General features: G+C 42.6%; 106 protein-coding genes (1 of these 106 running past the window's edge). 60 read left to right on the forward strand and 46 right to left on the reverse strand.

The window, feature by feature from the left end:
* The first annotated feature begins 8 nt into the window (after window positions 1-8).
* From L3V37_RS10085 to L3V37_RS10100, 4 genes are all read left to right on the forward strand, one after another.
* Window positions 9-188: a hypothetical protein gene (locus tag L3V37_RS10085; RefSeq protein ID WP_017636135.1), complete on the forward strand. Its 180-nt coding sequence runs from the start codon at window positions 9-11 to the stop codon at window positions 186-188.
* Window positions 189-200: 12 nt separating this feature from the next.
* Window positions 201-1,265: a hypothetical protein gene (locus tag L3V37_RS10090; RefSeq protein WP_205461041.1), complete on the forward strand. Its 1,065-nt coding sequence runs from the start codon at window positions 201-203 to the stop codon at window positions 1,263-1,265.
* A gap of 109 nt (window positions 1,266-1,374) precedes the next feature.
* On the forward strand, window positions 1,375-1,896 hold the full coding sequence (locus L3V37_RS10095; protein ID WP_054865328.1) for a hypothetical protein: 522 nt from the start codon (window positions 1,375-1,377) through the stop codon (window positions 1,894-1,896).
* Window positions 1,897-2,101: 205 nt separating this feature from the next.
* A complete protein-coding gene (locus tag L3V37_RS10100; RefSeq protein WP_237306251.1) occupies window positions 2,102-3,607 on the forward strand; it encodes an HNH endonuclease signature motif containing protein in 1,506 nt (501 codons plus the stop codon).
* On the opposite strand, the gene L3V37_RS10105 is transcribed toward L3V37_RS10100, so the two are convergent.
* The 5 genes from L3V37_RS10105 to L3V37_RS10125 form a co-directional block, all read right to left on the reverse strand.
* Entirely contained in the window at window positions 3,604-4,029 is a 426-nt protein-coding gene (locus L3V37_RS10105) for a phage protein (RefSeq protein WP_054865331.1), read from the reverse strand. The genes L3V37_RS10100 and L3V37_RS10105 overlap by 4 nt on opposite strands.
* A gap of 495 nt (window positions 4,030-4,524) precedes the next feature.
* A complete protein-coding gene (gene yciH / locus L3V37_RS10110; RefSeq protein WP_005376292.1) occupies window positions 4,525-4,836 on the reverse strand; it encodes a stress response translation initiation inhibitor YciH in 312 nt (103 codons plus the stop codon).
* 1 nt (window position 4,837) lies between these two features.
* Entirely contained in the window at window positions 4,838-5,224 is a 387-nt protein-coding gene (locus L3V37_RS10115) for a DUF3319 domain-containing protein (RefSeq protein WP_005376294.1), read from the reverse strand.
* A gap of 128 nt (window positions 5,225-5,352) precedes the next feature.
* Window positions 5,353-6,342 carry a D-alanine--D-alanine ligase gene (locus tag L3V37_RS10120; RefSeq protein WP_213874160.1) on the reverse strand — a complete coding sequence of 330 codons (990 nt, stop codon included), beginning with the start codon at window positions 6,340-6,342 and terminating at the stop codon, window positions 5,353-5,355.
* 149 nt (window positions 6,343-6,491) lie between these two features.
* On the reverse strand, window positions 6,492-7,061 hold the full coding sequence (locus L3V37_RS10125) for an SPOR domain-containing protein (protein ID WP_005390018.1): 570 nt from the start codon (window positions 7,059-7,061) through the stop codon (window positions 6,492-6,494).
* Window positions 7,062-7,297: 236 nt separating this feature from the next.
* On the opposite strand from L3V37_RS10125, the gene L3V37_RS10130 reads away from it, so the two are divergent.
* Complete coding sequence (locus L3V37_RS10130; RefSeq protein WP_237306252.1) at window positions 7,298-9,931, forward strand: bifunctional acetate--CoA ligase family protein/GNAT family N-acetyltransferase; 2,634 nt, start codon at window positions 7,298-7,300, stop codon at window positions 9,929-9,931.
* Window positions 9,932-10,008: 77 nt separating this feature from the next.
* On the opposite strand, the gene L3V37_RS10135 is transcribed toward L3V37_RS10130, so the two are convergent.
* On the reverse strand, window positions 10,009-10,896 hold the full coding sequence (locus L3V37_RS10135; protein WP_017634152.1) for a LysR family transcriptional regulator: 888 nt from the start codon (window positions 10,894-10,896) through the stop codon (window positions 10,009-10,011).
* Window positions 10,897-11,127: 231 nt separating this feature from the next.
* Here L3V37_RS10135 and L3V37_RS10140 point away from each other — a divergent pair, with 231 nt between their 5' ends.
* The gene (locus tag L3V37_RS10140; protein ID WP_130545384.1) at window positions 11,128-13,266 is read left to right on the forward strand and encodes a TonB-dependent hemoglobin/transferrin/lactoferrin family receptor; all 2,139 of its coding nucleotides are present in this window, start codon (window positions 11,128-11,130) and stop codon (window positions 13,264-13,266) included.
* 335 nt (window positions 13,267-13,601) lie between these two features.
* Here L3V37_RS10140 and galE read toward each other — a convergent pair whose 3' ends face one another.
* Together galE and L3V37_RS10150 are read right to left on the reverse strand one after the other, a co-directional pair.
* Window positions 13,602-14,618, reverse strand: coding sequence for a UDP-glucose 4-epimerase GalE (gene galE, locus L3V37_RS10145; protein ID WP_005386320.1), 1,017 nt, complete (start codon window positions 14,616-14,618; stop codon window positions 13,602-13,604).
* Window positions 14,619-14,672: 54 nt separating this feature from the next.
* On the reverse strand, window positions 14,673-16,631 hold the full coding sequence (locus tag L3V37_RS10150; protein WP_130545383.1) for a diguanylate cyclase: 1,959 nt from the start codon (window positions 16,629-16,631) through the stop codon (window positions 14,673-14,675).
* A 319-nt stretch (window positions 16,632-16,950) separates the two neighbouring features.
* Between L3V37_RS10150 and L3V37_RS10155 the strand changes: the two genes are divergently transcribed.
* Genes L3V37_RS10155 through L3V37_RS10165 form a run of 3 tightly spaced genes read left to right on the forward strand, consistent with a single transcriptional unit; the run spans window position 16,951 to window position 19,321 of the window.
* Window positions 16,951-17,706 carry a 5-oxoprolinase subunit PxpA gene (locus L3V37_RS10155; RefSeq protein ID WP_005386314.1) on the forward strand — a complete coding sequence of 252 codons (756 nt, stop codon included), beginning with the start codon at window positions 16,951-16,953 and terminating at the stop codon, window positions 17,704-17,706.
* A complete protein-coding gene (locus L3V37_RS10160) occupies window positions 17,706-18,389 on the forward strand; it encodes an allophanate hydrolase subunit 1 (RefSeq protein WP_005386313.1) in 684 nt (227 codons plus the stop codon). The genes L3V37_RS10155 and L3V37_RS10160 overlap by 1 nt, the downstream gene beginning before the upstream one ends.
* Window positions 18,386-19,321: a biotin-dependent carboxyltransferase family protein gene (locus L3V37_RS10165; RefSeq protein WP_085569034.1), complete on the forward strand. Its 936-nt coding sequence runs from the start codon at window positions 18,386-18,388 to the stop codon at window positions 19,319-19,321. Before L3V37_RS10160 ends, L3V37_RS10165 begins: the two co-directional genes overlap by 4 nt.
* Before the next feature lie 28 nt (window positions 19,322-19,349).
* Here the strand turns inward: L3V37_RS10165 and L3V37_RS10170 are convergent, their stop codons facing one another.
* Window positions 19,350-20,789 (reverse strand): FAD-dependent oxidoreductase, encoded by a 1,440-nt coding sequence (locus tag L3V37_RS10170; RefSeq protein ID WP_130545381.1) that lies wholly within the window; start codon window positions 20,787-20,789, stop codon window positions 19,350-19,352.
* 515 nt (window positions 20,790-21,304) lie between these two features.
* On the opposite strand from L3V37_RS10170, the gene L3V37_RS10175 reads away from it, so the two are divergent.
* The 3 genes from L3V37_RS10175 (at window position 21,305) to L3V37_RS10185 (ending at window position 24,543) form a co-directional block, all read left to right on the forward strand.
* Window positions 21,305-22,930 (forward strand): tyrosine-type recombinase/integrase, encoded by a 1,626-nt coding sequence (locus L3V37_RS10175; protein WP_237306253.1) that lies wholly within the window; start codon window positions 21,305-21,307, stop codon window positions 22,928-22,930.
* Window positions 22,931-23,184: 254 nt separating this feature from the next.
* Window positions 23,185-24,108: a hypothetical protein gene (locus L3V37_RS10180; protein WP_153645753.1), complete on the forward strand. Its 924-nt coding sequence runs from the start codon at window positions 23,185-23,187 to the stop codon at window positions 24,106-24,108.
* Between the two features lie 123 nt (window positions 24,109-24,231).
* Complete coding sequence (locus L3V37_RS10185; RefSeq protein ID WP_153645782.1) at window positions 24,232-24,543, forward strand: superinfection immunity protein; 312 nt, start codon at window positions 24,232-24,234, stop codon at window positions 24,541-24,543.
* A gap of 86 nt (window positions 24,544-24,629) precedes the next feature.
* Here L3V37_RS10185 and L3V37_RS10190 read toward each other — a convergent pair whose 3' ends face one another.
* Genes L3V37_RS10190 through L3V37_RS10200 form a run of 3 tightly spaced genes read right to left on the reverse strand, consistent with a single transcriptional unit; the run spans window position 24,630 to window position 25,672 of the window.
* Complete coding sequence (locus L3V37_RS10190) at window positions 24,630-25,001, reverse strand: hypothetical protein (RefSeq protein WP_213896088.1); 372 nt, start codon at window positions 24,999-25,001, stop codon at window positions 24,630-24,632.
* A 14-nt stretch (window positions 25,002-25,015) separates the two neighbouring features.
* Window positions 25,016-25,369 carry a hypothetical protein gene (locus L3V37_RS10195; protein ID WP_153645751.1) on the reverse strand — a complete coding sequence of 118 codons (354 nt, stop codon included), beginning with the start codon at window positions 25,367-25,369 and terminating at the stop codon, window positions 25,016-25,018.
* Window positions 25,370-25,387: 18 nt separating this feature from the next.
* The gene (locus L3V37_RS10200) at window positions 25,388-25,672 is read right to left on the reverse strand and encodes a hypothetical protein (RefSeq protein ID WP_237306254.1); all 285 of its coding nucleotides are present in this window, start codon (window positions 25,670-25,672) and stop codon (window positions 25,388-25,390) included.
* A 677-nt stretch (window positions 25,673-26,349) separates the two neighbouring features.
* Between L3V37_RS10200 and L3V37_RS10205 the strand changes: the two genes are divergently transcribed.
* Complete coding sequence (locus L3V37_RS10205; protein WP_153646002.1) at window positions 26,350-26,919, forward strand: tyrosine-type recombinase/integrase; 570 nt, start codon at window positions 26,350-26,352, stop codon at window positions 26,917-26,919.
* 396 nt (window positions 26,920-27,315) lie between these two features.
* Here L3V37_RS10205 and L3V37_RS10210 read toward each other — a convergent pair whose 3' ends face one another.
* The gene (locus L3V37_RS10210) at window positions 27,316-27,627 is read right to left on the reverse strand and encodes a hypothetical protein (RefSeq protein WP_140054622.1); all 312 of its coding nucleotides are present in this window, start codon (window positions 27,625-27,627) and stop codon (window positions 27,316-27,318) included.
* Window positions 27,628-28,363: 736 nt separating this feature from the next.
* Here L3V37_RS10210 and L3V37_RS10215 point away from each other — a divergent pair.
* The 13 genes from L3V37_RS10215 to L3V37_RS10275 all read left to right on the forward strand — a co-directional run bounded on the left by L3V37_RS10215 (window position 28,364) and on the right by L3V37_RS10275 (window position 38,202).
* Window positions 28,364-28,924 (forward strand): BRO family protein, encoded by a 561-nt coding sequence (locus L3V37_RS10215; RefSeq protein WP_237306255.1) that lies wholly within the window; start codon window positions 28,364-28,366, stop codon window positions 28,922-28,924.
* 273 nt (window positions 28,925-29,197) lie between these two features.
* A complete protein-coding gene (locus tag L3V37_RS10220; protein WP_064376823.1) occupies window positions 29,198-29,425 on the forward strand; it encodes a hypothetical protein in 228 nt (75 codons plus the stop codon).
* A complete protein-coding gene (locus L3V37_RS10225; protein WP_064376822.1) occupies window positions 29,425-29,637 on the forward strand; it encodes a hypothetical protein in 213 nt (70 codons plus the stop codon). Before L3V37_RS10220 ends, L3V37_RS10225 begins: the two co-directional genes overlap by 1 nt.
* 73 nt (window positions 29,638-29,710) lie before the next feature.
* Window positions 29,711-29,884, forward strand: coding sequence for a hypothetical protein (locus L3V37_RS10230; RefSeq protein WP_161939210.1), 174 nt, complete (start codon window positions 29,711-29,713; stop codon window positions 29,882-29,884).
* The gene (locus L3V37_RS10235) at window positions 29,850-31,616 is read left to right on the forward strand and encodes a hypothetical protein (RefSeq protein ID WP_237306256.1); all 1,767 of its coding nucleotides are present in this window, start codon (window positions 29,850-29,852) and stop codon (window positions 31,614-31,616) included. Before L3V37_RS10230 ends, L3V37_RS10235 begins: the two co-directional genes overlap by 35 nt.
* A 134-nt stretch (window positions 31,617-31,750) precedes the next feature.
* The gene (locus L3V37_RS10240) at window positions 31,751-32,140 is read left to right on the forward strand and encodes a hypothetical protein (RefSeq protein WP_046876100.1); all 390 of its coding nucleotides are present in this window, start codon (window positions 31,751-31,753) and stop codon (window positions 32,138-32,140) included.
* 242 nt (window positions 32,141-32,382) lie between these two features.
* The gene (locus L3V37_RS10245; RefSeq protein WP_237306257.1) at window positions 32,383-32,976 is read left to right on the forward strand and encodes a hypothetical protein; all 594 of its coding nucleotides are present in this window, start codon (window positions 32,383-32,385) and stop codon (window positions 32,974-32,976) included.
* 532 nt (window positions 32,977-33,508) lie between these two features.
* Complete coding sequence (locus L3V37_RS10250) at window positions 33,509-34,018, forward strand: hypothetical protein (RefSeq protein WP_140278544.1); 510 nt, start codon at window positions 33,509-33,511, stop codon at window positions 34,016-34,018.
* 18 nt (window positions 34,019-34,036) lie between these two features.
* Window positions 34,037-34,345 (forward strand): hypothetical protein, encoded by a 309-nt coding sequence (locus L3V37_RS10255; protein ID WP_213868438.1) that lies wholly within the window; start codon window positions 34,037-34,039, stop codon window positions 34,343-34,345.
* Between the two features lie 80 nt (window positions 34,346-34,425).
* A complete protein-coding gene (locus tag L3V37_RS10260; RefSeq protein ID WP_237306258.1) occupies window positions 34,426-34,767 on the forward strand; it encodes a hypothetical protein in 342 nt (113 codons plus the stop codon).
* A 19-nt stretch (window positions 34,768-34,786) separates the two neighbouring features.
* Window positions 34,787-35,623, forward strand: coding sequence for a hypothetical protein (locus L3V37_RS10265; protein WP_237306259.1), 837 nt, complete (start codon window positions 34,787-34,789; stop codon window positions 35,621-35,623).
* Window positions 35,624-35,842: 219 nt separating this feature from the next.
* Window positions 35,843-36,463 (forward strand): phage baseplate protein, encoded by a 621-nt coding sequence (locus L3V37_RS10270; protein WP_237306260.1) that lies wholly within the window; start codon window positions 35,843-35,845, stop codon window positions 36,461-36,463.
* 5 nt (window positions 36,464-36,468) lie between these two features.
* Window positions 36,469-38,202 (forward strand): hypothetical protein, encoded by a 1,734-nt coding sequence (locus L3V37_RS10275; protein ID WP_237306261.1) that lies wholly within the window; start codon window positions 36,469-36,471, stop codon window positions 38,200-38,202.
* Between the two features lie 262 nt (window positions 38,203-38,464).
* On the opposite strand, the gene L3V37_RS10280 is transcribed toward L3V37_RS10275, so the two are convergent.
* Both L3V37_RS10280 and L3V37_RS10285 read right to left on the reverse strand, forming a co-directional pair.
* Complete coding sequence (locus L3V37_RS10280) at window positions 38,465-40,921, reverse strand: ABC transporter permease (protein ID WP_237306262.1); 2,457 nt, start codon at window positions 40,919-40,921, stop codon at window positions 38,465-38,467.
* Window positions 40,921-41,613 (reverse strand): ABC transporter ATP-binding protein, encoded by a 693-nt coding sequence (locus L3V37_RS10285; RefSeq protein WP_005376323.1) that lies wholly within the window; start codon window positions 41,611-41,613, stop codon window positions 40,921-40,923. The genes L3V37_RS10280 and L3V37_RS10285 overlap by 1 nt, the downstream gene beginning before the upstream one ends.
* On the opposite strand from L3V37_RS10285, the gene tesA reads away from it, so the two are divergent.
* The 4 genes from tesA to L3V37_RS10305 all read left to right on the forward strand — a co-directional run bounded on the left by tesA (window position 41,612) and on the right by L3V37_RS10305 (window position 47,314).
* Window positions 41,612-42,214 carry a multifunctional acyl-CoA thioesterase I/protease I/lysophospholipase L1 gene (tesA, locus tag L3V37_RS10290; protein WP_005376324.1) on the forward strand — a complete coding sequence of 201 codons (603 nt, stop codon included), beginning with the start codon at window positions 41,612-41,614 and terminating at the stop codon, window positions 42,212-42,214. The two genes, L3V37_RS10285 and tesA, sit on opposite strands and share 2 nt — an antisense overlap.
* Before the next feature lie 82 nt (window positions 42,215-42,296).
* A complete protein-coding gene (gene fabV / locus L3V37_RS10295; protein ID WP_213867709.1) occupies window positions 42,297-43,496 on the forward strand; it encodes an enoyl-ACP reductase FabV in 1,200 nt (399 codons plus the stop codon).
* A gap of 180 nt (window positions 43,497-43,676) precedes the next feature.
* Window positions 43,677-45,587, forward strand: coding sequence for an EAL domain-containing protein (locus L3V37_RS10300; protein ID WP_237306263.1), 1,911 nt, complete (start codon window positions 43,677-43,679; stop codon window positions 45,585-45,587).
* 71 nt (window positions 45,588-45,658) lie between these two features.
* Window positions 45,659-47,314 carry an ABC-ATPase domain-containing protein gene (locus L3V37_RS10305; protein ID WP_033907080.1) on the forward strand — a complete coding sequence of 552 codons (1,656 nt, stop codon included), beginning with the start codon at window positions 45,659-45,661 and terminating at the stop codon, window positions 47,312-47,314.
* Between the two features lie 79 nt (window positions 47,315-47,393).
* Here the strand turns inward: L3V37_RS10305 and L3V37_RS10310 are convergent, their stop codons facing one another.
* The gene (locus tag L3V37_RS10310; protein WP_237306264.1) at window positions 47,394-48,014 is read right to left on the reverse strand and encodes a DNA-J related domain-containing protein; all 621 of its coding nucleotides are present in this window, start codon (window positions 48,012-48,014) and stop codon (window positions 47,394-47,396) included.
* A 128-nt stretch (window positions 48,015-48,142) separates the two neighbouring features.
* Window positions 48,143-48,982 (reverse strand): isopenicillin N synthase family oxygenase, encoded by an 840-nt coding sequence (locus tag L3V37_RS10315; protein WP_005376329.1) that lies wholly within the window; start codon window positions 48,980-48,982, stop codon window positions 48,143-48,145.
* A 242-nt stretch (window positions 48,983-49,224) separates the two neighbouring features.
* Here L3V37_RS10315 and L3V37_RS10320 point away from each other — a divergent pair, with 242 nt between their 5' ends.
* Window positions 49,225-49,821 (forward strand): DUF2238 domain-containing protein, encoded by a 597-nt coding sequence (locus L3V37_RS10320; protein ID WP_005376330.1) that lies wholly within the window; start codon window positions 49,225-49,227, stop codon window positions 49,819-49,821.
* Here L3V37_RS10320 and cutA read toward each other — a convergent pair.
* From cutA to L3V37_RS10345, 5 genes are all read right to left on the reverse strand, one after another.
* A complete protein-coding gene (gene cutA, locus L3V37_RS10325) occupies window positions 49,783-50,115 on the reverse strand; it encodes a divalent-cation tolerance protein CutA (RefSeq protein ID WP_017634166.1) in 333 nt (110 codons plus the stop codon). The genes L3V37_RS10320 and cutA overlap by 39 nt on opposite strands.
* 14 nt (window positions 50,116-50,129) lie before the next feature.
* Entirely contained in the window at window positions 50,130-50,381 is a 252-nt protein-coding gene (locus L3V37_RS10330) for a hypothetical protein (RefSeq protein ID WP_186585318.1), read from the reverse strand.
* Window positions 50,365-52,074: an SgrR family transcriptional regulator gene (locus tag L3V37_RS10335; protein ID WP_237306265.1), complete on the reverse strand. Its 1,710-nt coding sequence runs from the start codon at window positions 52,072-52,074 to the stop codon at window positions 50,365-50,367. Before L3V37_RS10335 ends, L3V37_RS10330 begins: the two co-directional genes overlap by 17 nt.
* 79 nt (window positions 52,075-52,153) lie before the next feature.
* Window positions 52,154-52,387, reverse strand: coding sequence for a DUF3389 domain-containing protein (locus tag L3V37_RS10340; RefSeq protein ID WP_005376338.1), 234 nt, complete (start codon window positions 52,385-52,387; stop codon window positions 52,154-52,156).
* Between the two features lie 6 nt (window positions 52,388-52,393).
* Window positions 52,394-52,828, reverse strand: a complete 435-nt coding sequence (locus L3V37_RS10345; RefSeq protein ID WP_005376340.1) for a hotdog fold thioesterase — start codon at window positions 52,826-52,828, stop codon at window positions 52,394-52,396.
* A gap of 201 nt (window positions 52,829-53,029) precedes the next feature.
* Here L3V37_RS10345 and L3V37_RS10350 point away from each other — a divergent pair, with 201 nt between their 5' ends.
* A complete protein-coding gene (locus L3V37_RS10350) occupies window positions 53,030-53,818 on the forward strand; it encodes a M48 family metallopeptidase (RefSeq protein ID WP_017634168.1) in 789 nt (262 codons plus the stop codon).
* 74 nt (window positions 53,819-53,892) lie between these two features.
* On the opposite strand, the gene L3V37_RS10355 is transcribed toward L3V37_RS10350, so the two are convergent.
* Complete coding sequence (locus tag L3V37_RS10355) at window positions 53,893-54,921, reverse strand: site-2 protease family protein (RefSeq protein ID WP_042520855.1); 1,029 nt, start codon at window positions 54,919-54,921, stop codon at window positions 53,893-53,895.
* 422 nt (window positions 54,922-55,343) lie between these two features.
* Here L3V37_RS10355 and L3V37_RS10360 point away from each other — a divergent pair, with 422 nt between their 5' ends.
* From L3V37_RS10360 to L3V37_RS10375, 4 genes are all read left to right on the forward strand, one after another.
* Window positions 55,344-56,579, forward strand: coding sequence for an outer membrane protein transport protein (locus tag L3V37_RS10360; RefSeq protein WP_005376347.1), 1,236 nt, complete (start codon window positions 55,344-55,346; stop codon window positions 56,577-56,579).
* 20 nt (window positions 56,580-56,599) lie between these two features.
* Window positions 56,600-59,008 (forward strand): VolA/Pla-1 family phospholipase, encoded by a 2,409-nt coding sequence (locus L3V37_RS10365; protein WP_237306266.1) that lies wholly within the window; start codon window positions 56,600-56,602, stop codon window positions 59,006-59,008.
* A 136-nt stretch (window positions 59,009-59,144) separates the two neighbouring features.
* Window positions 59,145-59,354, forward strand: coding sequence for a YgdI/YgdR family lipoprotein (locus L3V37_RS10370; RefSeq protein WP_017634171.1), 210 nt, complete (start codon window positions 59,145-59,147; stop codon window positions 59,352-59,354).
* 289 nt (window positions 59,355-59,643) lie between these two features.
* Complete coding sequence (locus tag L3V37_RS10375) at window positions 59,644-60,201, forward strand: PhnA domain-containing protein (protein ID WP_005376350.1); 558 nt, start codon at window positions 59,644-59,646, stop codon at window positions 60,199-60,201.
* A 185-nt stretch (window positions 60,202-60,386) separates the two neighbouring features.
* On the opposite strand, the gene L3V37_RS10380 is transcribed toward L3V37_RS10375, so the two are convergent.
* The 3 genes from L3V37_RS10380 to L3V37_RS10390 form a co-directional block, all read right to left on the reverse strand.
* A complete protein-coding gene (locus L3V37_RS10380; RefSeq protein ID WP_005376351.1) occupies window positions 60,387-60,578 on the reverse strand; it encodes a hypothetical protein in 192 nt (63 codons plus the stop codon).
* Window positions 60,579-60,857: 279 nt separating this feature from the next.
* Window positions 60,858-61,877: a TerC/Alx family metal homeostasis membrane protein gene (locus L3V37_RS10385; RefSeq protein ID WP_237306268.1), complete on the reverse strand. Its 1,020-nt coding sequence runs from the start codon at window positions 61,875-61,877 to the stop codon at window positions 60,858-60,860.
* Window positions 61,878-62,499: 622 nt separating this feature from the next.
* Window positions 62,500-64,242, reverse strand: a complete 1,743-nt coding sequence (locus tag L3V37_RS10390) for a bifunctional UDP-sugar hydrolase/5'-nucleotidase (protein WP_005376363.1) — start codon at window positions 64,240-64,242, stop codon at window positions 62,500-62,502.
* 268 nt (window positions 64,243-64,510) lie between these two features.
* Here L3V37_RS10390 and L3V37_RS10395 point away from each other — a divergent pair, with 268 nt between their 5' ends.
* Window positions 64,511-66,145, forward strand: a complete 1,635-nt coding sequence (locus tag L3V37_RS10395; RefSeq protein WP_130545371.1) for an ATP-dependent endonuclease — start codon at window positions 64,511-64,513, stop codon at window positions 66,143-66,145.
* 153 nt (window positions 66,146-66,298) lie between these two features.
* On the opposite strand, the gene L3V37_RS10400 is transcribed toward L3V37_RS10395, so the two are convergent.
* Together L3V37_RS10400 and L3V37_RS10405 are read right to left on the reverse strand one after the other, a co-directional pair.
* On the reverse strand, window positions 66,299-66,781 hold the full coding sequence (locus L3V37_RS10400) for a DUF1097 domain-containing protein (protein ID WP_017634175.1): 483 nt from the start codon (window positions 66,779-66,781) through the stop codon (window positions 66,299-66,301).
* 228 nt (window positions 66,782-67,009) lie between these two features.
* Window positions 67,010-67,915, reverse strand: a complete 906-nt coding sequence (locus tag L3V37_RS10405) for a LysR substrate-binding domain-containing protein (protein ID WP_005376369.1) — start codon at window positions 67,913-67,915, stop codon at window positions 67,010-67,012.
* Between the two features lie 301 nt (window positions 67,916-68,216).
* Here L3V37_RS10405 and focA point away from each other — a divergent pair, with 301 nt between their 5' ends.
* On the forward strand, window positions 68,217-69,668 hold the full coding sequence (gene focA, locus L3V37_RS10410; RefSeq protein WP_130545370.1) for a formate transporter FocA: 1,452 nt from the start codon (window positions 68,217-68,219) through the stop codon (window positions 69,666-69,668).
* A 137-nt stretch (window positions 69,669-69,805) separates the two neighbouring features.
* Here the strand turns inward: focA and L3V37_RS10415 are convergent, their stop codons facing one another.
* The 3 genes from L3V37_RS10415 to L3V37_RS10425 all read right to left on the reverse strand — a co-directional run bounded on the left by L3V37_RS10415 (window position 69,806) and on the right by L3V37_RS10425 (window position 71,328).
* Window positions 69,806-70,375 carry a YceI family protein gene (locus L3V37_RS10415; RefSeq protein WP_017634178.1) on the reverse strand — a complete coding sequence of 190 codons (570 nt, stop codon included), beginning with the start codon at window positions 70,373-70,375 and terminating at the stop codon, window positions 69,806-69,808.
* Entirely contained in the window at window positions 70,372-70,911 is a 540-nt protein-coding gene (locus L3V37_RS10420) for a cytochrome b (RefSeq protein WP_237306270.1), read from the reverse strand. Before L3V37_RS10420 ends, L3V37_RS10415 begins: the two co-directional genes overlap by 4 nt.
* A 174-nt stretch (window positions 70,912-71,085) precedes the next feature.
* A complete protein-coding gene (locus L3V37_RS10425) occupies window positions 71,086-71,328 on the reverse strand; it encodes a DUF2164 domain-containing protein (RefSeq protein ID WP_042520836.1) in 243 nt (80 codons plus the stop codon).
* 183 nt (window positions 71,329-71,511) lie between these two features.
* Here L3V37_RS10425 and L3V37_RS10430 point away from each other — a divergent pair, with 183 nt between their 5' ends.
* Both L3V37_RS10430 and L3V37_RS10435 read left to right on the forward strand, forming a co-directional pair.
* Entirely contained in the window at window positions 71,512-72,144 is a 633-nt protein-coding gene (locus L3V37_RS10430; protein ID WP_005376385.1) for a hypothetical protein, read from the forward strand.
* A 187-nt stretch (window positions 72,145-72,331) separates the two neighbouring features.
* The gene (locus tag L3V37_RS10435; RefSeq protein WP_137282653.1) at window positions 72,332-73,120 is read left to right on the forward strand and encodes an EAL domain-containing protein; all 789 of its coding nucleotides are present in this window, start codon (window positions 72,332-72,334) and stop codon (window positions 73,118-73,120) included.
* 27 nt (window positions 73,121-73,147) lie between these two features.
* On the opposite strand, the gene L3V37_RS10440 is transcribed toward L3V37_RS10435, so the two are convergent.
* The 3 genes from L3V37_RS10440 to L3V37_RS10450 form a co-directional block, all read right to left on the reverse strand.
* Window positions 73,148-74,407, reverse strand: coding sequence for a DEAD/DEAH box helicase (locus L3V37_RS10440; RefSeq protein WP_237306271.1), 1,260 nt, complete (start codon window positions 74,405-74,407; stop codon window positions 73,148-73,150).
* Between the two features lie 67 nt (window positions 74,408-74,474).
* Window positions 74,475-75,077 carry an ACP phosphodiesterase gene (locus L3V37_RS10445; RefSeq protein WP_171344622.1) on the reverse strand — a complete coding sequence of 201 codons (603 nt, stop codon included), beginning with the start codon at window positions 75,075-75,077 and terminating at the stop codon, window positions 74,475-74,477.
* Between the two features lie 81 nt (window positions 75,078-75,158).
* Complete coding sequence (locus L3V37_RS10450; RefSeq protein WP_237306272.1) at window positions 75,159-75,332, reverse strand: hypothetical protein; 174 nt, start codon at window positions 75,330-75,332, stop codon at window positions 75,159-75,161.
* Between the two features lie 314 nt (window positions 75,333-75,646).
* Between L3V37_RS10450 and L3V37_RS10455 the strand changes: the two genes are divergently transcribed.
* Window positions 75,647-77,077, forward strand: coding sequence for a methyl-accepting chemotaxis protein (locus L3V37_RS10455; RefSeq protein WP_005376380.1), 1,431 nt, complete (start codon window positions 75,647-75,649; stop codon window positions 77,075-77,077).
* Between the two features lie 430 nt (window positions 77,078-77,507).
* On the opposite strand, the gene L3V37_RS10460 is transcribed toward L3V37_RS10455, so the two are convergent.
* Together L3V37_RS10460 and L3V37_RS10465 are read right to left on the reverse strand one after the other, a co-directional pair.
* The gene (locus L3V37_RS10460; protein ID WP_047103569.1) at window positions 77,508-78,176 is read right to left on the reverse strand and encodes an HAD-IA family hydrolase; all 669 of its coding nucleotides are present in this window, start codon (window positions 78,174-78,176) and stop codon (window positions 77,508-77,510) included.
* Between the two features lie 195 nt (window positions 78,177-78,371).
* Window positions 78,372-78,881 carry a hypothetical protein gene (locus L3V37_RS10465; RefSeq protein ID WP_005376378.1) on the reverse strand — a complete coding sequence of 170 codons (510 nt, stop codon included), beginning with the start codon at window positions 78,879-78,881 and terminating at the stop codon, window positions 78,372-78,374.
* 145 nt (window positions 78,882-79,026) lie between these two features.
* Here L3V37_RS10465 and L3V37_RS10470 point away from each other — a divergent pair, with 145 nt between their 5' ends.
* From L3V37_RS10470 to glgC, 4 genes are all read left to right on the forward strand, one after another.
* Window positions 79,027-79,497, forward strand: a complete 471-nt coding sequence (locus L3V37_RS10470) for a CreA family protein (RefSeq protein ID WP_005397614.1) — start codon at window positions 79,027-79,029, stop codon at window positions 79,495-79,497.
* 233 nt (window positions 79,498-79,730) lie between these two features.
* Window positions 79,731-81,035, forward strand: a complete 1,305-nt coding sequence (locus tag L3V37_RS10475) for an inosine/guanosine kinase (protein WP_005376376.1) — start codon at window positions 79,731-79,733, stop codon at window positions 81,033-81,035.
* Window positions 81,036-81,271: 236 nt separating this feature from the next.
* Window positions 81,272-83,020 (forward strand): formate--tetrahydrofolate ligase, encoded by a 1,749-nt coding sequence (locus L3V37_RS10480; RefSeq protein WP_005376375.1) that lies wholly within the window; start codon window positions 81,272-81,274, stop codon window positions 83,018-83,020.
* Between the two features lie 537 nt (window positions 83,021-83,557).
* The gene (gene glgC, locus L3V37_RS10485; RefSeq protein ID WP_130545365.1) at window positions 83,558-84,775 is read left to right on the forward strand and encodes a glucose-1-phosphate adenylyltransferase; all 1,218 of its coding nucleotides are present in this window, start codon (window positions 83,558-83,560) and stop codon (window positions 84,773-84,775) included.
* Between the two features lie 97 nt (window positions 84,776-84,872).
* Here glgC and L3V37_RS10490 read toward each other — a convergent pair whose 3' ends face one another.
* Together L3V37_RS10490 and L3V37_RS10495 are read right to left on the reverse strand one after the other, a co-directional pair.
* The gene (locus L3V37_RS10490) at window positions 84,873-88,034 is read right to left on the reverse strand and encodes a glycosyl hydrolase family 18 protein (RefSeq protein ID WP_237306273.1); all 3,162 of its coding nucleotides are present in this window, start codon (window positions 88,032-88,034) and stop codon (window positions 84,873-84,875) included.
* Between the two features lie 277 nt (window positions 88,035-88,311).
* Complete coding sequence (locus L3V37_RS10495) at window positions 88,312-89,193, reverse strand: AraC family transcriptional regulator (RefSeq protein WP_237306274.1); 882 nt, start codon at window positions 89,191-89,193, stop codon at window positions 88,312-88,314.
* Window positions 89,194-89,399: 206 nt separating this feature from the next.
* Here L3V37_RS10495 and L3V37_RS10500 point away from each other — a divergent pair, with 206 nt between their 5' ends.
* From L3V37_RS10500 to L3V37_RS10530, 7 genes are all read left to right on the forward strand, one after another.
* A complete protein-coding gene (locus tag L3V37_RS10500) occupies window positions 89,400-90,548 on the forward strand; it encodes an iron-containing alcohol dehydrogenase (protein ID WP_237306275.1) in 1,149 nt (382 codons plus the stop codon).
* Between the two features lie 294 nt (window positions 90,549-90,842).
* A complete protein-coding gene (locus L3V37_RS10505) occupies window positions 90,843-91,499 on the forward strand; it encodes a lysoplasmalogenase (protein WP_237306276.1) in 657 nt (218 codons plus the stop codon).
* A 162-nt stretch (window positions 91,500-91,661) separates the two neighbouring features.
* A complete protein-coding gene (locus tag L3V37_RS10510) occupies window positions 91,662-92,396 on the forward strand; it encodes an amino acid ABC transporter ATP-binding protein (protein ID WP_203345420.1) in 735 nt (244 codons plus the stop codon).
* Window positions 92,396-93,193: an amino acid ABC transporter permease gene (locus tag L3V37_RS10515; protein ID WP_130545361.1), complete on the forward strand. Its 798-nt coding sequence runs from the start codon at window positions 92,396-92,398 to the stop codon at window positions 93,191-93,193. The genes L3V37_RS10510 and L3V37_RS10515 overlap by 1 nt, the downstream gene beginning before the upstream one ends.
* Window positions 93,194-93,202: 9 nt before the next feature.
* Window positions 93,203-94,021, forward strand: coding sequence for a transporter substrate-binding domain-containing protein (locus L3V37_RS10520; protein ID WP_237306277.1), 819 nt, complete (start codon window positions 93,203-93,205; stop codon window positions 94,019-94,021).
* An 81-nt stretch (window positions 94,022-94,102) separates the two neighbouring features.
* Window positions 94,103-95,023: an amino acid ABC transporter permease gene (locus L3V37_RS10525; RefSeq protein ID WP_237306278.1), complete on the forward strand. Its 921-nt coding sequence runs from the start codon at window positions 94,103-94,105 to the stop codon at window positions 95,021-95,023.
* Window positions 95,024-95,115: 92 nt separating this feature from the next.
* Window positions 95,116-95,934 (forward strand): EAL domain-containing protein, encoded by an 819-nt coding sequence (locus L3V37_RS10530; protein WP_047103549.1) that lies wholly within the window; start codon window positions 95,116-95,118, stop codon window positions 95,932-95,934.
* A 106-nt stretch (window positions 95,935-96,040) separates the two neighbouring features.
* Here L3V37_RS10530 and L3V37_RS10535 read toward each other — a convergent pair whose 3' ends face one another.
* A complete protein-coding gene (locus tag L3V37_RS10535) occupies window positions 96,041-96,574 on the reverse strand; it encodes an RNA-binding S4 domain-containing protein (protein WP_005376400.1) in 534 nt (177 codons plus the stop codon).
* 226 nt (window positions 96,575-96,800) lie between these two features.
* On the opposite strand from L3V37_RS10535, the gene L3V37_RS10540 reads away from it, so the two are divergent.
* Window positions 96,801-97,754 (forward strand): endonuclease/exonuclease/phosphatase family protein, encoded by a 954-nt coding sequence (locus L3V37_RS10540; protein WP_237306279.1) that lies wholly within the window; start codon window positions 96,801-96,803, stop codon window positions 97,752-97,754.
* Between the two features lie 17 nt (window positions 97,755-97,771).
* Here L3V37_RS10540 and cra read toward each other — a convergent pair whose 3' ends face one another.
* Complete coding sequence (gene cra / locus L3V37_RS10545; RefSeq protein ID WP_062730994.1) at window positions 97,772-98,752, reverse strand: catabolite repressor/activator; 981 nt, start codon at window positions 98,750-98,752, stop codon at window positions 97,772-97,774.
* A gap of 373 nt (window positions 98,753-99,125) precedes the next feature.
* Here cra and fruB point away from each other — a divergent pair, with 373 nt between their 5' ends.
* Genes fruB through fruA form a run of 3 tightly spaced genes read left to right on the forward strand, consistent with a single transcriptional unit; the run spans window position 99,126 to window position 102,998 of the window.
* On the forward strand, window positions 99,126-100,259 hold the full coding sequence (gene fruB, locus L3V37_RS10550; RefSeq protein ID WP_064377084.1) for a fused PTS fructose transporter subunit IIA/HPr protein: 1,134 nt from the start codon (window positions 99,126-99,128) through the stop codon (window positions 100,257-100,259).
* A 9-nt stretch (window positions 100,260-100,268) separates the two neighbouring features.
* Window positions 100,269-101,240: a 1-phosphofructokinase gene (gene pfkB / locus L3V37_RS10555; RefSeq protein ID WP_042520798.1), complete on the forward strand. Its 972-nt coding sequence runs from the start codon at window positions 100,269-100,271 to the stop codon at window positions 101,238-101,240.
* 18 nt (window positions 101,241-101,258) lie between these two features.
* Window positions 101,259-102,998, forward strand: coding sequence for a PTS fructose transporter subunit IIBC (fruA, locus tag L3V37_RS10560; protein WP_225495955.1), 1,740 nt, complete (start codon window positions 101,259-101,261; stop codon window positions 102,996-102,998).
* Window positions 102,999-103,065: 67 nt separating this feature from the next.
* Here the strand turns inward: fruA and L3V37_RS10565 are convergent, their stop codons facing one another.
* The 4 genes from L3V37_RS10565 to L3V37_RS10580 form a co-directional block, all read right to left on the reverse strand.
* Window positions 103,066-103,776: a hypothetical protein gene (locus L3V37_RS10565; protein ID WP_237306280.1), complete on the reverse strand. Its 711-nt coding sequence runs from the start codon at window positions 103,774-103,776 to the stop codon at window positions 103,066-103,068.
* Between the two features lie 175 nt (window positions 103,777-103,951).
* Window positions 103,952-107,011: an efflux RND transporter permease subunit gene (locus L3V37_RS10570; protein WP_005386052.1), complete on the reverse strand. Its 3,060-nt coding sequence runs from the start codon at window positions 107,009-107,011 to the stop codon at window positions 103,952-103,954.
* The gene (locus tag L3V37_RS10575; RefSeq protein ID WP_062730998.1) at window positions 107,011-108,072 is read right to left on the reverse strand and encodes an efflux RND transporter periplasmic adaptor subunit; all 1,062 of its coding nucleotides are present in this window, start codon (window positions 108,070-108,072) and stop codon (window positions 107,011-107,013) included. Before L3V37_RS10575 ends, L3V37_RS10570 begins: the two co-directional genes overlap by 1 nt.
* Window positions 108,072-109,145: an efflux RND transporter periplasmic adaptor subunit gene (locus L3V37_RS10580; protein ID WP_031778922.1), complete on the reverse strand. Its 1,074-nt coding sequence runs from the start codon at window positions 109,143-109,145 to the stop codon at window positions 108,072-108,074. Before L3V37_RS10580 ends, L3V37_RS10575 begins: the two co-directional genes overlap by 1 nt.
* A 160-nt stretch (window positions 109,146-109,305) precedes the next feature.
* On the opposite strand from L3V37_RS10580, the gene vdeR reads away from it, so the two are divergent.
* A complete protein-coding gene (gene vdeR, locus L3V37_RS10585) occupies window positions 109,306-110,034 on the forward strand; it encodes an efflux transporter transcriptional repressor VdeR (protein WP_005376423.1) in 729 nt (242 codons plus the stop codon).
* A gap of 70 nt (window positions 110,035-110,104) precedes the next feature.
* On the opposite strand, the gene gcvT is transcribed toward vdeR, so the two are convergent.
* Window positions 110,105-111,223, reverse strand: coding sequence for a glycine cleavage system aminomethyltransferase GcvT (gene gcvT / locus L3V37_RS10590; protein WP_017820967.1), 1,119 nt, complete (start codon window positions 111,221-111,223; stop codon window positions 110,105-110,107).
* Window positions 111,224-111,483: 260 nt separating this feature from the next.
* Entirely contained in the window at window positions 111,484-112,107 is a 624-nt protein-coding gene (locus L3V37_RS10595) for a helix-turn-helix domain-containing protein (protein ID WP_237306281.1), read from the reverse strand.
* Between the two features lie 379 nt (window positions 112,108-112,486).
* Here L3V37_RS10595 and L3V37_RS10600 point away from each other — a divergent pair, with 379 nt between their 5' ends.
* From L3V37_RS10600 to gcvP, 3 genes are all read left to right on the forward strand, one after another.
* The gene (locus L3V37_RS10600; protein ID WP_237306282.1) at window positions 112,487-113,782 is read left to right on the forward strand and encodes a serine hydroxymethyltransferase; all 1,296 of its coding nucleotides are present in this window, start codon (window positions 112,487-112,489) and stop codon (window positions 113,780-113,782) included.
* 53 nt (window positions 113,783-113,835) lie between these two features.
* Window positions 113,836-114,216: a glycine cleavage system protein GcvH gene (gene gcvH / locus L3V37_RS10605; protein WP_005376432.1), complete on the forward strand. Its 381-nt coding sequence runs from the start codon at window positions 113,836-113,838 to the stop codon at window positions 114,214-114,216.
* Window positions 114,217-114,342: 126 nt separating this feature from the next.
* On the forward strand, window positions 114,343-115,343 hold the beginning of the coding sequence (gene gcvP / locus L3V37_RS10610) for an aminomethyl-transferring glycine dehydrogenase (protein WP_053349136.1). Its footprint extends 1,864 nt past the window's final position; 1,001 of the gene's 2,865 nt are visible here — the first part of the coding sequence; its start codon is at window positions 114,343-114,345; the stop codon falls past the right edge of the window.

Here is a 115,343-nt window from a genome sequence, read left to right on the forward strand (position 1 = left end):
GGGCTTGGATGGAAAACGCCCTTATTAACGCCTTATCGGGTCTGGGGTTTTCGTCCGAGTCGCTGGTCATGTTTGTGCTTATCGGCATGAATCTGAAGTACCAAATCGCCATCAATAAACAGCTTACCCAAGGGCTGCAAGATGTACGCGAAAGCGTGTTGGTGCTCACGGCCAAACAGACAGATTAAAGAGTATTTATCATGACAGATTCAGTTAAACCGCTTCCAACGGGAAGCACGGATAAAAAAGTCGAGCACATTGCCGACTACCTAGAGCGCGCCATGGCAGAAGTGGCGCTTGCTGGCAATGCGCCTGACAACCTATTGCGAAATCCAAGCTTTGCGGAGTATTACAGCGCAACGCTTTCGAATGATATTTTGTATGGCCACGCGGTAGACAAAGCCAAATCTTTTAACTTCATGAAAGGCATTGCAAAACCTATTTGTCCATCGTGGAGCATTGAGGTTCAACACGGCGGCAGTATCAGTTATTGCAAAGTGAAATCCGGCCGATATAGCAAAGCCGACCTACACCAAAACAAGGATGGTAATGCCGTTATGTTTGGTGGTCTTGGTATGACGGGTAACGGTGCCAATGCGGTGTTGTTCCAAGAGTTTGATACACCAACGTTGATTGAAGATGGTGAGCAAAACTACTACGCCTATGTGCGCTGCTGTCAGGCAGGTGGCCCGCAAAAGATTCGCTTTGGTATTTGTGATTTGGACGGAGACGGCAACGCAACCAGTATCCGAGCGTCACGCACCGTTGAACTTCCGGCGGGCTTGTACGACGTGAAAGAGTTCTGGCTTGAAATCCCAAGTCTGGCCGAAGGTGGCGCGACCATTAACTATCGTAAACGTGCGTTTTTCATCGAAAGCGCCGCGCGGGGTGTGTTGTCCGTGGAAGGTACAGGGGTGTACTACGGCAAAGCCGGACAAGTGCCAAAACTCAATTACACCAATCAAGGTATCGGGAAAGAGTTCATTATCACCAAGAAGTTCTCAAAAGCAGACCCAACCTTTTTCCTACCTTGCGTTGAGGGCTGTTACCCAATTGATAAACACCTGTCGTTTATCATCATGGGCAACCAAGGCTTTGAGTTTGAATTCCAAGCGCGAGACACCGATTTCAGCTTGGGCGATGATGGCACCGTCACGATGTCGAACATTGGCATGGTGAGTTCAACGGCAAATGCGCAGGTTCGCGGCTTCTTTAGCCAAAACCTATACATGAACTTTTTCGATGTCGCGCCGCCGCTAGTGTGAGGAATAAAACAAAGCCACGGTAAAAAAACCGAACCTTCGCAATAAGGTTCGGTTTTTCGTCAGAATTCATGGTAATTTATCTGCTAAGTAACTGAATGGATTTGAGATTATGAAGGCTTTCTTTGTTGGCGCTTACAAATGGATAGGAATGTTTTGCGAGTGGTCATTTCATCATAAAACCCATGCTGAAAGCTGGCGTAAAGCTGGCGTATTTTTCCTTACTTTAGGTGCTGTCACGTTTATGCAACTCACATTGGTTCTTATGCCGATGGAAAAGGAAGGGAAGTTCAACCTCTATGAAGCAGAAAGAATTGAACAGGTTGATATAAAAAACATTCTCGAATATGAGTGTAAGTTGGACAGCAAGGCGTATACGCAGTGTTCGAGAGCAAAATACCATTTAAAGAACGTAAACGTTCTTTTGCCGATATTTGGAAATGTAAGTATCGCAGCTATCTCACTTGGTACAATCTTTCTGTTCCTTTATATACTCGGTTGTTTAGAGAAAAAGCCTGAAGAGTTTGCATCTTGGGTTTCCGAGCATCATAAAGATACGAGCAAAAATACATCCCTGCATGAAAGCAGTGATAGAAAGGATGATGTTCAACGACAAATATCAAATGATAGCTAATGACGATTTACACAGCGAGTAGGGAGCCGATACTTTTGGCGGGTTGATTGACCTCGACAGGCTTCAAATGAATGCCACCAAAGCAGAAGCCTAAAAAGCCGAACCCTTAGCGATGGGGTTCGGCTTTTTTGATGCCATTAACGTTAAACAAAATGCATGTGTGTTATGTTGCATTTAAATAAATAAAGGGCATGAGCTACCCAAAATGAGCAAACAAAAAGAAAATAAGCATGGCTTGAAACGTTATATTCCACAAGATATTAGACAGAAAATTAGAAAAGACGCGGGTTACGGATGTGTCATCTGTGGTTCTATGTTTTGTGACTATGAGCATATTGAGCCAGAATTTAATAATGCACATGAGCACAACCCTGAACATATGACCCTGTTGTGTGGTGGTTGCCATCATCATGTCACTGGGAAAAGGAAATCCAAAAAAACAGTTTGGAAGGCAAAAAGTGATCCTTTTGCTCTAAAGCATGGTTATGTAAGAGAGGGTTTAGAATCCAGCGGGGATGACATTGTCCTGCTAGGAAATAATACAATCGAATTTACTCAAGTTGCCGTTGAAATATATGGTAAACCAATCTTATGGTTTGAATATCCAATGGAGCAAGATGAGCCAGTATTAGTAAATGCCATATTCTCTGATAAGGATGGAGAGAAGATTGCTTTTATCAACCGAAATCAGTTCACGGCCGTAGTTGGAGAAGCGGACATCAAGTCTGAAGGAACTACAATCGAGTTTAGACCAAAACCAAGAGAGATCTCTTTGGTTTTAAATATTGAAGCTGATAAACCTCTATCAATAGAAAGATTGGCGATGTCTGAGAAAGGTACGTCAATTCAAATACTTAATGACAAAAAAATGCTGATTAAGCAAGGTGATTCGACCTTGTCTTTGAGTCAATCGACTATTAGCAACTGCGGTGGTGGCTTTGCATTTGGTGGAATACCATCTACACGAAATCTTGCATTAGGAACTATAAAAAGAATAGAGCTCGCTTATAAGATTGCTAGAAATGGCGCTAACTTTATTGACGTTACTGGCACTAATTTAGGATGGTTGATTGGCAACTTTATACTGAACAAGCAATACGATATTGTTGGCGTTATTGAAGAGAAAAAAGAAACAACATCTGTTTTTGATATTACCGGAGAGTTTCTTGGTTACTTAGTTTCAGACCTGTCGCGCAATTTGCACAGTGCAGAAATGCCCGAGCCTGAATATGAAACCTATGAGCCCATTTGGCTAACTCCCATTTCAGAAGCATGCAAGTTTATACGCAAAACTAAATCTACAGATGTTTCGTTTCGGATGTTTGGAAAGTCTCTTGGTCTGAGGAGGCGAAGAGCACAAAGCGACACTCTAGATGCGACACGACAACACGCACAAGAGCAAATAACAACATCGGAACCAGAAAGGCGAGTTGAGGTAGACGACCCGATTATCCTTGGGGATAAAGTAACAATAAACTTTGAAGGTTTCATTGATGGCGAGCCGTTCGAGGGAGGAAAAGCAGAGAATTTCCCAGTCGAAATTGGTTCGAATAGAATGATAGATGGCTTCGAAAATGGCCTGATTGGTGCGAGGACTGGAGACTCCATTAACTTGAACTTGGTTTTTCCGGAGTCTTATCACGCAGAGAATTTAAAAGGGAAATCTGCAACATTTGTCACCAAAATTATAAAGGTGCAAAGAGTAGCTTAGCGCTTGGCTTTGCTCGGAATCCATTCGGCGGCTTTCATTCGACGGCCGCCACGAAACGGCAACAGATTTTCCTTAGCAGGATAAACCTTGGGATATTCAAAATGTCCGTACATTTCTACAAACTGACGATGTTCGTCACGCCAGAACACAAAGCTTTCCAATTCTTTAGGGCTGAACTCACGACCGGATGGTGTGATTAACACAGCACGTTGCTCACAAACTCGAAACCCAGACCAACGAATGTCATTAGGCAAATAACCAAGCGATTTAATGAGTAGAAGTTTTTCCGCCATTGGATTCACCGGAACCGTGCCATCGAGCCAACGGGTAATCGTCGGTTTAGACACATGAAAATATTCAGCGCCTTGCTTGATGGAGGTAAACTCACGCCAAAAGAGTGTGCGGAATGATTCGTGAAACATGACAACGCTCGCATATTGAATAACTGACTAAAAATATTTTTCTTGTTGTTTTGGGCGTTACCGAACACAACATTATGTGGCGGTCAGGGTTTTAGTGGTTTTTCGTTGATTGCACAAAACTAACGTCACGAATAGTACAAGTAACTTGCGTTATGGAAATCGACAAAATAAAAAATTACGGCTTGGTTATCAGACACTTATGAAACGCTTAATCAAAGAGTTAGCCTTTGTTAACAAATCACCCCTCAGTACGCATTATGTATATTATGTTAAATTGTATATCGCCGTACGCTAAATGCTGTCTGAGGATGCTCCTATTCCCCTGCAGATTTTAAATCTAAGGGCCTTACTGTGAGCATTAAACATAATGGTTATTTACCATAAAATAGCTAATATCGATCTATCAATCTACGATTGCTTGCTCTTCAATTAGCAACTTATAAAAAATGGCGTCTATTTCTTTAGACGCCATTTTTGTTTACTGGAAATATTAAATTAGCCACCGGCTAATTTGACTGTCATGCCTTTCTTTTCAAGATGTGCCTTGATCTTGTCTCTAGCATCACCTTGAATCTCGATATTGCCATCTTTTACAGAGCCACCACAGCCACAGACTTTTTTGAGTTCTGCCGCTAATAACTTTAAAGGTGCATCATCCAAGTCTAAACCTGTAACAATGCATACGCCTTTACCTTTACGGCCTTTCGTTTGGCGCTGAATCCGAACAACACCATCGCCTTTAGGGCGAGATACTTTTTCTTCTTCCGGTTTAATTCGACCGGTTTCTGTTGAATATACCAGAGTCATTCTATTGTTTCTTTTGTTGTTGAGCTTGCATCGCTTTTTGCTTTGCAACCAAATAAGCTTCGATATGGCGTTGAATAGCGGCTTTACTGCCCTTAATCAGTTTACCATTAAACATACAGTACCAAGAGTTAGGTTGGCCTGTATCGTTTTGAATAGTATAGCCGTTAAAGACCTCTGATTTTGCAACACCAGTTTGCTGCACTCTTTGTCCGAGTGAAGCAAACTCTTTGGGATCAATAATCGATGCGGTGTCACACCACCAATCAATGCTTTTCTTTACCGCCGTCAAACTGCCCTGTAAAACGTGGTTCTTGATTTTAACCTTCCAAACACTGCCATCTGATCCGACTGACTGCAGGTTAAAACCTCTATAATTTGAAATCGCCATACCACTGAGTCATCTGTTTAATGCGTTGATATAATCATAATTGCTACTGAGCAATATTCAAATACGGCTTGAATAATCCTTGCTCTAGAAAACAACTTGTATCATAAAACGCGTCTCGATAACGTTAATCACTTTGCACTGTTTATACAATCTTCCAAGAACTCATGAAATTTGTGCCCGTTGTTTTGAAGCATTTTAGGGAACATTGAGATCGGAGTCATTCCTGGAAATGTGTTTACTTCGTTTAAGTAAATCTCATCATCTTCCGTTAGGAAAAAGTCGATACGAGATAAATGACGAAGATTCATTTGTCTAAATACCGTCTCTGACGCGTGTTGGATGGAATCTAATTGTACTTGAGTTAGATTCTTCGCCTCAACTTCTGTGAGCGAGTGACTTGAACTGCTGTACTTTTCATCGTATGAGTAAAAAGCACCATCAGGCGCGATGACCTCGCCTGGCTTAGTGATATGTAGTTGGCCATTCATCTCATATGCAGCAACTTCAAGTTCTCGAGGTTTTACTGCTTTCTCAACCAACACTTGGTCAGAAAACCCAAAAGCATCATTTACTGCATTAGAAAGCTTGTCTTTTTCTGTGACACTGTAACAGCCAACGGAAGAGCCTTGGCGAGCGGCTTTAACAAAAACTTTTCCCCACTTTTCAAAGGCTTTATGAGCTTGAACGTGAGCTTCTTCATCGTTTCGCGTTAAGAATAAGTATGGCGTATTGGGTATGCCGATAGCGTCGTACCAAAGCTTAGATGTGATTTTATTGAAACTATTGCTACTCGCTTCTGGCCCGCAGCCAAGATAAGGAATACCTGCGATTTCAAACAGAGATTGAATGTCGCCTGTTTCGCCAGGAAAACCATGTATACAAGGCACGATGAAATCAATGGTTTGATTAGATTCACTTGAGCACAACTGCTTGGTATTGAGATCCAAGTAAACCAACTCACCTTGGTTGGTCATCCAACCTTCGTTTTTTATTTCTACGCGTGTAACGTGAACGTCTTCAATAAGATTTAGTTGTTGTTCGACAAAGTTTGCAGACAATAATGAAATCTCGTGCTCAGAAGAGCCACCGCCGCATAGTAAAAGAATATTTTTAATCATGAATCCATCTTTCCGTGACCTACAAAAGATACTATTTATTATGATAAACCTTTGAAGTGTGACGTACAGTAATTTTAATGTGAGGAATGTTGTTCGAATAGGATTTGAGCAAATAAATAAGGGAGCTATTCGCTCCCTTATTTGATGTGTTAATTTAATTTGTTAAGCGTTGGGTAAGCTGAGTTTTTGATTGCATCAATGCTTTTAACAAATGGTCTTAACTGCTGAAATTGAGCTGGCAAAGTCGAAATCGCTTGCTTGGCTTCTGCGCTTGTTGCGTAGTCTCCGTATAAAACTGAGAACCACTTAGTACCGTTGACGACTTTGTAGTTTTCCCAAATTGGCTGACCGTTCTGTGGCAGCTTATTTGCAAACTGATCGACTTTAGCTTGGCTACCCACAGCTGCGACTTGAATGGTATAGCCGAATCGTTGAATGCCAGCTTGCTTTTTACTTGGTGGTACGATCTTAACTGGCTTCGCCTGCTCTTTTGGCGTTAGCTTGACTACTTTCTTTTCTTCAGGCTTTGCCGTCATTTTCACAACAGTTGGTTGTACGTCTTTTTCTACTACAGCGTTTTCAGACGCCATAATTGGTTTAGAGATACGATCTGATTTGTAGTCCTCTCGGTAACTTTCTGAGGTCACATCCGTGATGTAAGTTTCAGATGCACAAGCAGAAAGCAGAACTGACAAGCCGATGATTGCGATTTTTTTCATGAAGTAACAAATGCTCTGGATAAATATTACGATAAATCATGCCGATAGCAGGGCCGTTTATCAAGCATCAAATACAATAATCTGTGATTTTGATGTGATGAATAACACAAACTCCATAAGCATCGTACACATTTTCTGCAATGTCTGGTCTGAAGATGTTTTATCAGTAAATTATTCGTTTATGATTGATATGAAACCGAGAAGCCAACGTGACTTACAAACGGCTAGGAGTCAGCATGAATAAACTACATAAACTCTTTAAACCCAACTCTGTGGCCGTTATTGGGGCATCTCAAAAAGCATTGCGAGCAGGACATGTTGTGATGCGCAACCTTCTACAAAGTGGATTTGGTGGCGCGATTATGCCAGTAACGCCGCGATATAAAGCCGTATCTGGCGTGATCGCTTACCCTGATGTAGCTTCCCTGCCCTATACGCCAGATATTGCAATTTTGTGTACGAACGTTTCACGTAACGAGCAATTGCTTAAAGAGCTAGATGAGAGAGGCACACCGTTTGCGATTGTTATCTCTGATGACCCTAAGCCTTTAGATATCTCATCATTGAACATTCGAGTTTTAGGCCCAAACAGCTTAGGTATCATTCTTCCTTGGCACAATTTTAACTGCACGTTTTCCCCTGTTGCAGCTAAACCCGGAAAAATTGCTTTCATCTCACAATCCGCGGCGGTTTGTACCACGGTTTTAGACTGGGCAAATGATAAGAACATTGGTTTTTCTTCGTTCATTTCGATTGGGCGCGGACAAGATATCGATTTTGCAGATTTGCTCGACTATTTGAGTATGGATGGAAACACTGAAGCTATTCTGCTTTATGTTGATAATATCCAAGACGCTCGCCGATTTATGTCTGCTGCGCGCGCCGCTTCACGTAACCGACGTATATTGGTGCTAAAAGCGGGTCGCTCTAAAGAGATGAATACTTTTGAGCATCAAGACGGAGATACACTTGACGTAATTTACGATTCTGCTATTCGCAGAACTGGTATGTTACGAGTCAGCAATACGCATGAGCTTTTTGCCGCGGTAGAAACACTCACGCATTCTGTGCCACTTCGTGGAGAGCGTTTAGCGATCATCACCAATGGCGGCGGCCCTGCTGTTATGTCCGTTGATACTTTGATTGAACGTGGTGGCCAACTCGCAACGCTTGATGACGCTTCCATTGAGCAATTACAAGCAGTACTTCCATCCAACTGGCGTGCTCGAAATCCAATTGATCTGTCTGGTGACGCAACCCAAAAACGCTATATTGATACCATTAACGCACTGATGAATAACGACTGTGCAGATGCGATATTGATTATGCATAGTCCTTCTGCTGTTTCTGATCCTCTTGAAACTGCTCAAGCCGTTATTAATGCAATCAAATCTCACCCTCGGCATAAGCATTTTAATATCTTGACCAACTGGTCAGGAGAACAAACGTCGAGAGAAGCGCGACTGGCATTTACTCAAGCAGGTATTCCAACCTATAGAACACCTGAAAGTGCGGTTGTAGCATACATGCACTTGGTCGAATACAGACGAAACCAGAAACAACTAATGGAAACGCCAACGACGGCAGAGCCATTACATTCTGGAAGTGTGAGTTCAGCAAAAGAGTGGGCAAATGAACGACTACTGGATAAAAATACAGTCACCTTAGATACGCATCAAACCAGCCCATTATTTAAGCTGTTCGGGTTTAACGTTTTGCCTACGTGGATTGCATCTGACGACATTGAAGCTGTTCATATGGCAGAAAATATTGGATATCCTGTTGCGGTAAAATTGCGTTCTCCTGACATTCCTCATAAATCGGATGTTCACGGTGTTGCTCTAAATTTAAGAAACAGTCGAGAAGTTTCCAACGCAGCGCTATCCATTTTAGATACCGTAAAGCTCAGTTACCCTTCCGCCAATGTACATGGGCTGTTAGTACAAGGGATGGCAAAGCTCGGCAGCGCTGAAGAGCTACGGATTAGTATTGCAGTAGATAAAGTCTTTGGACCAGTGATCTTGCTTGGTCAAGGCGGCTCTGAGTGGAATATCGCCCAAGATGCCGTCGCTGCACTTCCTCCTTTGAACATGACGCTTGCGCGCTACCTTGTCGTTGTTGCCCTAAAGTCTGGAAAGATTCGCCTGCAGAAACACAAAGATGCGCTCGATATTACTGAGTTGTCGAAGTTCTTGGTTCGTATCTCCCAAATGGCAGTTGAGTTACCAGAAATACAAAAACTGGATATCCATCCAGTACTAGTGTCCGGAAGCGATTTAACTATCCTTGATGCAGATGTCACACTGTGTAAATACGAAGGAGACGCCCAAAAACGGCTAGCGATTCGCCCTTTCCCGGCAGAGTTTGTCGAAACTGTAACGCTTCGAGATGGCCAACCTATCCTGCTTCGTCCTATCTTGCCTGAGGATGAGCCGCTACATGCTCAATTCATTAATAGCGTATCGAAAGAAGATCTCTATAAACGTTTCTTTTCTGAAGTTGGAGAGTTCAACCATGAGGCTTTGGCAAACTTTACTCAAATCGACTACGACCGCGAAATGGCGTTTGTTGCGGTAGCGTTTAATACTGACGGACCGTCTATCATAGGGGTAGCCCGCGCATTGATTACACCAGACAATAGTGACGCTGAGTTTGCTATTTTGGTTCGTTCAGATTTGAAAGGAAAAGGTTTAGGCAAAGTGCTGATGCAGAAAATAATCAGCTATTGCAAAGTTAAAGGCACAAAGCAAATGTCTGGAATGACCATGCCAACAAACAGAGGAATGTTGATGTTGGCTCAGAACTTGGGGTTTGAGATCGATGTCCAGTTTGCAGACGGTACGGCAGATATGGTGCTCCCTTTAAATTGAAAAGCTCAGCATTAGCGATGACTTTTACTTCTTACATTCGATAATCAATGGGAATTTAAGAAGTAAAAGTTACGTTGTTACTTTAGTTTCCAATTCTTTTTTAAGTACTGAATACACCAGGATTTTGCCTCACCCATAGTGTTCCGGCGCCATGCCAAAATAATATCCATCGGCTGTTCTTCAGTGCCTTCGATTCGTTTCAATACACCACTATCAATAAGAGGTTGCGCAATTTGGCTTGGTAATGTACCAATGCCTAAACCTGCAGTTAGCGCTTCTACTTTTGCCGTAAAGTTGGTGACAGTCAAGCGAGGCTGTTTTTGAATAATATTAATTGAGAGCGCTGGTTGCTCACGTGCGGTATCTGCAATAGCAATGATCCGATACTTTTCTCGCGCTGCTTCATCAAACTTACCACTACGCTTGTGAACATAGTGATCAGCGGAAGCTACCCAGTACATACTCATTTTACCAATTTTTTCTGACTTAACTTCTTGAGGAAGCGTATCCAGTGATGGGCAAATCAGTAAATCAGCTCTCCCCGTGTTCAACGACTCCCAGCTACCAGCCAGAATCTCCTCTTGCAGCCTGACTCGAGTTGAGCTGACCTCGGCCAACGCATCAACCATCGGGAAAAAATTGGATATAGGAATAATGCCATCAAAGGCAATGGTAATATCCAGTTCCCAACCATTCGCCAATAACGTTGCATCGTTCACTAACTTTTCACTGGCTTGTAAAATGGCTCTTCCTCTTTCAAGAATAAGCTTACCTGCTTCAGTAAAATGGGCTTTGTGACCAGAGCGATCGAAGATAATAATGTCTAAATCTTGCTCGAGTTTCTGGATTTGATAGCTCAGCGATGACGGGGCTCTGTCTAACTCATTCGCAGCAGCAGCAAAACTCCCTCTTCGATCAATAGCATCTAGAATATGGAGTGCTTCTAACGTAATTGGACTCTGCACATGGCCTCTCTTAATGTGATACCCATCACATTCGTTGTATTTGGATGAACTTATCAAGAACTAACGACAAATAATATAACATATTGATAACTAAAGACTAGGAATGCTCATAGCCAAAGAAGAAGATTCAATACAAACCAATAAATGACAATGGTAATGATAGTAATTACCATTTAGATCCATTAATATCCGCGTGTTGTTACCTATTATGGATCTAAGGTATTGAAGCCAATGTATAAAAAATCAATTTTGTCAGCCTCCATTTTAGTTGCCCTTTCCCATACTGCTTATGCGGAAGAAGCTTCTAAATTTGAAGAAGTCGTTGTGTCGGCCACCCGTACCAACCAAACCATAAACACTGTTGCTGCTTCTGTTGCAGTTGTATCAGAGAAAGACATCGAAGAAAACATGGTAAAGGACTTGAATGACCTATTCGAGTATACGCCAGGTGTTACTGTTAATGGCACTCAACGCCAAGGCGTTCAAAGTATTAACATTCGCGGGATGGAAGGTAAACGAGTTAAAATCTTAGTAGACGGTGCATCTCAACCAGGTGTATTCAGCGGTGGACCATATTCGTTTATCAATTCTAGTGCCGTTACTGTCGACCCCGATATGCTAAAGAGTGTCGAAATTGTTAAAGGAGCAGCTTCTAGCCTACATGGTAGTGATGCAATTGGCGGTGTTGTCGCATTCGAAACAAAAGATCCGAAGGATTTCCTCAAAGATGGTAAAGACTTTGGTGGTCAAGCTAAACTCTCTTATTCATCGGAAGATAACTCTTTTAGTGAGCATGTAGCTTTAGCAAAGCGTTTCGGTAATACAGAAGCACTTATAGCCTTTACACGCCGTGATGGTGCAGAGCTACAAAATTTCTCTAAGGCGCCTTACGATAACTATTCTGTGGACAACCAAGATTATTACAAAAACGATCTATTGGTAAAACTTCAATCTCAATTGAATGACGCTCATCGCTTGGAGTTCTTGGGAGAAGTTATTTACAACGAGACTGACTCAGAGATCGCACATAAAAGTTACAAAAACTTCAACGCTGAAGACACAACCAAGCAAAATCGCATTGGGCTCAAGCACATTTGGTTTGCAGATGCAGCTATCTCGGATACGATCACGTCCAAGCTTACATGGATTGGTAAAGAAGAAAACGGCGTGTCTAATCGCTTTATCGAAGCCAGCCCTGGTTACCCACCTTACGTACCGCCTAGTGGTGACAACCAACAGAAAAAAGATTACGAATATACTGAAGACAAATTTGAATTCGAAACTCAGTTAGATAAAGAGATTCAAAATCACTATATCGTTTACGGAATATCGTACAAACATAGTGACATCAGTAATACCAATCGCGAGTTTAATTCCGATCCTGGCACGCCAGATACTGTTTACGTTTACACACCGGATGCAAAAGACGAAAGCTTTGGTTTATTCTTGCAAGATGAAATTTCGCTTCTTAATGACAAGCTAATTCTGACTCCAGGTGTGCGTTACGATTACTTCTCTACTAATCCTTCAAATACTTCTGAAGAGTCATTCGAGAAGTTTAGCGACTCTGCATTAACTGGTCGTTTAGGAGCAACTTACTCTGTATCGCAACCTGGCACGATCTTCGCGCAAGTGAGCCAAGGGTTCCGAGCGCCATCGTTCAACGAGCTTTACTACACCTACGATAATCTGGCTCATGGCTATACCAACCGCCCTAACCCAAATTTGGGATCTGAAAAGAGTTTGTCTTATGAGCTTGGTTACCGTCATAACACTGCAGCGTCTGCAACTGAAGTAGCGTTCTACTACAGTGATTACAGTGACTTTATTGAGCAAACGTCATCAAACAATGGTGGTTTAACTGAATTCACAAATATCAATATTAGTGAAGCAAACATTAAAGGGGTTGAGCTCTCTAACCGTCTTGATTGGCATGCCATTGCTGGTCTTCCATCAGGCGTGACAACTCGCTTCGTTGCAGCATACACAGAAGGTGAAGATGGTGATGGTAATCCTTTGAACAGTGTAAACCCATGGAATGCCGTAGCTGCTGTAAATTACGATTCACCAAATGCACTTTGGGGGACAAGCCTAAAAGTAAACTACACGGCTAAGAAATCGAACAGTGATATCAACTCTGATGGTGATAAAGGCGGAATCAAAGACCAAGTTGCTTTGCCGTCTGCGACAGTCGTTGACTTAACGGCGTACTACAAACCAATGAAAGATATAACCATTCGTGCTGGTGTTATGAATCTAACGAATGAAGAATACCATCTTTGGAACGATGTTCGCGGTAAGACTGAGTTAAGTCGAGACAAAACGCAAGCTGAGCGTAATTATAACATTAGTGTTAAATACGAGTTCTAAACCTTAAAAACACAAAAGCCAGCGTAATGCTGGCTTTTTTTATGGCTTTCATTTCAAAAATGTAAAGAAAAGTATGAAAAATGAAAGTTTACTGTTTTGCCATCTCTTTTTTCACCATTACTGCTGCTGCAATGATGAAAGTGATGATCAGACCGAGTTCCATGAACTACCCCAATAGCTATGAGAAAATTTATAACCCAAATTAAGAGTCGGGCATAGTTTAACAGCTCTATATATACTTGCTACCTTTTAACCAGTAATTTACGATTTTTTCCGATTTGGATCAAAAAAGACGCAATCACGCGCCTTTTTGTTACTATTATGTAAATTAAAGATTAGGCATCTGGATAACCTTGAGGGTTAGTAGACTGCCAGCGCCATGTATCGCCAGTCATTTCTTCTAGAGTGCGAGTTGCTTTCCAACCTAACTCATTCATCGCTTTTGATGGATCCGCCCAACACTCTGCAATATCACCTGGACGACGCTCAACAAGTTGGTATGGGACATCTTTACCACTTGCGGCTTCAAATGCTTTCACCATGTCCAGTACACTGTAGCCGTTACCAGTACCGAGGTTATAGATATGAAGGCCAGCTTTGCTACCTACTTTTTCTAATGCAGCAACGTGACCATCGGATAAGTCCATTACATGAATATAATCACGTACGCCTGTGCCATCTTTGGTCGGATAATCACTACCAAACACAGAAAGGAACTCTCTTCGCCCTACCGCAACTTGAGAAACAAACGGCATTAAGTTGTTTGGAATACCTTGAGGATCTTCACCTAGCTCGCCTGTTGGATGTGAACCTACCGGGTTAAAGTAACGAAGAAGTGTAATGCTCCAGTCAGGGTTCGCATTTTGGAAGTCGGTTAAACACTCTTCCACCATTAACTTGCTGCGACCATATGGGTTAGTTGCGCTAGTTGGAAAGTCCTCAGTGATGGGTACAGATGCAGGATCACCGTATACAGTCGCTGATGAACTAAATACCAACGATTTAACTCCGGCTTCGCGCATTGCATCAACCAATACTAAAGTGCCATTAACGTTGTTGTCGTAATACTCTAGAGGTTTTGCTACAGACTCACCGACGGCCTTTAAACCTGCAAAATGGATAACAGCTTCAATATTGTGCGACTTTAGTGCTTCTACCATCGCCAATTTATCTCTGATATCGGCTTGAATGAAGGTTGGCTTTACACCACATACCTTTTCAATTCGATCTAATACCGTAGATTTACTGTTGTACAGGTTGTCTAGAATCACTGGCGTCATGCCAGCTTCGATCATTTGAATACACGTATGACTACCGATATAGCCCATACCACCCGTAACGAGTACTTTCATTTTATTATTCCTTCTGACGCGAATTGGGTTAGTTTAAAGCTTTGACGTTACGATTTAAACTGTCTCTTGTAATTCGCATCCCATTAATATTGCTTGGCCTTTTCCGGCTTTCTTTGCTTGATACATTGCCGTATCCGCACTTTTTAAAACTCGAGTAGCATCGCGCTCATTTACGCCGACTAATTTTACGCCGATACTAACGCCAACTTTGAGTAAGTGACCTTTGTACTCAATTGGAGCACATATGCTCTCGAGCAACTGTTCTGCTATTCGGGTGACCACTTTTTGATTGGCGGGATTTACCAACATGACAAATTCATCACCAGAAAGTCTTGCGATTAAATCACTATGTCTCGTCGCAGATGTTAGACGCTCGGAAACTTTTTTCAAAACTTCATCACCTGCATCATGACCGTAGGTATCGTTAACTTCTTTAAATCCATCCAGATCGAGGTACAAAACTGCAAATTCGTCACGCAAGTATCCAGAGCGTTGTACTAGTTGTTCCAACTCTAAATGGAACTTAGATCGATTGGCTAACCCCGTTAAAGCATCGTGATGAGCTAAATGCTCCAATCGTTCCATCTCTTTTGCGCCGGAAAGGTCGGTAAGAACAATAACCAGATCATAGAAACCATAGTCTTCACACTTAACGATACGATTGACTCGAGCAAACATCGGTACAAACTGACCAATATGGTTCTTCTCGATAACTTCACCTTGCCAAACGCCATAATTTTCTATCGACTCGATGATACTAGGCATCATTTCCTGTAACTTGCGCCACTTTAGCGTTTGGATGAATGACTTCCCAATAAGCTGATCCACCTCTAAGCCGACTAACTTAGTGACGGCAGGGTTTGCCATTGTAATGACACCGCGATGATTAAGAACAATGAGACCGTCTTGGCTGCTTTCAAAAACACGTCCCGCAACACGTTGCCGGTTTATGGCTTCTTCAATTTCGGTGATATCTTGAATCGAAAACAGTAAGTATTCATGTGTCGAGAGGCGACGACTGGTTAGGCTCAACTGCTGTTCGTTATCTGCATTTTTGAGGTGAATATCATCGCACTCTAGGCCTCGACTCAGGATCTGACTCAGCTCATTCGGTGTTTTAGTTTTAATTAGATCACGAATATTGGCATATTTAAGTTCATCTATTTTTTTCTGAAATATTTGCTGGGTCGCCGTATTACAATGAATAACACGTCCGGAATTGTCTGTAATAACTAATGCATGCTGAACAGATTCGATAACCTCTTCTGAAAATGCGCGCTTTTGTTCTAGTGTGTCTAGCGAATGTTGCCGCTGCTTCTCACGTACTGTTAACCTATTCATCATTTGATTGAAAGAGCTCGCGAGGTCTCCAATTTCATCCTTGGCGTAATAGCGAGCTTGATTTTCCGTGTTTCGTCCGTGTGTCACATTCTCTATTACGCGGTTGAGTTCCATCACGGGCTTGAGAACAAGCCTCTCGATACTTATGTAAAAAACAGTGCCACCAGCGATCAGAAACAGAAGAAGTAAAGCGCCATCTTGAAGTAAAGATTGTATGGCTTCTACGATTGGGCGATGAGAAAGCGTGACTCTCATGCTACCAATGACATAGCCATCATGGATAATCGGCTCTAGAACATAAAGAAATTTGGTTGATAAGGCATAGCCTAGAGCGTGCAACCTACTTCTTTCGGTTTGACTGGGAACGGGTGCTAGTGCCCCACTTATCTCCATAACAGCGAATGGTTGGTCATCTTGGTCATAAAGTTTGACCCGCGTTACATTTGGCTGGTTTAAAAAGTTGGCGAGAATAGTTTGAGCTTTTTGCTTGTCCTTTGTCGTCAGCGCATCTTTAATTGAGAAAGAAACGTTGTTAATCAACTTTCTTGTCTGCTCGACCAGTTCATGCTTAGACGATTGGTATACAGTATACGAGGTGTAACCTTTTGAGATAACAAAGATAGCCGTTAAAAAGACCAGAAGAGGCCAAATAAGCTTCGCTCGTAATGACATATATATTCCTGTCGCAGACAACCACAAAAATGACAGAAGAACCATTATGCAATCTATCACCCATGAAGGGCGACAAGATTAACACGATGCTAATGCAAAATAACCTTAAATTCTCAAAAATTGGATGGAAAAGAAACGAAATACCTTAAAATTCGGATCAACTCAAATAACGGCAACATCTTTATGGACTAACGTGATCTTTTTCGTCAGCTATCTGCTCAAAAAGCTTCGTTTTCATGATAGAAGAATGAAGTGAGTCACTGAACCTAGATGCATTTTCCTGCATCGTAAACCCATTGCTTGTGTAGAAATAAAACGTATGACATTGAATAAACAGCAACTTACATTGAACTGTGATATGGGCGAGAGCTTTGGCTCTTGGAGTATGGGCGCAGATGAAGACGTGATGCCCCATGTTGATATGGCGAACATCGCGTGTGGTTTTCATGCCTCCGACCCTAATGTCATGCACGACACTATCACCCTAGCGAATGACAACGATGTTGATATTGGCGCACACCCAGGTTACGCCGACCTACAAGGCTTTGGCAGACGAAGCATAAGCATGACGGGTGATGAAATTACGAACATGGTTATATATCAGGTTGGTGCTTTACAAGCATTATGCCGGGCGCAATACACAGACATCAGTTACATAAAGCCTCATGGTGCTCTATACAACGACATGATGAAAAGTGATGCGATATTTAGAGCGGTAGTAAAGGCGGCAGCACTGTTCAAAGTACCGTTAATGATCCTAGCTTCACAGGAAAACGAAAAATACTTAGAAATCGCAGACGATTATGATGTTCCCTTGCTATTTGAAGCATTTGCAGATCGTTTATACCAAGATGACGGCTTACTGACTCCTAGAACACAGCCCAATGCCGTGTTAAAAAGCGAGCACGCGATACTTGAGCAAGTCCGGACCTTAGCTGACTCTGGGCGTGTCAAAACCGCTTCAGGCGGTTACATATTATTGGAAGCCGACACAATTTGTGTTCATGGTGACAATGAAGAGTCGATCGCGCTGATCCAAAAGATCCGCCAAAGCCTATACGCTGGAGGAAATTAATGCATAAAGAGAAATTTAATATCTCTTTGATCTCCGAGTGCAGTATTTTCATTAAGTTTGATGAGAGTATTTCTGAAAATGCAGTCGGAGAGCTTGCTCGCAGCATAAGAGAAACTTTCGCTTCAATTGTTATGAACGTTGTCCCCTCCTATCAAACTATTCTCATTGATTACTTACCTTTTCGAATCAACGAGAAGAACTTAGTCAATGAGCTGCAACAAATCGTGAGCCAGTTTGATACTCAATCACTTAAGCTTTCCCAGCCGAATCACATTACTATCCCTGTATATTACTCTGAAGAAACCGCGTTAGATCTATCTCGTTTTCAAAAGCGAGGTCTGTCATTAGACGATCTTATTACCCTGCATACGAAAACCGAGTACGCGGTTTCTGCAATTGGCTTTGCTCCAGGCTTTGCATTTCTCTCTGACGTTGATACTCAATTGCACATGGCAAGGCTTGCCACACCAAGAACTCAAGTGCCGGCCGGAAGTGTAGGTATCGCAGACTCTAAAACGGCCGTCTATCCATCAGATAGTCCTGGCGGATGGAACATTATTGGTAAAAGCCCGCTTGCGCTCTTCTCCGACTCTCCTCCTTTTATACCGTTTGAAGTGGGTGACAAGGTCACCTTTAATGCTATTTCAAAACAAGAGTTTATCGATTTAGGAGGCGTACTATGAGTTACGGTGGATTACTGGTGGAAAAGCCAGGACCGCTCTCTTTAGTTCAAGACTTTGGTCGTTTTGGCTTAGCGCATGTCGGTGTGACTCAAGGTGGCCCGGTCGACGACTATGCTTACAGTTGGGCCAACCATTTGCTTGGTAACGTAGTCAATTGCGTTGCGATTGAAATTACTCTGGGTAACGCTTGCTTTATCGCATTGCATAACTGCCACCTTGCTATATGTGGCGGTGATTTAAATGCAAAAATAGATGGTGAACCTATTTCAAATTGGTCTGACTTTACGTTGAAAAAAGGACAGAAGCTTCAGTTCGGAGTCGCAAGGAATGGACTTCGCTCCTACCTAGCGGTTAAAGGTGGGTTCAATGTTGCTCAGCACTTAGGAAGCGCATCGACCGTCTTGCGAGAATCTCTAGGTGGTTATGATTCAAATGGTGGCGCTTTGAAAGCTGGCGATATTCTTCCCTTTGTCCCTCATAACTTACCGAAACGTAAACCAAGGCAAATGACGTTTCGCTTTAAGCCAGATTACAACTTACCCATTAAGTTGAGAGTGATTGAAGGCTATCAGAACGAGGACTTTGATGAAGACGCTCGCCAAGCATTTTACAACAAAGCATTCATCATCTCCCCCAATTCGAATCGCATGGGCTACCGTCTTGAGGGCAATAACATTCGTCCACCTTACGAAGGCGTCCTATCTGAGGGAATTGCATTAGGTTCAATTCAAATACCTAGCGATGGTAACCCTATTGTGCTGCTCAACGATCACCAGACTATTGGCGGGTATCCTAAATTTGGCTGCGTAGCCCGTATTGACTTACCTAGACTGGCACAGGCGAAGCCCGGACAAAAAGTCAATTTTGTGAAAGGAGATAGACTAGGCTTGCAAGAAGTATGGTGCCAATGGGCTCAGTTTTTTGGGTATTAATACAACCACTGAGCCCAAACACAGCCGATTATGTAGGCATACCATAACGCACTGCTAAAGCTTGTGGATAGCCTCGCTCTTGAGTGAGTTTAATCGCGTACTGCTCGACCTCTTGTTCAGACCACTTTACAGCGACCGGATGCTGTGTTTCCACATTTTGGTTAGGATCGATGTCAAACCAGAATTGAAGCATTTTTTGCGCTGCGAGTAGTGTCGATGACGCTTTTACCACCTCTATTCTCGCGTAGTGGTTATCTTCAAAAGTCACATCTGCCGCTCTGAGTACTGGATCTGTTCCGGGAATTTGCTGAGCGCCAAATAATGCTTTTCCTCCTTTTACAGCAGAGTGATAGTCGGGAATGAACTGTGCCATGTGTTTGATGGCGTTGTTCGTTCGCTCTTCTAACACTTCTTCTCTCCAGCCGTTACGGATCTTCGAGAGTAAAGGCATAGGCAGTTCAGGTTGAGCAGATGAGTTCGTGCTCTCCACTAAACCATCTTCAAACAGCGTGATTCCTTTTGTCATACCATGAAGTTGAAAGTAACCATCGCCATAAGGCGTCAATTGAGCCATTCCTTTATCGGTTCCACGCGGGCCATGAAAAATAACTTCTGGCCATTGTTGTTGACAGTCTGCCCACCTCGTAACGTAAGCGGCTTTAAACTCCACCAACCTGTCTCGCTTGGCACCAACTGTGTTGTCAATTGAGCCTGTTTCAAAGCCACACGCGTTAACCAAGTAGTCGCATGTCATCAGGTAATCGATACCTTCACGTTCATAGCCAAGTTGCCAGTGTTCCCCCATCCAATCGGCTTGCTTAAACGTTGCTTGTGTGAAGACCGAAGCATTAGGAAGCGTATCTAGTGTTAAGTTGGCAATTGCGGCGAGGCGAAAAACACTCCAACCATATTCTTGAACTGCGACAACAGGATACTTTAGCGCTTCAAGATCAGCATGTTGAGCAAAAGGAATACACCACTCATCGAAGTTTGTAGGATGACTTGGTTGAGTACGTTGCGCGAGAGCTTCTAGCTCCGCTTTTGAATACAGTTTGTAGTATTCGCTTGGCTCGCCGAGCACTTTATTACTCTCATCTTTATCAACGAGCGTCTGATAAGCACTTTTCACAACCTCTAATCGCGGAATTAGTGTGGATGGGTCTCCACCATCGGAATGAGGAACCGCGATGATTGTCGGACGAATATTCAGTGAAAGCGGATACAGGCGAACAGTATCAATAGATTGTGCTAACAAGTCTAAGCACTGTTGCTGGGAAATCTCTCGATATAAATTACCACCAGCATGCAAATGACAAATGGGTGGACCATTTACTAGTGATACGCCCTTCTCTATTACGGAAACTTTAAAACCCAGCTCCGCAAAATGAATTGCTGCTGTTGCACCTGCTACACCGCCACCAACAACAGCGATATGCTTATCTTTATAACTTGGAAACTCAGACTTCATTGCTTCACTAAAAATTTTATAAGGAAAATTCTTTACTAACGGTGAATTCTACTCGTGTTTGGACTTGATTAAAATCACAAAAAGTTCATGGGTTTGCGAAATATCCAACAGCGCCTGTAAAGTGCATTAAAGTAGAAAAAATTTGCGAAAAAGTACTTGACGACATGGTTAAGAAGACACTTTTTTGTGTCTATGTGAATAAGAATTTCACTGTAAGACCCATGGCGCAAAGCCTGCAGAAACACCCCACTTTTTACCCCATTTAGTTATCCCAAAAGTTATCCACTGTTTTTGTGGATAACTAAAATAAAAGTGTCATGGAGTGTTCCAAATTTGATAACACTCGCTGCGATTAAGTGTTTACTGGCGTTAACAATCTTTTCAACAAACTCATCACTACAAGTGCCAACGTAACAAATGTTGCAAGCGGTAAAGCTATCCACAATTCGGGGTTCTCAGATAAGTAAAACACGTGCTTTCCGGTAGGTTAGCATGATTATCTGGATGATATACACATGTCATACGTCTTGTCATACACGAATGGTTCAAATTACCTAATAAAAAGAGGAAGATTTTTTTATATTTCTATCCGTTGCGAAGGGAAAATTTTTAGGAAGTCACTTAAAACCGATATACTACCGATTGCTCAAGAGATGGTAGAAAATGTATTAATCGAAACAAGGAGAATTGGGAAAATGTCTGTAGAGTTGTTAAAAGCGATAGTTGATGATCAGATTGATACAGCCATAGAAGCAGCAACAGCGGTACTCTACCCTCGTTCTTTACAAGGTAAGGCAGCTATCAAAGCTCACTACAAGCAGACTATAGGCGCGACCTTACACAATATGCAGGTAGAAGATGCAGAAGGAATGGCAAGCGAAGATCTAAGCCAGCATTACAAACATGTGCCTACTTTTAGAGAATCACAGGTTGATAAGCTTCGCCGACCTTCGAATTTACCTCAAGCAGATGAAAACGATTGTGGTTTAGAAGAACATTATGAACAGCCTACCCAAGAGTTAGGACTACTCGATACATATAAAAAATCGATTGCTAACGCTCTAGCAAATGATGACCTAGTTACGGCTCATAACAACCTAGCTGCTTTAAAACAAAGTTTTGAGATTGGTACAGCGTCACAAACTGAGTTAGTAGATTCCCCAACCACACCGACTTTCAAAGAAGCCTTAGATCAATATATTCATGATAAATCGAGCAACTTGTACATTAATAAAAACAAACCTGTTAGTAAGAAAGCCTCAGATGAAAAGATTAACTATCTGTCAGGTTTAATTCTGCACTTGTGGAAGGATAAACCAATCGGAGACATCAACGGTAAGGAGATTGATAGAGCTTTCAGGTTGTATAGCCAGTTCCCTTTAATCAAACACAACCCTTGGAAGTCGATGACCCTTGAGGAGCGCATAGAAGCAGCAGAACAAGGTGATGTTCCAGAAGGTGAACGTGTAGGTAAAACACTAGGTAGGATTAAAACGGCTGTTAATTTGTTTTTTGACCACTTTTGGCGTTTGGCTGTGATAGATAATAATCCAGTGAAAGATATGCGCTTTAATGACTTTGTTGGAGGTGGTGAACGTGGTTCATTTACAAAAGCTCAGTTGAATGACTTTCAAACCTTTGCAACGACTAATGATTTAGATGGTTTCAAAGTAGCGATCCTTCTTCAAATGTATAGTGGGATGAGGAATAGTGAAATCTCTAACATTCAACCAGAAGATATTAAGACTGAGCAAGGTGTCGATTACATACATGTAAGAGGAACTAAAACCGTCAATGCTGAACGTTACATACCTATTCACTCTAAGTTAAAAGAATTCGGTGTGGTCGATTATATTAAAGCAGGTGGTGAAATATACACCTCTCAAAGCATCACACAACGTTTTAATCGTTTGATGCAATCTCTCAGTATGTCTAAAGAAGATAGCAAAGGCTTACCACTAAGCTTTTACAGCTTTAGACATAACTTTGCTTCTGGTTTGGCTTCTGGTGGTGTTTCAGAGCTTCACATTGAATGGTTAATGGGTCACAGCCATACAGGAACAAAACAACGTTACATAGATAGAGGTGTTGAACACGTTCCATCATTAGCCGAGAGTATTAACCGACTGAATTACTTTTAAATTGCACACTCACTCGCAATGTTCAGCTATTAGAGTTTGAACATTGTTATGACTTGGTTAGATTACTGGTTGTGACACCTTTGCTTGCTGTCATTGGGGAGGTAAATACAAGCCTCCCTCACACTTCCCAATCTAAACACGGATCAACACCCTAACCTTAATTAGCACCAGCGGCAAATCTTCTTTGCCAAATAAGCACTTATATTAATCGGTGCTAATATGTATATGTTTGCATTTAATTGAAGGGTTACATTATGGCAATGTGGCACAGCTTTAAACCACTAAACCTGCAGGTAGATGGACAGTATGTAGAAGTCGTTGAAGATTCTGCTTTAATTGCCTATTACCCTAATGGTGGACACTTGAAGTTTGAGATTAAGTATTACACTGGTAATACTAAATCAGTTTTTGATTACTCTACTAATGAAAAGAAAAAGCTGGACTTAGTATTACCAGAGAGTGAATACAAGATTACTGTTCTTGAACAAGGTGACGAGCAGGTACAACAAGTTAAAAACCTAGGTTGTGGAGCATTGATAGGAGCAGCAATTGCAGGTCCATTTGGTGCTGCAGCAGGTGCATACTTAGGTTCAAAACGGAAAGAGTGCCCGTCGATTATAGAAATACCGGAGTTAAATATAAGACTAGAAGCACTGGCTCCAATCGGGTATTTGAAAGATCTTGCAAGGAATCAGTTTTTCTCAGATAGAGAACCTGAACAAACAGAAGAAGAAAGCAATTTAGCAAGTAATTCTTATGAGCTTACACCGCTTCCACATCAGGAAGACCGGAACAGCCTTGAAAGTACCGAAGAAGAACCAACCAAGGAAGCTAAGGCTAGGTCAGTATTCGTATTAGTTTCAATAGTATTAGTCGCTATGACCATTGGAATAAGTAATCTGGAAAACAGTAGGGTAAGAAAAAACGCTGAACAAGCAAATACCTTTACTCACCCTCTCCTCGAATCAGGAGCTAGAGTACCAGAAGGTATCAAAGAAAACCCTGAAGTAATAAATCAACTTGTTAAAATCATTGGTTTGTACGGGTACAAATGCAACAGCGTATCGGGGATTGTAGAAATGTCATTTACAAGAGGGTTTTCCGTGTGGTGTAACAACCACAACTACGCCTATCACATTAAGGATAAAGGCGGTAACTGGGTGGTGACACTTCAATGATTCTCATGTGTAGGTACTTCACTAAAATTTTTGCATGATATTAAAAACAGGATCTCAACCAAGATATGATATGAAACCTTATGTTATCATGTCTTCAGTTTAACTTATTAATTAGGTGTTGATATGGGTGGCGTTAGCGTTTGGCAATTACTCATTATTTTAGTTTTACTACCGCTGGCTTTTCTTCCAACGATTATTTCTATCAGAAAAAATCACCCTTACAAAATTCCCATAATCCTTATTAACGTATTAGGCGGATTATTCTGGGGTGTTGGGTGGCTAGTCGCCCTAATCTGGTGCTTCATAGTCCCTGAGAAGAAAACCAATATATCGGGTAGTATCGCTGATGAGATTGAAAAGCTACATTCACTGAAAGAAAAAGGTGTTATCTCTGAAGATGAGTTCAATTCAAAAAAAAGTGAATTAATGCAATAGGTACACACTCAAATATCAGGTAACAACGTTACTTACAGCGCAAAAAGGAGCAATTAAGCTCCTTTTTAATTATGCCAAGTGTGACTTCAATTACTGTCTCCAAAACCCATTATGATCTCACAACCAACAACCTTTTCTTTGTTGTAGAGCTTCACAGCATCATTGAACGCTTGTGTGAGTTCTTCTTGTGTTGGTGGCGAAAAATGTAAGCTTGTATTTTCAACAAATTGCTGTAGTACAAAAATCAAATGATTGAACCCACCAGTTTTTAGAACGCTAAACAGTGTTTCATGCTCAGTCAGAAGAAATCCAAACAAAGCTTCTGAAGTATCGGTAGAGGTTAGGCTGATTAATGGACAGTATACCCCTTTCTCTTGGATCTCTTCTTCACTGTAACCAAGGTGTGTTAAATACCTGTACAGCAATGAGATGTGCTCACCAATAAATCGAATTTGCATAGTACACCTCTCGATTAAAGTTTAGGGAGAAGAGAAGATTTACTATCTTTTGGTACTGCCTTTTCTGCTTCTTTGACAGCTTCAAGAGCTAAGACAATCTGCTCACTGTCTTTGATAGATTTTTCTAAATCTGTAACCAGTGATAAGGCCATTTGAACCGCTTTCAATTGGACTCCTGAAATATCCTTGTTCTTACCTGTGGCGGCGTCGAGGATAACCTTTGTGAGCTTTGGGAATGCTTTCGTGAGATCGCCTAGGCTTTTATTTTTCTGCGTAATCAGGTCTAGGATTTGATCTAGTTGATTGTCAAGAATGCGCTGGCTTGTATTTTTTGGTTGAACTGGGATGTTCACTGTTACGGCTGACATTGTGTTGTTTCCTTATTTTTATAGGAGGTTGGCTTTTGTGTATAGTTCATGAGCTTCGAGTTTTAGTAACTTCACTGTGTCTTTGAATCGACTAGAAATTTTATAAACGGTCGTTAATGTCGGTGCTGAATCATGTACCTGTGGCTGAAGTTCTACCACTTGCTTAGGAGTTAGGTTCAAACCTAATAACCAGACTGTGAAAACCGTACTCTCTGCGATCCGTGGTGTATCACCTATCAATGAGAACGTAAGAGTTCTTAAATCTGATTGAATTAATTCTGCAAGGCGTTGTTTTGTTGTCATTGGGATACCTTGATGTGCTGAAATATCATGAAAAAAGGTGTACTGCTTATTTTTGTGTAAATACACCAATATTTAATATAATTTACTTATATTTCAGTATCTTATGAAAATTCTTGGTGTACTGCTTAAAATTGGGGTATTTGGACTAGTTCGGGAAGGATAGAAATATTTCTATATGTCTAATTATACCATAAACAGCATATTTATTCTTAAAATCTTGTGTATTTATAAAATAAAATTTGACACATAAGCATTTAAAATATTGGCTCTGGTGTAGATATGGCAAAATATCTAAATGGATAGATAAGGTAACGCTGGTAAGGTTTGAAAGGTTAGAAATGAGCGAGAGACCATTTAAGCACACAAAATCCGTCACATTCTCTCAGAATGGCTAATTTTCAAATATCTATGCACTAAATGTGAATAGTAGAGATGCAATCACAAACTGCACCAATCACTACCCTTTTCTGTGGACATTTTAAGAATCATTTAAGTAACAAATGATAGTGGTGATACATGAGAGGCATTCTCATTTCTAATTGACAGAAACCGATTGTGTCAATTAGAGATCCCTTACCAGTGCTTGTCTTCTTTAAATTCATATCTACAAACCTCTTTTCTAATTGACACAAATGTACTATGTTTACTTATAAGTAACCTATGGGAGGATTATTAAGATGGAAACAGTACAAGCGATTAAAGATAAGAATGTAGTTAAGAAAGTGATCAGTTTTGCTGAGAAGAACTACAGTGAAGTTGTGATTGATGTGATCAAAGTGGGTTTCAACCTACCTTTACGTATCAGTGACATTCTAGGTCTAAAGGTAGATGATGTAGACGTACAGCGTAACACCGTTAAGTTTAAGGCATCTAAGACAGGTAAGAGTGATACCTTTCAAATGACTGATACCTTGCAGAAACTACTCAAAAAGCGTGTAGACGTTGCGAAAGGTAAAGGTCACACGTTCCTATTCACTAGTGATTCAAACCGTTCTGGAGGTGCTGACAAGCCTATTTCTAGACAACAAATAGCTAAGGTTCTTCAAGAAGTAAGTTTAATTGTAGGTGTGCACATTGGTACTCATTCATTTCGTAAAACATGGGGTTACAACTACTATAACTTAACTGGTGATATCGCTATGGTTCAGCGTATATTGCAACACCGTTCAAGCTCCGAGACATTGCGTTATATTGGTATTGAACAAGAAGATATTAATAACGCTTTGAAGCTAGTAGAAATCTACTGATTACTTAAATACCTCCTCCCAATCAAGCCGCCTATCATGGCGGTTTTTTATTGCCTTTTAAAACGCCTCAAAGCCTCTCACAACGTCCTAATCAATATTAATACATTCATACTAATTCACCGATAAAACGCTTGTCTGAGCCGCATAGAAGCATTTGCACACCAATTACCCCACACTCACACATCCACGACTTAATATCAGAGTATTTTCATTTATATTGCACATATGGTCTATATTCATCGATTGAATTATTATTCAGCATCGATTGTTGCATTTTTGGTAAGTTGATTACCATTTATGAAAAGTTTTAATCTGTGGGGGTAAGAATGGATAGAGAGGTTTGTTAAGCACTACCAATGGAAATTATTAAATCAGAGAGTAGTGCTCATAATCCCCTTATGAAAACTCTTTAAGCTTTTCTATCGCAATATCTTTATCAAGCAAAAATAATTTTGTATACCATTGACCAGTCCAAATACCAATCAGCTCAATAGTACAACCTTCAGGCAAGTTTTCTAAATCTCTTAACAATTCAGTTTTATTTGAAGATCTATATCCGAATTTATAAACTTTATTATTTTTATATATTGTTAATGAGTACCAAACTAAACGATCTTTACATTCCCAAAAGAAAGTTTCTTCTTCCCCAATTGCAAAGAATCCATTATCAAGATCAATACCTTCATAGTTTTCTAAATCAATGGCCATGCAGTAAACCTCATCAATATTTGAACGAGGAGTTAACCTATCACACCATATGCAATAACATTGTGACAAGGAAATCAACGTAGAAACTTACTTATTCAACTATCTTAATCTGTGCATCTTACGGCACCGTGAGGATCTTTCTTACAGATTGATCCATCACTACCCCATTGGAGTCCTTACAACGTGTTATTCCTATCGCATCGGTTTTACAGATGGTTTCGTGCTTGTTCCTGTAGCCGTAAGTAAGCACATAGCAGCTAGTAATAATCGTTTCATGGTGATGTCTCAGCGTTGAACAGAGTTAACGATATTGAGTATAGCAATTAGTAGGTAAAGTAAACGCTTCAAAAAAAAAACGTGGGGGCTTATTTCTCAAGAAGGTAGATATATCAATAGTTATAGATTAACAGTTAGACTCTATATAAGTGTGTTAGTAATTGGAAGTATTAGTATTGAATGAGAGAGAGAGAGATTAATAATAACATTAGAGTTAATAATCAATTAGCTGTAAGTAATAGTACGAAATCATAACCTCACAAAAAAAAAACGGGGGACTTCTGAGACTCAAAAGCTAGGTATATCAATACATATGAGACTATGACTAGACTCTATATAAGTGTCTTAGTTAAGTTAAGTTAAGTAATAATATACATATAAGTCTTAACTATAGATTCATTCGTATCGTCCCTAACAAACAATTGTGAAATTATTGAAATTAAATAAGGAGAAATAATAAATGAACAAAGAAATGCAGATTTTTGATTACGATGGTATGAACATTGAAACTATCATGTGGGAGAATCATAAAGGTAAAGTTGTTCCTTACTTTAAGGCCGAAACTGTGGCGACTATTTTGGGTTATGAAGATACAGTTAAAGCTTACAAGCACTGCAAACACAGCATCAAACAATCTAAACTAGACATAGAAAAAGCCAAAATGGCTTTAACTAACGAAAACAGCAACTTACCGACACCTTACCAGAGTTTGATGGCTCAAGGTTACTCTCACGGAGAGGTTGTTGTAAAGAAAGTTTGGATTAACGAGTTTGACATTTACCAACTAGTGATGCGCTCAAATAAACCAGATGCTGAGAAATTCCAAGATTGGGTATGTGAAGAAGTGTTACCTAAGATTCGTCAAGATGGGATGTATGTTGCTGGGGAAGAGAAAGTTGAATCTGGTGAGATGTCTATTGAAGAAATGACATTGAAAGTGCATGAGTATTTACAGAATAAGGTGAACCGACTTACTCTTAACGATTACTTTGAAATCAATAGCTTACCCACCCTCGCTTGACAAACTATTTTTAGATGGTAGATTGGTAAGTATAGATGGAGACAAAAGTCAACTTGAATAACTTAAAAAGCGACATTAGTCACAAATAGTTGTTGACAATCATTCTCATTTAGTGTTATTATATAAGAATAGTAATTCAGTTTACTACTCTAACATCCAGATCGTCCCCGATCACCTTACCACCTCACAATCTAATTTATACACTACGTGCTGAACTTGTTCAGAACCACACGTTGGTGGTTTTCTCGTATCTGCAATATAAGGATTTTTAATATGACATACAAACTACCAGATGAAATTAAGTTAAACACGCTCCCACTCATCACACAATTGCAACTACGACGCTTAATGAATGGAGAGACAACACCAGCTAATGTGAGTCAACGAAAGGCTGTTCGAAATAAAGAAGGTAAATTCAGTGAGGCTATTCATTATGGGTTGGCTGTGTATATGTTTAGGTTGATTGAAGAATTTAATAATAATATTGGAGAGGGGGAATAATGCAATGTACTAAAACCGATATTCAACGGATTGTTGAGTCTTACTCAGCCCACAAAAACAAAGACATGTTCCTAGAGCAATTGATGCTCACAGGTGGCAACCCTAAGCAGATTAATAAGTTTCTGCCTGATACCTATAAACAACAGTTCACCAAGCATTTCAACCACTGCCAACACATGGCTTATGTATTGAGTGACGGATTTTGTTTATAAAATTTCTGGGGGCTTTTTCAGTCACAACCCAGATAGAACCTACATTCCAACGACAAAACAAAGGAAACATCAAATGTATATAAAGCACGACTTTAATGCAGACCAGTTTGCTTTCTTACTCCAGTTAGCGGAGCAGAACAATACGAGCATTAAGCGATTTGTCGAGAACCATTACAAAACTATCTTATCCGATCTCATGGAGCACAATAATAATGATACACAGCCAATTTCAGGAGATTGTCACTAAGTACGATCCTGATTTACCAATACCCTACTTTAAGTTTAAAGACCAAAGCTTTATTCGAGCCAACAGCTATCAAGCGAACTTGCAACCGTACACCAACAAAGCAACACAACCCGTTTATAACCAACTGATTCAATCTCTCTCCCCTGAATTTTCTACAGTTCGAAGAGATAAGAATAAAAACCCTCTACCTCTTTATGATCTGCAAGCTCAGATGATTACTTACATTGGTGCGTTAGCTATTAAGAATGGATACACAGCAATCAAGTTCCCGTTCAATAAAAACTATTACAACACACTGAACAGTATTCAAAACCGAATGGATACTAACGTGATCAGTTACGAACATACGATTGAGTTTGTAAATCGACTAGTGACCAATGGATACATGGTAAAGATTAAAGGGGCAAAGTATCAGAAAGACCATGATAGAAGCCATTCAAGTGTACTGGTATTCACTGAGAAGTTTTTAAAACTGTTCGATGGTGTTTATCTCAAAGCGGTGAAACCTCAACACAACTGGTTTGAACTACGTCTACGCAAACAAAATAAGATAGATGTTAAGACCGTTGTCGCCGTAAATGATGAGATCAGCTTTACCAATTCTAAGATTTATAAACGTGCTATCACCAATCTAAACAAGTTGTGTATGGAACAACCGATCACAATGAATGGGTTTGCTTGGCAACCTCAATTTCAAGCCGTTGGTTTGATTGATATTGAAGAAGATATCAACTCTTGGGATCGAGATATGGGAATGCGTATTTATGGTGGGTCATTCCAGTGTGAACCAAGCGGTAAGCTTAACAAGCACAAAGAGCTAAACTTAGGTCGTCAGACATTACGTATCAAATACAATGACACGGTAGAGGCGGATTATTCAGGAATCCATATTTCGGCGGCCTATATAAAATCTGGTGAATACTACAACCCAGAACTAGACATGTACGCCCTTCAGTTTACTGATTTTATCAATGATGGTTATGACGCTGACCAACTTCGTCAGCTTACCAAAATGTCAGTAAACATGATGTTCAACGCTAAAAATGATGGTGATGCAAGAGCAGCTATCCAAGCAAACTACAACAAGCTGAAAAAAAACGAATATAACAGTATTCATAATCTTAACATTCTTGGTCTGATGGATGAGATCAAGCGTATGCACTCTCCTATTGCACACTTATTTTGTAGTGATCTTGGTGTCAAGTTACAAACCATTGATTCAGAAATTGCTATCCGTGTGATCGACCACTTCACAAAGAAAGGTGTGATTTGCTTACCTTACCATGATTCATTTTGTGTTGAGGCTCAATACAGAGAAGAACTGATCGAAGTAATGGAAAAAGCTTGGAAGAAAGTTTTAACCAAAACAGACTTGTGCAAAATCAAAGTGTCCTTACACGATCAAGGGATTACGTATCAAGCGAAGGTTTTTGAAACTGTAGACCGATATGTGTTCAAACCTACGGAGCAATTACAACCGGAATTCGAAACTATACCGGATATAGCCTACCGTGATGATTTGAGTCGAGCACATGAGGAAGAACTCGAAGAGCGTGAAGATTATGATCTATGGATGGAAACAACTACAGAGCAAGAACGCCGATTATTTGTAAACGGTGCGGTTCAAAATCTGTTTGATTGGACAGAGTTAGCGGATAAATGGCAACGGTCAAAACGTGATTTAACTCCATTAATGCTAACAAACAGAGATAATCTACCTATCCCCTTTTAGCGCAACGCTAACACCAAAACTTACCTAGCTACCATAGACTACACTGAAATAAATCTGATACATGCTTTGAGCACAACGTAGGCACTCTAGTGAGCTTTGAAAATGTACCAAAAACAACACAAGAGGAAAATTTTATGAACACTGAATTTCACATTTTAAAACCAGAACAAGATCTTAATACATTATTCATCACACAATCTGAAGCTGTAGCGGAAAAAGTATTTAAAACTTCAACCGTACCTTTACAAATCGCTAGCTTACCAATCACTAATGAAGACACACTAGAACTTGTTGAGTATTTTGATGGTGAATGGATTGACCTTCACGATTACAAATACCCTTGTGAAAAGAATGGTAATACATACACATATGACATTTTATCAAATGAAGAGTTTCTAGGACTTCTTGTTATGCACCCAAATATTATTAACAAAATGTTCACCATTGATTACTACCAAGATTGTGAAGAAATCACTGAAGAACTAGAGCAAGAATTGTATAAGTTTTTCCTTGAAGAACTGTAAGAAGGCTAAAACTCTCCTTAATACTCTCTCTGCACCACCTTAACACCCTCAGAACCTATCTAAATAAAACCTAATTACATTGCCCCTCTATACGTGCTAATCGCTTGTAGACACGTTCACACACGTTATATGGGGCAGATATAACAATAAGGAAGAATAACGTGAAGAAATACCGAATTAAAGCGATCAGAAAGAGCCGTAAACGTTTCAACTATTCATTATTAACTAAATAAGAGGTGAATATGGAAAATCTTCAAGATAAATACACTCGCGCTCTCAACAATTTTGAACCAGAACAGAGATCGAAGTTTTTAGAACTTGTTGAATCCGCATTGCATGAGTTTAAGCAAAACCTTGATTGTGCAGCTAGTGAGCTTGGTGTAGACATCATACAAAAACCAATCTTGTTACCATTTGGTAGTTCTCTTGCAAAGTCCAAGATGCGCCTCATTTTTTATATAAAATCAGAACAATTTATGCAGCCACTAAAGATTGATGTCGCTTTAACATCTTACTTATACAAACAAGAAGAACAACGGAACTTCTACCTTAAAAACGTGATTAGTAGGTATATTGATAGAGAGTTGAAGATAGGAAAAAAACCGAAGCACAAACCTCTTCATGTAAGATTCAACGAGATGCTAACAATGTTTAGAAAAGGAGCTGCAATAAAACCAAACCACTTAGAAACATTGAGTAAAGTTAATAAAATTGTACGTAACCATAGTTTAAAGGTGTTTGGTAAGAGTAACACCGAACCTACGATATGGGATTATTGTTACTCAACAAAGATAGGTCTTAATGAGGTTGTAAATATAATTAAAGATGCTGATTAAAATACATAACACCTATCACAATAAAATAGTAAAGTAAATATATTTATTACATTATATGTTGTATTTTAAATAAGGTAATGTTATAATGGTTGTATAAGTTAATGTTCTTGCCGAATCAATACTTATGTTACTTCAAACAATCACTAGTTAATGATCCTCCTATTATTTTGGTGATTGTTTTTACTCTCGAATTGTAATAAAACATATTACATAACACTCCCCCGATTAAACTAAAACCTCTTAGCTTATCATATTAAGCATTAATATCTATTATCAATAATGGAGACTAAACAATGCCTAGAAAACGTCTAATCTATGAAGATTCAGAAAGTTTATTAAAAGAATTGATTGAAGGAAATCGAACACTTAACAGTGCTTATCTTTTAAAATTCAGAAATCTATCACTATATAATGACATAGACCAACACAACCTTATTAGTGATGCAATTTCATTATATCTTGCATCTAAGAAGATAAAGAACCTCAAGTTCTAACCATCCTAACAATAAAAACAATAATGGAAAACAAAATTATGAAGTTAAAAGACCTCTGTGAGCAATACCCACAATACAATAAAGAACAAATTCTAAAACTACGCACTTTATATTACAACATCAAGGCTCGTTGTAACTCCTCTCATAAACATTTTAAAAGTTATAAAGATGTAGAGTTTGATTTTGAAGATATCCCCCAATTTATAGCTTGGATTATCAGTGAATCAAAGAGAGGTAGAGATTATTTCAAAATCAATAAACCTCATGTTTCGAGGCTTTTTGATCAGGGCAATTATTCTCCTAAAAACTGTGTACTAAAACCAGCCTCCGCTAATGCTCGTGAGTCAGGTGCTAAAAGCTACAAGGTTTACGATAGCCTAACGGGTAAAACGTCATACTTTCAAAGTTTGCGTTGGTTTTATAACAAGAATAAACATGTGTTGAACATTAGCTTAAGCAAACTGTATAGGCTAGTAAATAACCAAGAAATCATCGAAGTTACAAATGGCTCCATTAACGGTTTTATCAAGATTTACGCAATTGATTAATAATAGGAAAACAAGATTATGAACATTCAACAAGTATTAAAGCAACTTAACTCCCTGCAAGAATTAAACAAATTTTCAAACGATGAAAATATTTATGAGATCCTTGAAGAGTATGAGATTAAGAAAGCCCATAAACAAATGAATGATGATGTTAAGACATTAGAGAAATCACTTGAATCAAAGTTCAAAGGCGTAGAATACCTAGAACCTGAACACAATCAATCTCAAGGCGTTCAAGATTATTCACCTACTGTTGAAGAAGATAGCGACACTCAAGCCCTTCTAAAATCACTTGAAGATAAATATAACGGTCAAGAATATCTATAAATAAATAGTATTTATAACAGTAACTCCCCTCCTCTCCTCCTATTAAATTCAAATAAAAACAATTACAGGAAAACAAAATTATGAAGATAGATTTACCTCAAGATCTATTTATTGATGTTTGTAAGCGCATCAAGAAAGAACAATCAATCCCTCTTTATGAACATATAGAAGGCTGGCAAATAGCTGCCAAAATTGAACAGCTATTAGAAGTTTATGCAGATGATGAGTTGTTTACTCTAGATGACTTGCCAGAATACACACGTAACCGAGTAGAGAATATTGCTAAAAATAGCAGTAAGTCAAAATCAAAACGTCGAGCATTAAGAGCACGATTAAAATCTGATGCGGATTTAATCGAATCACTCAAAGCTAAGTTAATCGAACGTGACAATCTAATCGCTGAACTCAAACAACAACAATAATAAGATAGGAGTACATAACATGAATATGACTGAAACAAAAACACTAGAAGAATTTATTACCGAATACTACGACAATGTTCAGTTGAGCACTTTCTCAGAGCAAGATGTTCAGGACATTTTTGATACTTGTATGTGTCGTTATGATACAACGGTGAGTAAAGATTTTCGACTACCTCCAATAAGTGGCAATGAACTAGAGCAAATTCAATATAAACTTACTAGTTGTAATTTGTTGTACGATTTAGGTATTGGTTCGATCGAAGCTTTTACACTGTCACCTTATAAAAGAACTCAAGACATGCTAGTAGAATTTTCGAATAAACTTAAACTTGGGTACTCTCCAGTGCCTTCTTCTAAACTAAGTTTCGCCAAGTTTAACAAGAATAGTAAATATGTTGGTTTTATAGCGTACAAACCTGACCAATTAGTAGAACAAGAACTAGAACTACTTCGTGAGCAAATTAAAGACTTGTTAACTCGGAAATGTGAACTTGAAAATGATGAATTGTTAGCACCGGAAGAAGCTAAATCCTTTGCCCTCCAAAAGCTTGCTGAACAAGAAGAAGAGAAAGAGCAAGCATTACAACTTCGAGCAGCGAAAGCGGCTGCAGCAGCGAAAGAGAAACTTTTATCTAGTAGTAACGTAGAACTCACGGAATTACTAAAGCGTAATTGGGTGACGTTTGAAGAAGCTAAGAAAGTTAGTAAGTGTGACCAAAACACGAAAGTCGAATCACTACTGACTGATAACGGTTTTATTGCTGTCCGTAAATATTTATCAGATGGTAAACAAAGAAAGTTATGGGTTAAAGAATCTAAATCTGAAACTCTCGATTACAAGGATATCACTCTTTAAACACTACCAGTAACAGCCCCTTTTAACTAAGGGGTTTATAAAAAGCCTATGGAATTTATACAACAATTACCTCCCCTCCTTCTTATCCTCATCCCTATTCTAATTATCAATACCCTATTTGGTAAACCAAAAGAGAAAGATCCTAAAGATGATTATCGAACAGTATTGAAGAAGATAAAGAAGATTGTGGATGAAGAACTGAGAAAATAAGGAAGATTTATGATTACACCCACATATATTATGGATAACAACCTTGGAAGATTTTATGCCGATGCTTTTACCGAAATCCTACCTAGTTATCAAGCTAATGCTACCAAATACCCAGTAAGCGATAAGAGCGTTATCACTTCAAATGTAGTTAAGAGCAACCCTACATTATCACTTACCTGTTACGTTGGTAAGAATCCCCTCTCAAATATAAATGGTAATTTGTTAAGTATTGATGACAAAGAGCAACGCCCTTTGAATGCCCATGAAATTCTTCTCTATTGGTTTAACAAAAGCACTAAGTTAACAATCGTGAATGAGTTTTACAATTTAAATGACTACGTCATTGTTAAATATACGCCTCGACAAGTCAACACAACTGATTCTATGGAATATCGACTCCTATTAGAACATATCCGCAACGTGTCTTATGAAAAGGGATACCTTCTAACGTTTGCCGATGAACAAAAGTCACTTGATGGTCAACGTAAAACTAACAGCTCTAATAATGGCTTTAGTTCGAAGGTGAATAAACTACCTGATTTGTATAAAGATGGTTATGTAAATCTCATGGGATTAGAACAAAAATCGAATGAACAAAAGATTAAAGAATTTTTTAACAGAGGAGGTTAATAATTATGGCTCGACAACTCCATAAATTTACAAACACGGTTGCATGGAAATTAGATCGCCCCAGTTGGAACTCAGTATTAAAACAGTCCAAGCAGCTTGCAAGACAACTTGAGAAAGCTAACCCTGAAAATGTTCTTGGTGTTAGTGGTTCTCCTAGAGCTAGGCGACAACGACAACAAGATCAAGATGCTCATATCAAGCATTATCGTAAGCTCCAAAAAGAACAAGAGAAATTTGAAGCTACCCAGAAGAAAGTGTTGAAACGGTTTGCTCAATCCACAAGTGCAATTCGTGATATGAATGGGGCAGAAAAGAAGGTTCTATTAAATAAACTGAAACAGGCTAAAACTACAGAAGAGTTGCTTCATTTAGAGAAGAAGCTGAAGAATCAACTATCTGATACAAACCGTAAAGAGAAAGCCCGAACACGAGAACTATCTAAACAAGCAGCGTTAATCACTCGCCAAAACAATGAGCGTAGAATGGCGGCAGCAAGTTCTCTCAAAAATGCAGGTATGAGCGCTGCGTTAGTTGGTGGTAGTTTAGCTGCTTTAGGCATGCAACAATCGTTACAACGAGCTACCGAGCTTGACCAAGCCATTAAAAAGAGTGGTTTAGATGCCACCACGTTTCAAAATATTGTCGCTGCTTCAAGTAAATTTGGTTTGAGTGCTGACCAAGTCGGAGACCAATACAAGGATTTCGCAGACAAACTTGGTGACTACCAATTAACCCAAGGTGGTGAGTTTAAAGATATTGCCGAGTGGCTCAAACAAAATAGTAAAATTTCAGAGAAGATGCTAAAAGAGCTAGAACCTCTCGAAGCTATGAAATTGATTGCAAAAGAAGCTAAACGCCGTGGCACCGATATGAATCAGCTTACATTCTTAATGGAAAATTTCGGTAATGACGCAATTCTCCAATTTAAAGCAATGGCTAATATTGAGGAAATTCGAGCACAACGAGAGCGATTTAACCTCAACCTAACCCAGCAAGACTTAGATACATTAGTGAAAGCACGTCAAAACATTTCGTTAATCGGGGAAGGGTTTGGTCGCCTAATGGATGAATTTCTTGTTGGGTTTGGTGGAGGTAATATCAACTCCATTATGACTGACTTAAAAGAATTACAGCCTACTTTCCGACAAATGGGTGAATCTGTAAGGTCTTTCGTTAACACAGCTGTTAAACATGGTGATGAGATTATCACGATTGGTAAAACAATTGCTTCAATTTGGGTCGGTTCGAAAATCTTTACTGTATTAAGCGGTGGCTTGGGTGTTGTAAATACATTAACAAATGCATTCAAAGGTTTGTTCAAACTAATAGGTCGAGCCGCTGGTGCATTAGGATTTGGTGGTGCAACAAAAGCCGCAGGTTCTTTAGGTGGTAGTGTTGGAAGAGCAGCCGCAGGTATTGGTGCAAGAGCTAACCCTTATCTAGCTGGAGCGTATGCAGTTTATGAAGGTCGTCAAGGTGGTTTGTTAGATCCTGCTAATTTCTTTGGTGATAACAAATATACCAAATTCTTAAATACAAATATCTTCGATCTGCTTGGTCGTGCTGGTAAAGAGATTAGTTCAATTCAAACACAACATCAAAAAGTAGATGTTAACCTCAATATCGTATCCGATGTGAATCATAACGGGAACATTATCAACACAATTCGTTCTGAGATCGATAATGATAGAGAAAATCAAATCATAAGTTTCTATCAAAATCTAAGTCCTAACAATTGATAGACTTCTATAAAAGACCTAAAACATTATAAAAAACCCCACCGATAAGGTGGGGTTTTTATGTCTAGAACTACACGTAAACCAACTTTGAAGATTTGACAGACTCATTAAAATTGTCATACGCTGATGATATCAGTGGTATACAAATTCAAGCATTATCATGTAAGCCACTGATTTAATGGGCTGAGAGTCCCACTGTTTTTGTGGATAACTAAAATAAAAGTGTCATGGAGTGTTCCAAATTTGATAACACTCGCTGCGATTAAGTGTTTACTGGCGTTAACAATCTTTTCAACAAACTCATCACTACAAGTGCCAACGTAACAAATGTTGCAAGCGGTAAAGCTATCCACAATTCGGGGTGAATTTGTGCATTGAGATCGAACCCATATGTCATGACTGCGGCCACACAAACTTCCGCAGCGAATACCGCAACACCACTAGCAATCAACGCCATAATTCCGTACTCAGCCCACAGGGTTGTGTTGATCCGTTTCTTACTTGAACCTAATGTGCGATACAAACGAATCTCTTGTTGACGTTGGGACAAGCTTAACCTCAGTAGAGTAAAGATGAGCAGCAGACCAGCAACAACGCCTAAAAGAGCAAGGATGGTGATTGCTGATACGATTTGCTGAATCAGAGCCTGAATTTTCTCGCCCATAGTTCGGATATCTAAAACAGAGACCGTTGGGTGAGCACGTGACATTGACGTCAACAACGCTTCATTTCCTTCTTCAATCCTATAACTGATGAGGTAAGAACCAGGTAAATTAGCCATCACGTCAGATGAGAAAATAAAATAAAAGTTAGGCTTCATGTCACGCCATTCGACATAACGGATGGTATCCACTACTGCATCGTAATTCTCACTGTTTATTACAAAGCGCAGCGTATCACCGAGTTTTATGCCTAAGTCATTTGCTACATCCGCTTCTACAGATACACTCCCTTTGTTTGTCCATTCACCCGAAAGCACATCATTATATTCTGGTAGGGTATCTCCCCATGTCAGGTTTAGCTCTCGACGTATCGCGTCAGAACCTTCTCCTTCGTACTCAACCTCTTTAACATTTTGACCGTTGATCTCTGTTAGTCGTCCACGAATTATTGGATAAGCTTGTGACCGCGTAACTCCATTTTTATCTAGGGTTTCTAGGTAGTTATCGAGCTCATAATCACCAATGTTTAAAGCGAACACATTTGGTGCGTCTGCAGGTAAGGTCCTCTCCCAATCCGCGAGAATATCGCTGCGCACAAGCCAAATGATAGACAGCAACATCAAAGATAATGCCAAAGCACCAAACTGTAGACCGCTGGTTACTGGCGTCCGGTTGATACGACTCAACGCAAGCTTCATTGCAGGATGGGTTGAAACACGTGCAAACAGTTTTGTGAGTATGACGCTAACTGCTGCGAGTACCACAAACAGTACCGCTATACCAGTGAGCACGATCCAAACTAAGGTGTTGTCTGCATACAGTAAAAGCAATGGAACAACGGGAACTAGAACAAGTAACATTCGCTTCCAAGAACGTTGCGCTTTGCCCTGCTGTAGCACTTCTAACGCGGGAGTTTTAATCAAGCCTAACAATGGTATACCGAGAGCGGGAACAGTAATCAAGACTGCAGAGATAAATGCCACCAAAAATGGTGTGACGCCGTAACTAGGGAGTGGATCGGGTAATAAGTCTTTGAGTGGAATGCGTAATAAATACTCCAGCCCACTCCCTAGCAGTAGGCCGACGACACTGGCACTAATGAGAAGGATTGTGACTTGAATAAATAACCACTTTTCAATCCATCGGCGGCTCGCACCAAGACTTTTCAACATCGCAATAGTTTGTGTCCGGCTGTTCACGTAATTTTGACAAGTAAGAACCAATGTTGTCGCCGCCATAATGATGACAATCGCTACGGTCAAAGACAGATACTGCGTCGTACGTTCAAAAACCTCATTAGTACGACTGGCAGTATCTTGCGTGCGCCAGCGATCGCTCGGAGAAAGCTGCGTATCACCTTGTAAGCTCTTTAGTGTTTTATCATCGGCTTGTAAAAACAGACGGTATTGAACTCGGCTCCCAACTTGAATTGCTCCTGTTTTATCTACGTCACTTTGATGAATGTATGCAGAAGGCATTTGTTGAAATGGATTAAAGCTCAAGCCTGGTTCCATCAATACTGCGCCTGATACAGTAAACTCGGCATCGCCTATCGTGACACTGTCACCTGACTTTACGCTTAGTTGAGTCATAATCCGCTCATCAAGCCAGAGTTGGTTCTCTTTAACGCGACCGGCTGGATTATTTTCAAGAACGAGCTCTCCCATTAAAGGGTAATTATCATCCACCGCCCTTACAGAAATAAGCTGCATACCATTATCGCTAAATGCCATAGTGGCAAAGCGTGTCATCGTCGAACGTTCAAGGCTTTCAGTCGAGGCTAACAACGTGTCCGGAATGGGATTAGCAGACACAAACACCGCATCTGCCGTTAATGCGTCCTTCCCTTGCTTGACGATCACCTGCTCCATTCGTTCTGCTAATGCAGAAAGCGCAAAGATACTCGCAATCACGAGAATAAGAGCAACGCTAATAGGCCAAAGGTTCCCCTGCCTTATTTCGCCGAAACTCCAGCGTATCAAACTTTTATTCGACGAGTGCTGTGTTGTACTGTTTTGCTCTGTGGATGTTGCTTCACTTGATGATACTGCAGACATTATATCTCCTCCTTAAGCTCACCCGCCTCCATACGATAGATACGGTCACATCGGCTTGCTAGATGACCATCGTGTGTTACTAAAATCAGAGTTGTCCCGTGCTGTTCATTAAGATCGAATAGCAGCTCAATCACTTTGTCTGCGGTTTGATGGTCAAGATTGCCGGTAGGCTCGTCTGCGAACAACAGTTCAGGCTGTGTCATAAATGCACGCGCTAGCGCAACTCGCTGTTGTTCACCACCAGATAACTGGCTTGGTAGATGGTCGACACGTTTTTCCAATCCAACAGCAGCTAACAATTCCGCTGCTCTTGCTTCATCTTCGGCTTCACCACGTAAAAGACAAGGAAGCGTGACATTACGTAATGCACTCAAACTCGGGATTAACAGGAAACTTTGGAAAACGAAACCTAAAGAGTCAGCCCGAATTTTCGCACGTGCTTCATCGTCCAGTTTTGATAATTCATGACCTAATAAAGTAATTTCGCCTGATGTCGGCGTATCAAGACCAGCTAGCAACGTCATCAATGTTGACTTACCTGCACCGGAAGTTCCGACGATGGCGATTTTTTCTCCTTTTCGGATGTCAACATTTACGTCTTTGAGGATTGTTAATTGTTCTTGATTAGTAGAGACTTGTTTAGAAACCAAATTGGCTTGAACAATAGGTGCATTAAGTACAGGTGTTTGCATGATTCGTATACTTTCCTTAGTTCTATTTTTTTGTTTTTCCGCTACTGCACATGCGAGCGAAAAGCTACTTGTCTTGGGTGATAGCTTGAGTGCAGGCTATCAGATGCCGATCGAAGAGAGTTGGCCTAGCTTACTCCCTGATGCGTTGTCAGAACATGGTCAAGATGTAACAGTTATTAATGCCAGCATTTCTGGCGATACAACCGGCAATGGCTTAGCACGGTTACCTCAGTTGCTAACTCAGCATAGCCCTGACATGGTACTTATTGAGTTAGGTGCCAACGATGGACTGAGAGGTTTCCCTCCTAAACTTATTACGTCGAATCTTTCAAAAATGATTACCATGATAAAAGATTCTGGTGCGGACGTTGTCATGATGCAAATTCGGGTTCCACCTAATTATGGTAAGCGCTATAGCGATATGTTTTACGATATCTACCCTAAGCTTGCACAGCATCAACAAGTTGCCTTGATGCCATTCTTCTTAGAGCATGTTGTCACCAAACCAGAGTGGATGATGGATGATGGCCTTCACCCAAAACCAGATGCACAACCTTGGATCGCTGATTTCGTTGCTCAAGAATTAATTAAACATCTCTAATTTTAATGGTCTAGCTCAATAAGTTTTACGTAACTTTACGTTAATCTATTTTCAATTCCACTCATCGAGGATAGATAACAACATGCGAATAGAACCGTTAATTCAAGGTGTTGTTGCTCGCTCTGCGCACCCCAAAGGGTGTCATGCATCTATTAAAGAGCAAATTGAATACGTAAAACGCGCCCCACAGATCAAAAAAGGCCCAAAACGGGTTTTGATTATTGGAGCCTCCTCTGGTTTCGGCCTAGCGGCACGAATCGCCTTAACGTTCGGTGGCGCTAACGCCGATACCATTGGCGTCTCATTTGAGCGTGGCCCTTCAGAGAAAGGGGTTGGGAGTGCGGGTTGGTATAACAACGTCTTTTTTAAGCAAGAAGCAAATCAAGCCGGGCGTACCGCAATAAATATTGTTGGTGATGCATTCTCTGGTTCGGTGCGCAATCAAGTGATTGAAGCCATTGAAACGTACTTTGAGGGTGAAGTTGACTTAGTCATCTATAGCTTGGCAACCGGTGTTCGACCTAAACCTGAATCTGATGAGTTTTGGCGCAGTGTCATTAAACCTATTGGTGAACCTGTCACTGGCGCTTCTATCATGCTGGAGAACGATAAGTGGACAGAAACCACCTTAACGCCTGCAACAGAAGAGGAAGCCAATGCCACCATTAAAGTAATGGGCGGCGAAGACTGGGAAAGCTGGATTGACACACTCATTAATAACGACTCTATCGCAAACGGCTGCAAAACCATCGCCTTTTCTTACATGGGCCCTGACATTACGCACCCAATTTATCTCGATGGTACGTTAGGTCGAGCGAAAATCGATTTACACCAAACCAGTCATTCATTAAACCTCAAACTCGCCAACTTTGACGGCGGTGCTTACGCAACCGTGTGTAAGGCGTTGGTGACGAAAGCCAGTGTATTCATACCTGCTCTAAGTCCTTACCTGTTAGCGCTTTATCGAGTGATGAAGGAAAAAGGTACTCACGAACGCTGTATTGAACAAATGCAGCGACTGTTTACTACGAAGTTATACGATCAAGAGAAAGTGCCAGTTGACGGTGAACGCTTGATTCGAATAGATGACTTGGAACTTGAACCGCAAGTTCAACAAGAAGTCCACGCTCTTTTAGAACAAATGAATGCTGATAACTTTAAAGAGATTGGTGATTACCAAGGTTTTAAAGATGAGTTTATGAAGATCAATGGCTTTAACTTTGAATATGTCGACTATTCGCAAGACATTTCTATTGAATCGTTAATGTCGCTTAAGCCTTGATGCTTGTTATCTGTTTCAAGGATGAGATATGTGACAACTATTCCTAGTCCTGAACACTTTTCAGGACTTTTTTTTGTTTCGAGCCCTAGCCACCCTATACTTAATTAAAAAGCGAGAACAAAATAGAGCAGTCTGCATTTTTAATTCACAGGAAGTGAAACCACGTAAAGGATGACCTATATGGGGAGATTGCAAACATTAGACTACGAAATCCCTGAGTCTATGCGAAGAAGTTGGCAGGAAATCGTCAACTTACTGGCTCAAATAACGCACGTACCCACCACATTAATTATGCGTATCCATCCAGATCGCATAGAAGTAAATACATCCAGCGAAACTATAGGTAATCCTTATCGTACTGGCGATACTGAGTTGCTTGGCAACGGTTTGTATTGTGAGCATGTCATAAAACACAAAAGTGAACTTATTGTCCCAAACGCGCTTGAAGATGAAGAGTGGCAAAATAACCCTGATATCAAACTAGGTATGATCTCTTATTGCGGCTTACCGCTATTCTGGCCAAATGGAGAGACGTTTGGAACTATTTGCATGCTTGATTTTAAGGAGAATGAATACTGCGACACTTACCGGCAATTGCTTGGGACTTTTAAAGATTCAATCGAAGCGCAGCTTTCCATCGTGCATCAGCAACACAAACTTCAGCGTCTTAACAACGAACTCAAAAATAGAGTTGAGAATCGCACTACAGATTTGGCGCAGTTAAGTTATTCCCTAACGCAAGAGATTGATCGTCGCAGAGCCGCTGAAAAGCAGGTGAGCTACCAAAAAACACACGATCAAGGAACTGGATTCCTAAACCGAGCAGCACTCGAAAATATAGTCAGTGACACACTCAGAACGTTAGATCACAGTCAGCAATCATTAATCGTAATAAACATTGGTTTTAGCAATGCACGCAGTATCCAAACCCGTTATGGCTTTGAAGCTTTCGACGAAATATTGAAAGAGTTTCGGTATCGTCTTGGTAAGCGGGAGTCCAGACATTTTGTTACGGGGAGGCCTAGCTCCAATGATCTCGTATTGCTCGTTTGGGGCACAGACATCGATATAAAATTGCATCAGCTACTGAATGATATTACCGATATTGGTATGGGAAGTTTTTATGTAAAAGACACAGAGGTTCACCTAAACTCTTACATTGGTGTTGTACAAGCTCACCGAACCAGCAATGCTAAACAACTACTCCAGAACGCATGTTATGCCATGCTTTTGTGTAAAGAATCTGGCGAAGCGTATAGTTATTTCTGTGAAAGCCATTCAAATGAACTCAACAACCACAATCAACTGGAAAGCTACTTATTGCAAGCGGTAAGAAACGACGACCTAATGCTCTACTTTCAACCCAAAGTACACCCTCAAACCCACAAGTGGATTGGCGCAGAAGCGTTATTACGCTGGAGGCATCCAATACTTGGCGACGTATCCAACGAAGCATTAATACATATGGCTGAACAAAACGGGCTTATCTTTGAAGTTGGCTCTTTTGTTCTTCGAACCGCGATAGACAAAGCAAAACAATGGTCTGAGTTAATCGATAACTTCAAAATGGCCGTCAACGTTTCTCCCATTCAATTACAAAACGTAAATTTTGCAGAACAAGTGCAACACCTACTCGAGTCTTTTCATTTGCCAGCACACTTTCTCGAGCTCGAGGTGACCGAAAGCGCCTTAATTGCCGATGAGGTCGTAGCACGCACTACATTAAATAAACTGCACAAACTAGGCGTGACGTTGTCACTTGACGATTTTGGTACAGGATATGCCTCGTTCAGCTATTTAAAGAAATATCCATTTGATGCCATCAAAATTGATAAAAGCTTCGTCCAGCAAATGGAAAAGTCGGACGATGACCGCGCGATAATTTGCTCTATCATACACATTGCGAAAAAACTGGAACTCCAAGTCGTGATCGAAGGCATTGAATCTCCCCAACAAGAACAGTTTCTCATTGGTGAGGGCTGTGATATCGGACAAGGTTTTCTTTATGGTAAACCTATGCCTTGTAATGAATTTGAGCAAAGTTTGTTTAATCAGCGCCTTTCTGGCGGGAAATACGCCTACTCTTCCTAAGCATTCTCTTTACTATGAGGGCGGTGGTTTCTATAATCGCCGCCCGCTTCTATTAAAAGGCCAATATCTTCATGGATCAGTTGACTGCCACGCTTAAGAAAATTGAAAAGCAGAACTACCGAGCTTATCAGCAAATCAAAGGTCAATACGACTTCACTGATTTCACTTTGTTTATCGATCATGTACAGGGTGACCCTTATGCATCGGCGTCACGTTTTCGTGCGACTCGCGCATGGTCTTTGACTGGTCTTGAGTGGCTAAGAGACGAGTCTCCTGCATTTCAAAGAGGTGCACGTGATTTTATTGCGCGTAGTTTTGAACAGTTTGCTAAACAAGAAAACTCAGTATCAATTTCACTGACAGGCCAAACTGTACTGGATAGCACCGCGGTGTTGTTTACTGAAGAAGGTATTGAACTGCGTTTTCGAGTTAACTTACCAGCCGAAGGTCGTTCAGTATTGGGGAAAAAAGCCAACAACATACTGACTTTCCACCTGCCTAAGTTTATCCGTCGAGCAACTTTAGAGCGTGAACTCGACAAAGCCGCTTTAATTAAGCACTGCCAAGTTGTTGAAGACCAAGATGCCCTGCGAGAACAGTTGGAGGCCAATAACTTAGTCGCGTTTGTCGCAAACGGCAGTATTCTTCCTCGAATTGCAGGTAATTGCGACCTTCCTATGAAAGAAGCCGTTGAGTTTAAAGCCCCTGAATCTCTACAAGTCACTTTACATGCGCCAAACAAGGGTCATGTCACAGGATTAGGAATTCCAAAAGGTATCACACTGATCGTAGGTGGCGGCTTCCACGGTAAATCTACCTTATTAAATGCAATAGAGCGTTCAATTTACGATCATATTCCAGGAGATGGTCGCGAATACATTGTTGCCGATAACAAGGCTATGAAGATTCGTGCCGAAGATGGCCGATGCGTACACCACTTGAACCTGTCGAACTACATCAACCATTTACCGATGGGTAAAGATACGGCGGACTTTTCTACTCAAGACGCATCAGGCTCAACGTCGCAAGCCGCTTGGCTTCAAGAGTCTATTGAAGCGGGTGCAAGCACATTATTGATTGATGAAGATACTTCTGCTACCAACTTCATGATTAGAGATGAGCGTATGCAGGCATTGGTGGCAAAAGGTGATGAGCCAATTACTCCTCTCGTCGACCGCATTGGTCAATTACGAGATGATCTTGATATCTCTACCATTATCGTTATGGGTGGGTCGGGCGACTACTTAGACGTTGCCGATACCGTCATTCAAATGCACGACTACCAAGCCGTTGATGTAACTGAAAAAGCGAAAGAAGTTATCGCTCAGCACCCTACTCAACGCCATAACGAGTCAGAAGAACGTTTACAGACCTTCCCACCTCGAGCACTGAACCGCGTTGCGTTGATGAATATTCTGACTGACGGCAAGTTCCGTGTGAATGCGAAAGGCAAAGAGTCACTTCGATTTGGTAAAGAGTTTACTGATCTTAGCGCTTTGGAACAGATAGAGTCAGCCGATGAAGTCAACACAATTGGCTGGTTATGGTTCCAAATTGCTCAACTTCCAGGTTGGTGTAATCATCCAGCGAAGGAAATTGAAGAAATGCTGTCTGGTGAGTGGCATGCCGCTCTTCCTAAGCAAGGCGACTTAGCCAAACCACGCACACTAGACGTTATGGCTGCCCTCAACCGCATGCGAAAATCTCAGTTTAAGTCATCATGCTAGTTTTGATACGCTGACAGAGACAGTTCAATCAAAAGGCAGTTATAGTTAGCTGCCTTCCTTTATCTTTATTCTTAGCGAATCATTCGTTTCTCAGTACATTCCACGCTTCACAAAGAACTCTAAATCTTTCTGCATTGCCATTTTCTCGATCAGGATGCCAACGAAGCGCGAGTTTTCGCCATTGTTTTCTAATTTCCGCAGGCGTAGCGTCAGTGTTAAGTTCAAATAGTGACAGTGCCTTTGTCTTATCTACGCTGGCTACTGACGAACCACCGATGAACTTTTGATAAGTTGTCCAAAATTCATTCAACAGTCGACGCACTTCATCTTCGTCCGCTTCGTAATTGCGCCAATCTAAGTAATACTCACGCAAAGGATCATGAATATCGATCTTATGCCTCAAAGCTTCCATCGAAGACATGAGCTGAATATCCATGGCTTCGACTTGAAGCCAACTATCCGGATACAGAGTGTCTTGCAGTTGATATAATGCATTCATGATCAGGAAATTTCTTTTGAATAAATCCTTATCGGGAGAGTCGTCCAGCTTTGAAATATAACCTTGTTCACCCAACGAGCTTGCCAAGGTGTGCACTTTCCAATTAAAGGGCTGTTTTCTCAGAATTTCTAGCATTGGCCAAAGCAGCGGATTTTCTATTGCATGAGGCTCAATACTACTGACAGTACGTTGTCCTTCCATTCATCCTCTCTGACACGAGTTTAGGGCCCCATTCTCGGCACAAAAAACATAGTTTCCATTTTGTAGCATAAATGCAAAAAGGCCGATAGTCATTCACCATCGGCCTTTGTAAGGAGATCACGTAAAGGTTAAATAACCCCTAGCTCACGTAAACGTTCCATAAGGTAGCTATGTGCAGTGTAGCGCTCAGATAACACCACTTCCGGCTTTGGATGCAGGAACAACGGTAATGAGATACGTGACTTTTCTTGACGGCCACCCGTAGGGTTGATTACACGGTGAGTCGTTGAAGGGAAATAACCACCTGACGCTTCTTGAAGCATATCACCAATGTTGATGATTAAGTTTCCGAAGTCACATGGTACATCGATCCAATCACCCTCTTTACTCTTTACTTGCAGTCCAGGCTCATTGGCAGCAGGCAAAACCGTTAACAGGTTAATGTCTTCATGCGCAGCAGCACGAATAGCGCCTGGCTCTTCTTCGCCTGTCATCGGTGGGTAGTGAAGCACGCGTAGTAATGTTTTGTCACTGTTATTGATCATTTCTGACAACGCGATAGAGAACTTCTCTTGAACGTCCTTAGGTGCGTACGCTTCAACCCAACCTAATAGCTCTTGAGCAAATGCATTGGCACGCTCGTAGTACTCTAAGATTTCAGCTTTAAGCTGCTCTGGGATCTGCCCCCAAGGGTAAACATGAAAGTACTCTTTGATGTCTTTCACTTTGTGCCCTTTCGCCACTTCAGACACAGAAGGTGGGAAGTAGCCATCTTGGGTGTCTACGTTAAAGTGAAAATCATTCTTTTGATCTGAACAGAAAAACTCATGCCAGTTTTTGTAAATTGACTCTACAAGCTCTTGTGGAATCGGGTGGTTTTTCAACACACCGAACCCCGTTTCGCGTAGAGAGGTAACGAACTGTTGAGCAGCATCGTCAGCAAGATAATCGACAGTTTCCAGTTTCATGGCTTTACTTCTTTTTTATTAGACTGAATCATGGATTCTATGGATGGGCATGTTGTAAATCAAACTTTAATGAAAAGTGCACGCGCAAACGTTTTAATGTTGAGCAGTTTGCCAATAAATCAACATTTTCAGTGATCAAAAAACCCACTAAAATATCAATTGCACACCGTTCAATTAAGTGCAATCATTAACACAGTCTATGGAGTCCCACTGTAAGATAAATTGAAGGATCAAGTAACTCTATGAAAAGCACCTCAACACTCTTAGGATTAACGATTTTTTATGCCATCGTGTTTTTATTTTCTGCGTTGGAACCTAACTCACGCGCAGTTTGGTTTGCGGAGATTATCCCGGCGATTGGTATTCTTGTTGCTATTTGGGCGATTTCGATTCGCTATCAGTTCAGTAATACGGCTTACTTTTTAATGTTCATCTGGCTCTGTTTGCACACTATCGGTGCGAAATATACGTTCTCCGAAGTGCCGTTTGACTGGTTTAACGACATGATTGGTTCAGAGCGAAATAATTTTGACCGCGTTGCGCACTTTTCAATTGGCCTTTACGCATATCCGATCGCTGAATACTTGATAAACAAAAAACGGTTCAACAAAGCGTTCTCTTGCTGGTTTGCTTTGTTTGCTATCATGTCACTTGCTGCTGGCTATGAGATTATCGAATGGTGGTATGCGGAATTGGCTGGTGGCGATGAGGGAATTGCCTTTCTGGGCTCGCAAGGTGACATATGGGATGCCCAGAAAGATATGTTGTGCGATACCGTTGGTGCAGTGTTATCGTTATTCTTAATGTCGGCTCAACGTCGATTCTCTCAACCATTCTAAATAAGGGTTAAACCCATCAACAATTGGAACCTGTACGATTTGAGCGACTTCGTATTCGTGCAGGTTTTCTATTTTCTCTTCCACCAATTCATAAAGTTCTCGACGAGTTTTGATGACGAGCAACCATTCGTTGTCAGTACAAACCTCCCCTTTCCAAACGTAGTGGCTTTCAATAGGCATTGTTTGAATACACGCGGCTAATTGTGCATCTAGCAAACCTTTAATGATCTGATCTCGATTTTTTTCATTACTGGTTGTACTTAAAACCATGCAATAGTCATGTTTCATACTCATTTTCTAGCCCTTTATTATTTCATCGTCACTTTGCTGCCAATCATTTTGTAAGCAGGCGTTCCTCTCACTAGGGTATCTCTTGCAAATTCTTGCCCGCAACTGGGACAGATGCATGGGGTTTGTGTGAAATCGTCAACAATGCGTTCTTTGAAGCACTTGACCAGTGCGCCTTTTCCGCCTTTACGGTACTTGAATAGTTGAGTTTTACACTTTGAGCAATAGATATCGACGGTTTTCGTCGGCTGCTTCTTATTCGGTTTCGCCATGGTTACTTTCTATATCCGGTTTGACCCATACATTATTAAAATCAAACCAACCTAAGGCATTACACTTTGCATTTTGTAACGCACCGCTGTGGTCTTTATTCACGCCTAGCCAGCAGTGAAACATAGGAATCACCTGACAGCTTTTTACTAACTGTCGTCCTAGCTCACGCGCAGGAAAGTCTGTGTGCATGCCGGCACGCCATTGATCGACAAGTTTAGCCCATTCACTAAAATCGTAACCTGAACTGAACTTCTCAATATCACTGTAATCCAGGAGCCAGCCCGCCAACGCGTCATTTCGGTTCGTTGCAATGCCCATAGCTTTCACCCAGATATCCACTTCCTCAGGCGCGGGCGGTTGAGAATCATAACGAATAAACTCAACCTCTATACCGTGCGGTTTTAAGAGTGTCTTGATGGCCTTGGCAACTACTGGAAACATCGGATGCTTTTTCTGATACGCTACGGAAATTACCTTATTAACCTGTGGTACGCTGCCCGCTTCTGCTGGCCTAAGATCAATCCAACCGGGCTTAAGGCCAAACGCTTGCAATACTCCCAGTTCCATCACTTTATCTTGTGGAACATGCGCGTAAATCTGGTGACTGTTGAGGGTTTGCGAGAGGAACTCTGCCCAACGAGGATCTTTTGCAATCCCAGTGTTTTTGTTTAGTAATAGGAATGTACAGCCAGGGTCCAGCTCGACTTCATCGGATGAACCTTGTTTATCCATCTTCGGTTTTGACAGGCTTGGATAAACCATTGAGGAATAGGCTTCATCGATTACCCACACCTCCACTTGGTCAAGTAAAGGGCGAAAACCAAAGTAGCCATCAAAAGCAGTCAAAATAAGACGCTTATCATCATTCATTTTAACTTGGAACGGCCCTGTCCCTATCGGTTGTCTATCGAAGCTTTCAGAACGCAAAGCACTCGGTAGCAAAATTTTTGCTTGCGACTCACTCAGAGCCAGAGGCAGGTAGCGATCAGGACGGACGAGCTCAATATCAACGGTCCACTCTTGTGGTGAAGACACCCGCTTTATGTGAGAAAACAAGTTCAAGCCATTTAACGCAAGCACACTTTCAAGAACACAACTGGTTGTTAACGGTTCACCATTATGAAAGCGTACTCCACGACGAAGATAAAAACGCCAATGAGTATCAGAAATTGCTTCCCACGTGTGGGCTAAATCTGGTTGAAGTTGTTCATTTTCATCAAGGCGAGTGAGTCCGCTAAAAATTTGTCTGGCGATGTGCTGTTCAGAACGCCGCATCGGTTTCTGCGGGTTTAACATCGACAATGGTCGATAATAAGGCAAACGCACGACCTGCTCGCCCTGTCGATGCTGAAGCCCTAAATAACCTTGGATAACCTGCGTCAATCGTGCCGCATCGTTATCAAGCGCATCTAGAGCCTGACCGATTTTCCCTTCATCGAGATAACGCCTGGCGAGGTTTTCGCTGACATCGCTTCGATTACGTTTAAAAACGAGTTTCGAAAGTTTTCCTCGACCCGCTGCCGGATGCCACTCAATCCAGCCCTCTTCTTCAAGTTTATTTAGAACAATACGAGCATTACGACGTGTACAAAACAACGCTTCGGTGATGTCTTCGAGCTGAACGTCCGTATCGTGACCGGAAAATTTTTCAAACAGTGTTTCGAACTGAACACGTAAACGAGGGCTACTCATAAAGAGGAAATTCTTATCTTGTTGTCGATAAGCTAAGTTTCCTCATTTTTACCAAAAAGTGCAAACATCACACTATAGATTATTGAATATCGATACCAATTTCTCGCGAAAGTTCAGCCAGTTGTTCCTCGTTGTCCAGCTTGATAGACCATTTGCACTCTGCACCATGAGATAAAACAACGTTCGCTCCTCTACCCAGCAGCTGAATTGCATCGGTTTGTGCTTGCAAGGTTACCATTGCACTGCCGGAGAGCTTAATCACTATTTCACGCTGGGTTGCAATGATTTTTCCTAATGAAAACTCAATCACCATCTTAGTTTATACCGACTTTGTTTTGTGTTGTTTCACAGCGATGGTCAAGCGACTGGTACACACTAAACGGCCTCGCTCATCAGTGATATCGATTTGCCACACTTGCGTTGAAATACCCAGATGAAGCGGTTTTGCCGTACCAATCACATGACCACTTCGCATGGCTCGCACATGGTTCGCGTTAATATCTAAACCGACGCAGTAGCTGCCCTCATCGACAGAGAAGTTTGCAGCCAATGAGCCTAATGTTTCTGCGAGCACGACTGATGCACCACCGTGAAGCATTCCTAAAGGTTGATGAGTAAAGCTGCATACGGGCATGGTTGCTGTAAGGGAGTCGTCAGTGAAATCTGTATATTTAATTTGTAGGTGCTCGATCAGGGTATTTTTTGACGTGGCATTCAGAATCTCTATGCTTACGGGCTTTTTCCATATACTCATTGTTTTACTCTTAGTTTCACAAACTGGTTTGTTAGGTTGTAACGATGTGCTAGGAAGCTAGCATAGACGCTACTTGGGCATAACTTCAAGATGTAACATCTCACCTTCTTTATCAATCAGATGAATAACTTGATCCATGCATCATGTTACTATTTGGGTATATACTATGGCTTCAAAACAAAAAATTAAATGGAGCCTGTTATGAAGGTATGGATGAAAGCCTCTGCTCTTTTAACTATCGCGGGTTTAACAGCGTGTAGCGCATCACCGACGGGTCGCAACCAGATCCTGATGTTTTCAGATCAGGAAATGTCATCGCTTGGAGCTAAATCTTTCGAACAAATGAAGAAAGATATCCCAATCAGCAAAGACCGCAAAACGAATGCCTACGTTCAATGCGTTGCCAAACACATCACTGACACCATTCCCGCTCAATCTGGATTTAAAGACTGGGAAGTCGTTGTTTTTGATAGTGAACAAGTCAATGCGTTTGCTCTACCAGGTGGGAAGATCGGCGTGTATACCGGGCTTTTAGATGTCGCGAAAAACCAAGATCAGTTGGCAACAGTCATTGGTCACGAAGTCGCTCACGTCCTCGCTGACCACAGTAATGAACGTCTCTCACAAAGTCAGTTAGCAAATGCCGGGTTGTCTCTAGCAAACGTTGCCATTGGCGCTTCCGAGTACAAACAGTATCAACAAATGACGATGGCGGCACTTGGTGTCGGTGTTCAATACGGTGTTATCTTGCCATACGGTCGTACTCAGGAATCCGAGGCTGATATTGTCGGACTGGAATTCATGGCAAAAGCAGGTTTCGACCCACGTCAAAGTGTCGATTTATGGAAAAATATGAGTGCTGCATCAGGTGGTTCTCAACCACCTGAATTCTTCTCAACCCACCCATCGCACAGTACGCGCATTAAAGATTTACAAGCAACCATAAATAAGCTGCCTGCGTATAACGCGAAAGCACCAAGATGTGGCTAATTCATTGCTACTATCGTCTACTACTTAAGCTTGCCAAATAAAAAAGCTCCCTAGGGAGCTTTTAATGATTCTAATCAAGTGCCCAATATCTGTAGCGGCAAACTTAACAAACTATCTCCGAGAGTGGCAAAATACCAGATGATAGAAACAAAACCTCCGACAGAGACCAAGTACCAAGCCAGTGAGAATAGCTGCCCATAACGGGTTAATGGCAATAAATGGCTTTGATGTCGAGCTCTCCATTCCATCACCACTTCCAACATTCCCATTAACAATAAAAACCCTAGCAACGTCAGACCGAAATAGTAACTGATAAAAATGCCCAATAAAGCGGTCGCAATACTGCCAACTAACCCGACCCAAGTATTCATTGAGAAGGTAATACTTTTGAGCACATGGCCACCATCTAATGGTAAAATAGGCAGCAGATTAAATAGGTTTAGCAAGGCGTTAAACACAGCAAGCCCAGCGAAAATCACCTCACCAGTCATCCAATAAAGCAAAGTAAAAACAACACTAAGTACTAAACCGAAAAATGGTCCCATGATTGAGATAACCACATCCTGCCAGCGCGTGTTTATCTTTTCGTCACTTAGCGCCAAACCACCTAGAAATGGAATCAAATAGATTCCTTTGGTCTTCATTCCAAAATACTTCATCGCTCTAATGTGACCATATTCATGAAAAACCAAACAAGCGATCAACGCTAGCGCGAACTCGATGGAAAATAGCCAAGAATATGCAGCGAGACTTGCAGACGCTAACGCCACTTTAATAACTTTCGCACTTTTAAGTGCTTTCATCCCAAGAGATACGAGGCCTATTACACTTAAACGCTTTTCGGATGGTGGCGTAACTTCTGGCACTTGGCGCTCGATGTCTTTTTCATTTCGACAACCTTCGTTGACGAGCTCACCGTTAATTGTGACCTTGTAACTCAATTCAAACGGTTGCCATGTTAAAGAACACTCCAAATGACAGTTCAGGATTTCCTCACCCGCAGAGAGCTTAAACTGGTGTAGACAAGTCTCTGCGGTATTGTCACTGGCATCGATTTGAGACACCAACGTATTATCCCAATATAACTGCTGCCACCCAGCCATCGATCCTTCGAGCCTTAGCGAACGACCTAAAAATTCAACATTCAGTAATTCCAATGCGGTTCCTATTGCGTCTATTGAATAACTACATAGCGAGCGCGAATTATGCCTGTGAAGTGAAGAAACCGCAAAGCGAGCTATCTCTTGATTTGATCGTTATTTAACTATAAAGCTCGCAAAACAATTCTGGTCGTACCATTCTCTTCAAAAATATAACGATAATACATGCCCTTACAAGCCATCGTTTGACCTATGCATCATATTTAAAACGCAAAATACGCTCAAACTTTGACAAGTTATTAAACATACAATTAACATTACATTTACATCACCGTTGTATTTCGCGTATTAACAATTGGTGTAAGTACCACACAACAATTACAAGGACTTCGGTCCAGCATTATGACACCCTAGGAGGGTCAAGGATGAACAAGAAGCACTGCTCTCTGCTTACAATTTCAATATTGTTTGCGTGTAATGCCCACTCAGCGGGCTTCCAGGTAGCTGAACATTCGGCATCTGGTCTTGGTCGAGCATTTTCAGGTGAAGGGGCTGTCGCAGATAATGCCAGCGTCCTTGCCCGTAACCCTGCAGCAATGACACTTTTCAAAGAAGCTCAATTTTCGGGCGCGTTATCTATCATCGACCCTGAAGTCGATGTGTACGACACTGTAAACAATGAACACGCGAAAGATGTCGCTCCTTTACAGATCGTGCCAGCAGGTTATTACATCAGCCCTATCAATGATAACTGGGCTTGGGGTATCGGTATGTTCACAACATACGGTGTTGCTACCGACTATCCAAATGATATTTCCGCAGGTGATATGGCGGGTGACACTTCCCTACTTTCAGTAAACATCAACCCTAATGTCGCTTACCGTATCAACGAGTCTTTCAGTGTCGGTGGTGGTATCAACCTCGTATACGCTGAAGCAGAGCTGACTCGTCACAAAGGCGCACTCGCCGGTATTTTAGGTGGTAATAAGTCCGATAACCTTGTCGGCATGGAAGGCGAAACTTTCGCTTGGGGTTGGAATGTCGGCGCTTTATTTGAGCTAAATGAAAACAACCGTTTTGGCTTTGGCTACCGCTCTAAGGTTGATCTAGATTTTGATGACGGTGAGTTTAGTAGTTACGACTCTGGTCGAGCTTCATCACCAAAAGTTGATGGCCGTTTAAAAATCTCTCTCCCTTCAATTATCGAATTATCGGCTTTCCATCAACTGAATGAACAATGGGCTGTACATTACGGCTGGCAACAAACCGACTGGAGCACATTTAAAGAACTAAAAGCGACCAGTAACGAATGTAATGACGGAGTATGTTTCTTTAAACCTGAGAAATATGAAGACAACAATCGCTACTCCATTGGTGCAACTTACATACTTAATACAGACTGGACATTCCGTGCAGGCTTTGCGTACGACGAACAAGCAGGTGAAGCGACATTGAGTATCCCTGACAGTGACCGTTTTTGGTACAGCGCGGGCCTAACTTACGCAATGAGTGAGAATTTAACTTTCGATGCAGGCTTTGCACTTGTTAAGAGTAAATCAGGCTCTTTCACTGAGACAAATGCTCTGGGTGAAGAGATTAAGTTTGACTCAGAAGGTACTGCTTACATCAGCGCGGTACAGATGAACTACACCTTCAAATAATGGGATTACGGAGTAAACCAATGAAACACACGTTTAAATTATCAATGCTTTGTTCTGCAATCCTTCTTGCTGGTTGTGGTGATGATACCTCCAGCTCTGGTACTTCCGACAAAGTTCAATTTGAAGATGAAGTCCAAGCATTGCTTGATCGCGAAACATCCATCAGTTTTACGCTTCAAGGAGCGAACGCAGATGTACCGGCACCGTCTTACTTATTAATGGACACAAGCGATGGTACGCTTGGTCTGCCAACTGATGGCGATGATGCTTTAACCAACCCTAGAGCCTCGATGAATACGATGGATGGATGGTCAACGTCTATGCCAATCGTTCTTAACTTCAACGGCGACGGTTTTGCAGCGGGCATGCTGTCGTCTGGTGTTAAAGTCATCAAGATTAACCAACGCTTAACCGAGTGGGACGGTAAATCTAACCCAATCGAAGAGGTACTCGTTCAGAATCAGGACTACGTAGTTCAAGCAAAAGGTAACTCTCTATACATCCAGTTCTTGGCTGCACTTGATGAGTCAAGCGAGTACATTTTTGCGGTCACACAAGATGTTACTGACGTAAATGGTGAGCCAATTGGTACATCTGCAAGCTATGCAACTGGTAAATCGAAAGAGATCGTTTATGAAACTGGCGACCTTGCTTCTGTTCAAGCAGTCACTCAGGCGGTTGAAGGAATTTTTGGTATTGCCAAAGTAAACCCTGCAGACATCGTTTATTCTTCATGGTTCAGCACCCAGTCAGTAGGTGATACGTTAGCGGCAGTCAAAGGAGTAACCGCTACTGGTTTTTCTACTGGCGCAAACACACTAAATACCGTTTACAAAAATGACTCAAACGAAGGTTCAGTTGACTTATCAACGGCCTACACAATAACGCTCGGTGAAACCCAAGACTTTAGCACTGCGCTAGACTCTGACGATGACTTTAGTAAATACATTAGCGATCTAGACGCAGCTAAAACGGCAATTAAAGGCCTTTACATGCAATCAGGTGCCGATGTAAGCGTGACACAAGGTGTGGTAAGACTGCCTCATTACCTGGAAAAAGGCGCAAGCTGGAACATGCAACCAATGGTATCTGCGATGCCAAGCCTAGCGAAGCTAAGCGCAGCATTAGCGGATCCGAACGAGCAAGCAAACATGGTTCAGCAGCTATCAACAGGCGTTTTTGCAAATGATCCTGTTGATGTGACAAAGCTTGCTACAGATCCTACAGAGCAGCTAAAACTTGTTGGAGCTAAGCTTACTCTTACCGATGGTACCCAGCTTGATAGTGAGCGTATTATTACTCGCTACTCGCCTGTTCCCGTAGTGAAATCGGTTGAAGATGTCGAAGTACTGGTCTTCACACCTAAATCTGGCGTCGCGACAGACGTTGTGATTTATCAACACGGCATCACCTCAGCGAAAGAGAATGCGTACGCGTTCGCGTTCAATATGGTAAAAGCAGGTGTGGCAGTTATCGCTATTGACTTACCTATTCATGGTACGCGCAGCTTAGATGAACAACGTTCCGCAAATGCGAATGTACTGGCTTATCTAAATCTTTCCAACTTAGCCGTTGCGCGTGACAACCTACGTCAGAGTGTTCTGGATGTGTTAGGCTTGCGCGCTAGCTTGGTAGTATCTGCTCAAGGCGGTCTTTTAGCTGGAGGTCCTCTGCAAGGCTTCAACCCAATGACGGGTTCAAAAGTCAAAATGCTAGGTCATTCACTTGGCGGTATTGTCGCTACATCTGCCGTCGCAGCAGCAAACAATACATTGGGCAGCCCTACTGCGGATGCACTGTACACCTTTAGTTCTGCATCAGTACAGAACTCTGGTGGACAAATTGGTAATTTGTTACTGGGTTCAGACAATTACGGCCCTCAGATCAAACATAACCTCGCTTATGCAGCATCTAAAGACTATGCGAGTTACGCTGATGCATCATGTGCGGATCTAGAAGATAAAACATGTTACGAAGCATTTGAGGCTGCGGCAACGGAAGCTCAAGTAGCAGCGCTAGAAGCAGGTTTTTCACAATTTATCTATGCAGCACAGACTACACTAGACACTGTCGATCCGTTCACAAACGCTTCAGATTTAGTGGCATCTGGTTCGCTAACGACACCATTCTTTATGACAGAAGTGGATGGCGATAGCACAGTACCAAACAGCGTTCCAAATGCACCATTCGCGGGTACTGAACCGCTCGCTAATAGGCTAGGGTTGAAGACTGTGAACAGTACGGACACTACTGTGAATGCAACTGCGAGCTTTGTACAGTTTAATGCTACTGCATCGCACAGTACTTTTGCTTCGCCAAATGGCACTTTGTCTGATATTGATCATCATGTAGAGATGCAGATGGAAAACACTGACTTCTTAATGGATGACGCATTAACAGGTGTCACTAACACTTCTGTTTTGAAGTAATCGCAACATCCTTCCTACCAAAGCCCAGTTTCTACTGGGCTTTTTCATTTCAATTCTATTCAAACCCCCTCATATTTCCTCTGCTATAGTTAAATCGATGTCTTTGCCTAACTCACTTGTTTAAAAGGAAAACTCTATGCGCGTATTGACTGTTATTGCCACTGTATTACTTCTTTCTGCATGCGGAAGTAGCCAATATCTGATGTCGACAAATGAAGGGAAAATTATTACCTCTTACGGTAAACCAGACCTGAACGAGGAAACGGGTATGTACGAATATGAAGACATGGATGGTAAAGAAATGAGTATTTCAAAAGAGCAAATTGTCCAGATTGTCGAACGTTAACGACAGGCCCTCTGTAAATTAGAGGGCTATGTTCTAGCCACCCTCTCTCCACATTTACCTCTTTTAGGCTTGTAATCGTTGTAGAAATTGACACAACTAATTCATAAGCCAAAACAATTAATAGTGTCTTTTATACTTCCGTATTATTTATTTAGCGAATATTTTACATCTTCACCTTAATCAGGTTGGAGTATTGTAAAATCTAGTCTTTAATTCGCTAACACCCTTTTATTTCTCAGGATAAAGTGGATAATACCGCCACAAAATAACATTACTAAGGTGAGTCCTTATGTCTATTGAAGCTACTCTGCTTGCGCGCTGCGAGTCAAAATGTGAACTGTGTTCTTCTGAATCTCAACTAACTGCATACGCTGTCCCACCTCACGGTAATGTGACGGTTGATACTGCCATCATGGTTTGTGATAAGTGTCTGGGTGAGATCGATGAGCCAAAAGACATTAACCACTGGCGTTGTCTAAACGAAAGCATGTGGAGCCAGGTTCCTGCTGTACAAGTGACTGCATGGCGCCAACTCACTCGCCTAAACACAGAAAGCTGGGCTCAAGATGCTCTTGACATGATGTACATGGAAGAAGAGCAAATGAACTGGGCAATGAAAGGGATGTCTGCTGACGATAAAACGGTTGACTGTAACGGCACTGAACTTAAGAAAGGTGACGATGTAACAGTAATTAAAGACCTACCAGTAAAAGGCACTAACCAAGTAATCAAACAAGGTACAGTGATTCGTGGTATTAGCCTTGGCGATGATCCAAAGCTAGTTTCGGGTAAGGCAAATGGTGGTCAGTCGATGTACGTGATCGCAGAATACTGCCGCAAGAAGTAATATCTCACTTCAGTCAAGTCAAAACGGGGCACCAATGGTGCTCCGTTTTTCTATACAACACTTAATCTACTATCATGTCTACCTCCTCTAGAGTGTTTCTTTTCTAGGGCGTAGGTTGAGTAGGCATGTTTTACAAATAAAAAAATACCGGCTCATAGGCCGGTATTTCTTACACTATTTCAATATTAACGGTACATACCGATGTCTTTTTGAATATGTGCTGACAAGTCTTCTGCGTAGTAACTGCGTGGCGCAGTGTTATCTACAAATAGAATGTCCAGTAAGTGAGCAATCAGTCCTTTGAAGTTAACCGCGTAGGTTTTCTTATCCATAGAGGTTGGTAAAGCTACATTTGTCATTTGCATTGCTTGTGCCATGATTGCCTCTCTTTAAAAGCAGTAGTCTGTTTAGTTGGTTGTATATTAGTCAGTTTCTTATTGTTTAAGAAATGACAAATTTTACCCATTCAGATTAGAATTTCTAATAAAACAAACTCATTACAAAACTCAAAAATACAAATGAATAATAACGGCATAAATAATCACAATTGCTGTAATTACATTGAATAACTGAACATCACCTGCATAATTCCCCCTTAACTCACAACATATATTTAACAATATTTTTCGTTATTTCTTTTGATTTTTGTGCTTACTTTATATTTTTTGATTAGTAATATTAACGCTATTTTGACGCTTCGCTTTATTTTTTAGGAGTGATGCCACCACTGCCGATGTCATCGCAACAACTAAAAATGTGAGAGACCATGCTGTCGGAATCTCATATTCTGTTCCAACCAATAGCATTTTCACCCCGATAAACATCATGATTACTGATAATGCTGGTTTTAAGTATACAAACTTGTCTAACATTGCTTGAAGAACAAAGTACAGCGATCGCAAACCCAATAATGCAAATACGTTCGCGGCTAAGACTAAAAATGGCTCTCGCGTTACCGCGAATATAGCTGGTATAGAATCCAACGCAAACATAACGTCCATTACTGCAATGACACCAACAACGATCAGCATCGGTGTTGCCACCCACTTACCAGCTTGCTTTAAGATTAAGTGATTTCCTTGGTAGTCATCTGTAACTGGCAATACCTTTCGAATCAACTGCTCCGGATATGGATTAACCTCTTCTGCTTCGCCTTTGTCGCGAGCTAGCTTAACACCTGTCCAAATAAGGAAAGCAGCAAATAAGTACAATACCCAGTGATACTGTGCAAGTAACTGAGCACCAACCGCAATCATGACAGCGCGTAAAACTAGCGCACCTATCACCCCCCAAAGCAATGCTCTCGGACGCAAGTGCTCCGGCACACTGTATTGTGCAAAGATGATGGCAAACACAAACAAGTTATCCACGCTTAGCGACTTCTCTAGTAAGTAACCAGTTAAGAATGAAATAGTTGCTTTGTCGTTCGTATAAGCGCTATGTGGCGCGTAAAAGTCCCAGAATAAATAAATAGAACCTGCAAAAACAAAGGCAAGCAAGAACCAAAAAACACTCCAAACGATGGCTTTTTTCATCGTGATAACGCCACCACGTGTTTGATAGATATCAAGCGTAACAAGAACAAGGGTAAATAAACCAAAAGCACCATACATCGCTAATGATTCTTGAAGAGGCACCGATTGGCTCAATTGGGTGGCATTTTCGATAAGAGACATATTTCCTCCCATGGCGGAAGGACTTCGTTTGGTGACCTTCCGCAGACAATAACAACCAACAGCCACATAACGATTATGTGCTGCTAGTCAATGAATGCGTTGGTCTCGTTGAAGTGTTAACGTGAATGAACCACGTAACACCTTTACTTACCGGATAAGCTGATGCTTAACGAGATGACGATAAGTAAACTTGCGCTAACTACTCCCCAAACGCCGACATAATAACGCCGAGCGTCAGGCTTTCCAACAAAAAAACCTTGTCTTATCGAAATAAAATTCTTATCAAAAATCAGGAAGCACTATAAAAAGAAAGAAATGGATTCAACCACCGCAACTATAGTAAACAGACAAAAAGCAGCAAATGGCTCAAGACAAACTCTTCATTGGTTAGAGGCCTAACGGGGAAGATAGATACAAAAAAGGAGCATTACTGCTCCCTTTTGTAGCATCCACATTCTTAGCAATTCAAAAGCCGCTTAGAGGCACAAAGTAGACAAGTGTTGACCAAATTGCGATCCAGGCAACCACGACTGCCGTATCTGTCCAATCTTTATTCCACATACTGCCATCCTCATCAACCCATGTAGTAAGTGGAGAGCAGCAAAATCAATACCAGTATCTATTATCGACGTCGCTTTGTGTAAAGTTTGTGACTTTGATTCAAACAGTTTGGCTCATCGGTCAGGAGTTCAATAAAACAATCAGCCATGGACAAACTGGTCACACGCCCTTCTCCTTTCATCTCCTGCAATGCGTCGTACCCCTCTTTCCCTTTCATCGTATAGGCAGAAGAAGTCCCTCGATACCAAACATCATCTTGAACACCTACCCATTGTTTACCATCAAAAATCACTAATGATTGAACTCTTTCACCTTTTGGGGCATCTGCGTGGTACTCGAAGTTTAAATTGTAAGTGTACGGATAACTGCCAGATCCAGTGCCTTCTACGCCATTGTTGAGTGCATTATTTATCGCGCCTTCAAGTGCACGGCGAATAGCGCTGCCTTTTACATCGTAAAAGCCGATAGGAACGGCAAAAGGCAACAGCCGTCCGGCAATGTCTGCCACTGTGATGTTGCCAGGGTTCAAAGAGGTTCGCACGCCACCCGCATTATGAATTGCAAATTGAACGTCATATCCACGTTTGTTTAAACAGTGCAGAAATGATCGGGCAACGGAGGAAGCCAACTCACTCTCACCAAATTCATCGGGAATTCTCACATGACGCTTTTTGGTGTCAACACTAGCAATGACTTGTGACTGTAACTGCCTGACCTGAGGAATATATTTATCGCTCAGGATCGCTTGAGTTTCCGGGTGTTTCTTACAAACCACGACATTCGGTTGACCATGGATGAAGTCGCACGCGGTTTCGAATACACCTTGGTCGAGCTGTTGGTTTAGCGTCGAGTCCCAAAAAATACGTCGACCAAGCAACAGTTCATTTTGTCCACTCAACATCGTTGCTTTACCGTGTTCATCAAACTCAATGACGCAGTGCCCCATTGTCAAAGCATGGAAACCCGCTTGCACCACATAGGTATCATTAATTTTGATACCGTAGGGATCGTCTTGTCCTAACCCTATTGATGAAAAATCACCTTGCAACCGGTGGCTGTGTCCACCAACAATTATACCAATACCTGCGACTTGCTCAGCTAACTCTAAATCACCTTCATAACCTAAGTGGCTCAGAAGAATAATATTTTTTATACCTGATGAATGGATTTGTTTTACGGTCGCCTTGGCGGTTTCAATTGCTGAGTGAAAAGGCGTGTCTGCATCAGGGTTTGCGATGTCGCTCATTTTATCTATGGATAATCCGAAAATCGCGACCCGCTCACCATGGAATTCTTTAACAATGTATTGAGCGCTCTGTGTATCCGGTTGGTAACTATATACATCCTTGCAATCACTGATACGGTGAGGTTTTTTAAGTGATTCATTGGATAAATCCCAGTTGCCAGCAAGCAATGGGAACTGAGTACGTTGGCAAAACAATGCAACTGGCTCATTCCCCATATCTAATTCATGGTTACCTAACGCCATTGCATCAATCTTTAATGCGTTCAATAAGTCGGCATTGGCTTTGCCTTTAAATAGTGAGAAATACAGCGTACCTTGGAAGCAATCTCCGGCATGGAGGAACAACATCCCATGACCTTGGCGCTGAGCATCATCTCTTAACTGCTCGACTCGGGTTGCGATACGAGAAAAGCCGCCAGCACTGACATAAGGCTCTAGCGTGAGTTCATTGTTTATCTTAAGCTTTAACTGTAATGACGTTGGTTCAAAGTAGGAATGTGTGTCATTGATGTGTGCCAGTTTGATTCTCACTGGCTTATGATTGTTATTCATCTTCATCTTCTCTTTTTTCATTCCTTATAATAATAAGAAGTGAATCATGACAGAATCATGAATTTTATGAAACTGCGATTTAGGATTTCATGTTTAAGTGATCACGATGCTGTCCCCCGGCTTTGAAAGCAAGCCTCGCTTGTAACGGTCTCTATTCAGTAAGAGGCTCTCGTAATTTTGTGAACTGAGCTTAACTCAAAAATTCCGAATTCATATATGCTTAGGAGTAGCAAAATAACTCTCGATAATTCAAATAATTGCAAGGAGGATTGAGATGAGACTAGAACGCATCGAAATCTCCGGGTTTAGAGGCATCAAACGCCTTTCACTCTCTTTTGACGAACTCACCACGCTTATCGGTGAAAACACGTGGGGCAAATCATCATTACTCGATGCCCTTTCCATCGCATTACCTGCCGATGGCTCATTGTATCAATTCAAACTGAAAGATTTTCACGTTGACTACTCAATTTCTCATCCACAAACACAACACTTACAGATCATTGTTTGTTTTAAAGCACAGGATAAAAACGAAGTAAAAGCGGGACGCTACAGACGCATAAAGCCTACATGGTGCACCAACGAAGATGGTGAGCAAGTCATTTACTATCGTATTAGTGCGTCTCGCGATGAGCACGGCATTAATACAGAGTACGCGTTTTTGGATCATAACGGCAAACCCAAAAAACTTCACCACTCAGAGAAACTCGCTATTGAGTTAATGACACTTCATCCTGTAATCCGACTACGTGACTCCCGACGCTTCCCAGATTTAAACCATGTCAACGGCGATGGTAAAAATGCTCGGATTGAAAAACGAATCAACAACACCTGTCGACGCTTATTGGCTATGCCTGGCCATGTGAATAAAGGTGAGATTCGTAGTAGCCTCGACTCAATGCAAACGCTTGTTGAACACTATTTTGCGTTCAGAAGTGTCAGTAAAGGTAACCCACGCAAACCTCGTGATGGTCTTTTCTATACAAGCCCTTCCTCTGATAAAGGTTTGAGTCAGTTCTTGAAAGAAACCAATGACAAACAAAGCCGCTTGCTTTTAATGGGGTTACTCAATGCCTATCTTCAAGCTAAAGGCCCCACCGATTTAAGGCGCTGTGCGAGACCAATACTGATCATTGAAGATCCAGAAGGTCGACTGCATCCAACTCATCTAGCGAGAGCGTGGTCCTTATTGCAATTGTTGCCAATGCAAAAGATATTAACCACCAACAGTGGCACGTTACTCGGTTCTGTTCCACTGTATTCAATTCGACGTTTAATTCGGCTATCAGACAGAACCATCGCTAAGAGTTTAAACTCAACAAAGTTTGGTCGAGATGAGTTGCGCCGAATTGGTTTCCATATTCGTTTTCATCGTTCAGGCGCATTATTTGCGCGGTGCTGGTTACTTGTTGAGGGCGAAACCGAAGTTTGGCTTTTTCATGAACTGGCTCGTCAATGCGGGTATGACTTGGCTGCCGAAGGGGTTCAAATCGTTGAGTTTGCTCAATCAGGTCTAAAATCACTCATCAAAGTAGCAAAAGAGTTTGGTATTGATTGGCATGTCGTTACCGATGGCGACCCAGCAGGGAAAAAGTACGCGCATGCAGTACGAGCACAGCTCGACCATGATCAGGAAAGGCATCGACTTACGGAATTACCCGACCGAGACATCGAGCACTTTCTGTACAACAATGGTTTTGAACTTTTCTTTAAGGACATCATCAAAGTTCCTCATGACCACCCTATCCCTGCTAAAAAAGTCGTAAATCGTGTTTTGAAAAAACATGCAAAACCGGACTTAGCTTTGGCTATTGTTTCTCATTGTGAAGAGAAAGGCATGGAGTGTATTCCTGTACTTCTGCGCTGGACACTTAAACGCGTTGTTACCATGGCCAACGGCAATACATGAGTTAGGCGTATTTTACACTCAGCGTATTGTCTTGTAACACAAAAAAAGCACACCAAGTTGGTGTGCTTGTATCAAACATCATTAATTTTGATTAAGGGTATTGAGAGGGATAAAACTCAATACACAGTGGATACCAATAAGATCGGGGGTTCACTACTGTGCTTGCTCAGCAAGCGAAGAAGAAGTAGCGGTTGATTTCGTATGCAACCATAGCCCTGTCGCTTTCATTAGATAGCCAAACACACCTCCTAGCAACAACGATGGAATGACAAGTTGCCAGTTTCCGTCAGCCGCAAATGTTGCGCATGAACCAATAAAAGTACCAGGGATGTACGCGAGCCAAGCCTGTTTAGCTTGAATACACATGAAGAATGCCACAATAGCGGTAATCACATAGCCAATAATTTCCAACCCCACGTAAGTGGAACCGTGAATAATTACCATTGCCCAGAATACGCCTGTCATATTGGTGATTAAGCTGATGCCTAGTCCTTTCAATCCGCTCGTTGGCGCTGCAAAGTAGCTCGTGCAACCTAAAAAACCAGCCCAAGAAAGCAAACCTAAAGAGATGGCGATCCAACCCCATACGCCAGATAAAATTCCAGTAGTGATAGAAATAGCTAAAAGTGTCGTCATGGTAGTCATACCTACTCGGCTATTATCGTACCTATATGGTTCAATAACTGCCTTCATACATTGAAATCAAGGACACATGTTAGATACATCAGCTCAGCTTATCGGTGATATTGATCACAATAAGATATTATTATTTTCACAATTTACATTAAAAGTTTGACGCAAACGATAAATCAACAGATTTGGGGAATAAACCCAACTCATCTCGTAGGCATGTTTAATCAACCTTTAAAGAACTGAAGGCTTCCCTTTCATCATTCGCAGCCCCTCTCTTTTAATGCAGTCGACTAATGGGTTTTCTGCCATATCTGAGCGCCATATAAATGAAAGCGTCCTTTCCATTTTTAACTCAGGTACATTTAATGCCACAAGATGACCTGCTTCTATATATCGCTCTACATCTAAATACGGTAAGCAAGTAAGGTACTGACCATTAGCAACTAAACTACGTAACACCGGAACGTGTTCATACTCGCGCCACACATCCAAATCTTCAATAAGGTGGTGAATGGAACTATCAAATGTTTTTCGTGTGCCAGAGCCATGCTCTCTTAGTACCCACTTCGCTTGCTCTAACTGCGCAAGGCTAACGGACTGATTACGCGCAAAAGGATGATGAGAAGCTGCGACAACAGTAAGATGATCACGACACCATACTTCTTGGTGTAAACGGTTATCATCACAGCGCCCTTCAATAATCCCTAAGTCATACTTGTAATCTAATACCCCATCAATCACCCCTTTTGTACTTTGTACACCGAGGGAAATACGCATTTCTGGAAAGTCATTATCAATGATACTGATAAGGTCGGGAACTAAGTGCTCTGCTGGGGTTTGACTCGCTCCCATACGAATCTCACCACTCAATAAATGTTGCTCATAGAAGCCCATTTCAATCTGCAATGCATCTTGTAGCAAGCGTTTTGCTTTTGGTCGTAACCACATCCCCCAATGGGTTAACGCCATTTGCTTGCCTTGCCTCTCAAACAACGGCCTGCCAAGCATCTTCTCTAATTGCGCAAGCGACATACTCGTCGCTGATTGTGTTAAAGCCAATTTTTCTGCGGCTTGGCTTACACTGCCGGTATCTGCAACTGCGTCGAAAACCGCTAATTGCTTAAGTGAGTAGCGCAAAGTGTCCTCCATTATTAGTGGGTATTTCCCAATCCCCACAATTGTTAAAGCATGCCCCAATAAGCAATAGAGTTCATTTTACCTAGCCCCGTAAAGTTATCAATTAATTTGATGAGGTTTCTAAATATTATCAATTTTACCTTACTAACCGTTCTCCCTATTCTGAGTACGCGGTTCGGGAACACCGCAAGCCTCAATGGTTTTGAAACCGAAGTCATTGAGGCTCTTAATAAAAACAACAATTTCATTTTTGAGTTAATAACCAAGGATTTTTTATGCGATTACAAATTAAGGAGTCAATATGGCGGTGACCAGTTCTCAAAATCACCAGTATTTTTCTCCAAAAGAGATGATGGTTGAAGCGGAAAAATTTGCGTTAAGTAAGGCAAACAAAACCAGCAGTATGACATTAAGCCTCGCCATTATGGCCGGCGCGTTCATCGGGTTAGCATTCTTGTTTTACATCACGGTGACCACCGGCAGTACGGGCGCTGGTTGGGGCTTGAGCCGCCTAGCTGGTGGACTCGCATTTAGCATGGGATTGATCCTCATCGTGATCTGCGGTGGTGAATTATTTACCAGCTCCGTCCTATCCAGTATTTCTTGGGCCAATAAGCAAATCTCGTTCGGTAAGATGCTTTCGATCTGGGGCAAAGTTTACGTTGGTAACTTTATTGGTGCGATGTTCCTACTTGCGCTGGTTACTGCTGCTGGTCTTTATCAGATGGATGGCGGTCAATGGGGATTAAATGCGCTTAACATCGCACAACACAAACTTCACCACACTCTTATTCAAGCGTTTGCACTCGGTATTCTCTGTAACCTGTTGGTCTGCCTAGCGATTTGGCTGACATTTAGTTCTGCAAATGCAATGACAAAAGCAGCAATGACAATTTTGCCTGTGGCAATGTTTGTCAGCAGCGGTTTTGAGCACTGTGTTGCGAACATGTTTATGGTTCCACTTGGTATTGTTATCGCGAATTTTGCACCTGAATCTTTTTGGGCATCTGTCGGTGTGCCCGCGTCACAATACACAGACCTAAACATTAGCCACTTTATTACCGCTAACTTAATTCCTGTCACGCTTGGCAACATCGTCGGCGGAGCGGTATTAGTTGGCCTTTCAAACTGGTGTATTTTTCGCCGACCAGAACTAAAAGCAGCGAATATTTCTTCTATCACTACAACTACAACACTGTCGTCAGTTAAGGATTTCACCATGAAAAATGCCTCTTTTGTTAAAGACATTATGAACCCAAAACCAGTCACCATTCGTGCAGAAACGCCAATTGCAGCCGCGCTGGATGTGTTACTTGATAATCACGTAACGAGCGCACCTGTTGTAGACGTACAAAATCGATTAGTTGGATTCTTCTCTGCTCACGATGTGATGGTAGAACTATGGTGTGAGGACTACATTCCGGTGAAAGACCAAAAAGTCGTCGACATCATGAGCAGAGATGTGGTCGCATTTGACGTTGGTGATCGCCTCGTTGATGTTGTGGAATTCCTATGTATCGATAAAGAGCAGTTGTACCCAGCGAGCAGTATGGGTATTGCCACTCGCTTGACGTCTTTGTCTCTCGAAGAACGCGCTAAAAGTATCAAAGTAAGTAAGCCACAAGTGCTTCCTGTGCTTGAAAATGGGCAAATGGTCGGGGTGGTTACTCGTACTGAAGTATTAAAAGCACTACGCCCGATTTTTGGTGAGCGTTTAAACCTAGTGGAAAAAAGCGAGTTAGAAACAGCGTAATTCGCTAAACATTTACAACGTCTATTGGCTTTCAATCGCTATCACTGACTGGTTTATCGATGTTAGTGATGTGATTAAGATAATAAAAAAGCGCTCTTCAAGTGAAGAGCGCTTTTAGTGTATCTAAAAGGAACTAATTACTTCTTAATACCTTCGATATGAAGTTCCATATCGACGTAGCTTGAAGCACCCATTACTGGGATGTCAAAGTCAGCAAGCTCTAGGCGAGTGTTGCCAACAAAGCCAGCGCGCTCGCCGCCCCATGGGTCACTGCCAGCACCAACGAATTCAGCCTCTATAGTAATAGGCTTAGTAACACCGTGTAGCGTTAGATCACCAGTTACATCTAGTTTGCCATTGCCTTTATCAACCACTTTTGTGCTCGTAAAGGTTGCTTCACTGTATTTACCAGCATCGATGAAGTCACCACTACGAATGTGTTTGTCACGTTCAGCATGGTTTGAATCTAGGCTGGTTGTATCAACAACAACATTTACTTTTGAGTCAGCAATGTTGTTTTCATCAAAAGAAAAGTCACCAGAAAATGTATTGAAACGACCTTTGATGAAACTGTAACCCAAGTGGCTAACTTTAAAGTTGATTGAAGCGTGAGCACCTTTGGTATCGATGACATAATCTGCAGCTTGCGCACCAAATGGCAGTGCCATAGCGATAGCTAATCCTGTAGCGAAAAGTGACTTTTTCATTTTGAAGCTCCTAACATTTTTCTTAATGTGTTGTCTTTATCGATAAAGTGGTGTTTTAGTGCAGCAATAGCATGTAAGCCTGCAATCAGGATGACTGCCCAAGCTGCATAGAAGTGAATCTCACCTGCAATATCTGATTGGCCTGGGAATAACTCTCCCGCTCCTGGCACGGTGAACCAATTAAACACTTCGATGCCGCGTCCATCAGACGTTGAAATGAGGTAACCTGAAACAAAGATGGTGATCAATAGTAGGTACATGACACCATGCGCTGCTTTAGCAGCAAGCACTTCGTAACGTTTGCCTTCTACCTTTGGTGACGCCGTCACATGTTTCCATACGATGCGTGCCAAAGTTAAAATAGCGAGTAAAATACCGACAGAGCGATGGTAATGCGGCCCAGTTCGATACCATTCGCTGTAATAGCTAAGGTCGACCATCCACAAACCCACTGCAAATAGACCAATAATGCACAGCGCTGATAACCAATGCATCACGCGTGCAGTAAGGTTGTAATTCTTTACCAGTGTATCCATCTCAAGTTCCTAGATATATTCCTAAGTTAATGCTGAGCAAGAAACACTACATTAACCTATTTACGTCATATGAAACAGATTATTTACCATCATTTACATCCAGCCAATGGTACCGTATCTATCAAGTTGTTCGAATTTTTTGAAGGAACTTTAAATCGTTTGTAAAACTGAAACTTACAGCTTAATTTCTTGTTCTATCTCATACAGCTCTTCGGAAACTTCTAACATTCTGCGTTCAACCAGTAACTTAGCATCTTCAACACCCTTGTTATAATAAATCGGTCCTAGTTTTTCTGTAATAAAATCAATTAGGAACTCACTATCGAACTGGCCAATTTCAACATCTAGCTCGTCTTGCATGTAATCTTGAATGGCGGTGGCCAACGCCTCTTTTTGTGCGCGTTCTAGCTTTATCATTTTTTCCCTTTCAAATTTTTGTTCAACTTCTGCTTCTTTCGTGTTGCTCTATTAAAGATTAGACACGGTCATTTGTGAGAAATTTGGTGTTTAGATCAAGAAGTTGCCGAAGTAAATTAGTCTATTCTCAAAAGACTATGCTAACCTTTTGCAGTTCGTTTTGTAATTATTAAGGGATATTCTTTGCTACTCGACCTAGTTATTCAAAGTGTTAATGATTTTCAAGACGACTGTCTTAAGCTGTGTGAAAAGCATTACCCTGCGGTGCATAACCAAGGCATGAGTGAGCATCATCTTGGTCTCGCGTTTTCAAGAAGGATGGAACATACTTTTCGTCACTTTGGATACAACTGCGTGATAAAGCCAATCGAAGTGTTGGATTCTCCAGACCTTCCCCATCACTATCGAATTTCATCCGACATTGGCACTGTCTGGGTTCTGAGTCACCATATGGTCAGTGCCGGAAAATCTTGCCGGGAAAACTTACTCTCATCAATTACGGAATGGCAGAGTGAATATGGCTATGCCTTACAGCCTAATGACCTACTCTTTTTGGTTTGCGATCATTGGATAAGTCGCAGCAAAACGAGCCGAGAATTGCTTCATTGGTGGATGGGGGAACTACCCGATCAGATCAACGAATACACAGAACAAGGAATCACACTGTACACCAGCGAGTCGCAACTCACGCAATCGTTGGACACTCGATTCGGTATTAGCCCTTGTTACATTAAGTTTGGGCATCCTTTACGGCGTTCGAACAAACAGCAGTTAGTCAGAAAATATTTGCAGTTGTATGCCGTACTGCAATGGTAGCATCAAATTGAAGTGCTGAGATTATCAATTATTTCATCAATTTGTTTGATATCACTCGACAAACCTACCCATCCATTACCATCGTTCTTGCTTGAGTTAATGAGCACACTTAGATTCATTGCCAATGAAATAGAAAAATTAGCGCGATAACGCTGATGTTGAGACATTGATTTAGGTTGTGGTAACAATGATGAGCATCTCGCAACTACTTAGTTGCATCCGGAAACAAGCAGACGGGCAGTATATTGCGAAATACGCGAGCTTCACTCTCCGCAGTGTCTTTCAACCCATATATAAGAACGATATTTCCATCGTTGGCCTTGAAGCACTGGTAAGAATTAGCAATGCCAATGGCACCATGGTTAGGCCAGATCAGTTTTTCCAATCCAAAGCGACTCCCACTCAAGATTTGCTCAATGTTGAACGCTTAAGTCGCCTAATCCATATCAAAAATTTCTCTCAGTCTCGCTTTCACACAAAACAATTGTTTCTCAATGTATTACCGGTAGCGGCAGAGATACTAGTCAAAGACATCACTTATAACCGACTGCTAAAACAAACCATTTATGAATCGCATTTGATGAATGAACAAATCGTCATGGAGTTACTTGAATTGAAGGTGGAGGATGAACTCTCTTTGTCTCAGGCTGCTCGGGAGTTAAGTCTTGAAGGATTTAAATTAGCGATTGACGATTATGGCGTCAATGCATCGACAACTGAGCGAGTGAGAAGCGTTTGCCCAGATATAATCAAGATGGATCGCTCTTTATTGCTAAGGTATGAAAACGGTGATTTTAAAGCGCTTAACGATGCATTATCACTCGCAAAAGCGTTATGCTCTAAAACCGTTATCGAAGGAATTGAAACCGAGCATCAACTTCGCTTAATGAAAAAGCTCGGTTTCGATATGTATCAAGGGTACCTACTTGCTATCCCCCAAACGTTAGACGTCTATGAAGAGGCAAAAACAGCCTGATTATGTAAGAACAAAAGTTTGCGCGGTTTAGCGAGAGCTACGTGATTTACCACGATTCTTATGAATCGCCAATTTTGCTTTTAGCTTACGCTTCTCTGATGAACGACTACGACGGCGCCCACCCCCATTTTGTTCAGGCTCAACTTCTTCTACAAGACTTGGTTCGAAACCTGCCAGCCATTCTTGGGGTAAGCGTTGATCAAGCAGGTTCTCGATAGCTTGCAACAAGTACTCCTCATCTCTACTCATCAGAGAAACCGCCAAACCTGACTTTCCTGCTCTTCCAGTGCGGCCAATTCGATGGACATAATCTTCTGCTTTGAATGGCATATCAAAGTTCACGACTTGTTCTAGCTCTTGAATGTCTAACCCTCGTGCTGCCACATCGGTTGCAATCAAAGCACGTACCTTACCTTGTTTAAATTCATCCAAAGCTCTTTGGCGGGCACCTTGTGATTTATCGCCGTTGATAGAAACCGCTTTGATGCCATCTAACTTGAGCTCTTTCGCTAACTCATCACTGCCTTGCTTCGTTTTTGTAAATACAAGCACTTGCTGCCAATTCCGCGAGCCAATTAAGTACGCTAGCAATTCACGTTTCCGTTTTTTATCCACTGGATAAACCATTTGTGTTACCGTTTCAGCAGTCGTATTTGCTGGTGAAACTTCGACTTCAACTGGCGATTCCATGAGTTTATACGCAATAGTTTTGATTCGCTTCTCAAATGTCGCAGAGAACAATAGGATCTGTTTCTCTGCAGGTAAACGTCGGAAGATGCGCTGCAAGTCAGGCCAAAATCCCATATCTAACATACGGTCGGCTTCGTCTAACACGAGCATACCGGTTTTAGAGATGTTTACGTTACCATTAAACAGGTGATCCAAAAGGCGGCCTGGCGTGGCAATCAAAATATCAGTGCCCTCTTCTAACTTTCTCTTTTGTACGCCAATGCTTGTACCACCATAAACACACACGATGCGAAGTTCTGTTTCTGCCGAGTACTGATTCAAATTATCAAATACCTGCTGTGCAAGCTCACGTGTTGGAACCAAAATCAATGCTTGAGGTGTGCCGTTAAGTTTCTTTTGCTGAACGGTTTGTATGATAGGTAAACCAAACGCAGCCGTTTTTCCCGTACCAGTTTGTGCAGCAGCAAGTAAGTTTTTTCCTGCAAGGACGTGTGGAATTGACTTTTCTTGCACTGGTGTTGGCGTCACGATATTTAGATTGCCTAGCGTCTCGATTAGCTTTTGTTCGATGCCTAAATCAGCAAAATTAACAGACATGTGTAACCTCATTATTTTTGGAGCGCAGAGTTTACCAGAGCCCCTAAAGCCATACTACTTTTCTATCTCATTGAGTTGAGTCATTAAGCTGTTGCTGAAAATCATACGACTGGCGCAAAACATCTCGATAAAGTGACGAGAACTTCTCTTCTAATTCGGTGTAATCACTTTCAATCACTTTAAATGTTGTGGTTAAGTCTGCCATTCTAGGACTTCTTTGCGACATCCGATGTAGTGCAAATTCTATATTGTCTAGATCTTGATAGGATTGAAGCCATCGGCCATGCCACATTCTGCTGTGGAGCACCAAAAAACGTGGCGGCAAATGTTCATGAACCTCTCGGTTTACTCTCTCGTATGCCGTTTGGACAAAGTGTTCGAGAGGCTCGGAATGAAAGTCGTTCCAGTGTTTTGCGAGGCAATGATCCCAAAACATATCCAAAGCGATAGGTGCAAAACGTCGCGCAACACCAGTGAAATGAGGCTTACATTCGTTGACGATTGGATGATGGTCAGTAATACGGTCAACAAATCTATGTAATCTGATGCCGTTTGAGATATCGCGATCATACAGCTTGCTTGGATCTCCTTTTACGAAGTCTCCAAGCAAGTTTCCCAATAAATGGCTGTTACTGTGATCTGCGATATGCAGATGGGCTAGAAAGTTCATTCGACGCCAGTTTTGGCCTCTAGGGCTTGGTGTGACATGAACCTAGTATAACGTCAATTACGACGAGATGAGAGTGTTCCGCTATTCGGCTTCGTTGTCTGAGCCAACGTATTCCGACAAGATAATGCCAATTTCAAGCGCATCTAGCAGCTCTAGGCTCTCATCGTTTTGGTATTGGTCGCTCATTGTGACCTCCTTTATTTTAAGCTCTCTTGCTTTTACTTGCTGACGGCCTAACTCTTGCCACATCCACATCAGCAACTCCTTTTTATAGTCTTTATATGACACATTCATGACAGCGAGAAGTAAAGATTTGAAAACCTATGAGCACAATCAAAAGTAAACGATTGCAATTAAGTTTCATATCCGCTTAACACTTTAGAGAAATGACTCTTTTATCAACATTCATGTCAATTTAAAGATATAACATACTGTTATAGGCGTCCTTAGATCTCATTTCTTAAACTAAATTTAGTATTCGTTACATATTTTGCTGATTAACTTCGCATATTTTGTTTCGATATAGCAATAGATTTGGTCAATATCTTTTATCTCTAATGGAGCTTTAAATGAGAGAAGTTGAGTTTAGAACGATAGACAGGCTGTTTATCAAGATGTCTATCAACGACAAAATGTGGGTTATATTCCTACTGTTTTTAGTAGCCCTCACTTCAGTGGCTGGAAGCCGCTACTTCAATGAAATACAACAATTTGAGCAGCAAGCCATCTCGGCGAGCGAAGCGAAGCTTTCCGGTATCGTTGATGCTCAATCAAACCGCGCTACAGAAATTGACGGCGTATCGAAATCGAACCGCGTAAGCGAGAGTTCTTTTGTCGATGGGTCTGTGACCGCTTATGCCAAGTTGCATTCTGGAGAAGTGATTAAGCTGACTCAAAATGTGTCCACACAATACGAATCGTTAAAATCATCAGCTCTATCGTCACTATTACTCAGCTTCTTATGGGTTATTCCTTTTGCCCTATTCTCTTACTGGGTGGCAACGTTTATCGGAGGAGCTCTGTGGGTTTTATATACAACAACCGAAAAAATTGGTGACGGTGACTTAACCTCTCGTCTTGGTTTCCATCCAGGTCGAGATGAATTCGGTACCATCGGCTGTGCGCTAGACAAGTCTATGGATACCTTAAGTGAACTGGTTAATAGTGTTAAAAATAATGCAACGATGTTGAGCGAGACATCTTCTGCATTCGAAAAAGATATGCAGTTGAGTGAAACCCAGATATCTCATCAATATCAAACGCTTGATTCAGTCGCGACGGCAATGGAAGAAATGACAGCCTCTGCAAAGGAGGTATCAAGTATTTCTCAACAAGCAACGACGCAGTCAGACCAAGATGCCCAGAAGATCGAACTAAGCAGAAGCCGTGTACAAAACGTGATTGGCGAGATAGAGACGTTATCTAGCTATATTGAACAAGCCTCTACGTCAGTAACCAATTTAAACGAGAATACGACGCAGATTAATGACGTGATCACAACGATTAACGCCATTTCAGAACAAACTAATCTGTTGGCACTAAACGCAGCAATCGAAGCAGCCCGTGCTGGTGAACAAGGTCGTGGATTTGCAGTGGTTGCCGATGAAGTACGTACATTAGCAAGCAGAACTCAACAGGCAACAGTAGAGATCCAAGCCATGATTGAGAAGCTTCAAATTGAGAGCCAGAACATTGCTTCAATCACCAACCGAACCGTTCAGCAAGCTCAAACCAGCAGCCAGCTTATTGATGAAATCGGCCATGATGTTACCTCTATTGCCGAGTCAGCACGCTCATTAATGGACATGAGCATTCAGATTTCCACATCTGCTGAAGAACAAAGCGCAGTTGCTAACGATATTGCATCGGAACTTTCAGAAATTCGTAGTCAATCAAGCACAATCAGAGAAGTGGCGGAGCAATCTACCGCTGGCGTCGCTAATCTCACGCAAGCCTCCGTTTCTCTTGGTGAGATATTACAACGCTACCGCACCGCATAACGTTGTGGAACTTATGATCAACAAGGGCTCCTTAAGGAGCCCTTTTCTTTAAACCGTGTTCAATTATTACCTTCGATATTTTCTACGACATCCAAGTGGATATTTGAAGTGAATCTCAAGTTCTCGCTGTACCGGATGAAATAATGTTCTTAAACAAAGCGTTCCGCTATGCTTGATCTTGCCAATTCCAATTTGCTGCTGGAAAACAATATGAATAATTACAAAGACACAAAAGACATAGAGAACCTGAATTGCCCACTCTGCCAAGGAGATGAATATCTCATTTCATCGGATGGCGAGAAATTCACATGCGCTGCTTGCGGATTTCATACAAAAAACTTCTCATCTATCCAATGTCTACATCAAACGCCTTACCTACAGTCTAAACTTAAGCACATCCACAGCTTAAGTCCGGTTTGCCATTAATAGGTCAAACAGAGCAGCCACACAGCTGCTCTTTTAATTCATCTAAATGATGGATGCGAATTACACGCTCGTCATCAACACGATTGATAGCTTCACCATTAAATAACTGCACCGTTTTGATACCGGCGTTTAGTCCCGCCTCAACTCCTTTAGGAGTGTCATCAATATAAAGACAGTCACTTGGTAAAAAGCCCATGCTCATAGCACTGTACATGATTAAATCGGGCTCAGGCTTCCAACTATTCGCATCGAATGCCGAGAACACTTTCCCTCGGAAAGCATCGAGTAAACCGGTTAACTCCAAAGCGTATTCAATTTTATCTTTAGGTCCATTAGACGCCACACAATATTCGATATTATGCGAATCCAAAAACTGAATTAATCGTTTTGCGCCATCCATCGGCTGTAAGTGACGCACAAAAAGAGACTGGACTTCTTCTCGGTATTGCGGCTCTAAAACATCAATTGGGACTTTGATATCTTTCAATTCTTTAGTATCTAAAAGGATGTCAGCGAGCTTTCCTCCTTTAAAGTGAGAAACGCACTCTTCCATCGTTAACTCAGCCCCATGCTGGTTAAATACATTGACGAGCGCTTGGCAACACAGTCTTTCGCTGTCGACCAACGTACCATCACAGTCAAATATCACGCACTTAATATTGGTAATTGCCATAGCCATCTCCAGACGTCTTAAAGGCTCAAGCCCAAGCTGATTTTAAGAATGTTTGGATTAATCTTATTTGAGTTTGGGATTGTTGAAACGACGAGCTTGGCATTTCATGGAAATAGAAGGGAGCAATTACAGTTTTTCTAAGCAAGATCACCCAACGTCATCTTGCTTTACTTTTTATGCACATTGATGTGTAAGTTAGTTTTCGATAACCACTGAGTCTAACAGTTTTTGCTCGGTGCTTAGTCTTTTAGCCAGATCAGCCACAAACGAGCTTTTGTATTTTGATTCAGAAACAGCAACATCAGAGATGAGTGTATTTCCTTCGAGATGGCTAACAATAGCAGCACCAATTGGGACTCCAGATTTAAAACCAACATATAATTCAAAATCTGGCGTGAGGATAATCTGTGTCAGATATTCAATGATCATATCTTTATCATACTGCTGTTCCCAGCGCTGAGATTGCAAGATAGAGAACATAATGGTCAGTCGATGAAAATCGACCAGAAAAATATCGTCGGGGTTAAATTCAGAGTCACTTTCCAGTAGTGTGTCTTTGTCGACTACTTGATACGTTGCTTTTTCTAGCGTTTTGAAATAGACATCGCGCCCTTTCAAACTCTCTGGTGTCGGAAATTCAACTTCGACCAGATCATACAGCCATGTATTTTTACGCTCGATACTGGCTAACTGTTGTTCATTCATCTTGATACCTTCGTTTAGAGCAGTACATTAGCATGAAGCCCGCAACAAACCTAGCGCACATAGACCTTTCCGTGGCTAAATTTTGTTTTAGGTGCAAACCTCTGATAGATTTCATCAATATCTTTCCTAGTTAAGGACAAAAATAATGAAAAAGATGCTGTTAAGTGCATTGCTTGCTACTACTCTAGTTGGTTGTTCAGATAACGATGTTGCTGACGTGGGGCTCGGGTGGTTTACTTTGAAAGACATCAAAGTCGGTGAGTTGAAAGACGAGGTAGTAACAGGTGTCACATGTCACATCGCCTCTATCGAAGCGGATTTCAGCTTAGCAGATCCAAGTGATAGCTCAATATCATGTCGTCAGACTGGCGAAATCACACCGGAAATGATTGCAAAAATAGATAAGAGTAAGTCCGGTGAAATTGTATTTAAGAAGTCAAAAAGCATTTTCTTCAAAACAATGAAGGTTCGCCGTATTTATGATGCCGATAACCAAACCTTACTCTACTTGTCTTATACAACAAAAGAGACCGATGGTAGTTTTAAGCATAGCCTTTCGACAGTCCCACTTTGGGGTACCAAGGCTTACGTTGAGCCAACTGAAGTGAAAAAGTAACGCGGGTAAATTTAGTTAGCGCGGAGCAGGCTCTTTCCGGGCGCTGCTGAGCAACAAGTTTAAAAAACAACCCATTGCAATACGACAAGCGTCATAAATTGCAGCTGCTTTGGTTGCTATTTACTCAGCTCGCTGATTTTTTCAGCGAGCAGACTTCTTTGTAATAAATCGCCACGATTTTCATTTTTTTGTGATACAATCCCGCCTCTTTTTTTTCTCACTCAAGAACAAGCATGAAGTTTCCTGGTCAGCGTAAATCTAAACACTACTTCCCAACTCACGCTCGAGATCCATTAGTAAACCAAATCCGACAGGCACCTAAGCTATATCGCCCAACTATTGTTGGTGTCGGTCAAACCATTGTAGATATCGAAGCACGTGTAGATGACGCGTTTTTAGAGAAATACAACCTGAGTAAAGGACATTCGCTCGTTCTTGAAGAAAGCAAAGCAGATGCACTTTACGAAGAACTGGTTGAGCAAGGCCTGATCACACACCAATACCCAGGTGACACGATTGGCAATACTCTTCACAACTACTCAGTTTTAGCCGATAGCAAATCCGTTTTGCTCGGTGTGATGTCTAAGAACATTCAAGTCGGTTCTTTTGCTTATCGCTACCTTTGCCGTACGTCTTCACGCATGAACCTTAACCATTTACAAACGGTAGATGGCCCTATTGGTCGCTGCTACACCCTAATTTCTCAAGACGGTGAGCGTACATTTGCTATCAACGAAGGTCATATGAATCAACTACTTCCGGAAAGCATTCCTGAAGAGATCTTTGAGAAAGCATCAGCCCTGGTTGTTTCTTCTTACCTAATGCGTGGTAAAGAAGAAGATCCAATGCCTAAAGCGGTACAAAGAGCGATCGACTTTGCTAAGAAGCACGATGTCCCTGTTGTACTTACGTTAGGGACAAAGTACGTTATCGAAGGTAACGCACAGTGGTGGCAAGAATACATTCGCGAAAACATTTCTGTTGTCGCGATGAATGAAGAAGAAGGTGCGGCGCTAACAGGTGAAACAGAGCCGCTAGCTGCTGCTGATAAAGCACTTGAATGGGTTGATCTCGTACTGTGTACGGCAGGACCAAATGGTCTGTACATGGCTGGTTACACCGACGAGAAAGTAAAACGAGAAACCACACACGACATCCTTGAAAGCTCCCTCGAAGCCTTTAACCAGTACGAGTTTAGTCGTGCGATGCGTAAAGAAGACTGTCAAAACCCAATGAAGGTCTACTCTCACATCGGCCCTTACCTTGGTGGACCATTAGAGATTAAGAACACTAATGGTGCAGGTGATGCAGCCCTTTCAGCCTTACTGCATGACATGGCAGCAAACTCTTTCCACCAAAAAGAAGTGCCTAACTCAGAAAAGCACGAAGTACGATGCTTAACCTACTCCTCGCTTTCTCAGATCTGTAAATACGCAAACCGAGTAAGCTATGAAGTGTTGACGCAGCACTCTCCTCGCCTATCGCGAGCGCTTCCTGAACGAGAAGATAGCTTAGAAGAGACTTATTGGGATCGTTAAAACGACAGCTTTAAAGCTGAAAATATATCAAGGTCACCATTTGGTGGCCTTTTTGTTTTTATCTAGCACTGTAACGAGTAGATTTTGTTAGTATGTCGCACAATACGAAGCAGTAAACTCTTTACAAGCCTAACCGAAACAGTACCATCACCAAGCAGACCTTTGCCTCACAATAATACTCGTTATAACTCAGTTAGTTTTTCAACGCTACCTGTGTGCCACTTTGGGGATTCTCCATGCAGTCAGATATCGAAATTTGCCGAAACACACCACTTTCTTCTATTGATGTTATCGCGGAAAAAGTAGGACTATCACCCGAAGAGTATGACACTCACGGAAAGCACAAAGCCAAAGTCCACCCAAAATGTTTGGAACGACTCAAAGCAAATGATGACGGTAAACTTGTACTCGTCACTGCGATCACGCCGACTCCTCTTGGCGAAGGAAAAACCGTTACGACGATAGGCTTGGCGCAAGGTTTAGCAAAGCTTAATCAATCTGTTATTGCATGTATAAGGCAGCCTTCGATGGGACCTGTCTTCGGTATTAAAGGTGGCGCTGCGGGCGGCGGTTACTCTCAAGTAGCTCCAATGGAAGAGTTAAACTTACACCTTACTGGTGACATTCACGCAGTGACAGCGGCGCACAACCTTGCTTCAGCCGCTCTTGACGCTCGCTTGTTCCATGAGCAACGCGAGGGTTATGATGCCTTTGAATCACGCACCGGGTTAAGAGCACTTAAAATCGACACGGCAAGTATTACTTGGAAACGAGTGATGGACCATAATGATCGTGCACTACGTAAAGTCAAAATTGGCCTCAATGATGCAGGAAAAACCATCAATGGTTTCGAGCGTGACGAAGGGTTCGATATTTCAGCCGCTTCTGAGTTAATGGCTATCATTGCACTAGCCAAAGATTTAAAAGATTTACGCCAACGTATCGGGAAAATTGTCGTAGCGTACGATTTGAACGGAAACCCGGTCACCACGGAAGATCTACAAGTTGCAGGAGCAATGGCAGTAACACTAAAAGAGGCGATTGCACCAACACTGATGCAAACTCTAGAAGGTGTTCCTACGTTGATCCATGCAGGTCCATTTGCAAACATCGCCCATGGAAATTCATCCATTATCGCGGACGATATTGCGCTAAAACTGTCAGGTTACACGGTAACTGAAGCCGGTTTTGGTTCGGATATGGGATTCGAGAAAGCGTGTAACATTAAAGCTGCTGCCGCCAACAAAGCCCCGGACTGTGTAGTGATCGTAGCAACATTACGCGGCCTCAAAGCGAATTCCGGACACTACGATTTACGACCAGGTATGGCTATTCCAGATTCCATTTTTAATCCGGACCAAGCAGCATTGGAGGCTGGGTTTGAAAATTTAAAATGGCACATAAATAACGTTCATAAATACGGTTTACCTGCTGTCGTTGCCATTAACCAGTTTCCACAAGATTGTGTGAAAGAGCTTAAAGCTCTTGAAGAGCTGATTCACCAATTTAATCCCGAAGTTAAAGTAGCCATCAGCACCGCTTTTTCGCAAGGCGGACAAGGCGCAACGGAACTAGCTCAACATGTTATTGATGCGTGTACCACGCCTGTAGAGTTTTGTCCGTTATACAACAAAGAGCAATCATTACTCGAAAAGCTCATGGCAGTATGTGAAGCGGGCTATGGAGCAACCAATATAGAAATGACTCCTATCGCGACTGAACAGCTCAAACATTTTGAGCAATTAGGCTTTAACAACTTAGCGGTTTGCATCGCGAAGACACCACTATCGATAACCACGGACTCCGCAGTCAAAGGCGCACCAACTGGTTTTACCGTCCCAATCCGCGAGCTGCGCTTGTGTGCGGGCGCAGGATTCGTTTATGCATTATCTGGTACCGTGATGACGATGCCAGGCTTACCTGATAAACCCGCATTTATGAATTTAGATCTTGATGATGAAGGAAATATCGTCGGTCTCTCTTAGTGCAGTGATAACGTATCGCTATCTGTGAAGTGAGCATATTCATTGAGTGAGTGGTCTACTTACCTATCCACTCACTCTCAACAATTGTGAAAAGAGTTGTCTCAGGCCTTCTACTCTTGAATTGTTGATACAAAGCTCTCCTGCCTTACATCAACGCGCCTGTTTTAGACCTTTAGAGTTAAGACGCTAACCCTAAGCCTTGTTTAGCCATAGTTATTAAGCTAGAAAACCCTATTTATCTTCTTGTTTTGTCGCCACTTTACATTGTAAATCTATACTTGTTGACTTCTCCTTTCTACAATTTTGCGCCAATTTGATGCACGGGCTATTTAGCGCTTCACTAATATGGTGCAGTTGTCTTACAGTGAAATTTTAACCTCCTTGATTTTTAAGGAGATATTCTATGGCTCGATTCTTGTAGTAGACTTTTCACTAATAAGCACATTAGCACATGCTTTTCAAAACCTCTGCGTTGCATACCACCTCCTTCAGGTTAGCACCGTTTTGATGCATGTCAGAAAAGGGAAAGGGAATACTATGGAAGACGCACTCGCCGTAATTTTAGCAGGAGGGATGGGGTCTAGACTCAGCCCACTCACCGATGACAGAACCAAGCCAGCCGTACCTTTTGGCGGAAAATATAGAATTATAGATTTCACACTAACCAATTGTTTACATTCGGGTTTACGCAAGATCCTTGTTTTAACCCAATATAAATCTCATTCACTTCAAAAACACTTACGAGACGGCTGGTCGATATTCAATCCAGAGCTAGGTGAGTACATTACTGCTGTTCCACCACAAATGCGCAAAGGTGGTGCATGGTATGAAGGAACCGCCGATGCGATTTATCACAACATGTGGTTGCTATCGCGAAATGATGCAAAGTATGTGGTTGTGTTATCCGGCGATCATATCTATCGAATGGACTACGCCGCAATGCTTGAAGAGCATAAAGAGAAAGGTGCTAAGCTCACCATTGCCTGTATGGATGTTCCCGTAGAGGATGCTTCAGAATTCGGTGTAATGGGCACCGCAGAAAACGGGCTCGTTACTTCGTTTATAGAGAAACCTGAAACCCCTCCTACCCTTCCAGGAAGCACGACCAGAAGCCTCGTTTCTATGGGAATATATATCTTTGATATGGATGTTTTGAAAGAAGCGCTTGAAGAAGACTCAAAACTCGATTCATCAAGCCATGACTTCGGAAAAGACATCATACCTAAGCTGATTGATACCGAATCCGTTTACGCCTATCAATTCTGTGGCAGTAAAGGGCGCGTCGATAAAGATTGCTATTGGCGCGACGTGGGTACCATTGATTCCTTCTATGAAGCGAATATGGATCTACTAGAACCTGTGCCGCCAATGAACCTTTATCAGTCCAATTGGGCGATTCGTACTTACGAGCCGCAGTTTCCACCAGCTCGTACTGTATCGTCGGCCACGGGTAATGAAGGCATTTTTATTAACTCCATCATTGCTACCGGTGTCATCAATTCCGGAGGCTCGGTACAGCACTCCATTATTTCTTCTAATGTACGCATCCAAGACAGTGCAACGGTAGTCGATTCCATCATTTTTGATGACGTAGAGGTTGGTGAAGGAAGTCAGTTGGTCAACTGCATAGTTGATAAACATGTTCGTATTCCGCCACATACTCAAATTGGCATCAACAAACTTGAAGATGCGAAGCGATTTAAAATCTCAGACAAAGGTATTGTCGTCATACCTGAAAGTTACCAATTCGATTAAACGACAAACTATCACAACAAAAAAGCGCACGATAATCATCGTGCGCTTTTGTTTAAGTGCCTGTAAACATTAGGCTATAACAAGTAATCCATAATAATTAGATGTTACATACCGTTGACCAGCTACCATCTGTACCCGGTTCAGCCGCTGTCCACCAGTTCGCTTGGTAAACCACACCGTTGTGGATGATCTTATCACCTTGGTTAGCGTGGCTTGGATTACCTGCCCAATCCGTTTGTGGCAGAGCTGGGTATGTCACTAAACCTGTCGTATCACACGTACCTGGTTCAGTGGTACCACCACCCGTGCCCGCATTGAGATCACCAATTGGTAGATCTGGCTGTTCAAACTTAAACGCAAACTCTTTACCACCAGAAATCACTGAGTAGTTAGCCGGACCAGAGATTGGTAGGTAGTAAACCATATCAAGCTCGTAAGTGCCGCCCGCTGGCAAGTCTTTCCATGCTGGTAGAGAGAACGACACACGGTGCATTACGCCATCTAAGCCACCAATGTTGTTTGCTCGAGTATGTCCAGAAGCAATCACTTTCAAACCACCACCTGATTGGTCTTTCGCGTTGTCCGGCGCAGATACTGGGATATCGAATTGGAATTCAGTACCGCCAGGGATCGCTTGACCAGTGTTGTTCGTAAACGTGATTTTCGGGTTAATTGGGTAGTTTTGGTCGCCAACTTTGAAGCCGCCAACACTAACAGTAATGTCTACTGCTTCAGTTGGTGTTGGACCAGTAGCTACTTTGTTACCGTAAGGCGTCGCAGACTTAAACTTGTCGTAGATAGCTTTGGTCATAGTGTTACCCATGTGGTATTCACCATTACCCGCCGCACAAGCTTGTTCAGTGGCATCTACTGCCGTACGATTACCATTTGCATCCAGTACGTAACAGTTGTAGTCACCTGCTAGTTCCCAGAACATGATACCGCCGATCTCTTTATCGATAACGTAATCGGCTTTCACCTCGATAGAAGCTTTATCTTCCGTAGATAGGAATACGCTCTTCTCTGCGTTCCACAACCAAGGTGCCACAGCAACGCTATCGTAATGACGAGTATAAGTACCAACAAACTTATCTGAAGGATCGTTGACTGGGTCGAGACTGTAAGCAGCTGCGTAAGAGCCCCAAATACCGTTTTCTAGGTTCTTAGCATGCCACATTGGGTTAGAACCAGCGCCCATTTCGTTTCCTTTAGGGTCGGTATCATGCCACATGTTGTCGATACCAATAGCGCCGTGACCACAGTTGTTCTTCTCACCTTCACCTGTGCCCGGTTGGCACTCTGCTTGGTTTGGTAGTGCCGCTCGGCCCCAAAGGCCATTTTCGCCACCAGTAACACCTTGCCAACCACGGGTGTAGTAAGGAACACCAATGTTGATACGACCTGCTGGCATAGAACCGCGGAAGTAATGGTAAGCCCAGTCTGTGTTCAAGTAACCGATACCACCGTATGCAGCAGTGCCGTATACGTTCCACTGCGCTAGCTCAGAGTCTTTACCTGTATCGAATAAAGCCGCGTTATGACCAACGTGATCATTCCAAGCCCCATGCAAGTCGTAAGACATGATGTTTACGTAGTCTAGGTACTTAGTTACATCGAAGGTTTCCATCCCACGTAGCAAGTAACCTGAAGATGGTGCTGCGATAGTCAGCATATAATGAATACCATCTTGCGCGGATGCCGCATCAAGTTTCTCACGCAATACTTTCATCAGCTCTTGGTAAGACGCCCATAAATACTGACGACGTGGTTCCATGAAGTCTTTGTCGTAAGGGTTACCAGCACCAGCCATTGACGTCGGGTATTCATAGTCAATATCCAGGCCATCGAACTTGTACTGACGCATCATTTCAACGGCAGAAGTTGCGAACTTCTCAATACCCGCATGATTAATAGAACCGTCCGCATTCGTCGTCATGGTGTAGAAGCCACCATCAGCTACACGATCGCCGTTCGTATCGAAGTGACCGCCCGTTTCAGCCCAACCACCAATCGAGATTAGCGTTTTAACATCATGTTTTTGCTTGTAAGTTGCTAGTGCACCAAAATGACCTTTAAAACCAAGAGCAGGATCTACCTCAACGCCTGGCCAAGTTTTACCTGTAGCAGGGTTGTTAGGATCATTAACGTCGCCAACGTTTACTTTGCCGTCAGAACCAATGCTCACAAACGCGTAGTTAATGTGAGTAAGTTGTTCCCAAGGAATGTCTTTAACAAGGTAAGTCGCTTGTGGGTCGTCACCTGATCGCCAACTGGTGAAGTAGCCGATTACACGACGTGGGTGATCAGCCCCCATTTTCTCACGGCCTTCTTCATCATAAATAGAACAGTAAGGAACATCTACACCCGTTGTTTGATAAAGACCATCAGGACGACAATTAGATGTCACTGCGCCGCCGTTTACCGTTAACGTCGCAAGTGCAGAATCTGCTGTTGCTCCAGCATCATCGGTAGCTCTCGCATAAACACTTAATGAGCCAGCTTGTGAAGGGGTTACATCCAGCGTGTATGGCGCTGCTGTAGCTGTGCCAGCAAGTACACCTGCAACATAAAAATCAACTTTAGCAACGGTACCATCCGCATCCGCAGCATTTGCAGTCAGTGTTACGGAACCACCCAGGTCAATAGAGTTCGCAGAAAGCACGACATCCACTGTCGGCGCTTCGTTACCAGGTTGCGCTGATGCCACAGTTAACGTCACAACACTTGCCGTACTAACGGCACCTGCATCGTCATAGGCCTTGGTAGAGAACTCGTGCTGTCCTTCAGTTGCTGTCCACGATGCAGCATACGGCGCAGACGTTGCCTGACCAACTAATACACCATCAACAAAGAACTCTACTTTGCTAACAGTCCCATCAGTATCTGCCGCATCTGCAGCTAGGTTAACAACATCACCCGCAGTCACAGAAGCCGACGCAGAAGGCGATGTCAGAGTAACCGTCGGGACTTCATTCTGAGGTGGATCAACCGGTCCAGTGCCATCACAGGCGCCAAGTGTTTCCCACTCGCCCCACTCACCAGATTGCGCTGGATTGTTGTTTTGCGTCCAGTAACGCGCTTTATAAGCATTACCTTCATGCTGAACTTGGTCGCCACCGTTATAAACTTTTGATGATTCCCAAGTTTCTAGAGGGGCACAGTCAACTGCTGCGTAGCTATTGAAGGCCATAAGACAAGAAGCGGTGAGTGTGCTTAGTGTGAACACGTTTTTCACTGCGTTGCCGTTGTTAAGGTGCATAATCGCTCTTCCTTAAGTTATTGTTAAAACAATACTAAATGCGCTAAACGAAACGCATCTATACTTTTATTTCGACGTAAAATAACTTAAGTACAAGTTGGTGATTTCACACTATCTATTTACGAGTTTTCCACACCGCCTCGCAACAATCCACTAAATGATTGCAACAACGTACCTATTATTTGGCACCAGTAACTAATTTTATAACTCAAATAAATAAGTCACTCGCAAATTAATAAAAAAGGTAAAAAAAGTCGCCATTTTGAAATAAAGATCACTAAGCCTTTGTTGACCTTGGCGTTTCATTAAAATGCCGCTTGTACTCGCGACTAAACTGTGATGGGCTCGTGTACCCGACCATTCTCGCTGCATCATTAACACGTCTCCCCTCTAACTGGATCAATTCGCGCGCTTTGTTAAGTCGAACTTTCTTAATATATTGCAACGGAGATTCAAGCGTGACATTGCGAAATGCTTGATGGAAAGCAGACACACTCATGTTGGCTTCTTCAGCCAATGCTTGTACGTTCAACTGTTCGTGATACGCTTGATGTACACGATTTAGTGCTTTAGCGACCCTCGCGTAAGAACCTTCTTGATGTGCTAGGTCAAATAAAACATACCCCTCTTTGCTCACCAAAGTACGATACACAATTTCCTCAAGAAGCAGCTCGCCAAGCATGATGACATCAAGCTCGTTACACATTGCTTTCATTAACCGCTTGCACGCATCCAACATACCTTCATTCATACGCACCGACTTAAGGCCGCAACGGGTAGCATCCAGACACTTATTACTGAATTTTTCAGCCTCTAATTTTTTAACGAGTTTATGAAGAAGCGTTGGCGAAATATCTATCGAAATGCCAAGTAAAGGCTCATTGTTTGTCGCAAACGCTTCGCACTCTAGTGGCATGGGAACCCCGACAACAAGGTAATCATCGGACCCATATTGCACTGGTGTATCACCAATATGAATGTTCTTATGCCCTTGACCCAATACGATGATGCCAGACTGATAGACAAACGGCTGGCGATGATTCCCTTTGCTACTGCGATAAAACCATACGCCATCTATCGCTGTTTTCTTCATACCTTCTAGGTCATGCAGCCCCTGCTTTTCAACATATTGCTGCATGATATCTGCGAGAGTGTGCATTAGAGCGCTCCATCAATGACCAACGAGTTTGGTCTCTATTATCGTTTCGAGCACTATACTTCCTCTCGACTTTAACTTTCTAGCTCAAGAGCATTAATTTTGTAGAAATAGGCAAATTATTTGCAGAAATCGACCTGTTAACGATCGTTAATCAGGACTAATATGCATGTATTCAATCTCCTTCACTGGAAGCAAGAGGGCTAATAATGAACTTTTCTTATGTAAACCCAACCAAGATTTTCTTTGGTCAAAAACAAATCGCAGCAATCAAAGAAGCTATCCCATCCGACCAAAAAGTTTTAGTGGTATACGGTGGTGGCTCCATCAAAAAAAATGGCGTGTACGACCAAGTAGCAGAAGCTCTTGAGGGACATGAATGGCTAGAGTTTTCAGGTGTTGAACCAAACCCAACCAAAGAAACACTCGATAAAGCAGTCGCAATGGTAAAAGAGCATGGTGTTGATTTTATTCTAGCGGTAGGTGGTGGTTCAGTCATCGATGGTTCCAAATACGTAGCAGCGGCATCAAAGTACGATGGTGATGGTTGGGATATCATGATTGGTAAGCACCAAGTCACTGAAGCGACGCCTCTAGCTGCAATTTTGACATTGCCAGCAACAGGCTCAGAGTCAAATATGGGCGCAGTTATCACTAAAAAAGAAACTCAAGACAAACTTCCGTTCATGTCTCCAGCAGTGCAGCCAAAATTTGCCGTGTTAGACCCAGATGTAATGAAAACACTGCCAGAACGCCAGCTTATCAACGGCATTGTTGACGCATGGGTGCACGTATGTGAGCAATACTTGACGCTTCCTACCGGTGCAATGGTTCAAGATGGTTACGCAGAAACACTGCTGAAAACTTTAAAAACACTCGGAGAACAGTTTGCGGAACGAGACGACGATATGTGGCGCGCAAACTTAATGTGGTCTGCTAACCAAGCATTGAATGGGTTAATTGGTAGTGGCGTTCCACAAGACTGGGCGACACATATGATCGGCCATGAATTAACCGCTCTATGGGGCGTTGATCATGCGCGTTCTCTTGCAATTGTCCAACCGTCGTTACTTCGTAACCAAATGCAGTTTAAGCGCCCTAAGTTAGAACAAATGGGTCGCAACGTATTTGGTCTTGAAGCAGGTGAGGAACTAGCAGAGCGCACAATCGAAGCTATCGAAGCGTTTTATCATCAACTTGATGTCGCAACTAAGCTCGAAAACTATGGTGAGAGCCGTGAACAAGCTATCGATGCCATCATTGATCAACTAAACAAACACGGCATGACTGTTTTAGGTGAAAACCAGGCGATCACACTTGAACGTAGCCGAGAAATCTTAGAGTTAGCTGTCTCATAACTGCAACAATTCTTCACTGCCCTTCCTAGGGTTTAACGGTATTGTGACTTAACAGTCACAATATCGTTTTTTTATGCTATTTTGTAAGCCACATCACGTTCAAAACGAGGAGGCTTCTAAAAACAACGATTCCCTCCAGACAAAAAATCGGCCGTGTTGGTTAGTAAAGAGACAACTGTCCAGCTTTACACAAATAAAAATAATTGAGATCAAAGAACGAGTTAACTCGTTAATTAAGTTTTGATTTGTTGTAGTGATGTACTACATAATTTTGTCTGTTCGAGAAAACACTTTATGTGGCTAGTTGTTGCCGTATTAGCATTCATACATATCATCAGTATCCGTAAAGGCTCTAAATGGCTCTTTTACGTTTCTAAACCATTACCAGTGCTCTGTATGCTTGGTATTTTAATTCAGTCCCCGGCTTACCCAATGCCATATGCGCATTGGATTTTGATTGGCTTATCGCTCTCGTTGCTTGGTGACGTGTTATTAATGCTCCCTAGAGACAAGTTCATTACAGGATTAGTGCTCTTTTGCTCTGCCCATCTCTCCTATAGTTATGGTTTTGCCATCATGTCAGCGTGGCATTTTACACCTTGGCTCCCAATTGCCTTGTTCGGACTCGGTATATGCGTCTACTGGTTGTTCCGACCGGATCTCGGTAAAGAAAAACGGCCAGTTGCCAGTTATATATTGGTACTGATGACTATGTGCTGGGCTTCGATCGAGTATTATTTGAGTGGGAAAACACAATCCTCCTCTTTTGCAGTGCTCGGAAGCTTTATCTTTATTATCTCTGGCATCGTATTGGCTTTCGAACGCTTTGGAGGACGGTCAATATTTTCACGACAAGTTGTCATGGTGACCTACTATTCTGCACAGACATTAATGGTTATGTCTGTTGTTGCGATTGTTGTTCGTTATCCGTATCTCGTTGAACTGAGTTAGTCATACTCTAGACTGCACCAACATTAAAGAAACATGGATGCATCTTGTAAGCGATCTGAATAGAGTCTTAAAATCATCGCCTAAACATTAGCTTATTCTTAATGAAATTACGCGCACAACTTGCTATTGTAAAAGGATATTTTTCCGTTATAGCGTGCCCCTTTGAAAGAGAATACTCCCGTCGTTGAGTTTAGCGACGTAAATAAGTGGTATGGCGATTACCACGCTCTAAAAGACATCAACTTCTCCGTGCATTCTGGCGAGATCGTCGTGGTGTGTGGCCCTTCAGGTTCCGGAAAATCAACGCTCATTCGTTGCATCAATCATCTTGAATCGATTCAAGAAGGCCAGCTTCATGTGTTCGACCAGCCTTCTCACGCAAAATCTCTCAAGCCCGGTAAAATCGGCATGGTGTTCCAACACTTTCACCTTTTTCCTCACTTGACTGTACTGGAAAACCTCACCTTAGCGCCGATTCGCACACTCAAATTATCAAAACAAGAAGCGGAAAAACGCGCAAGACATTACCTAAAGCGAGTCAATATTGAAGAGCAAGCGAGTAAGTATCCTATCCAGCTTTCTGGCGGTCAGCAGCAACGCGTCGCGATTGCCCGCTCCTTGTGTATGGAACCGGATTTACTCCTGTTTGACGAGCCAACTTCAGCGCTTGATCCGGAAATGATCAACGAAGTGTTGGATGTCATGGTTGAGCTGGCTCAAAGCGGAATGACGATGATTTGCGTCACGCATGAAATGGGATTTGCCAAAAAAGTAGCGAACCGCGTGGTATTTATGGATGAAGGCCAAATCGTGGAAATGAACTCTCCAGTCGCCTTATTTGAGACACCACAGCATCCACGAACCCAAGCATTTTTGAACCAAATTTTAAGTTACTGATGATAGTTCGCGTAATCAAACCTGTCCTTCAAGCTTTACTGCAAATGACGCTCCTCTTCATCGCGATTTTGTGGGTGTTGGACTCTGGTGCCGACGCTATGGGCTATCAATGGCAATGGGAGCGCGTACCTGATTACATTGCTTTTTATGAAGATGGCGAATGGTGGCCGGCAGAACTTATTGATGGGCTATTGGTCACGCTTAACATCTCGGCTATTAGTCTATTTTTTACCTTAGTATTAGGGTTGGTTACCGCGTTACTAAGGCTTAGCGATTCGAAAGTCGGCAATGTTATTGGTACCACTTATGTCGAAGTAATACGTAACACGCCGTTGTTGGTGCAAATCTATTTACTCTACTTCGTGTTTGGCCCCGTGATTGGTTTGGACCGATTCAGCACCGCCGTTTTGGCATTATCCCTTTTCCAAGGTGCCTACACCGCGGAAATATTCCGTGCAGGTTTAAACAGTATTCCTAAAGGGCAATTCGAAGCAGCACAAACTCTCGGGCTATCACCGTTTTACACCTACAAAGACGTAATTTTGCCTCAGGTTTTACAGCGCACATTACCGCCATTAACCAATGAAGTGGTTTCTTTGATCAAAAACTCTTCCATTGTAAGCGTGATGGCGATTTTTGATCTAACAACACAGGCACGCAACATCGTCTCAGAGACGGCGATGCCGTTCGAAATTTGGTTTACCGTGGCAGCAATTTATCTTGCTCTCACTCTGTCACTTTCTGGCTTGTCTGCATGGCTAGAACACAAACTCGGAGCCAGTTGGCGCAAATTATAAGGAGATAACATGAAGTTATTCAAAGCGACCATTACTGCATTATTAGGGCTAGCCATCGCTATGCCTACAATCGCGAAAGAAGATGTTGCCACACCCAATGTAGATCAAATCAAAGAACGAGGCACTTTGCGCGTTGGTATGTCAACATTTGTACCTTGGGCAATGCGCAACAAGCAAGGTGAGTTAATCGGTTTTGAAATCGATGTGGCCAAACGCTTAGCACAAGATTCAGGTTTGAAAGTGGAATTCGTACCGACTGCATGGGATGGCATTATTCCCGCACTACTGGCGAAAAAGTTCGACGTGATCATCGGTGGCATGTCTGTTACGCCTGAGCGTTCCAAAAGCGTGTTGTTTACTGAGGCCTACTCGCACTCAGGCGTTCAAGTAGCAGCAAACAAAGAACTCGCCTCTGATTTTAGCAAATTCTCCGATTTTGACTCACGACGCGTAAAAATTGCGGCTCGTCGCGGCGCATTCACCGTTCAAGTAGCCAGAGAAACCTTCCCGAAAGCGAAGATCCTGCAATTTGATGACGACGCGCAAGCGTTCCAAGAGGTGCTGAATGGTAACGCCCACGCGGTCATTGCTTCTAGCCCAAAACCAGAACATGAGACAGTGAAACACAGCGACAAACTATTCCTTCCATTCTCTGAGCGACTATCAAAAGGTAACGAAGCCTTTGCAGTTCGCTTGGGGGAAGAAGATAAAAAGGCCTTTTTCAATAAATGGATTGAAGCAAGAACCCAAGATGGATGGTTAAAACAACGTTATGAATACTGGTTCTCGACATTAGATTGGCAAGATCAAGTCGCGCAAGGCCAGTAATCTAAATGGCTCGTGGACGCCGCGAGCCTATACTCTCCAATCATCCATTTTACTTTTCCATAACTTATCGGAGTCAACTTTTTGGGCGAACACACTACCACTCGCACAGCACCCGCGAAATCCAGCACAGGTTACCTTTTACCGCAGTTAAACACACTAGACTGGGTACTACTTGTTATGTGCGGTATCGGTGGTGTTTGGCTGTACTATCGGTCCACTATTGGTGTGCATTATTTGTGGCAGTGGAAAGAGGCGCTTGAATTACTGTTCACGCCTAGAGCAGATGGTGGTTTGCCCTACTTCTTCCAAGGTTTGATTTCGACGTTAAGGCTCAGTATTTGGGGCATCAGCTTCGCATTAGTGTTTGGCACTTTGTTAGGCTTAGCACGCTTCTCTCGTTCCGTTTGGTTGCGCACACCTGCCAATGCGTTTATCCAGTTAGTGAGAAACATCCCTCCGTTGGTGTTTGTTTTTATTTTCTACTTTTTCATTTCTAACCAATTGATCCCGTTACTCGGTTTGGAAGATCTTCTACGAAACTACAACGGCGAACCAAATGCGCTACAGCGCTTTCTGTTTGGGCCTTCGAACCTTTGGGAAAACCTTGCCTCTGGCGTGTTATGTGTCGGCTTACTCTCTTCTGCCTACATTGCAGAAGTTGTGCGCGGTGGTTTACAAAGTATCGACCAAGGTCAGTGGGAGGCGGCTGACTCATTGGGCTTGTCTCGGTGGGTGAAATACCGATTTGTTATCGCGCCACAGGTGCTTAAATCAATAACACCTGCACTTGCCGGTCAAACTATCTCTTTGGTGAAAGACACCTCTATTGTTTCACTGATTTCGATACAAGAAATGACGTTTGTTGGGACAGAGATGGCAAATTCATCAGGGTATATATTTGAAATTTGGCTGATTGTCGGCTTTGCTTACTTCTTAATCTGTTTTGGTCTGTCACTTATTTTTCGCCATATTGAAGCAAAATCGGAAGCCATTTCAAATTAACTCAACCGCATATGTAATTAGGCACATTTGATTCTTCAAATCAGAATTGCACCCTGTTACATTGGCAAGATGCTAAATTTTCGGCGTTTTTCATGGAGTTAAAGAATCAATCCGACTACGAGCGATACATAAAACAAGATAATCTTGGTGAATATTACGTAGTTCTCAATCAATTCACTTTTCACAGTGTTTATCAGCCAATTTTTGATAGACGCCAACGTATTATTGGTATGGAAGCCTTACTGCGTATTCGTGGCATTGATGGTTCCCTAATTCGTCCTGACGTGTTTCTGGCCAATAATGGTCTTGATCCCTACTTTCGCTTATGTGTAGAGTTTTTATCCAGAGCAATGCACATTCGAAATTTTGCACGCTATTTCGCGGGGACGCCGATCAAACTGTTTCTTAACGTCATGCCTCAAACGCTACTCACACTAACCAAAGACATGGGCTTTAAAGATAACGGCCTGCTTTACAAACGCCTTTCCGAACTTGGTATGAGCCCAACAGACGTAGTTTTTGAAGTAGTCGAAGAGTCATGCGGAAATACGGATTTATTAATCAAAGCCGTACAGTTAATGAAAGCGAATGGTTTTATCTTTGCTATCGATGATTTTGGCGCCCAACATTCTGATATCGCACGTGTTCAGCAGCTCTGCCCTGACATCATCAAAATCGATCGTTCCTATTTGCTAGACTACTGCGCCGGAGAAACCTTTTCCATACATAGCGCCGTTGATCTAGCGGATCATATGGGAGCAAAAGTCATTATAGAAGGGGTTGAAGAAGACGTGCAGCTACAAGCTATGTATCAACTTAATTTGGATTATTACCAAGGCTTTTACTTAGGAAAGCCTTGTGCCATTCATCACTGGACAGATAGCCTAAACATCGAGACGACAGTGCATTAACACTACCCACTTACAGCACAGTGAAACCAAAAAAGCGCCGATATAATATGCTCGGCGCTTTTTAGTTTTACTCAGATGTCACTTATTTAGTTAAGCGTTCATTTCCCTAGAAAAAATCAATAGAATTACGTCCGCTCTTCGGATCACGAGTGGCTTGCGGTTTGTCTTCTTTTTTGCCTTTCTTAGCAGACTGAGACAACGCTTCTTTCTGCGCTTTACGCTCTTTATGTGCCGCTTTACGGCCTGTTGATTTAGGCCCAGAGGCTTTGGGTGACTTACTTTGACGAGACTTATCTTTACGAGAAGACTGTGCTTCTTTTTTCGCTTTCTTTTCTGCTTTTTGCTCTGCCGTTTCAGGTTCGGTTACTGGCGCATCGCAAACCACAACATAATATTCCTGGTTAAACTCAAAAAAGTCACCATCATACATCTTGCGGCGCTTACGTGTTTCTAGTTCACCATTCACCGCGACGTAGCCTTCCTCGATGATATGTTTTGCTTCGCCGCCACCGCTGACCAAGTTTGCGATTTTAAAAAGCTTGTACAGTTCGATTGGATGCGCATCAACATCGATGCCAATCGCTTCGATCTCAATCTCTTCGCCTTCTAAATACTCTTCGTGGTCGTAATCTTGGGTCATGTTACTTACTCTTACTATTTGATGCCCTGAAGTTTAAACGCAATGCTTAAAAATAGAAACCTCTGCCGATGTTCAATCACCGATTCGCCTTAGCATTTGAGCACCTCTTAACCCATTTAACTTGTCGCTTGTTAGCTTGTATACCGATGCGTAGCTCAAACGAAGCTGCAATTACGCAACCTGAAGGTATATACTCTCTAAGTTATTGTTGAAAAGAGCGAATACTTTGTCTCAACCAAGTAGAATTACCTTTGTCACTGCGAACTTGTTTAATTTTGTCGCACCGCCTAACGCCTACTATGATTTCGAGAACATATACTCGTTAGAGCAATGGCGAGACAAACTTTCGTGGACGCAACGTCAAGTTGAAAAACTGGAAGGCGACGTGATTGGCTTACAAGAAGTATTCAGTATCGAGAAGACCCAGGCATTCTTTTCAACCATCGGCTACCCCTACTTTGCGACCGTTGACACCCCACATGTTGAGGATGAGTACATTTACTCAAGCCCTGTTGTGGCAATCGCATCTCGGTTTCCAATAGAAAAAGCACAAGCGGTAGAGTTTGACTTAGCAACGCTTGAGCCTTTTGGAGTAAGTGTTGTTCCAGAGTTCAGTCGCAAACCTATCTATGCCCAAGTAATACATCCTGTACTTGGTCATATCGCCGTTTACGTAACGCACCTGAAATCTCAACGCCCGGCCGACTCAGAACAACCAGAAACGTCTAGCACGATTATTGGGCGCTGGTTATCCACCCAGCAAAGAGGCTGGGAAGCAGCGATGTTAAGAGACGCGATGCAAAAGAGGTATCGAAAAGAACCAATGCCGACAGTGTTAATGGGCGATATGAATCAACCTATCACTCCTATCAGCGTTAACAGCTCATTGGTATCCAATACTGGTGACAGCGTCACTGAATTACAACTCAAAGATGGTTGGTTATTGCAAAGTGACGCTCAGAAGGATGAACGCCCCGCCACGCATTATCATTTTTCCACTGGGAATGTACTCGACTATATCTTGCTCTCACAAGAGTTTGACACCTTATCAGATATATCGGTTGCCGAGGTTGTTGACTATCAGGTGTCTAACCAACATCTGATCAACCCGATTTATGACAGAGATAAAAACGCCAGCGACCACGCATTTGTGGCGCTGACGGCTGAAGTAAAGCTTTGAGCAACCTATTTAGTTACTTAGTGACGTTTCACAATTTTACGCGGGATAAGTTCTACGCCAGGCTTGTAACGCTTAGCGGAAGCGTTGAGTGCTAACTCCATTGCGCTGTCCGCGATCAACTCAAACTGTTGAGGCAAAGAGTTGATTTTCACAGGCAAGAAGTCCAGCAGTCGATTATCACCAAATGTCGCTAAACGCACCTTTCCCATCAGTTCTGGTTTTTCTAGCATTACATCCAACACACCTTCTAACAGTGTGTATGACGTTGTAACAATGGCATCTGGCAATGCGTTCTCTGTTAACCATCTCTCTAAGACTTTCTTGCCTTCTTCCCGGGAGAAGTGTTGTCCATAACCCACTGTTGCCGTTTTACCACCTTGTTGAGAAGCAGATAGAAAACCGAGCTCACGCTCTTTTGAGACTTGAAGATCTTGCAATGCACCGATTAAGCCAATGGACTTAATATCCTCTGACAGTACTGACTGAGTGAGTTCAAGTGCGGCATCAAAATCTTCGCTGATGACACAACAAAAGTGCTCATCATCCATTGGACGGTCTAGCGCGATAACTGGCGTACCAGAATTTTGCAACTTAAGATAATACTCGTTTGCAGTGGGCATACCACTTGCCACAAACAACGCATCAATACGACGACTGACTAATGCTTCCGCCACCTTTTGCTCTGTATCAGGATCATCATCAGAGCAGCCAATCAAAATTTGGTACCCCGCTTTCCGAGAGTTTTGCTCTATCAGCTTTGCAAGACGCGCATAACTGGTGTTCTCTAAGTCTGGGATGATAAGCCCAAATGAGCGTGAATTACCTGCCCGCAAGGAAGACGCCGCATGATCTGGCTTATAATTGTACTCTTCTACAACGGCCATCACCTTTTTCTGAGTCTTCTCGCTGATGCGGTATTTCTGCGCTTTTCCGTTAATCACATAGCTTGCAGTTGTCTTAGAAACACCCGCTAATTTGGCTATTTCATCCAGTGTCATATTCTAAACCTTATTCTGTGCGCGCGATCATATTAATACATCAACGATCTTTCGATAAGTTGAATTATAAGCTGAACCGATTCAGTATAAAAGCTGAAAGGATTCAGCAAAACTTAAAAATTGACGTAAATCACCTGAATACACAACAAACCAATTTGTAGGCTAGGCTATAGGACAGCGGCAAAGGCTCGTTTGTTAACGTCAGTTTTTAAAACAGTTTTTCTGAGTCTTTTAAAAAATTTACCAACAAGCTGAATCGATTTAGCTTGAAAGATAAAAGGTTTGAGGAGTGATAAGCGCTCAGAAGAAGCGGCGTTCAACTTCTCACACAGAATACATTTTTAAATTGATACCTTAAGGCTGGAGAAGCACCATGCTTAAGCTAAATAAGAACGACATTACCCTCTCGCAATCAGCGACAGATAAGTTTGAAGCAATAAAGAGTATTGCTCATAGCCTGACTGATAAAGGCCTAGTTGAACGCGGTTACGTTGAAGGCATGCTAAACCGTGAAAACCAAAACTCTACGTTTTTGGGGAACGGTATCGCCATCCCGCACGGTACAACCGACACTCGTGCAATGGTGAAAACAACGGGTGTTGCTGTGCACCACTTCCCACAAGGTGTCGACTGGGGTGATGGCAATACTGTGTTCGTCGCTATCGGTATCGCAGCTAAATCTGATGAGCACCTTGGCATTCTTAAACAGCTCACCAAAGTGCTAGGCGCAGATGGCGTAGAAGAACGTCTGCGTAATGCAAAAAATGAAGACGAAATCATCGCCCTACTGCACGGTGATGTTCAGCTTGAAGCAGACTTTGACGCTTCTTTAATTCAACTGATGTTCCCTGCGAGCGACATGCTACAGATGAGTGCTGTTGCTGGTGGTCTGTTGAAAAATACGGGATGTGCTGATAACGAATTCGTTGCAGATCTCGTTACCAAACAACCAACTCACTTAGGTAATGGCCTGTGGTTAATTGGCAGTGACAAACATGTCACTCGCACAGGTGTGTCATTTGTCTCGACGGCAAACGACTGCGAATATGAAGGTCAAAAAGTGCGTGCACTTGTCGCGTTCGCGGCATGTAACAATGCTCACCAACCTATCCTAAAAACGCTTTCTAATATTGTGTTTAACAATGAACACGGCAAGCTTTTAGATGCATCAGTAGAACAGATTCTTGCTTTGTTCAAAGGTGAAGAAGTCACAGCTGCATCTTCAGAAGAAGGCAATACCGCTGTATTTAAAATCAAAAACTCTCACGGCCTACATGCTCGTCCGGGGGCAATGTTAGTCGCAGAAGCGAAAAAGTTTGAATCCACTATACGTGTTTCCAACCTAGACGGAGATGGAAAAGCAGTAAACGCGAAGAGCCTAATGAAAGTCATCGCGCTGGGCGTTAAGCACGGTCACCAACTTCAATTTACAGCAGAAGGCCCTGATGCGCCGCAAGCCTTGGAGTCTATCGGAAATGCAATCGCTTCTGGCCTTGGTGAAGGTTAAGGATCCGATATGACAAACAAAACAAATAAGGTTGTCACTATTACGCTCAACCCGGCATTGGATTTAACAGGTTCAGTAAATGAACTAAACGTTGGTTCCGTGAGCTTAGTACAGCAAAGCAATCTCCACGCTGCAGGTAAAGGTGTCAACGTAGCAAAAGTGTTGAGCGATTTAGGCGCAGATGTCACGGTTACCGGCTTTCTTGGTAAAGATAACCCTGAGCTATTCCATCAGCTTTTCAATGACATCGGCGTTAAGAATGAGTTTGTAGAAGTACAAGGTGCAACTCGTATCAACGTCAAGCTCGTTGAGGCTAATGGAAACGTTAGTGACATTAACTTCCCTGGTGTTCAAGTTACGGCAGAAGAAATCGCGCGCTTTGAAGAAACCCTATTCCGCCTTGCTGAAACACACGATTACTTTGTATTGGCAGGCAGCCTACCGGGCGGTGTTACTGCAGAGCAATGCGCTGCATGGATAGAAGCACTGCATCAACAAGGCAAAAAGGTGTTGTTCGACAGTAGCAAAGCCGCATTGAAGTCAGGTATTGATGCTCACCCATGGTTAATTAAACCTAACGATGAAGAACTTGGTGATTTTGTTGGCGAACATCTAGCAACACCTGAACAGTGCCAAGCTGCAGCGCAAACACTGAGCGACAAAGGCATAGAAAACATCGTGGTTTCTATGGGACCTGACGGTGTTATGTGGCTCAACCAAGGCGAATGGCTTAGTGCAAAACCGCCTCGAATGCATGTCGTGAGCACCGTTGGCGCAGGCGATACGCTGGTCGCTGGCTTGTGTTGGGGCCACATGCAACTGATGCCTAAAAACGATTTATTGCGCTTCGCTACAGCACTTTCTGCTTTGGCAGTTAGTCAAGTTGGCGTAGGGCTAACCAGTCAGGAAGAACTGGAAAATATCAAGCGACAAACTGAAGTTAGCGCGCTTTACCCTATTACAAACTTAGAACAAAACTAAGGAACAGAAGGTTATCGTATGAATATTGCCATTATTACTGCCTGTCCGAGCGGTGTAGCAAATAGCATCCTTGCGGCAGGATTACTAGAACAAGCCGCCGCAAAATTAAACTGGAATGCCAAAATAGAATGTCAATCAAGTGTGGTTGAACCAACACTATTGACGGAAGCTGACGTTGAACAAGCAGAAGTCATTGTCATTGCGGCAAATACTAGCGTCGACACTTCTCGTTTTGTAGGAAAAAAGGTTTACCAAGCGGAAATTAGCGAAGTAGCAAAAGACGCAACTGCGTTTCTCCAGCAAGCGGTTGAAAACGCCACTTTACTTGAAAAAGCAACCACACTTGCAGCCCCTATCACTACAGATACAACATCAGCAGCGAAGAAAATTGTTGCAATCACCGCTTGCCCTACTGGCGTTGCGCATACCTTTATGGCGGCAGAAGCTTTAGAAGAAGAAGGCAAGCGTCGTGGCCATCAAATCAAGGTGGAAACTCGTGGTTCAGTTGGCGCTAAAAACCAACTGACTGAGCAAGAAATTGCAGACGCCGATCTGGTGATCATTGCTGCGGATATTGAAGTGCCACTTGATCGCTTTAACGGCAAAAAGATGTACCGCACGAAAACTGGTCCAGCTCTGAAGAAAACAGCCGAAGAGATGGACAAAGCATTCGAGCAAGCCACGGTGTATCAACATTCTGGTTCAGCTAACTCTTCATCTTCCACCGAAGAGAAAAAAGGCGCTTACAAACACCTAATGACGGGTGTTTCGCACATGCTTCCTGTCGTCGTTGCAGGTGGTTTGATCATCGCTCTATCTTTCGTGTTCGGTATTGAAGCATTTAAAGAAGAAGGCACACTAGCAGCAGCCTTGATGAACATTGGTGGTGGCTCTGCATTCGCATTGATGATTCCTGTACTTGCTGGCTATATTGCGTTTTCAATCGCTGACCGTCCTGGTCTGGCTCCTGGTCTTGTTGGTGGTATGCTAGCAAGTTCAACGGGTGCTGGTTTCCTAGGTGGTATCGCAGCTGGCTTCATTGCCGGTTACGCAGCGAAACTCCTCGCAGATAAGGTGAAACTGCCACAATCGATGGAGGCGCTTAAACCGATTCTGATCATTCCATTTGTAGCAACATTGTTCACTGGTCTTGTGATGATCTACATCGTAGGCGGCCCAGTTTCAGGCATCATGAACGGCCTGACTGACTTCCTAAACAACATGGGATCTGACAGTGCAGTACTACTGGGTATTATCCTTGGCGCAATGATGTGTTTCGACCTAGGAGGCCCGGTAAACAAAGCCGCTTACGCATTTGGTGTTGGCCTTTTGGCTTCACAAACTTACGCGCCAATGGCTGCAATCATGGCCGCAGGTATGGTTCCTGCGCTAGGTATGGGTTTAGCGACCTTCATTGCGAAGAACAAATTTGAACAAAATGAACGTGAGGCAGGTAAAGCATCATTTGTCTTGGGCCTTTGTTTCATCTCTGAAGGCGCAATTCCATTTGCTGCGAAAGATCCAATGCGCGTGATTCCATCTTGTATGGCAGGTGGCGCGCTTACTGGTGCCCTATCGATGCTATTCGGTGCGAAATTAATGGCACCACACGGCGGTCTATTCGTGTTGCTAATTCCTAACGCAATTTCACCAGTATTAATGTATTTAGTGGCTATTGCAGCGGGTACAGCGGTAACTGGCTTTACTTACGCATTCTTAAAAAGCAAAGCAGAAGCGAAACAAGAAGTCGCAGCTTAATTAACAATGCCACCCTCGAATTTGGCATTTAGCACCTCCCTTTAATTCCGGTTAAGGGAGGTGTTTTTTATTCCGCAGCCGGAACGGCTACAATGTCTACTTCCCCACTGCTCATATCCACCGTTGCTTGATAAGCGCTATGCGGGTCACCGTAGTGCTTGAAGGTAAAGTGGTAAACGTTGGCTGGCGTCCACAAGGTTTTTGAATCTGCGGGCAGAATGTCATAGCCGTCTTGCTGATAAAGCTCTGTCGCCATTACATTTGCGATTGCCGCCTGCTGGTTAGCGTCTCGATCAACCTTTGGCTCTAATGACGGATTACTTGGATAAGATTCACCGTTGTAACTCATGAGTCGATATGAGCCATTACTCCAAACGATAAAGTCCTGCCAACCATTACTGTAACTGTCGGCTAGTACAATAGGCGTGCGAGTTACCGACATTCGATTAATAACGTTTCCCTCATTATCAAACATATATGCAGAGCAGCCACCACTACCACAGAAATAGCGATCTTGAAGCAACACTATGTATTCTGCCTTGCCGTCGCTGTTTAGGTCGGCGCTACCCGATAGATAACGTAGATTGTCTTGCTCGAGCGACAGCCCTTCAGGGGCTAAAACCTTACTATCAATCCAACTGGAAATGACTTCAGCACTAACACTGTTGACTTTAGGGGCAGGTTGTTTGGTTTCTGTCGGCATGCTATCCGTCGCGGTGCAGCCAACCAAGGTGAAAGAACCAACGAAGAAGAGTCCGTTTAATATGCGCTTATTCATGTAATCTCAATCTTTGATGTGTCGTTACATCAGTATACGCATGATTTGCATTGTAATCGTAAGAAAATCATTAAAATCAAGCAAATGAATGGTTTGGTATATATTAGTAAGATCAAAAAAGCCCCGAAGAAAACCTTCAGGGCTAGGCAGGAAGCTGGCAAATAGCCAGGAGTCCCTATGCAGTGGTCGGTTTTACCCTAAACAGAATTGCAAACATCACTGGCACCACTATCAGTGTCAGTACAGTAGCAAAACCAAGACCTGCCATAATCGTTATTGCCATCGAGCCAAAGAAGGCGTCGAAGACCAGTGGAATCATCCCCAAGATAGTTGTTAGGGCAGCCATACTTACCGGACGAACGCGGCTTATCGCACTATCGACAATCGCGAGGTAAGGATCTTTACCTGACTCCAACTCAAGGTTAATTTGGTCAAGCAACACAATACCGTTTTTCAAAATCATGCCACTTAGGCTTAACAAACCAAGGAATGCTGTAAAACTGAACGGCATGTTCGTGGTAAGCAAACCAAAAGCAACGCCAATGATCGCTAACGGAACGGTGAACCAAATGACCAACGGCTTTTTGATTGAGTTAAACAGTAAAATAGTAATAATGAACATCAACAAGTAACCCATCGGCAATGAACCGAATAGGCCTTCTTGTGCATCTTTGGATGATTCGTACTCACCACCCCATGTGATTTCGTATCCTTCTGGAACATGCAATGCCATCACTTTAGGCTGTACACGAGCAAATAAGCTTGCTGCCGTGTCGTCACTCAACACATCATGGTCCGCGAGAACGGTTAACGTACGCTTACGGTCACGACGCTGAATTAGCGGCTCACTCCAATCCAGTTGAACGCCATCAATCACTTGATCAACCGGAATATACGTTTGCAACGAAGGACTCCAAATGGTCACGTTTTGTAGTGATTCAAAATCTACGCGTTCTTCTTCAGGAAGGCGTGTCATAATTGGCAACGTATGTGTACCATCACGCAAGTAACCTAAGGTGCTACCACCAAACGCCATTTGCAGTGTGCTTGAAAGATCTTCTTTCGAAATACCTAAGCGACGAGCTTTAGACTCATTGAAAACGGGTACAAGTTCCTTGGTGCGCTCTCGCCAATCGTGACGAATGTTTCGGGCACCAGGGTCGGTATGAAGGATGTCTTCGACTTGCACCGCCAAGTCACGTAAAACTTGTGGATCAGGGCCAGTAATACGCGCTTCGATCTTAGACGCTGGTGATGGACCAAATTCCATCAATTTAAACTGGAATGTAGGCGCATCAAATGTTTTCGCCAGATTCGCATCTAACTTATGCAGCAAACCAAACATTTTCTCACGATCAGTCGCGCGAACTTGGAACTGAGCGTACGCTTCGTAACTTTTTTCTGGTTGATAGGTTAAAGCAAAACGCTGTAGGCCCTGCCCAATCGAAGCAGAAACAAAGTCAATATCATCTTGCTGACGAATGTAGCTTTCAACTTCTTCCGCTTTCTTGATGGTCTCGCGAATGTCAGTGCCCTCTGGCATCCACATATCCACGTAGAACATCGGCGTATTCGATGGTGGGAAGAACTGCTGTTTTACATTACCAAATGCCACGACAGCACCCACTAATAGCGCCACCATGCCAGCAACGGTAAGCCAGCGGAATCGCAATGCAAATTTCAGCGATGCCCCAAATACGACAAACAACCAGCCTTTATAAGGATCATCTTCGCTAGTACCCTGCTCTTTGTTTTCCTCTTTCAACAAAAGATCGGCAAGGAAAGGCGTCAGTGTAATAGCGGTAATCCAGCTTAAAAATAGTGAGAAACACAGCACCCAGAATAGAGAGCCCATGAACTCACCTGTCGCATCTTGCGACAAGCCGATAGGTGCAAAAGCCGTAATTGCAATAACAGTTGCGCCCAGCAAAGGCCATTGTGTTTGCTTTACAATATCGACAGCCGCTTGAACTTTGGTACGCCCTTTCTTTAAGCCAACCAATATGCCTTCCACGACAACAATCGCGTTATCAACCAGCATACCCAAGGCAATAATTAACGCGCCAAGAGAAATACGATGCAGTTCGATGTTGTTGTAATTCATCAAAATGAAGGTACCAAATACAGTCAATAACAACACAACTCCAATGATGACACCACTGCGTAAACCCATAGTAAACAGCAACACAATGATTACGATCGCCACTGCCTCCGCTAGACTAATTACAAACGCTTTAACAGATTCATCCACCTCATTGGCTTGGTTGTAAAAGTAGTTCATATCGATGCCAGCAGGCTTGATAGACTCTAGGCTCGCGAGCTCCGCATCCAAACGTTCACCAACCTCAACCACGTTCACACCCGATGCAAACGAGATACCGATATTAATCGCTTTTTGACCGTTAAAGAGTACGACGTTGCTTGGCTTCTCTTGAATACCGCGAGAAATCGTTGCTACGTCTTTTAGACGAATTAGATTTCCTGTGTCACGGCCATGAATGATCAGATTTTCTAGTGCTTCTACAGTGTTTAAGGTGCCGCTTGGGCGAATAACAAGGCTTTCGCCATTGACCATCACTTCCCCTGCTGAAACCACATTGTTTTGCTGGTTCAACAAGCTCGAAACCACATTCATGTCTAAGTTCAGTGCAGCAAGGCGATCAAGTGAGATCTCAACGAATAGCATTTCTTGCTGATCGCCCGTGATGTCTACCTTACCAACACCATCAACAAGCTCGATTTCACGGGTCAGGTAATCCGCATAACGTTTCAGCTCTACATAGTCGTAATCGTCACCAGTGAGCATTAACATCACGCCATAAACGTCACCGAAATCATCAATGATCTGTAAAGACTGAACACCTTGAGGCAATGATGGTCGTAAATCATTAATTTTACGGCGCATTTCATCCCAAATTTGCGGCAGTTCATCAGGACCATAGTCCATTTCCATGCTCACCGTTATTTGAGACATACCATTAGAAGACGTAGAGGTAATTTTGTCGATATAAGGGAGTTTTCGAATCTCTTTTTCTAGAGGATACGTCAGCTCTTCTTCAACTTCTTTTGACGTCGCGCCAGGGTATGTTGAGATGATCATGGCATCTTTGATCGTAAATGCCGGGTCTTCTAATCGTCCAAGCTCCAAAAATGACGTTAAACCACCAACAGCAAGGATAATAATGAACAACCAGCTGATGACTTTGTTTTTTATTGAATACTCAGCAATGTTCATTATTGGTTATTCTCCACAACATCCACATGTTTACCTTCGCGTAATTTACGCAGATTTGAATTAATCAGAATATCGCCCTGGCTAACACCTGACGACACAATGGCTCCATTGCCATTCACTTGAGAAATCATGACAGGCACTCGTGTGACAATGTCACCTTCTTTTTTCCACACAAAGAACTCATTCCCTTCACTGCCTGCTTGAAGCGCCGTGACAGGAACACTGTAACCATCAATAGAGGTAATGCCCGCCTTCACCATATCGACCAAAACGCTTACGCTGGTTCCCGGCAATATCTCTGTTTTTGGCTGTGGCATCGTCAAGTACATTTCGTAGGTTTGAGTTTCAGCGTTGGGTTCACTTGTGTGCTCTAAATAGTCCAAAGCAAATCTGCCATCGATGCCGGAGAAGGTTGCTCTAGGCTTGTAGCTCATGCTGTCTGAGTTTGGGTCTACCATCGCTAAAACATTGTCGGAAAGCTCAATACGCACGTAAACCAAATCGTTTTGGTATAGGTTTAACACGGGTTCACCAATTGCCACACGCTCAAAACGTTCTTTGAAAACATCAGATACTTTACCGGCGAACGGGGCGAATAAACGGGTGTAATTCAATTGATTGGTCGCGTTATAGAAAGTAGCCTCAGCTAGCTCTTTATTGGCGGTTAGCTCATCAAGTTCCGCTTTTGAAATCATTTGACGTGCATGCAAGTCTTCACCGCGTTTAAGCTGACGAATTGCAAGTGTGTATTGTGCTTCTGCGTCATTCACGGCTTGCTTCTCTTTGCTATCATCTAGCTTTGCGATCATTTGCCCCTGCTTCACAACGTCACCCGCTTTAACCAATACGTGCTGAACTTCCCCAGCGCGGCGAAATGCCATTGGCGTTTGCTCTGCAGGCACTACTATGCCTTTGAACGCGCGATGTTGACTTTGTACTGGTGCATCCACCGAGATAGTCGACACAAAAAGTGACTGCTCGACGATAGCTTGGTTTTCATTTTTGCACCCTGTTAAAACTGCAAGTGCAATCGCAGAGATCGTAAGTAGAGAACGTTTCATTAAATGCCTCCCTCACGAACCCAAGCTTTCACCACTTGTCCTTCAACCAGTCTCTCAACACCAGCAATAACAACGTAATCATTGTTATCAAGCCCGGCTTTCACACCACCTGCTGCGTCAAGTGACACAGTGACTTTATTGACCTGCTGCGTGCTTCTGTCCATTACCCAAACTTCACCTTGCGTCCCATTTTTGTTGACCCAAGCAGACTGAGGTAACGTCATCGCGTCCGATACATGTTGTTTAGCAATGTGTACCTGCCCAGTCATACCTGTCAGCAAATTGCGATCTTCTGGTCGAGTGATGGTCACGATCGCCTCATAACTATTGGTATCGATGTTTGGCTGCGTCGAAATTTCTTTAAATTGCCCAGGGATACGTTTTCCTGGCTCGCTATCCATCGTCACCCACATATCGGAGTTTTGCAGTGACTCAAGTGATACAGATTCCGCATAACTTACTGGCAAGGTGAAAGATACATCCAACGTCGTGTTATCAATGAGATTCAAGATCTCCTGCTTCTCTGCTACTACCTGAAACGGGTTGACATAGGTATATGACACAATGCCATCAAACGGTGCATGAATTTTGGTATAGCTCAAATCGGTTTTAGCTTGTTCGTAGTTCGCCAATGCCGCTTTATATTGAGTTTCTTTCTGATCGTACTCATCAGTACTAATGAGTTTTTTTCCGTAAAGGTTTTTCGCGCGGTCCCATTGTGTTTTCGCTAACGCGTACTGCGCTTGAGCGGCATCTAACGCAAGCTGAAGATCTTTAGGGTCTAACGTTGCGAGCACTTCACCTTTTTGGACCTTTTGACCCATGCGTACACGTAATTCATCTACCTCTCCACCAACCTGAAAAGAAAGCTGCGCGCGATGTGTTGCATCAATACGCGCTAAAAAGGCGTGCGAGTCTTCAAGTTCTAGGTCTTTCACCGCCAGTAATTTTACAGGTTTGATTAAAGGTTCAGACGGCTCAGAAATGGCTTTATTACACCCAGTTAGCATCCCAGAAAGACTTAATGTCACCACTGCGCCAACTAAAGTGCGCCTTAAATATTGTTTTCGCACCCGCTTTCTCCGTAGGTTTTATATATTACACAGCCGTGCAGTATAAGCAGAATTTGAAATTGATCAACATATTTTCCAGGTGGATAGCAAATTAATTAGTCAAAGCGTTCGGTTTCTGGTAAAAGTAAGCGCGTGATTAATATTCGGGAAAATTCGAACTATGAATGAAAGAAAGCAGGGGCGTAGAAGTGCTGAAGCAGCAGAACAAACTAAGTGTCTGATCCTTAAAGTGGCAGCAGATATGTTTTGTGAACTTGGTTACGAGCGTGTCTCGCTGCGCAATATCAGTGAAAAGGCTGGTGTTTCACATAGTTTGATCCGTCACCACTTCGGCAGCAAAGAGAAAATCTGGCAAGCGGTTAGCGATGCAATGGACGAGTTCATGCAGTGCTATATGGCTGAACTCATCAATGAAATGCCGGAGAACACACCTTCGAATAGAAAAATTTATCTGTTTATGGTTCGCATGCTAGCATTTGCTCTCGTCAATCCTCATCCAGTACAGATGATCGCCGATGCCATTCGACAAGGCGATGACGGTGCTCTACTGCAGTATTTCTTAAAGTCAAAAGATGAGTTCGCTGCAATATTTACCGGAATTTTCGAGCAGTACAACAGCGAAAACCCTAATGCACAATTTGATCAGTGGGAATCAAAGTGGCAAATGTTGATCTTCGCACATGGTGCTGTCAGTCTCGCGCCAATGATGCAAGAAACATGGCCGGATATTGCAGATAATCGCGAAAAACTGCTGATCAAGCATTGGGAATTGTTTAATACCATTATGGCCTCTCAATTTGGGATCCCAAAAGAAGAGATGATTCATCCGGAAAAGCTTGAAGATATCGTTATTGATATGTGCTGTACTATTGATGAAGCAGTAAACTAAAAGCAAACAAGCGAAAAGAAGACATAAAAATGCCGAGCTACAAAGCTCGGCATTTTTGTTTCAATTCGTTTTAACCACGGTAGTAGCGTTGTGGTACGAACGGCATTTTTTCAACTGTCATTGGTAGCATTTTGCCACGCACTTCAGCGAACACTTCAGTACCAATCGCCGCCAAATCCGCACGAACATACCCCATTGAGACTGGCTTACCTGCATTCGGGCCCGCCGTACCACTGGTTACAACGCCAATTTTAACGCCGTCAGCATCAAACAGTTCAACACCTTCACGCACTGGCGCTTTGGTTTGACCTACTAGACCCACACGCTTACGCGCCACATCTTTAGTCTCAATCTGCTTAAGAATAATGTCTGCGCCAGGGAAACCACCTTCACGTTCACCACCAATACGACGAACTTTTTGGATACCCCATAGCAAGCTCGCTTCAACAGGTGTTGTTGTTGTGTCTAGGTCATGACCGTATAGACAAAGGCCACACTCAAGACGAAGCGAATCACGAGCACCAAGGCCAATCCATTCAACTTCATCTTCCGCAGTCAGTTTCCGTGCTAGCTCTTCCGCTTTGTCAGCAGGAACCGAAATTTCGTAACCGTCTTCGCCTGTATAACCACTACGAGAAACAATGCACTCGGCGCCTAAAATATCGACTTTACGAATATCCATGAACAGCATTTCAGAAACTTCTGGTGCAAAACGCGCCAATACAGCCGCCGCTTTAGGGCCTTGGATTGCAAGTAGAGCTCGGTCTTCGATAATTTCTAGCTCAACACCAGATGGTAAATGCGCTTGTAGGTGTGCGATATCTTGCGCTTTACATGCTGCGTTCACAACCACAAACAGATGATCGCCTAGGTTAGCCACCATCAAGTCGTCCATGATGCCGCCCTCTTCATTAGTGAAAAAAGCGTAACGCTGTTTACCAGACTCAAGATCCACAATATCCACTGGAACTAATGTTTCTAGGAACGCAGCTGCACCGTCACCAATTAGGCGAAGCTGTCCCATGTGAGAAACGTCAAACAGACCTGCCGCATCACGAGTATGTAAGTGTTCCTTCTTTACGCCTAGAGGATACTGAACAGGCATATCGTAACCCGCGAACGGGACCATTTTGGCACCAACTTCAACGTGAAGTGCGTGTAGTGGTGTTTTCAGTAGTTCTTGAGTCATTTTCGTCTCCATTTAGATAGACCCGAGAATGCTATCGGCATTCGATGTGTTTCCAATAATAAACATGGCTCATTCTATTTTGCACGAACAAGACGCAGATCGACTTGCAAAAGTGTGACTCTTAACATTTTAATCACAACAAATCGTACAAAAAAAGCGCTTTAATGAGCAAGTTCTCATCAAAAAAGCGCTTTTTCATCATAACGACCACCAACAGCAATCGTTTGCTTTCACTATAGGAAATTTACAAGTATTTATCACTATTTGGCTGTCACCCACAAAATGAGCGCATCTTCTTCGCTAACACTGGTCAACATATGTCCCATATTTGCATCGTAATAAACGCTGTCTCCCTCGCTTAAAACAACAGGTTCGTAAAACTCAGAATAGAACATGACCTCACCAGATAAGATAAGCAAAAATTCTTCGCCATCATGACGAACCCAGTCTTTATATTCATCAAAACTACGAGCTCGAATTTGGCTCTTAAACGGCATCATTTTCTTATTGGAAAGTTGTGTCGCGAGCAGTTCGTGTTCATAGGTTTGTGTTGGGTGTGGTTTACCTTCATTCTTCTTGGTAACATCCCTGCGCCCTGTCGCTACCTTTTTTCTAGGTGGCTCAAAGAGTTGTGGCATGTCAATTTGTAAGCCTAGTGCCAATTTTTGCATCGCTTGAAACGTCGGGGAGATCTGCTCATTTTCTATTTTGCTCAGTGTAGATCGAGCAAGTCCGGTTCGCTGACTCGCTTCTTCTAATGTGATACCGAGTTTCGAGCGGATATCCTTAATACGCTGGCCCAGTTTTAACGGCTCGATATTTTGGTCATGTTGCTCTTTTGCCAACGTCATCGATGGGTATTCATCGTAAATATTTTCTGCCATAAATCCCTCTATAGATATCCATATTTTTTGTCTTACTCGCATTGTGCATGAAGCACATAGTGGATAGAAGTCCACCAAGTGAATTAAAGCGTGCTCTTGTTAACAAATTTTGAAATCTTGTTTCCTATAGGAAATTTTTGGTTGATTGTTCCCGTCACAGGCGCTATGTTACCAACTTGTTAGATGTAGAGATGCATATTTCCGTAAGAGATTGGTAAAGGAAACACGCAATCCAACGGAGTTTTTGCCCAAATTTAGGGCCGGATGTTCACTCTGTTCTGCTACGCAGTTCAGCTGTTTTTGAGGACAAATGAACCACAACCGCAAATCATAACTCATCTATTGCGGGTTCATTTTCAGATTTGGAAGGTCAACTACCATGAATAAGAGTTACCCTAACCACAGCTTGGAAAACTTTTTCTCTACCAACCTCTCTGCGACAGATGATGCTGTCTTTGCTGGAATTCAAGCGGAATCCGCTCGCCAAAACGAACAAATCGAACTTATCGCTTCTGAGAACATCGTGTCTAAAGCGGTAATGCAAGCTCAAGGCACGTGCCTAACAAACAAATACGCTGAAGGTTACCCAGGTCGCCGTTACTATGGTGGTTGTGAGCACGTAGATACAGTGGAAGCCATTGCTATCGAACGCGCAAAAAAACTTTTCAATTGTGAATACGCAAACGTTCAACCACACTCAGGCGCACAAGCAAACGGCGCAGTAAAGCTGGCACTGCTTCAACCTGGTGAAACCATTCTTGGTATGTCTTTAGACGCAGGTGGTCACCTGACGCACGGCGCACGCCCTGCACTTTCTGGTAAATGGTTTAATGCAGTTCAATACGGTGTTGATCGCGAAACACTAGAAATTAACTACGAAGATGTTCGTGAGCTTGCACTTGAGCACCAACCTAAAATGATCATCGCAGGTGGTAGCGCTATTCCACGTACTATCGACTTTGCAAAATTCCGTGAAATCGCAGACGAAGTAAATGCAATTCTTATGGTCGACATGGCGCACATCGCTGGTCTTATCGCAACAGGCGCACACCCTAGCCCACTGCCACACGCACACGTTGTTACGACTACAACACACAAAACATTGCGTGGCCCTCGCGGCGGTATGATTCTTACTAACCACGAAGACATCATTAAGAAAATCAACTCAGCCGTATTCCCTGGCCTACAAGGTGGCCCACTGATGCACGTTATCGCAGCCAAAGCGGTCGCATTTGGTGAAGCGCTTGGCCCTGAATTTAAAACTTATATTGATTCGGTGATCAATAACGCAAAAGTCCTAGCGGAAGTATTGCAAACTCGCGGTTGCGACATCGTAACTGGTGGCACAGACACGCACCTAATGCTGGTTGACCTTCGTCCGAAAGGGTTGAAAGGCAATAAAGCAGAAGAAGCTCTAGAGCGTGCTGGGATCACATGTAACAAAAATGGCATCCCATTCGATACAGAGAAGCCTATGATTACATCGGGCATCCGTTTAGGAACGCCTGCGGGTACAAGCCGCGGCTTTGGCGCTGAAGAATTCAAACTCATCGGTAATTGGATTGGTGACGTACTGGACGGTTTAGTGAACAACCCTGAAGGTGACGCAGAAGTTGAAAAACGCGTTCGCAAAGAAGTAAAAGAACTTTGCAGTCGCTTTCCTCTATACCAGTAAACGATTTTTTTGAAATCATAATAATTCCTGACAAGTTATTCGGAGATTAAGCAATGGACAAAACACTGAAGTTTGCAGATAGCCACGAGTGGGTACGTGACAACGGTGACGGCACAGTAACAATTGGTATTTCTGAGCATGCACAAGAAATGCTAGGTGACGTGGTATTCGTTGACCTACCAGACGTAGAAGACGAAGTTGAAGCAGGTGAAAGCTTCTCTCTCGTTGAATCTGTAAAAGCAGCGTCAGACATCTACGCACCAATCACTGGTGAAATCGTAGAAATCAATGAAGAACTAGAAGACAGCCCAGAGCTAATTAACGAAGAGCCGTACGAAGGTGGCTGGATCGTAAAAGTGAAGATGTCTGATGTATCTGAACTAGATAACCTGAAAGACGCAGACGAATACCTAAACTCTATCGAAGAAGAGTAATTAGGATGTGACGAAAGCTGTTCCCTAGCCTGTTTAGAGAACAGCTTTTTTTCTAGGTTCGGACGTATAATTTAATTTATCAGTAACGCAAATCCGTTACCCGAACCAAGGAGTAGGTAAAGGACAATGACTGAATTACTTCAAAGCCTCAGCACACAAAACGAGTTCGTTGCTCGCCACAATGGACCAAACAAATCTGACCAACAGAAAATGTTGGAAGCGATCAACGCAGTTAGCCTAGATTCGCTTATCGACGAAACCGTACCAGCACAAATTCGCCTAGAGCAACCAATGAGCTTGGCTGAAGCGAAAAGCGAAGCAGACATGCTGGCAGCCATGCGTAAGTTCGCCGATCAGAACCAAGTTAAACGTACATTCATTGGTCAGGGTTACTACAACACCTTCACGCCGAACGTGATTCTACGCAACGTGATGGAAAACCCGGGCTGGTACACTGCTTACACCCCTTACCAACCAGAGATCTCACAAGGTCGTTTAGAAGCACTTCTAAACTACCAACAAATGGTGATGGATCTTACTGGTATGGAAATCGCGAACGCGTCATTGCTTGATGAAGCAACGGCAGCAGCAGAAGCGATGACACTTTGTAAGCGTGCGGGTAAAAGCAAGAGCAACGTATTCTTCGTTGCTGACGACGTTCACCCACAAACCATCGAAGTGGTAAAAACTCGTGCGAAATTCATCGGCTTTGAAGTCTTGGTTGGTTCTTTAGAATCACTACCAGAGCAAGACGTGTTCGGCGCACTAGTTCAATACCCAAGTACAACAGGTGAAGTTCGTGACCTAACGGACATCATCGCTAAAGCGCAAGCAAACAAAACACTAGTGACTGTAGCAACGGACCTTCTTGCTTCTACCCTGCTTAAACCTGCAGGTGAAATGGGCGCAGACGTAGCAATCGGTTCAGCACAACGTTTTGGCGTGCCGATGGGTTACGGCGGTCCACACGCTGCTTTCATGGCAACTCGTGATAAGCACAAGCGTACAATGCCTGGGCGTGTTATCGGTGTTTCTATCGATACCAACGGTAACCAAGCACTGCGTATGGCAATGCAAACGCGTGAACAGCACATCCGTCGTGAAAAAGCGACTTCAAACATCTGTAC

Origin of the sequence: Vibrio sp. D54, assembly GCF_021728075.1 — a bacterium.
In the GTDB taxonomy this organism is placed as follows: domain Bacteria; phylum Pseudomonadota; class Gammaproteobacteria; order Enterobacterales; family Vibrionaceae; genus Vibrio; species Vibrio alginolyticus.

What these genes read in the sequence shown, in the direction of transcription:
- L3V37_RS10085 (WP_017636135.1), top strand. Translation starts at nt 9, where the DNA reads ATGGAAAACGCCCTTATTAACGCCTTATCGGGTCTGGGGTTTTCGTCC.
- L3V37_RS10090 (WP_205461041.1), top strand. Translation starts at nt 201, where the DNA reads ATGACAGATTCAGTTAAACCGCTTCCAACGGGAAGCACGGATAAAAAA.
- L3V37_RS10095 (WP_054865328.1), top strand. Translation starts at nt 1,375, where the DNA reads ATGAAGGCTTTCTTTGTTGGCGCTTACAAATGGATAGGAATGTTTTGC.
- L3V37_RS10100 (WP_237306251.1), top strand. Translation starts at nt 2,102, where the DNA reads ATGAGCAAACAAAAAGAAAATAAGCATGGCTTGAAACGTTATATTCCA.
- L3V37_RS10105 (WP_054865331.1), bottom strand. Translation starts at nt 4,029, where the DNA reads ATGTTTCACGAATCATTCCGCACACTCTTTTGGCGTGAGTTTACCTCC.
- yciH (WP_005376292.1), bottom strand. Translation starts at nt 4,836, where the DNA reads ATGACTCTGGTATATTCAACAGAAACCGGTCGAATTAAACCGGAAGAA.
- L3V37_RS10115 (WP_005376294.1), bottom strand. Translation starts at nt 5,224, where the DNA reads ATGGCGATTTCAAATTATAGAGGTTTTAACCTGCAGTCAGTCGGATCA.
- L3V37_RS10120 (WP_213874160.1), bottom strand. Translation starts at nt 6,342, where the DNA reads ATGATTAAAAATATTCTTTTACTATGCGGCGGTGGCTCTTCTGAGCAC.
- L3V37_RS10125 (WP_005390018.1), bottom strand. Translation starts at nt 7,061, where the DNA reads ATGAAAAAAATCGCAATCATCGGCTTGTCAGTTCTGCTTTCTGCTTGT.
- L3V37_RS10130 (WP_237306252.1), top strand. Translation starts at nt 7,298, where the DNA reads ATGAATAAACTACATAAACTCTTTAAACCCAACTCTGTGGCCGTTATT.
- L3V37_RS10140 (WP_130545384.1), top strand. Translation starts at nt 11,128, where the DNA reads ATGTATAAAAAATCAATTTTGTCAGCCTCCATTTTAGTTGCCCTTTCC.
- galE (WP_005386320.1), bottom strand. Translation starts at nt 14,618, where the DNA reads ATGAAAGTACTCGTTACGGGTGGTATGGGCTATATCGGTAGTCATACG.
- L3V37_RS10150 (WP_130545383.1), bottom strand. Translation starts at nt 16,631, where the DNA reads ATGTCATTACGAGCGAAGCTTATTTGGCCTCTTCTGGTCTTTTTAACG.
- L3V37_RS10155 (WP_005386314.1), top strand. Translation starts at nt 16,951, where the DNA reads ATGACATTGAATAAACAGCAACTTACATTGAACTGTGATATGGGCGAG.
- L3V37_RS10160 (WP_005386313.1), top strand. Translation starts at nt 17,706, where the DNA reads ATGCATAAAGAGAAATTTAATATCTCTTTGATCTCCGAGTGCAGTATT.
- L3V37_RS10165 (WP_085569034.1), top strand. Translation starts at nt 18,386, where the DNA reads ATGAGTTACGGTGGATTACTGGTGGAAAAGCCAGGACCGCTCTCTTTA.
- L3V37_RS10170 (WP_130545381.1), bottom strand. Translation starts at nt 20,789, where the DNA reads ATGAAGTCTGAGTTTCCAAGTTATAAAGATAAGCATATCGCTGTTGTT.
- L3V37_RS10175 (WP_237306253.1), top strand. Translation starts at nt 21,305, where the DNA reads ATGTCATACGTCTTGTCATACACGAATGGTTCAAATTACCTAATAAAA.
- L3V37_RS10180 (WP_153645753.1), top strand. Translation starts at nt 23,185, where the DNA reads ATGGCAATGTGGCACAGCTTTAAACCACTAAACCTGCAGGTAGATGGA.
- L3V37_RS10185 (WP_153645782.1), top strand. Translation starts at nt 24,232, where the DNA reads ATGGGTGGCGTTAGCGTTTGGCAATTACTCATTATTTTAGTTTTACTA.
- L3V37_RS10190 (WP_213896088.1), bottom strand. Translation starts at nt 25,001, where the DNA reads ATGCAAATTCGATTTATTGGTGAGCACATCTCATTGCTGTACAGGTAT.
- L3V37_RS10195 (WP_153645751.1), bottom strand. Translation starts at nt 25,369, where the DNA reads ATGTCAGCCGTAACAGTGAACATCCCAGTTCAACCAAAAAATACAAGC.
- L3V37_RS10200 (WP_237306254.1), bottom strand. Translation starts at nt 25,672, where the DNA reads ATGACAACAAAACAACGCCTTGCAGAATTAATTCAATCAGATTTAAGA.
- L3V37_RS10205 (WP_153646002.1), top strand. Translation starts at nt 26,350, where the DNA reads ATGGAAACAGTACAAGCGATTAAAGATAAGAATGTAGTTAAGAAAGTG.
- L3V37_RS10210 (WP_140054622.1), bottom strand. Translation starts at nt 27,627, where the DNA reads ATGGCCATTGATTTAGAAAACTATGAAGGTATTGATCTTGATAATGGA.
- L3V37_RS10215 (WP_237306255.1), top strand. Translation starts at nt 28,364, where the DNA reads ATGAACAAAGAAATGCAGATTTTTGATTACGATGGTATGAACATTGAA.
- L3V37_RS10220 (WP_064376823.1), top strand. Translation starts at nt 29,198, where the DNA reads ATGACATACAAACTACCAGATGAAATTAAGTTAAACACGCTCCCACTC.
- L3V37_RS10225 (WP_064376822.1), top strand. Translation starts at nt 29,425, where the DNA reads ATGCAATGTACTAAAACCGATATTCAACGGATTGTTGAGTCTTACTCA.
- L3V37_RS10230 (WP_161939210.1), top strand. Translation starts at nt 29,711, where the DNA reads ATGTATATAAAGCACGACTTTAATGCAGACCAGTTTGCTTTCTTACTC.
- L3V37_RS10235 (WP_237306256.1), top strand. Translation starts at nt 29,850, where the DNA reads ATGATACACAGCCAATTTCAGGAGATTGTCACTAAGTACGATCCTGAT.
- L3V37_RS10240 (WP_046876100.1), top strand. Translation starts at nt 31,751, where the DNA reads ATGAACACTGAATTTCACATTTTAAAACCAGAACAAGATCTTAATACA.
- L3V37_RS10245 (WP_237306257.1), top strand. Translation starts at nt 32,383, where the DNA reads ATGGAAAATCTTCAAGATAAATACACTCGCGCTCTCAACAATTTTGAA.
- L3V37_RS10250 (WP_140278544.1), top strand. Translation starts at nt 33,509, where the DNA reads ATGAAGTTAAAAGACCTCTGTGAGCAATACCCACAATACAATAAAGAA.
- L3V37_RS10255 (WP_213868438.1), top strand. Translation starts at nt 34,037, where the DNA reads ATGAACATTCAACAAGTATTAAAGCAACTTAACTCCCTGCAAGAATTA.
- L3V37_RS10260 (WP_237306258.1), top strand. Translation starts at nt 34,426, where the DNA reads ATGAAGATAGATTTACCTCAAGATCTATTTATTGATGTTTGTAAGCGC.
- L3V37_RS10265 (WP_237306259.1), top strand. Translation starts at nt 34,787, where the DNA reads ATGAATATGACTGAAACAAAAACACTAGAAGAATTTATTACCGAATAC.
- L3V37_RS10270 (WP_237306260.1), top strand. Translation starts at nt 35,843, where the DNA reads ATGATTACACCCACATATATTATGGATAACAACCTTGGAAGATTTTAT.
- L3V37_RS10275 (WP_237306261.1), top strand. Translation starts at nt 36,469, where the DNA reads ATGGCTCGACAACTCCATAAATTTACAAACACGGTTGCATGGAAATTA.
- L3V37_RS10280 (WP_237306262.1), bottom strand. Translation starts at nt 40,921, where the DNA reads ATGTCTGCAGTATCATCAAGTGAAGCAACATCCACAGAGCAAAACAGT.
- tesA (WP_005376324.1), top strand. Translation starts at nt 41,612, where the DNA reads ATGATTCGTATACTTTCCTTAGTTCTATTTTTTTGTTTTTCCGCTACT.
- L3V37_RS10285 (WP_005376323.1), bottom strand. Translation starts at nt 41,613, where the DNA reads ATGCAAACACCTGTACTTAATGCACCTATTGTTCAAGCCAATTTGGTT.
- fabV (WP_213867709.1), top strand. Translation starts at nt 42,297, where the DNA reads ATGCGAATAGAACCGTTAATTCAAGGTGTTGTTGCTCGCTCTGCGCAC.
- L3V37_RS10300 (WP_237306263.1), top strand. Translation starts at nt 43,677, where the DNA reads ATGGGGAGATTGCAAACATTAGACTACGAAATCCCTGAGTCTATGCGA.
- L3V37_RS10305 (WP_033907080.1), top strand. Translation starts at nt 45,659, where the DNA reads ATGGATCAGTTGACTGCCACGCTTAAGAAAATTGAAAAGCAGAACTAC.
- L3V37_RS10310 (WP_237306264.1), bottom strand. Translation starts at nt 48,014, where the DNA reads ATGGAAGGACAACGTACTGTCAGTAGTATTGAGCCTCATGCAATAGAA.
- L3V37_RS10315 (WP_005376329.1), bottom strand. Translation starts at nt 48,982, where the DNA reads ATGAAACTGGAAACTGTCGATTATCTTGCTGACGATGCTGCTCAACAG.
- L3V37_RS10320 (WP_005376330.1), top strand. Translation starts at nt 49,225, where the DNA reads ATGAAAAGCACCTCAACACTCTTAGGATTAACGATTTTTTATGCCATC.
- cutA (WP_017634166.1), bottom strand. Translation starts at nt 50,115, where the DNA reads ATGAGTATGAAACATGACTATTGCATGGTTTTAAGTACAACCAGTAAT.
- L3V37_RS10330 (WP_186585318.1), bottom strand. Translation starts at nt 50,381, where the DNA reads ATGGCGAAACCGAATAAGAAGCAGCCGACGAAAACCGTCGATATCTAT.
- L3V37_RS10335 (WP_237306265.1), bottom strand. Translation starts at nt 52,074, where the DNA reads ATGAGTAGCCCTCGTTTACGTGTTCAGTTCGAAACACTGTTTGAAAAA.
- L3V37_RS10340 (WP_005376338.1), bottom strand. Translation starts at nt 52,387, where the DNA reads ATGGTGATTGAGTTTTCATTAGGAAAAATCATTGCAACCCAGCGTGAA.
- L3V37_RS10345 (WP_005376340.1), bottom strand. Translation starts at nt 52,828, where the DNA reads ATGAGTATATGGAAAAAGCCCGTAAGCATAGAGATTCTGAATGCCACG.
- L3V37_RS10350 (WP_017634168.1), top strand. Translation starts at nt 53,030, where the DNA reads ATGAAGGTATGGATGAAAGCCTCTGCTCTTTTAACTATCGCGGGTTTA.
- L3V37_RS10355 (WP_042520855.1), bottom strand. Translation starts at nt 54,921, where the DNA reads ATGGCTGGGTGGCAGCAGTTATATTGGGATAATACGTTGGTGTCTCAA.
- L3V37_RS10360 (WP_005376347.1), top strand. Translation starts at nt 55,344, where the DNA reads ATGAACAAGAAGCACTGCTCTCTGCTTACAATTTCAATATTGTTTGCG.
- L3V37_RS10365 (WP_237306266.1), top strand. Translation starts at nt 56,600, where the DNA reads ATGAAACACACGTTTAAATTATCAATGCTTTGTTCTGCAATCCTTCTT.
- L3V37_RS10370 (WP_017634171.1), top strand. Translation starts at nt 59,145, where the DNA reads ATGCGCGTATTGACTGTTATTGCCACTGTATTACTTCTTTCTGCATGC.
- L3V37_RS10375 (WP_005376350.1), top strand. Translation starts at nt 59,644, where the DNA reads ATGTCTATTGAAGCTACTCTGCTTGCGCGCTGCGAGTCAAAATGTGAA.
- L3V37_RS10380 (WP_005376351.1), bottom strand. Translation starts at nt 60,578, where the DNA reads ATGGCACAAGCAATGCAAATGACAAATGTAGCTTTACCAACCTCTATG.
- L3V37_RS10385 (WP_237306268.1), bottom strand. Translation starts at nt 61,877, where the DNA reads ATGTCTCTTATCGAAAATGCCACCCAATTGAGCCAATCGGTGCCTCTT.
- L3V37_RS10390 (WP_005376363.1), bottom strand. Translation starts at nt 64,242, where the DNA reads ATGAAGATGAATAACAATCATAAGCCAGTGAGAATCAAACTGGCACAC.
- L3V37_RS10395 (WP_130545371.1), top strand. Translation starts at nt 64,511, where the DNA reads ATGAGACTAGAACGCATCGAAATCTCCGGGTTTAGAGGCATCAAACGC.
- L3V37_RS10400 (WP_017634175.1), bottom strand. Translation starts at nt 66,781, where the DNA reads ATGACGACACTTTTAGCTATTTCTATCACTACTGGAATTTTATCTGGC.
- focA (WP_130545370.1), top strand. Translation starts at nt 68,217, where the DNA reads ATGGCGGTGACCAGTTCTCAAAATCACCAGTATTTTTCTCCAAAAGAG.
- L3V37_RS10415 (WP_017634178.1), bottom strand. Translation starts at nt 70,375, where the DNA reads ATGAAAAAGTCACTTTTCGCTACAGGATTAGCTATCGCTATGGCACTG.
- L3V37_RS10420 (WP_237306270.1), bottom strand. Translation starts at nt 70,911, where the DNA reads ATGGATACACTGGTAAAGAATTACAACCTTACTGCACGCGTGATGCAT.
- L3V37_RS10425 (WP_042520836.1), bottom strand. Translation starts at nt 71,328, where the DNA reads ATGATAAAGCTAGAACGCGCACAAAAAGAGGCGTTGGCCACCGCCATT.
- L3V37_RS10435 (WP_137282653.1), top strand. Translation starts at nt 72,332, where the DNA reads ATGATGAGCATCTCGCAACTACTTAGTTGCATCCGGAAACAAGCAGAC.
- L3V37_RS10440 (WP_237306271.1), bottom strand. Translation starts at nt 74,407, where the DNA reads ATGTCTGTTAATTTTGCTGATTTAGGCATCGAACAAAAGCTAATCGAG.
- L3V37_RS10445 (WP_171344622.1), bottom strand. Translation starts at nt 75,077, where the DNA reads ATGAACTTTCTAGCCCATCTGCATATCGCAGATCACAGTAACAGCCAT.
- L3V37_RS10450 (WP_237306272.1), bottom strand. Translation starts at nt 75,332, where the DNA reads ATGTGGATGTGGCAAGAGTTAGGCCGTCAGCAAGTAAAAGCAAGAGAG.
- L3V37_RS10455 (WP_005376380.1), top strand. Translation starts at nt 75,647, where the DNA reads ATGAGAGAAGTTGAGTTTAGAACGATAGACAGGCTGTTTATCAAGATG.
- L3V37_RS10460 (WP_047103569.1), bottom strand. Translation starts at nt 78,176, where the DNA reads ATGGCAATTACCAATATTAAGTGCGTGATATTTGACTGTGATGGTACG.
- L3V37_RS10465 (WP_005376378.1), bottom strand. Translation starts at nt 78,881, where the DNA reads ATGAATGAACAACAGTTAGCCAGTATCGAGCGTAAAAATACATGGCTG.
- L3V37_RS10470 (WP_005397614.1), top strand. Translation starts at nt 79,027, where the DNA reads ATGAAAAAGATGCTGTTAAGTGCATTGCTTGCTACTACTCTAGTTGGT.
- L3V37_RS10475 (WP_005376376.1), top strand. Translation starts at nt 79,731, where the DNA reads ATGAAGTTTCCTGGTCAGCGTAAATCTAAACACTACTTCCCAACTCAC.
- L3V37_RS10480 (WP_005376375.1), top strand. Translation starts at nt 81,272, where the DNA reads ATGCAGTCAGATATCGAAATTTGCCGAAACACACCACTTTCTTCTATT.
- glgC (WP_130545365.1), top strand. Translation starts at nt 83,558, where the DNA reads ATGGAAGACGCACTCGCCGTAATTTTAGCAGGAGGGATGGGGTCTAGA.
- L3V37_RS10490 (WP_237306273.1), bottom strand. Translation starts at nt 88,034, where the DNA reads ATGCACCTTAACAACGGCAACGCAGTGAAAAACGTGTTCACACTAAGC.
- L3V37_RS10495 (WP_237306274.1), bottom strand. Translation starts at nt 89,193, where the DNA reads ATGCACACTCTCGCAGATATCATGCAGCAATATGTTGAAAAGCAGGGG.
- L3V37_RS10500 (WP_237306275.1), top strand. Translation starts at nt 89,400, where the DNA reads ATGAACTTTTCTTATGTAAACCCAACCAAGATTTTCTTTGGTCAAAAA.
- L3V37_RS10505 (WP_237306276.1), top strand. Translation starts at nt 90,843, where the DNA reads ATGTGGCTAGTTGTTGCCGTATTAGCATTCATACATATCATCAGTATC.
- L3V37_RS10515 (WP_130545361.1), top strand. Translation starts at nt 92,396, where the DNA reads ATGATAGTTCGCGTAATCAAACCTGTCCTTCAAGCTTTACTGCAAATG.
- L3V37_RS10520 (WP_237306277.1), top strand. Translation starts at nt 93,203, where the DNA reads ATGAAGTTATTCAAAGCGACCATTACTGCATTATTAGGGCTAGCCATC.
- L3V37_RS10530 (WP_047103549.1), top strand. Translation starts at nt 95,116, where the DNA reads ATGGAGTTAAAGAATCAATCCGACTACGAGCGATACATAAAACAAGAT.
- L3V37_RS10535 (WP_005376400.1), bottom strand. Translation starts at nt 96,574, where the DNA reads ATGACCCAAGATTACGACCACGAAGAGTATTTAGAAGGCGAAGAGATT.
- cra (WP_062730994.1), bottom strand. Translation starts at nt 98,752, where the DNA reads ATGACACTGGATGAAATAGCCAAATTAGCGGGTGTTTCTAAGACAACT.
- fruB (WP_064377084.1), top strand. Translation starts at nt 99,126, where the DNA reads ATGCTTAAGCTAAATAAGAACGACATTACCCTCTCGCAATCAGCGACA.
- pfkB (WP_042520798.1), top strand. Translation starts at nt 100,269, where the DNA reads ATGACAAACAAAACAAATAAGGTTGTCACTATTACGCTCAACCCGGCA.
- fruA (WP_225495955.1), top strand. Translation starts at nt 101,259, where the DNA reads ATGAATATTGCCATTATTACTGCCTGTCCGAGCGGTGTAGCAAATAGC.
- L3V37_RS10565 (WP_237306280.1), bottom strand. Translation starts at nt 103,776, where the DNA reads ATGAATAAGCGCATATTAAACGGACTCTTCTTCGTTGGTTCTTTCACC.
- L3V37_RS10570 (WP_005386052.1), bottom strand. Translation starts at nt 107,011, where the DNA reads ATGAACATTGCTGAGTATTCAATAAAAAACAAAGTCATCAGCTGGTTG.
- L3V37_RS10575 (WP_062730998.1), bottom strand. Translation starts at nt 108,072, where the DNA reads ATGAAACGTTCTCTACTTACGATCTCTGCGATTGCACTTGCAGTTTTA.
- vdeR (WP_005376423.1), top strand. Translation starts at nt 109,306, where the DNA reads ATGAATGAAAGAAAGCAGGGGCGTAGAAGTGCTGAAGCAGCAGAACAA.
- gcvT (WP_017820967.1), bottom strand. Translation starts at nt 111,223, where the DNA reads ATGACTCAAGAACTACTGAAAACACCACTACACGCACTTCACGTTGAA.
- L3V37_RS10595 (WP_237306281.1), bottom strand. Translation starts at nt 112,107, where the DNA reads ATGGCAGAAAATATTTACGATGAATACCCATCGATGACGTTGGCAAAA.
- L3V37_RS10600 (WP_237306282.1), top strand. Translation starts at nt 112,487, where the DNA reads ATGAATAAGAGTTACCCTAACCACAGCTTGGAAAACTTTTTCTCTACC.
- gcvH (WP_005376432.1), top strand. Translation starts at nt 113,836, where the DNA reads ATGGACAAAACACTGAAGTTTGCAGATAGCCACGAGTGGGTACGTGAC.